The sequence below is a fragment of the Shinella sp. H4-D48 genome (genome assembly GCF_022637395.1).
In the GTDB taxonomy this organism is placed as follows: Bacteria; Pseudomonadota; Alphaproteobacteria; order Rhizobiales; family Rhizobiaceae; genus Shinella; species Shinella sedimenti.
This window is the reverse complement of record NZ_CP093337.1, coordinates 3,262,274-3,370,772: the sequence shown is the minus strand read 5'-3', so window position 1 is coordinate 3,370,772 and position 108,499 is coordinate 3,262,274. Positions and strand designations below refer to the sequence as shown.

At 64.7% G+C, this 108,499-nt stretch carries 114 protein-coding genes, 2 tRNA genes, 1 pseudogene and 1 riboswitch (2 of these 118 cut by a window edge); of the genes and pseudogenes, 43 read left to right on the top strand and 74 right to left on the bottom strand.

All coding sequences use genetic code 11. The features are described from left to right. The 3 genes from MNR02_RS16635 to MNR02_RS16625 all read right to left on the bottom strand — a co-directional run. Positions 1-735, bottom strand: partial view of a BMP family protein gene (locus tag MNR02_RS16635; RefSeq protein ID WP_241947564.1) — the 5' portion only. The gene continues 258 nt to the left of window position 1, outside the view; only the first 735 of its 993 coding nucleotides appear in the window; the start codon lies at positions 733-735; its stop codon lies beyond the left edge, outside the window. Between the two features lie 227 nt (positions 736-962). Beyond that, complete coding sequence (gene msrA, locus MNR02_RS16630) at positions 963-1,613, bottom strand: peptide-methionine (S)-S-oxide reductase MsrA (protein WP_241947563.1); 651 nt, start codon at positions 1,611-1,613, stop codon at positions 963-965. Positions 1,614-1,655: 42 nt separating this feature from the next. Beyond that, on the bottom strand, positions 1,656-1,976 hold the full coding sequence (locus MNR02_RS16625) for a hypothetical protein (protein WP_241599456.1): 321 nt from the start codon (positions 1,974-1,976) through the stop codon (positions 1,656-1,658). Between the two features lie 221 nt (positions 1,977-2,197). Here MNR02_RS16625 and MNR02_RS16620 point away from each other — a divergent pair. Then, positions 2,198-2,287: transfer RNA gene (locus MNR02_RS16620), tRNA-Ser, on the top strand. A gap of 104 nt (positions 2,288-2,391) precedes the next feature. Here MNR02_RS16620 and MNR02_RS16615 read toward each other — a convergent pair. Next, positions 2,392-3,399: a hypothetical protein gene (locus tag MNR02_RS16615; RefSeq protein WP_241947562.1), complete on the bottom strand. Its 1,008-nt coding sequence runs from the start codon at positions 3,397-3,399 to the stop codon at positions 2,392-2,394. Between the two features lie 125 nt (positions 3,400-3,524). On the opposite strand from MNR02_RS16615, the gene MNR02_RS16610 reads away from it, so the two are divergent. Further along, positions 3,525-3,989: a DUF3597 domain-containing protein gene (locus MNR02_RS16610; protein ID WP_241599461.1), complete on the top strand. Its 465-nt coding sequence runs from the start codon at positions 3,525-3,527 to the stop codon at positions 3,987-3,989. Positions 3,990-4,122: 133 nt separating this feature from the next. On the opposite strand, the gene MNR02_RS16605 is transcribed toward MNR02_RS16610, so the two are convergent. Continuing rightward, a complete protein-coding gene (locus MNR02_RS16605; RefSeq protein WP_203317212.1) occupies positions 4,123-4,326 on the bottom strand; it encodes a CsbD family protein in 204 nt (67 codons plus the stop codon). Between the two features lie 188 nt (positions 4,327-4,514). Between MNR02_RS16605 and MNR02_RS16600 the strand changes: the two genes are divergently transcribed. Continuing rightward, positions 4,515-5,684, top strand: a complete 1,170-nt coding sequence (locus MNR02_RS16600) for a nucleotide sugar dehydrogenase (protein WP_241947561.1) — start codon at positions 4,515-4,517, stop codon at positions 5,682-5,684. Positions 5,685-5,736: 52 nt separating this feature from the next. On the opposite strand, the gene MNR02_RS16595 is transcribed toward MNR02_RS16600, so the two are convergent. After that, complete coding sequence (locus MNR02_RS16595; RefSeq protein WP_241947560.1) at positions 5,737-7,254, bottom strand: aldehyde dehydrogenase (NADP(+)); 1,518 nt, start codon at positions 7,252-7,254, stop codon at positions 5,737-5,739. Positions 7,255-7,395: 141 nt separating this feature from the next. Here MNR02_RS16595 and MNR02_RS16590 point away from each other — a divergent pair, with 141 nt between their 5' ends. Next, a complete protein-coding gene (locus MNR02_RS16590; RefSeq protein ID WP_241947559.1) occupies positions 7,396-8,433 on the top strand; it encodes an Ldh family oxidoreductase in 1,038 nt (345 codons plus the stop codon). A gap of 158 nt (positions 8,434-8,591) precedes the next feature. On the opposite strand, the gene MNR02_RS16585 is transcribed toward MNR02_RS16590, so the two are convergent. Together MNR02_RS16585 and MNR02_RS16580 are read right to left on the bottom strand one after the other, a co-directional pair. Further along, positions 8,592-9,554, bottom strand: coding sequence for a dihydrodipicolinate synthase family protein (locus MNR02_RS16585; RefSeq protein WP_241947558.1), 963 nt, complete (start codon positions 9,552-9,554; stop codon positions 8,592-8,594). A gap of 115 nt (positions 9,555-9,669) precedes the next feature. After that, on the bottom strand, positions 9,670-10,362 hold the full coding sequence (locus tag MNR02_RS16580) for a GntR family transcriptional regulator (protein ID WP_241947557.1): 693 nt from the start codon (positions 10,360-10,362) through the stop codon (positions 9,670-9,672). 315 nt (positions 10,363-10,677) lie between these two features. Between MNR02_RS16580 and MNR02_RS16575 the strand changes: the two genes are divergently transcribed. Both MNR02_RS16575 and MNR02_RS16570 read left to right on the top strand, forming a co-directional pair. After that, entirely contained in the window at positions 10,678-11,355 is a 678-nt protein-coding gene (locus MNR02_RS16575) for a FadR/GntR family transcriptional regulator (RefSeq protein ID WP_241947556.1), read from the top strand. Beyond that, on the top strand, positions 11,352-12,617 hold the full coding sequence (locus MNR02_RS16570) for an MFS transporter (protein ID WP_241947555.1): 1,266 nt from the start codon (positions 11,352-11,354) through the stop codon (positions 12,615-12,617). The genes MNR02_RS16575 and MNR02_RS16570 overlap by 4 nt, the downstream gene beginning before the upstream one ends. Here the strand turns inward: MNR02_RS16570 and MNR02_RS16565 are convergent. Beyond that, complete coding sequence (locus MNR02_RS16565; RefSeq protein WP_241947554.1) at positions 12,587-13,285, bottom strand: 5-formyltetrahydrofolate cyclo-ligase; 699 nt, start codon at positions 13,283-13,285, stop codon at positions 12,587-12,589. The genes MNR02_RS16570 and MNR02_RS16565 overlap by 31 nt on opposite strands. Before the next feature lie 368 nt (positions 13,286-13,653). Here MNR02_RS16565 and rnk point away from each other — a divergent pair, with 368 nt between their 5' ends. Then, positions 13,654-14,076: a nucleoside diphosphate kinase regulator gene (rnk, locus tag MNR02_RS16560; RefSeq protein WP_241599516.1), complete on the top strand. Its 423-nt coding sequence runs from the start codon at positions 13,654-13,656 to the stop codon at positions 14,074-14,076. 151 nt (positions 14,077-14,227) lie between these two features. After that, on the top strand, positions 14,228-14,737 hold the full coding sequence (locus tag MNR02_RS16555; RefSeq protein ID WP_241947553.1) for a hypothetical protein: 510 nt from the start codon (positions 14,228-14,230) through the stop codon (positions 14,735-14,737). Between the two features lie 12 nt (positions 14,738-14,749). Here MNR02_RS16555 and gdhA read toward each other — a convergent pair whose 3' ends face one another. The 4 genes from gdhA to MNR02_RS16535 form a co-directional block, all read right to left on the bottom strand. Then, on the bottom strand, positions 14,750-16,102 hold the full coding sequence (gene gdhA, locus MNR02_RS16550) for an NADP-specific glutamate dehydrogenase (protein ID WP_241599519.1): 1,353 nt from the start codon (positions 16,100-16,102) through the stop codon (positions 14,750-14,752). Between the two features lie 83 nt (positions 16,103-16,185). Next, the gene (locus MNR02_RS16545; protein ID WP_371746756.1) at positions 16,186-17,337 is read right to left on the bottom strand and encodes an HPP family protein; all 1,152 of its coding nucleotides are present in this window, start codon (positions 17,335-17,337) and stop codon (positions 16,186-16,188) included. A gap of 218 nt (positions 17,338-17,555) precedes the next feature. After that, positions 17,556-17,642: transfer RNA gene (locus MNR02_RS16540), tRNA-Leu, on the bottom strand. Between the two features lie 105 nt (positions 17,643-17,747). After that, the gene (locus MNR02_RS16535) at positions 17,748-19,178 is read right to left on the bottom strand and encodes a phosphomannomutase (protein ID WP_241947551.1); all 1,431 of its coding nucleotides are present in this window, start codon (positions 19,176-19,178) and stop codon (positions 17,748-17,750) included. Between the two features lie 143 nt (positions 19,179-19,321). On the opposite strand from MNR02_RS16535, the gene MNR02_RS16530 reads away from it, so the two are divergent. Then, positions 19,322-19,699 (top strand): BA14K family protein, encoded by a 378-nt coding sequence (locus tag MNR02_RS16530; RefSeq protein ID WP_241599526.1) that lies wholly within the window; start codon positions 19,322-19,324, stop codon positions 19,697-19,699. A 53-nt stretch (positions 19,700-19,752) separates the two neighbouring features. On the opposite strand, the gene MNR02_RS16525 is transcribed toward MNR02_RS16530, so the two are convergent. Next, a complete protein-coding gene (locus MNR02_RS16525; RefSeq protein ID WP_241599528.1) occupies positions 19,753-20,052 on the bottom strand; it encodes a SelT/SelW/SelH family protein in 300 nt (99 codons plus the stop codon). 178 nt (positions 20,053-20,230) lie between these two features. On the opposite strand from MNR02_RS16525, the gene MNR02_RS16520 reads away from it, so the two are divergent. Then, positions 20,231-20,680 (top strand): DoxX family protein, encoded by a 450-nt coding sequence (locus MNR02_RS16520; protein WP_241599530.1) that lies wholly within the window; start codon positions 20,231-20,233, stop codon positions 20,678-20,680. Here the strand turns inward: MNR02_RS16520 and MNR02_RS16515 are convergent. Then, entirely contained in the window at positions 20,671-21,090 is a 420-nt protein-coding gene (locus MNR02_RS16515) for a hypothetical protein (protein ID WP_241947550.1), read from the bottom strand. The two genes, MNR02_RS16520 and MNR02_RS16515, sit on opposite strands and share 10 nt — an antisense overlap. A 148-nt stretch (positions 21,091-21,238) precedes the next feature. Between MNR02_RS16515 and MNR02_RS16510 the strand changes: the two genes are divergently transcribed. Continuing rightward, positions 21,239-22,000, top strand: coding sequence for a Crp/Fnr family transcriptional regulator (locus MNR02_RS16510; RefSeq protein ID WP_241599534.1), 762 nt, complete (start codon positions 21,239-21,241; stop codon positions 21,998-22,000). A gap of 9 nt (positions 22,001-22,009) precedes the next feature. Here MNR02_RS16510 and pyrC read toward each other — a convergent pair whose 3' ends face one another. The 5 genes from pyrC to MNR02_RS16485 all read right to left on the bottom strand — a co-directional run bounded on the left by pyrC (position 22,010) and on the right by MNR02_RS16485 (position 26,892). Continuing rightward, on the bottom strand, positions 22,010-23,050 hold the full coding sequence (gene pyrC, locus MNR02_RS16505; protein ID WP_241947549.1) for a dihydroorotase: 1,041 nt from the start codon (positions 23,048-23,050) through the stop codon (positions 22,010-22,012). 58 nt (positions 23,051-23,108) lie between these two features. Continuing rightward, the gene (locus tag MNR02_RS16500) at positions 23,109-23,732 is read right to left on the bottom strand and encodes a nucleoside triphosphate hydrolase (protein ID WP_241947548.1); all 624 of its coding nucleotides are present in this window, start codon (positions 23,730-23,732) and stop codon (positions 23,109-23,111) included. Further along, the gene (locus MNR02_RS16495; protein ID WP_241947547.1) at positions 23,729-24,508 is read right to left on the bottom strand and encodes an ATP-binding cassette domain-containing protein; all 780 of its coding nucleotides are present in this window, start codon (positions 24,506-24,508) and stop codon (positions 23,729-23,731) included. Before MNR02_RS16495 ends, MNR02_RS16500 begins: the two co-directional genes overlap by 4 nt. Beyond that, positions 24,508-25,608 (bottom strand): ABC transporter permease, encoded by a 1,101-nt coding sequence (locus tag MNR02_RS16490; RefSeq protein WP_241599543.1) that lies wholly within the window; start codon positions 25,606-25,608, stop codon positions 24,508-24,510. The genes MNR02_RS16495 and MNR02_RS16490 overlap by 1 nt, the downstream gene beginning before the upstream one ends. A 258-nt stretch (positions 25,609-25,866) precedes the next feature. Next, complete coding sequence (locus tag MNR02_RS16485) at positions 25,867-26,892, bottom strand: sugar ABC transporter substrate-binding protein (protein WP_241947546.1); 1,026 nt, start codon at positions 26,890-26,892, stop codon at positions 25,867-25,869. Between the two features lie 284 nt (positions 26,893-27,176). On the opposite strand from MNR02_RS16485, the gene MNR02_RS16480 reads away from it, so the two are divergent. The 3 genes from MNR02_RS16480 to MNR02_RS16470 all read left to right on the top strand — a co-directional run bounded on the left by MNR02_RS16480 (position 27,177) and on the right by MNR02_RS16470 (position 29,661). Next, complete coding sequence (locus tag MNR02_RS16480; protein ID WP_241947545.1) at positions 27,177-28,406, top strand: ROK family transcriptional regulator; 1,230 nt, start codon at positions 27,177-27,179, stop codon at positions 28,404-28,406. Beyond that, positions 28,407-28,835 (top strand): RbsD/FucU family protein, encoded by a 429-nt coding sequence (locus MNR02_RS16475; RefSeq protein WP_241947544.1) that lies wholly within the window; start codon positions 28,407-28,409, stop codon positions 28,833-28,835. Positions 28,836-28,932: 97 nt separating this feature from the next. Then, entirely contained in the window at positions 28,933-29,661 is a 729-nt protein-coding gene (locus MNR02_RS16470) for a type 1 glutamine amidotransferase (protein ID WP_241947543.1), read from the top strand. Here MNR02_RS16470 and MNR02_RS16465 read toward each other — a convergent pair. Further along, complete coding sequence (locus tag MNR02_RS16465; protein ID WP_241947542.1) at positions 29,658-31,091, bottom strand: PLP-dependent aminotransferase family protein; 1,434 nt, start codon at positions 31,089-31,091, stop codon at positions 29,658-29,660. The two genes, MNR02_RS16470 and MNR02_RS16465, sit on opposite strands and share 4 nt — an antisense overlap. A 40-nt stretch (positions 31,092-31,131) precedes the next feature. Between MNR02_RS16465 and MNR02_RS16460 the strand changes: the two genes are divergently transcribed. Next, a complete protein-coding gene (locus MNR02_RS16460) occupies positions 31,132-31,851 on the top strand; it encodes a pyridoxamine 5'-phosphate oxidase family protein (RefSeq protein WP_241947541.1) in 720 nt (239 codons plus the stop codon). Between the two features lie 699 nt (positions 31,852-32,550). Here MNR02_RS16460 and MNR02_RS16455 read toward each other — a convergent pair. The 4 genes from MNR02_RS16455 to MNR02_RS16445 all read right to left on the bottom strand — a co-directional run bounded on the left by MNR02_RS16455 (position 32,551) and on the right by MNR02_RS16445 (position 37,448). Beyond that, positions 32,551-33,192, bottom strand: coding sequence for a hypothetical protein (locus tag MNR02_RS16455; RefSeq protein WP_241947540.1), 642 nt, complete (start codon positions 33,190-33,192; stop codon positions 32,551-32,553). Then, the gene (locus tag MNR02_RS22970) at positions 33,193-34,107 is read right to left on the bottom strand and encodes a pentapeptide repeat-containing protein (RefSeq protein WP_371746686.1); all 915 of its coding nucleotides are present in this window, start codon (positions 34,105-34,107) and stop codon (positions 33,193-33,195) included. A gap of 196 nt (positions 34,108-34,303) precedes the next feature. After that, positions 34,304-36,136 carry a translation elongation factor 4 gene (lepA, locus tag MNR02_RS16450; protein ID WP_241599566.1) on the bottom strand — a complete coding sequence of 611 codons (1,833 nt, stop codon included), beginning with the start codon at positions 36,134-36,136 and terminating at the stop codon, positions 34,304-34,306. 61 nt (positions 36,137-36,197) lie between these two features. Then, on the bottom strand, positions 36,198-37,448 hold the full coding sequence (locus tag MNR02_RS16445) for an MFS transporter (RefSeq protein ID WP_241599568.1): 1,251 nt from the start codon (positions 37,446-37,448) through the stop codon (positions 36,198-36,200). A gap of 141 nt (positions 37,449-37,589) precedes the next feature. Between MNR02_RS16445 and MNR02_RS16440 the strand changes: the two genes are divergently transcribed. After that, positions 37,590-38,168, top strand: coding sequence for a helix-turn-helix domain-containing protein (locus MNR02_RS16440; RefSeq protein WP_241947539.1), 579 nt, complete (start codon positions 37,590-37,592; stop codon positions 38,166-38,168). A gap of 7 nt (positions 38,169-38,175) precedes the next feature. Continuing rightward, positions 38,176-38,703 (top strand): GNAT family N-acetyltransferase, encoded by a 528-nt coding sequence (locus MNR02_RS16435; RefSeq protein ID WP_241947538.1) that lies wholly within the window; start codon positions 38,176-38,178, stop codon positions 38,701-38,703. A 167-nt stretch (positions 38,704-38,870) separates the two neighbouring features. Here MNR02_RS16435 and MNR02_RS16430 read toward each other — a convergent pair whose 3' ends face one another. Next, a complete protein-coding gene (locus MNR02_RS16430) occupies positions 38,871-39,857 on the bottom strand; it encodes a Gfo/Idh/MocA family protein (protein WP_241599574.1) in 987 nt (328 codons plus the stop codon). Positions 39,858-40,014: 157 nt separating this feature from the next. Between MNR02_RS16430 and MNR02_RS16425 the strand changes: the two genes are divergently transcribed. Together MNR02_RS16425 and MNR02_RS16420 are read left to right on the top strand one after the other, a co-directional pair. Beyond that, a complete protein-coding gene (locus MNR02_RS16425) occupies positions 40,015-40,965 on the top strand; it encodes an aldo/keto reductase (protein WP_241599576.1) in 951 nt (316 codons plus the stop codon). Next, entirely contained in the window at positions 40,962-41,411 is a 450-nt protein-coding gene (locus MNR02_RS16420; protein ID WP_241599578.1) for a GNAT family N-acetyltransferase, read from the top strand. Before MNR02_RS16425 ends, MNR02_RS16420 begins: the two co-directional genes overlap by 4 nt. A 42-nt stretch (positions 41,412-41,453) precedes the next feature. On the opposite strand, the gene MNR02_RS16415 is transcribed toward MNR02_RS16420, so the two are convergent. Continuing rightward, positions 41,454-42,479, bottom strand: a complete 1,026-nt coding sequence (locus tag MNR02_RS16415; protein ID WP_241947537.1) for a histone deacetylase family protein — start codon at positions 42,477-42,479, stop codon at positions 41,454-41,456. 111 nt (positions 42,480-42,590) lie between these two features. Beyond that, on the bottom strand, positions 42,591-43,001 hold the full coding sequence (locus tag MNR02_RS16410) for a hypothetical protein (RefSeq protein ID WP_241947536.1): 411 nt from the start codon (positions 42,999-43,001) through the stop codon (positions 42,591-42,593). 123 nt (positions 43,002-43,124) lie between these two features. Between MNR02_RS16410 and MNR02_RS16405 the strand changes: the two genes are divergently transcribed. Continuing rightward, on the top strand, positions 43,125-43,910 hold the full coding sequence (locus tag MNR02_RS16405; protein WP_241947535.1) for a helix-turn-helix domain-containing protein: 786 nt from the start codon (positions 43,125-43,127) through the stop codon (positions 43,908-43,910). Here MNR02_RS16405 and MNR02_RS16400 read toward each other — a convergent pair. Genes MNR02_RS16400 through MNR02_RS16390 form a run of 3 tightly spaced genes read right to left on the bottom strand, consistent with a single transcriptional unit; the run spans position 43,900 to position 45,985 of the window. After that, on the bottom strand, positions 43,900-44,265 hold the full coding sequence (locus MNR02_RS16400) for a transporter (protein ID WP_241947534.1): 366 nt from the start codon (positions 44,263-44,265) through the stop codon (positions 43,900-43,902). The genes MNR02_RS16405 and MNR02_RS16400 overlap by 11 nt on opposite strands. After that, positions 44,262-44,969 (bottom strand): bifunctional 2-polyprenyl-6-hydroxyphenol methylase/3-demethylubiquinol 3-O-methyltransferase UbiG, encoded by a 708-nt coding sequence (locus MNR02_RS16395; protein WP_241947533.1) that lies wholly within the window; start codon positions 44,967-44,969, stop codon positions 44,262-44,264. Before MNR02_RS16395 ends, MNR02_RS16400 begins: the two co-directional genes overlap by 4 nt. Positions 44,970-44,992: 23 nt before the next feature. After that, complete coding sequence (locus tag MNR02_RS16390; protein ID WP_241947532.1) at positions 44,993-45,985, bottom strand: glycosyltransferase; 993 nt, start codon at positions 45,983-45,985, stop codon at positions 44,993-44,995. A 112-nt stretch (positions 45,986-46,097) separates the two neighbouring features. On the opposite strand from MNR02_RS16390, the gene MNR02_RS16385 reads away from it, so the two are divergent. The 3 genes from MNR02_RS16385 (at position 46,098) to MNR02_RS16375 (ending at position 50,181) form a co-directional block, all read left to right on the top strand. Further along, entirely contained in the window at positions 46,098-47,930 is a 1,833-nt protein-coding gene (locus MNR02_RS16385; protein ID WP_241947531.1) for a hypothetical protein, read from the top strand. Between the two features lie 69 nt (positions 47,931-47,999). After that, a complete protein-coding gene (gene xseA / locus MNR02_RS16380) occupies positions 48,000-49,583 on the top strand; it encodes an exodeoxyribonuclease VII large subunit (RefSeq protein ID WP_241947530.1) in 1,584 nt (527 codons plus the stop codon). 7 nt (positions 49,584-49,590) lie between these two features. Next, on the top strand, positions 49,591-50,181 hold the full coding sequence (locus tag MNR02_RS16375; RefSeq protein ID WP_241947529.1) for an NAD(P)H-dependent oxidoreductase: 591 nt from the start codon (positions 49,591-49,593) through the stop codon (positions 50,179-50,181). A gap of 39 nt (positions 50,182-50,220) precedes the next feature. Here the strand turns inward: MNR02_RS16375 and MNR02_RS16370 are convergent, their stop codons facing one another. After that, positions 50,221-51,465 (bottom strand): aminopeptidase, encoded by a 1,245-nt coding sequence (locus MNR02_RS16370; protein WP_241947528.1) that lies wholly within the window; start codon positions 51,463-51,465, stop codon positions 50,221-50,223. 82 nt (positions 51,466-51,547) lie between these two features. Further along, on the bottom strand, positions 51,548-52,021 hold the full coding sequence (ybaK, locus tag MNR02_RS16365) for a Cys-tRNA(Pro) deacylase (protein WP_241947527.1): 474 nt from the start codon (positions 52,019-52,021) through the stop codon (positions 51,548-51,550). 144 nt (positions 52,022-52,165) lie between these two features. On the opposite strand from ybaK, the gene MNR02_RS16360 reads away from it, so the two are divergent. Next, positions 52,166-52,819, top strand: a complete 654-nt coding sequence (locus tag MNR02_RS16360) for a sulfite oxidase-like oxidoreductase (protein WP_241599602.1) — start codon at positions 52,166-52,168, stop codon at positions 52,817-52,819. 3 nt (positions 52,820-52,822) lie between these two features. Here MNR02_RS16360 and MNR02_RS16355 read toward each other — a convergent pair whose 3' ends face one another. Genes MNR02_RS16355 through MNR02_RS16345 form a run of 3 tightly spaced genes read right to left on the bottom strand, consistent with a single transcriptional unit; the run spans position 52,823 to position 55,011 of the window. Next, on the bottom strand, positions 52,823-53,167 hold the full coding sequence (locus tag MNR02_RS16355) for an ArsC family reductase (RefSeq protein ID WP_241947526.1): 345 nt from the start codon (positions 53,165-53,167) through the stop codon (positions 52,823-52,825). A 46-nt stretch (positions 53,168-53,213) separates the two neighbouring features. Continuing rightward, positions 53,214-53,834 carry a YitT family protein gene (locus MNR02_RS16350; protein ID WP_241599606.1) on the bottom strand — a complete coding sequence of 207 codons (621 nt, stop codon included), beginning with the start codon at positions 53,832-53,834 and terminating at the stop codon, positions 53,214-53,216. Positions 53,835-53,841: 7 nt separating this feature from the next. Then, positions 53,842-55,011 (bottom strand): amino acid aminotransferase, encoded by a 1,170-nt coding sequence (locus MNR02_RS16345; RefSeq protein ID WP_241947525.1) that lies wholly within the window; start codon positions 55,009-55,011, stop codon positions 53,842-53,844. A 150-nt stretch (positions 55,012-55,161) separates the two neighbouring features. Between MNR02_RS16345 and MNR02_RS16340 the strand changes: the two genes are divergently transcribed. After that, a complete protein-coding gene (locus tag MNR02_RS16340; RefSeq protein ID WP_241947524.1) occupies positions 55,162-55,641 on the top strand; it encodes an Lrp/AsnC family transcriptional regulator in 480 nt (159 codons plus the stop codon). Positions 55,642-55,726: 85 nt separating this feature from the next. Next, a complete protein-coding gene (locus tag MNR02_RS16335; protein WP_370879919.1) occupies positions 55,727-56,569 on the top strand; it encodes an endonuclease/exonuclease/phosphatase family protein in 843 nt (280 codons plus the stop codon). On the opposite strand, the gene MNR02_RS16330 is transcribed toward MNR02_RS16335, so the two are convergent. After that, positions 56,541-58,001, bottom strand: coding sequence for a phospholipase D-like domain-containing protein (locus tag MNR02_RS16330; protein WP_241947523.1), 1,461 nt, complete (start codon positions 57,999-58,001; stop codon positions 56,541-56,543). The genes MNR02_RS16335 and MNR02_RS16330 overlap by 29 nt on opposite strands. A 113-nt stretch (positions 58,002-58,114) precedes the next feature. Then, positions 58,115-59,173, bottom strand: a complete 1,059-nt coding sequence (locus MNR02_RS16325; RefSeq protein ID WP_241947522.1) for a succinylglutamate desuccinylase/aspartoacylase family protein — start codon at positions 59,171-59,173, stop codon at positions 58,115-58,117. A gap of 130 nt (positions 59,174-59,303) precedes the next feature. Here MNR02_RS16325 and MNR02_RS16320 point away from each other — a divergent pair, with 130 nt between their 5' ends. The 3 genes from MNR02_RS16320 to MNR02_RS16310 all read left to right on the top strand — a co-directional run bounded on the left by MNR02_RS16320 (position 59,304) and on the right by MNR02_RS16310 (position 61,092). After that, on the top strand, positions 59,304-59,864 hold the full coding sequence (locus MNR02_RS16320; RefSeq protein WP_241947521.1) for a methylated-DNA--[protein]-cysteine S-methyltransferase: 561 nt from the start codon (positions 59,304-59,306) through the stop codon (positions 59,862-59,864). Positions 59,865-59,931: 67 nt separating this feature from the next. After that, complete coding sequence (locus tag MNR02_RS16315) at positions 59,932-60,510, top strand: TetR/AcrR family transcriptional regulator (protein WP_241599618.1); 579 nt, start codon at positions 59,932-59,934, stop codon at positions 60,508-60,510. Positions 60,511-60,600: 90 nt separating this feature from the next. Continuing rightward, entirely contained in the window at positions 60,601-61,092 is a 492-nt protein-coding gene (locus MNR02_RS16310; RefSeq protein WP_241947520.1) for a hypothetical protein, read from the top strand. 65 nt (positions 61,093-61,157) lie between these two features. Here MNR02_RS16310 and guaA read toward each other — a convergent pair whose 3' ends face one another. The 13 genes from guaA to MNR02_RS16245 form a co-directional block, all read right to left on the bottom strand. Then, positions 61,158-62,720: a glutamine-hydrolyzing GMP synthase gene (guaA, locus tag MNR02_RS16305; protein ID WP_241947519.1), complete on the bottom strand. Its 1,563-nt coding sequence runs from the start codon at positions 62,718-62,720 to the stop codon at positions 61,158-61,160. Positions 62,721-62,774: 54 nt separating this feature from the next. Further along, positions 62,775-63,419 (bottom strand): 5'-methylthioadenosine/S-adenosylhomocysteine nucleosidase, encoded by a 645-nt coding sequence (locus MNR02_RS16300; RefSeq protein WP_241947518.1) that lies wholly within the window; start codon positions 63,417-63,419, stop codon positions 62,775-62,777. Next, positions 63,416-63,865 carry a PaaI family thioesterase gene (locus tag MNR02_RS16295; RefSeq protein WP_241599633.1) on the bottom strand — a complete coding sequence of 150 codons (450 nt, stop codon included), beginning with the start codon at positions 63,863-63,865 and terminating at the stop codon, positions 63,416-63,418. Before MNR02_RS16295 ends, MNR02_RS16300 begins: the two co-directional genes overlap by 4 nt. Before the next feature lie 96 nt (positions 63,866-63,961). Continuing rightward, the gene (locus MNR02_RS16290; RefSeq protein ID WP_241947517.1) at positions 63,962-64,417 is read right to left on the bottom strand and encodes a TspO/MBR family protein; all 456 of its coding nucleotides are present in this window, start codon (positions 64,415-64,417) and stop codon (positions 63,962-63,964) included. Between the two features lie 42 nt (positions 64,418-64,459). After that, complete coding sequence (locus tag MNR02_RS16285) at positions 64,460-65,563, bottom strand: DUF1513 domain-containing protein (RefSeq protein WP_241947516.1); 1,104 nt, start codon at positions 65,561-65,563, stop codon at positions 64,460-64,462. Further along, positions 65,563-66,690, bottom strand: coding sequence for an imelysin family protein (locus MNR02_RS16280; protein ID WP_241947515.1), 1,128 nt, complete (start codon positions 66,688-66,690; stop codon positions 65,563-65,565). Before MNR02_RS16280 ends, MNR02_RS16285 begins: the two co-directional genes overlap by 1 nt. Continuing rightward, positions 66,690-68,225, bottom strand: a complete 1,536-nt coding sequence (locus MNR02_RS16275; protein WP_241947514.1) for a di-heme oxidoredictase family protein — start codon at positions 68,223-68,225, stop codon at positions 66,690-66,692. The genes MNR02_RS16280 and MNR02_RS16275 overlap by 1 nt, the downstream gene beginning before the upstream one ends. A 48-nt stretch (positions 68,226-68,273) precedes the next feature. Continuing rightward, complete coding sequence (locus MNR02_RS16270; protein WP_241947513.1) at positions 68,274-69,551, bottom strand: imelysin family protein; 1,278 nt, start codon at positions 69,549-69,551, stop codon at positions 68,274-68,276. 193 nt (positions 69,552-69,744) lie between these two features. Next, positions 69,745-71,034, bottom strand: coding sequence for an RsmB/NOP family class I SAM-dependent RNA methyltransferase (locus tag MNR02_RS16265; RefSeq protein ID WP_241947512.1), 1,290 nt, complete (start codon positions 71,032-71,034; stop codon positions 69,745-69,747). A 73-nt stretch (positions 71,035-71,107) separates the two neighbouring features. Further along, positions 71,108-71,470, bottom strand: a complete 363-nt coding sequence (locus tag MNR02_RS16260) for a septal ring lytic transglycosylase RlpA family protein (RefSeq protein ID WP_134648136.1) — start codon at positions 71,468-71,470, stop codon at positions 71,108-71,110. A 362-nt stretch (positions 71,471-71,832) separates the two neighbouring features. Beyond that, positions 71,833-72,708, bottom strand: a complete 876-nt coding sequence (locus tag MNR02_RS16255) for an SDR family oxidoreductase (RefSeq protein WP_241947511.1) — start codon at positions 72,706-72,708, stop codon at positions 71,833-71,835. Further along, positions 72,705-73,850, bottom strand: a complete 1,146-nt coding sequence (gene queG / locus MNR02_RS16250) for a tRNA epoxyqueuosine(34) reductase QueG (protein WP_241947510.1) — start codon at positions 73,848-73,850, stop codon at positions 72,705-72,707. The genes MNR02_RS16255 and queG overlap by 4 nt, the downstream gene beginning before the upstream one ends. 10 nt (positions 73,851-73,860) lie before the next feature. Continuing rightward, a complete protein-coding gene (locus tag MNR02_RS16245; protein ID WP_241599652.1) occupies positions 73,861-74,553 on the bottom strand; it encodes a glutathione S-transferase family protein in 693 nt (230 codons plus the stop codon). 189 nt (positions 74,554-74,742) lie between these two features. Here MNR02_RS16245 and MNR02_RS16240 point away from each other — a divergent pair, with 189 nt between their 5' ends. Continuing rightward, positions 74,743-75,549: an undecaprenyl-diphosphate phosphatase gene (locus MNR02_RS16240; RefSeq protein ID WP_241947509.1), complete on the top strand. Its 807-nt coding sequence runs from the start codon at positions 74,743-74,745 to the stop codon at positions 75,547-75,549. A 39-nt stretch (positions 75,550-75,588) separates the two neighbouring features. Here the strand turns inward: MNR02_RS16240 and MNR02_RS16235 are convergent, their stop codons facing one another. The 7 genes from MNR02_RS16235 to dnaN all read right to left on the bottom strand — a co-directional run bounded on the left by MNR02_RS16235 (position 75,589) and on the right by dnaN (position 80,617). After that, complete coding sequence (locus MNR02_RS16235; protein ID WP_241599656.1) at positions 75,589-75,738, bottom strand: hypothetical protein; 150 nt, start codon at positions 75,736-75,738, stop codon at positions 75,589-75,591. A 252-nt stretch (positions 75,739-75,990) separates the two neighbouring features. After that, a complete protein-coding gene (locus tag MNR02_RS16230) occupies positions 75,991-76,971 on the bottom strand; it encodes a complex I NDUFA9 subunit family protein (RefSeq protein WP_241947508.1) in 981 nt (326 codons plus the stop codon). Positions 76,972-77,091: 120 nt separating this feature from the next. Continuing rightward, positions 77,092-77,379: a DUF1330 domain-containing protein gene (locus MNR02_RS16225; RefSeq protein ID WP_241947507.1), complete on the bottom strand. Its 288-nt coding sequence runs from the start codon at positions 77,377-77,379 to the stop codon at positions 77,092-77,094. Between the two features lie 16 nt (positions 77,380-77,395). Then, the gene (gene pyrF, locus MNR02_RS16220) at positions 77,396-78,094 is read right to left on the bottom strand and encodes an orotidine-5'-phosphate decarboxylase (protein ID WP_241948902.1); all 699 of its coding nucleotides are present in this window, start codon (positions 78,092-78,094) and stop codon (positions 77,396-77,398) included. A gap of 2 nt (positions 78,095-78,096) precedes the next feature. After that, positions 78,097-78,678 (bottom strand): histidine phosphatase family protein, encoded by a 582-nt coding sequence (locus MNR02_RS16215; RefSeq protein WP_241947506.1) that lies wholly within the window; start codon positions 78,676-78,678, stop codon positions 78,097-78,099. A 10-nt stretch (positions 78,679-78,688) separates the two neighbouring features. Then, entirely contained in the window at positions 78,689-79,291 is a 603-nt protein-coding gene (gene pmtA / locus MNR02_RS16210; protein ID WP_241600660.1) for a phospholipid N-methyltransferase PmtA, read from the bottom strand. A gap of 207 nt (positions 79,292-79,498) precedes the next feature. Next, entirely contained in the window at positions 79,499-80,617 is a 1,119-nt protein-coding gene (dnaN, locus tag MNR02_RS16205; RefSeq protein ID WP_241947505.1) for a DNA polymerase III subunit beta, read from the bottom strand. Positions 80,618-80,851: 234 nt separating this feature from the next. Here dnaN and rsmI point away from each other — a divergent pair, with 234 nt between their 5' ends. From rsmI to MNR02_RS16180, 5 genes are all read left to right on the top strand, one after another. Next, positions 80,852-81,778 (top strand): 16S rRNA (cytidine(1402)-2'-O)-methyltransferase, encoded by a 927-nt coding sequence (gene rsmI, locus MNR02_RS16200; protein WP_241947504.1) that lies wholly within the window; start codon positions 80,852-80,854, stop codon positions 81,776-81,778. Next, positions 81,768-82,136, top strand: a complete 369-nt coding sequence (locus tag MNR02_RS16195; RefSeq protein WP_241947503.1) for a YraN family protein — start codon at positions 81,768-81,770, stop codon at positions 82,134-82,136. Before rsmI ends, MNR02_RS16195 begins: the two co-directional genes overlap by 11 nt. A gap of 145 nt (positions 82,137-82,281) precedes the next feature. Then, complete coding sequence (locus MNR02_RS16190) at positions 82,282-83,355, top strand: linear amide C-N hydrolase (protein ID WP_241947502.1); 1,074 nt, start codon at positions 82,282-82,284, stop codon at positions 83,353-83,355. Positions 83,356-83,449: 94 nt separating this feature from the next. Next, positions 83,450-84,394: a glutathione synthase gene (gshB, locus tag MNR02_RS16185; RefSeq protein WP_241947501.1), complete on the top strand. Its 945-nt coding sequence runs from the start codon at positions 83,450-83,452 to the stop codon at positions 84,392-84,394. A gap of 198 nt (positions 84,395-84,592) precedes the next feature. Beyond that, a complete protein-coding gene (locus MNR02_RS16180) occupies positions 84,593-86,125 on the top strand; it encodes a YifB family Mg chelatase-like AAA ATPase (RefSeq protein WP_241948901.1) in 1,533 nt (510 codons plus the stop codon). Positions 86,126-86,203: 78 nt separating this feature from the next. Here MNR02_RS16180 and MNR02_RS16175 read toward each other — a convergent pair whose 3' ends face one another. From MNR02_RS16175 to MNR02_RS16165, 3 genes are all read right to left on the bottom strand, one after another. Then, positions 86,204-86,536, bottom strand: a complete 333-nt coding sequence (locus tag MNR02_RS16175) for a hypothetical protein (protein WP_241947500.1) — start codon at positions 86,534-86,536, stop codon at positions 86,204-86,206. 138 nt (positions 86,537-86,674) lie between these two features. Beyond that, the gene (gene cysK / locus MNR02_RS16170) at positions 86,675-87,640 is read right to left on the bottom strand and encodes a cysteine synthase A (RefSeq protein WP_241599694.1); all 966 of its coding nucleotides are present in this window, start codon (positions 87,638-87,640) and stop codon (positions 86,675-86,677) included. 126 nt (positions 87,641-87,766) lie between these two features. Beyond that, positions 87,767-88,384, bottom strand: a complete 618-nt coding sequence (locus MNR02_RS16165; RefSeq protein WP_241947499.1) for a LysE family translocator — start codon at positions 88,382-88,384, stop codon at positions 87,767-87,769. 281 nt (positions 88,385-88,665) lie between these two features. Between MNR02_RS16165 and MNR02_RS16160 the strand changes: the two are divergent. Then, positions 88,666-89,304: pseudogene (locus MNR02_RS16160) on the top strand (LysE family translocator). Here the strand turns inward: MNR02_RS16160 and MNR02_RS16155 are convergent. Further along, positions 89,305-90,198, bottom strand: coding sequence for a GNAT family N-acetyltransferase (locus MNR02_RS16155; protein WP_241947498.1), 894 nt, complete (start codon positions 90,196-90,198; stop codon positions 89,305-89,307). Continuing rightward, the gene (dut, locus tag MNR02_RS16150) at positions 90,195-90,668 is read right to left on the bottom strand and encodes a dUTP diphosphatase (protein ID WP_241948900.1); all 474 of its coding nucleotides are present in this window, start codon (positions 90,666-90,668) and stop codon (positions 90,195-90,197) included. The genes MNR02_RS16155 and dut overlap by 4 nt, the downstream gene beginning before the upstream one ends. A gap of 95 nt (positions 90,669-90,763) precedes the next feature. Here dut and MNR02_RS16145 point away from each other — a divergent pair, with 95 nt between their 5' ends. Next, positions 90,764-92,344 carry a peptide chain release factor 3 gene (locus tag MNR02_RS16145; RefSeq protein WP_241947497.1) on the top strand — a complete coding sequence of 527 codons (1,581 nt, stop codon included), beginning with the start codon at positions 90,764-90,766 and terminating at the stop codon, positions 92,342-92,344. A 51-nt stretch (positions 92,345-92,395) separates the two neighbouring features. Continuing rightward, positions 92,396-92,490: riboswitch (TPP riboswitch) on the top strand. Between the two features lie 35 nt (positions 92,491-92,525). Next, positions 92,526-93,335 (top strand): bifunctional hydroxymethylpyrimidine kinase/phosphomethylpyrimidine kinase, encoded by an 810-nt coding sequence (gene thiD / locus MNR02_RS16140; RefSeq protein ID WP_241599705.1) that lies wholly within the window; start codon positions 92,526-92,528, stop codon positions 93,333-93,335. 3 nt (positions 93,336-93,338) lie between these two features. Here the strand turns inward: thiD and MNR02_RS16135 are convergent, their stop codons facing one another. The 4 genes from MNR02_RS16135 to MNR02_RS16120 all read right to left on the bottom strand — a co-directional run bounded on the left by MNR02_RS16135 (position 93,339) and on the right by MNR02_RS16120 (position 96,161). Beyond that, positions 93,339-93,950: a LysE family translocator gene (locus MNR02_RS16135; protein WP_241947496.1), complete on the bottom strand. Its 612-nt coding sequence runs from the start codon at positions 93,948-93,950 to the stop codon at positions 93,339-93,341. Positions 93,951-94,024: 74 nt separating this feature from the next. After that, a complete protein-coding gene (locus MNR02_RS16130) occupies positions 94,025-94,825 on the bottom strand; it encodes an AraC family transcriptional regulator (protein ID WP_241947495.1) in 801 nt (266 codons plus the stop codon). Between the two features lie 3 nt (positions 94,826-94,828). Then, on the bottom strand, positions 94,829-95,194 hold the full coding sequence (locus MNR02_RS16125) for a GFA family protein (protein WP_241947494.1): 366 nt from the start codon (positions 95,192-95,194) through the stop codon (positions 94,829-94,831). 55 nt (positions 95,195-95,249) lie between these two features. Next, positions 95,250-96,161 carry a pirin family protein gene (locus tag MNR02_RS16120; RefSeq protein WP_241947493.1) on the bottom strand — a complete coding sequence of 304 codons (912 nt, stop codon included), beginning with the start codon at positions 96,159-96,161 and terminating at the stop codon, positions 95,250-95,252. Positions 96,162-96,437: 276 nt separating this feature from the next. Between MNR02_RS16120 and MNR02_RS16115 the strand changes: the two genes are divergently transcribed. Next, positions 96,438-97,259, top strand: a complete 822-nt coding sequence (locus tag MNR02_RS16115; protein ID WP_241599714.1) for a class II glutamine amidotransferase — start codon at positions 96,438-96,440, stop codon at positions 97,257-97,259. Here the strand turns inward: MNR02_RS16115 and coaBC are convergent. From coaBC to ubiE, 4 genes are all read right to left on the bottom strand, one after another. Further along, positions 97,252-98,457 carry a bifunctional phosphopantothenoylcysteine decarboxylase/phosphopantothenate--cysteine ligase CoaBC gene (gene coaBC / locus MNR02_RS16110; protein WP_241948899.1) on the bottom strand — a complete coding sequence of 402 codons (1,206 nt, stop codon included), beginning with the start codon at positions 98,455-98,457 and terminating at the stop codon, positions 97,252-97,254. The two genes, MNR02_RS16115 and coaBC, sit on opposite strands and share 8 nt — an antisense overlap. 100 nt (positions 98,458-98,557) lie before the next feature. Beyond that, positions 98,558-99,361: an ion channel gene (locus MNR02_RS16105; RefSeq protein WP_241947492.1), complete on the bottom strand. Its 804-nt coding sequence runs from the start codon at positions 99,359-99,361 to the stop codon at positions 98,558-98,560. A 40-nt stretch (positions 99,362-99,401) separates the two neighbouring features. Then, complete coding sequence (ubiB, locus tag MNR02_RS16100; protein ID WP_241947491.1) at positions 99,402-100,976, bottom strand: 2-polyprenylphenol 6-hydroxylase; 1,575 nt, start codon at positions 100,974-100,976, stop codon at positions 99,402-99,404. A 37-nt stretch (positions 100,977-101,013) separates the two neighbouring features. Beyond that, the gene (gene ubiE, locus MNR02_RS16095) at positions 101,014-101,790 is read right to left on the bottom strand and encodes a bifunctional demethylmenaquinone methyltransferase/2-methoxy-6-polyprenyl-1,4-benzoquinol methylase UbiE (RefSeq protein ID WP_241947490.1); all 777 of its coding nucleotides are present in this window, start codon (positions 101,788-101,790) and stop codon (positions 101,014-101,016) included. 175 nt (positions 101,791-101,965) lie between these two features. Between ubiE and mutM the strand changes: the two genes are divergently transcribed. The 4 genes from mutM to dnaA all read left to right on the top strand — a co-directional run bounded on the left by mutM (position 101,966) and on the right by dnaA (position 106,572). Continuing rightward, positions 101,966-102,856, top strand: coding sequence for a bifunctional DNA-formamidopyrimidine glycosylase/DNA-(apurinic or apyrimidinic site) lyase (gene mutM, locus MNR02_RS16090; RefSeq protein WP_241599722.1), 891 nt, complete (start codon positions 101,966-101,968; stop codon positions 102,854-102,856). A 47-nt stretch (positions 102,857-102,903) separates the two neighbouring features. After that, a complete protein-coding gene (locus MNR02_RS16085; RefSeq protein ID WP_241947489.1) occupies positions 102,904-103,677 on the top strand; it encodes an enoyl-CoA hydratase in 774 nt (257 codons plus the stop codon). A gap of 190 nt (positions 103,678-103,867) precedes the next feature. Next, positions 103,868-104,134, top strand: a complete 267-nt coding sequence (gene rpsT / locus MNR02_RS16080; RefSeq protein WP_134648075.1) for a 30S ribosomal protein S20 — start codon at positions 103,868-103,870, stop codon at positions 104,132-104,134. A 986-nt stretch (positions 104,135-105,120) separates the two neighbouring features. Next, positions 105,121-106,572, top strand: coding sequence for a chromosomal replication initiator protein DnaA (dnaA, locus tag MNR02_RS16075; RefSeq protein ID WP_371746685.1), 1,452 nt, complete (start codon positions 105,121-105,123; stop codon positions 106,570-106,572). A gap of 71 nt (positions 106,573-106,643) precedes the next feature. Here dnaA and hemW read toward each other — a convergent pair whose 3' ends face one another. The 3 genes in view from hemW to MNR02_RS16060 are tightly spaced (at most 9 nt apart) and all read right to left on the bottom strand, a layout consistent with a single transcriptional unit that may run on beyond the window. Next, positions 106,644-107,837: a radical SAM family heme chaperone HemW gene (gene hemW / locus MNR02_RS16070; RefSeq protein WP_371746684.1), complete on the bottom strand. Its 1,194-nt coding sequence runs from the start codon at positions 107,835-107,837 to the stop codon at positions 106,644-106,646. Positions 107,838-107,844: 7 nt separating this feature from the next. Beyond that, positions 107,845-108,489 (bottom strand): RdgB/HAM1 family non-canonical purine NTP pyrophosphatase, encoded by a 645-nt coding sequence (gene rdgB, locus MNR02_RS16065; protein WP_241947487.1) that lies wholly within the window; start codon positions 108,487-108,489, stop codon positions 107,845-107,847. A 9-nt stretch (positions 108,490-108,498) separates the two neighbouring features. Then, on the bottom strand, position 108,499 holds a 1-nt sliver of the coding sequence (locus tag MNR02_RS16060) for a VOC family protein (protein ID WP_241947486.1). The gene runs 416 nt beyond the window's last position; only 1 of the gene's 417 nt is visible here; its start codon lies off the right edge, out of view; its stop codon straddles the right edge of the window (only 1 of its three bases is visible, at position 108,499).

Here is a 108,499-nt window from a genome sequence, read left to right as displayed (position 1 = left end):
GCCCGGATGCAGGCCGTTCTGGTTGGAGTCGACGCCGATGCCGAGCTTGCCGGCGTCGGCCGCAGCCTGCAGAACGCCCACGCCCGTGCCGCCGGCTGCGTGGTAGACCACGTCGGAGCCCTGGTCGAACTGCGACTTGGCGATTTCACCGCCCTTGACAGGGTCGTTCCAGGCGTCCGGCGTCGTGCCGGTATAGGCTTCGAGCACGTTATAGTCGGCGCCGAGCGACTTCGCGCCGCCGATATAGCCGCAGGCGAATTTGTGGATCAGCGGAATGTCCATGCCGCCGACGAAGGAAACGGTCTTCGACTTGGAGGCCATGCCCGCCATAATGCCGGCGAGCCACGAGCCTTCCTCTTCCTTGAAGACGACCGAGCGCACGTTCGGCTTGTCGACGACCATGTCGATGATGGCGAACTTGGTGTCGGGATATTCGGCTGCGACCTTCTCAAGCTGCGCAGCCCAAGAGAAGCCGGCCATCACGATCGGGTTGTTGCCGTCGCCGGCGAAGCGGCGTAGCGCCTGCTCGCGCTGGGCATCGTTGGCGATCTCGAATTCGCGGTATTCGATGCCGGTCTCGGTCTTGAACTTTTCCGCGCCGTTATAGGCTGCTTCGTTGAAGGATTTATCGAACTTGCCGCCGAGATCGTAGATGATCGCGGGCTTGATATCCGCGGCGAAAGCGCTCGCCGACATGGCAGCGGTGGCAAGAAGGGTGAGAAGGGTTTTTTTCATTGTGCAGCCCTGTTCGCTATTGATCTTATAGGGACCTTCCGGGCTGCGCCTCACGCAGCGCGCACCGAAGTCACCGACCCTTTCCCTTGGGTCAGGCTGGTGGCATCCTTGCACGGCGCCAGCAAAAATTCACCAGAAATTTTTCAGTTGGTAAAAATACCGACCGCCGCCAACAGGAATTTCAACCCGTTGGCGGCGGCGCGTGTCCAGGATGTATTTGGCGGCTGTCAGCCGATGGCGCAGGCGACGCCCGTGCCGCGCAGTCCGCAATAGCCACCCGGATTCTTGGCGAGATACTGCTGGTGCTCCTCCTCCGCAAAGTAGAGCGGGCCCGCCTTGCCGATCTCGGTCGTGATGCGGTCCGGCCGCCCGGCGGCGTCGAGCGCCTTCTGGTAGGCGTCGCGGGCCTGGCGCGCGACGGCAAGATCCGCCTCGTCGTCGAGATAGATCGCCGAACGATAGGTCGTGCCGACATCGTTGCCCTGGCGCATGCCCTGGGTGGGGTCGTGCGCCTCGAAGAACGCCTTCAGCAGCGTCTGGAGCGAGACTTCGGCAGGATCGTAGACGACGAGCACGACTTCCGTGTGCCCCGTCAGGCCTGTCGTGGTCTCACGATAGGTCGGGTTCGGCGTAAAACCGCCGGCATAGCCCACCGCGGTAACCCACACGCCGGGGATCTGCCAGAGCAGGCGCTCGGCCCCCCAGAAGCAGCCCATGCCGAGCAGCACGGTCTTGTACCCCGCCGGATAGGGCCCTTTGAGCGGGTGGCCGTTGACGAAATGGGTAACGGCAGTCGGAATAGCGTTCTCGCGGCCGGGCAGGGCTGCCTCCGGCGCGGGCATGACGGACTTCTTGCTGAACATGTCGATGTTGAACATGGTGGCCTCCTGGCCGGGCCGCTTTCGTCGCGGCGGTTTGTGTCAGGCGGTGAAGCGGCCGGCAATGGGCGGCCGCTTGTAGGCGATGATCCAGAAGAACAGCGAAACGGCGAGCAGCACGACAAAGGCCGGCTGCGACAGCACCCACATCGCCGCGGGGTCCCAGACATAGGGATGGAGATGGCGCATGATGCCATCGGCGACAAGGGCGATCGTATCGGGGCTCGCGGTGCTCCAGGCAACGGCAAGCGGCGTGAGCACAGGCTCTGAGGCCGACACGGACTGGATCGCATCGATCGTTCCCGCCATGACGGCAACCACGAGGGCAAACAGGCTGATCGCCTTCAGGATGAACCGTATCATCGACCTTACTCCGCGCGCGGTTTCCGCTCCGCTTCTCCGGCTTCCATAGATAAGAAGGCGGCGGGCCCTGCGCAATCCCTCGGGCTTTGGCGAAGAACCTTCAAAAATCTGTCAGAAAGCGGTTGATCCCTCGCCAAACCTCGGTATATATCGCGCCGTCTCGCAGAGCTTGAAAAAGCCGAAGCGACCCGCGCCGGACTGACCGTCGGCGACGAGCGGACGGACAGGTGGCCGAGTGGTTGAAGGCGCACGCCTGGAACGCGTGTATAGGGGAAACTCTATCGAGGGTTCGAATCCCTCTCTGTCCGCCATTTTCCCTCCATAGCCCTCCTTACCGCAATCGCAGCGACCCCCCACTCACCGGCTGCGAAAGCAAGCCGCGTCATATACGCCTCTCCAGGTCCGGCGGGAGTGCTCAGGCGAGAGCGGCACGGACGATTGCGCGATCCCTCCGGCGTTCCGTTGCCGACAAGCGAAAGGCACGTTGCATCCGCAACGGTTCCGTATCCTCGATCCTGCGGGCCAGTGCCCGGTCTTCCCGGTCGGCCCAAGCCCACAGGCGCATCAGCCGGTCGTCGGTCACGATCTGCCGAAGAGCGTCCAGTGCGAGCCGGTCCAAAGCGCGGATACCGTTGCGCAGCAAGGATTCGTCGGTGGCATCGTCCAGAACATAGTAGGCAGCTTCATCGACGAGATGCTCGTGGATCGTGAGATCGACCAGAACGGCCCGCGCCCGTGTCGAGTTCGCTCGTGCCAACCAGGAAAACAGATCGAAAGGGTCGACCCTGAGCATCAGGAGCGCTTCAACGATGCGTGCGGACACTGAGCTGTCCATGTCCCGGCCCGGCCTGCCCATCACGCGTTCGAATGGCACGGGATCGCCGCCATCGAACCAGTTTGAGGCGGCGCTGGAGAACAAGGCGCGCAGGCCATCCTGTTCCTCCTTCGGCCAACGCCAGAGCCCAAGTTGCATGGCGCCTTCCATCGGAGAATAATCATGCTCGGCGTTCAGGAATATCAGTTCCAGCCCGCGGGGCAGCCAATGCAGGAACGTGTCGCGGCCACCGGAGCAGTTCGGATGTTCGAAGTAGATCTGCGCGAAGCTTTCGAGCGCGGCGCGACGCGGATCGCCCGCATTTCGCGTTCGCGCCTCCGCCTCGGGCGTAAAACATTGGCGGCACCAGCCCCAATTCGGACGGTACCGGGAGAAAATCCCGTAGAGGTGCGAGAGGCAGCGACCGGCATCGGGAGGATTGCGATCGAAGCGATACAGGGTTTGCTCGACCTGACGCTCTGATGGGCGTTGAAGATGCTTCAAGGAGCGGGCGTCCCAAACGCACGATGGATCACGGCATAAGGCGATGAAACGTTCATTTGTTCTCCGCACAGAGGCATTGCCTGCTTTCCGTCGATGATCGCTCAAAAGCGGTTTGATCGCAAACCACTCCTGAAATCCATCACCTGTGACCTGACGCCTTGTCGCGGATGGGTGACCGCTATACTTCTTTCAAACGCCTCATGAGGAGGTCGACGACGGAAGGAACCGCCATGGGAATTTTCAGCTCCATCAAGGAAAAGCTTTTCGGCAAGGCGGCACAGCCGGCCGCAGTCGAAACCGCATCGAAGACGACAATCGGGGGCGCCGGCGTGGCGCCGGCGACCGCGGATGTTTCGGCCACGCCTTCTTTGAAGGACGACGCCACCGGCACGCTTGGGGGCACGCCCGCGGCGACGCCGCAATCGGTCCAGACGGGCAATGTCGACGTGGCCGCCATTCTCGACGACGCCGTTGCCAAAAACGGTCAGAAGCTGGACTGGCGCCACTCGATCGTCGATCTGATGAAGGCACTCGGCATGGATGCCAGCCTTGCCGAGCGCAAGGAACTCGCGGACGAGCTCGGCTACACCGGCGACAAGGGCGACTCGGCTGCGATGAACATGTGGCTCCACAAGGCGCTGTTGAAGGCGCTCGCCGACAACGGCGGCAAGGTGCCCGCCGAACTGCTCGACTGAGACCCGTACGCATCTGCCACCCGCCCGCCAGGGCGGGTGGTGCCGGACAAGACTATGTCCATTTCGCCAACAGCAAAAAACCGCTCACCTTTGAGGCGAGCGGTCAAATGTGCTGAACATCATCGGAGCGGGATTACCAGCTCTGGCGACCGTACCAGTCGTCGATGTCTTTCTTGGTCTGATCCTTGGCGTAGCCGTAACGCTCCTGGATCTTGCCTTCCAGCTGGTCGCGCTTGCCGTCGATGACATCGAGATCGTCGTCCGTGAGCTTGCCCCACTGTTCCTTGATCTTGCCCTTGACCTGCTTCCAGTTACCTTCGACGCGATTCCAGTCCATTTTTCTCTCCTGTTTAGGATCGTGATGAAGGCAAAACGCGCGGGAGGCGATTTTGATCCCTCGCTTTTTGTCATTATGCGTCCCGCGCCTGCCATCTGGCTGTAATCATCCGCGGCTATATCCCGCCTGCAGCCGCGCCGCTTTGCCGGCAGCCTGCTTGGTCAACGGTAGCGCCGACGGGATGGCCCATGGTCAATATTGCGGTTGCCGGCATTGGTTATGTCGGTCTTTCCAATGCCGTACTCCTTGCGCAGCACAATGGCGTAATCGCCTATGACATCACCGGCGAACGGGTCGATAGCGTGAATGCCGGCATCTCGCCGGTGGCGGACGCCGAAATCGAGGACTATCTGCGGACGAAGCCGCTCCACCTGCGCGCCACCACGAACAAGACGGATGCGTTTGCCGAGGCGGATTTCGTCGTCGTCGCAACGCCCACCAACTACGACCCTGAGTATAACTACTTCGATACGACGAGCGTCGAGGCCGTCATCGAGGATATCAGGCAGGTGAACACGCAGGCCACCATCGTCATCAAGTCCACCATCCCGGTCGGCTATACAAAATGGCTGCGCGCGGCCCGTGGAGACGAGAAAATCCTGTTTTCGCCGGAATTCCTGCGCGAGGGCAGGGCGCTCTACGACAACCTGCATCCCTCGCGCATCGTCGTGGGCGCGGATACGCCGGAAGCGCACCAGTTTGCCGGCCTGCTGCGGCAGGGCGCCGTCCGAGAAGATGTCCCCGTGCTCTTCACGGGCCCCGGCGAGGCCGAGGCGATCAAGCTCTTCGCCAACACCTATCTCGCCATGCGTGTTGCCTATTTCAACGAACTCGATTCCTACGCCATGACGCACGGCATCGATACGCGCGCGATCATCGAGGGCGTCGGGCTCGATCCGCGCATTGGCCAGCACTACAACAACCCCTCCTTCGGCTATGGCGGATACTGCCTGCCGAAGGACACACGCCAGCTGCTGTCGAACTTCAGCAATGTGCCGCAAAACCTGATCCGCGCCATCGTGGATGCCAATGCGACGCGTAAGGATTTCCTTGCTGGCGATATCGCCGCGCGCGACCCTGATGTGGTCGGCGTCTACCGGCTTGCGATGAAGACGGGATCGGACAATTTCCGCGAATCCTCGATCCAGGGCATCATGCAGCGCCTTGCGGCGCGCGGCATTCCGGTCATCGTCTACGAGCCGGATTTTCCAGGGGAAACGGTCTTTCGCCACGAGATCGTGCGCGATCTGGAGGCGTTCAAGCAGCGGGCTGACATCATCATCGCAAACCGCTGCGCCGATGATCTCGGCGATGTCGCTGCCAAGGTCTATACCCGTGACGTCTTCGGTCGCGACTGACCGGCCGGGACGCACGGGCCGCGATGGACCCGTGCGTCTTGTCGTCATTCCGTTAGCCGGCGAAATCTTCCGGCAGCAGGCCCTCAGGCATGTTCTGGTAGGAGACCGGGCGCAGGAAGCGGCGGATCGACATCGTGCCGACGCTGGTCGCGCCGAAGTTGGTGGAGGCGGGGTACGGTCCGCCATGCACCATGGAATCCACCACCTCGACACCGGTTGGGAAGCCGTTGACCAGCACGCGGCCGGCCTTGCGCTCGAGGATCGGGCGCAGGCGCTTGGCATCCTCGAGATCGCCGGCATCCATGTGGATGGTCGCCGTCAGCTGGCCTTCGAACTTGCGCGCCAGCGTCTCCATTTCATCCACCGAGCCGACCCGCACCACGAGACCGAGCGGGCCGAACACCTCTTCGGAAAGCGCATGGTCGGCAAGGAAATGCTCGCCGGAGATTTCGAAGAGGTTCGGCAGCGCCTCGCGGCCGGTGGATTCGGTCGTCAGCAGCGGCTTCACCGTGTTGCGGCTTTCGAAGCGCGCCTGACCGTCGTGATAGGCCTTGGCGATACCGTCGGTCAGCATGGTCTGTGCGCCTACCTTGGAGAGGGCCTCGACGGCAGCGGCGGTGAAGCGGTCGGCATCAGCACCGTCGGCGACGATGGCGATTCCCGGATTGGTGCAGAACTGGCCGGCGCCCATGGTAAGCGAACCCGCCCAGCCCTGGCCGAGGCCTTCCGCCCGCGCCTTCAGCGCCTCGGGCAGCAGGAACATCGGGTTGACGGAGCCAAGTTCACCGAAGAAGGGGATGGGCTCGGGGCGGGCGGCGCACAGGTTGAACAGCGCGCGGCCACCGGCAAGCGAGCCGGTGAAGCCGACGGCCTTGATCAGCGGATGCTGCACCACGGCCTCGCCGACCTGGCGGTTCCCGCCCTGGATCAGCGAGAAGACGCCTGGATGAACGCCGGTCTTCTGGATGGCGGCCAGCACGGCCTCGGCGACGATCTCGCCGGTGCCGGGATGGGCCGAGTGACCCTTGACCACGACCGGGCAACCAGCGGCCAGCGCCGCAGCGGTGTCGCCGCCGGCCGTCGAGAAGGCGAGCGGGAAGTTGGAGGCGCCGAACACTGCGACCGGGCCGATCGGCCGCTGGATCAGGCGGATTTCAGGACGCGGCGCCGGCTGGCGGTCGGGCAGTGCGGCATCGAAGCGGCGGTCGAGATAATCGCCCGTCTCGATGTGATCGGCAAAGAGCCGAAGCTGGCCGGTCGTGCGGCCGCGTTCGCCCTGCAGGCGCGCGACCGGCAGGCCGGTTTCCTGCGTGCCGATTTCGGTGATGGCGTCTGCGCGCGCCTCGATCTCGTCGGCAATGGCGCGCAGGAATGCGGCGCGGGTGGCGCGCGAGGAATAGCCGTAGCTGAGAAACGCCTCTTCGGCGGCCTCGGCGGCGCGGTTCACCAGCTCGACCGTGCCGACGGCGAATTGGTGCGAGGGCCCATGCGCTGGCGAGGAGGTGAAGGTGCCGTTGCCGTCGAGCCACTGTCCGGCCACGAGGTGTTTACCGTTGGGAGTGAAAGCCATTACACGTACCTTTCTCACGGGAAGGGGATAGCCGCCGCAAAACCGCGCGGGGCGAATTGAACTTGTCGAGGGGTTCTATACGCTGTGGGTGGAGATGTTCAATCGCCTAGCGTCGTAATAGCCAGCCTTGAAGAGATGATGATGACACAAGACACCCACCTGACGATCGCCGCCCTGCATGACCGGGTGGAAGCCATCTTCCGGCGCGCGGGCCTCAATGAGCGGCAGGCGGGCGCGCTTGCCCGTGTCATCGTGGCCGGCGAGCGGGATGCCTGCAAGTCGCACGGCATCTACCGCATCGAAGGCGCGCTGCGCACCGTCAAGGCCGGCAAGGTCAAGCCGGATGCCGTGCCGGTTCTCGATCCCAACGAGGGGTCGGCCATCGTGAAGGTCAATGCCGGCGGCGGCTTTGCCAACACTGCCTTCGAGCTCGGCCTGCCGGTGCTCGCCGAGCGCACCCGCGCACTCGGCATCGCGGCCCTTGTCATCAACGACTGCACCCATTTCTCCGCACTCTGGCCGGAGGTCGAGGCCGTGACGAAGGAGGGGCTTTCGGCGCTGGTCATGTGCCCGAGCTATGCCACTGTGGCGCCGACGGGCGGCACCAGGCCGCTGCTCGGCACCAATCCCTTTGCCTTCGGCTGGCCGCGCAGGGATGCCCCGCCCTATGTCTTCGACTTCGCGACATCGGTGGCCGCCCGCGGCGAGATCGAGTTGCACCGGCGCGCCGGCAAACAGCTTCCCGAGGGCTGGGCGATCGATGCCGAGGGCAGTCCGACGACCGATCCCGAAGCCGCGCTCGCCGGCGCCATGTTGCCCTTCGGCGGCCACAAGGGCTCAGCCATCGGCACGATGATCGAGCTTCTCGGCGCCATCATGATCGGCGACCTCACGAGCCCCGAAGTGCTCGATTATCTCGGCACGACGACGCTCGCGCCCTTCCACGGCGAACTCATCATCGCCATGTCGCCGGAGGCTTTCGCCAAGGGTCGGCCCGGCGATCCCTTCGCCCGTGCCGAACAGCTCTTTGAAGCCATCGTCGGCGGTGGTGCCCGCCTGCCGTCGCAACGCCGCTTCGCCGCCCGCGCGGTTTCCGAAACGGATGGCATCAAGCTCACCGCTGCCGAAATCGATCAGCTCGACCGTCTGCTGGAGAAGGGACTGGACGCGGTTGCGTGATGATCCAGCGCTTTCATTAGCCGGCGAAGGGTAAGGAGCGAAGCATCTGCTCGTTCGTCATCCTCGGCACATGGCTGAGGATAACCGAACGTCCGGGGTGAGATTGCCAACAAAAAAGCCCTCCACACGGAGGGCTTTTCAATGATGCGGTCCGCGTCTCAGACCTTGTAGCTCTGCACGGCGCCCGGCAGCTGGCTCCAGGCGGCATACCAGGTGTCGAACAGTTTCAGCTGGCTTTCGACATAGCCGCGCTGGCTTTCGGAGAGGGCGTCGGTCTCGTTGAAGTGCAGCGTGTATTCGGCGTCGCCCTTCAGCACCATCATATGCTTGAAATACAGCACGAGATCCGGGCCTTCGTCGAAGGAGGAGAGGACGGCGAGGGCCGATTCCAGTTCCAGCGCGCGCTGGCGTGCATCCGGGTCGCCCTTGGCTGCGCCCTGGGCGAGGTTGCACAGGTGCAGCACTTCCTTGGGCAGCACGCAGCCGATGCCGGTGATCGCGCCGACGGCACCGCAATTGACGAAGCCATGGAATACGCAGGTGTCGACGCCGATCATCAGCGAAACGTCGTCGTCGCGGCTGGTGATGGTCTCGGCCGCATAGCGCATATCGGCCGCGCCGCCGAATTCCTTGAAACCGACGAGGTTCTTGTGCTCCTCGCGCAGCGCGAAGAACAGGTCGGCGCGTGTGGCAAAGCCATAATACGGGCTGTTATAGATGACCGCCGGCAGATCCGGCGCCGCACTCAGGATCGCCTTGAAGTGGTTCTTCTGCGCGGCGATGACGGGGCCGCGCGACAGCACGCGGGGAATGACCATCAGGCCCTGCGCGCCGACCTTCTGTGCATGGGCGGCGTGCGCCACGGCCGAGGAAGTGTTGACGGCGCCGGTGCCGACGATGACCGGCACGCCGGCCTTTACCAGGCGCTCCACGCCTTCCATGCGCTGCGCGTCCGTGAGCAGCGGCCAGTCACCCATCGAGCCGCAATAGACCACGGCCGACATGCCCTTGCCGATCAGCTCCTTGCCCTTGCGCACGAGCGCATCGAAGTCGGGCGTGCGGTCGTCCTTGCAGGGCGTCATCAGGGCGGGGATCACGCCGGAAAAAATCTGCGCCTTCATGTCGGTCTCCTCTGGGCTTTGGGACGGTCGGCAGCGTCCGCGCCGTCGATCATCTGTTCTGGAGCGTGATATATCAGTCTGTATTCTATTTGTCGACAAAAAAGAATTGATGCCCTTAAAGCGGGATATCGAGCCGGTCATTGCGGCTGAAGAGTGCCTGCACCTGCACGACGATCGCCTCGGCATGGGCCTTGCCCAGGCGATCAGCGGCGTCGAGGTCATGCGCTTCGATGGCGGCGATGATCTCGGCATGCTCATCGACGAAACGCTGCGGAAACTGCTCCTCGTAGGAGCGGTAGTAGAGATGCAGCATGCGCCGCGACTCATCGAGCAGGCGGCTGAACAGGCCGGTAAAATAGGGGTTGCGGCCCGCCTCCGCGATGGCGGCATGAAAGGCCGCATTGGTGGCGATCATCGCTGACGTGTCGCGTGCGGCGACCGACGCGGCATAGTCGGCATGCAGGCGGTGAAGGGCGGGAAGGTCCTCGGCGCGGTGGTTTTGCGCGGCAAGCCGCGTCGTCACGCGGTACATCAGCACCAGCGCGTCGAAGAGCGGGCTCAGATTCAGGAAATCGATGGCCGCTACCATCGTCGAGCGGTTGGGCAGGGTCTCGATAAGCCCCTCGCCTGACAGCCGGACCAGGGCCTCGCGGATCGGCGTGCGCGACATGCCGAAGCGCTCGGCAAGCTGCACCTCGTCGATCGGGCTGCCCGGCGCGAGCTTGAGGTCGAGTATTTCGTCGCGCAGGAGGTCGTAGACCATCCTCGCACCGGAGCCGCGCTTGCGTTCGGAAGGGGTGTCGCTCATCGGAATATCCTGTTGTCGACAAGACAAATACAGCGCCGGGGCCACGCCATCAATCGCGGCCGCATCACGCCCGCCCCGCTGCTGGCGAACATGACGGTGGCATCCGCGACATCGGGCGCGCTCGCTGTCTTTCCCGGCCGCGCGCATTGGGCACATGGAGGCCGCCAAACGCTCCTTATCCCGCGTTCGGTTCGTCGAACCGTGGTGGTCGCGCATTGCAAGGGTGCTCGGCACTCACCATGGCCGACAAAAGACCCTTGGCACGAGCGCCGAAACAGATTAGGTAAGGTCATCTGATGATTTTATGAGTTGAAAATGCGGACAATCAGCAAGACCTCCCTCGCCGATACCGCCGTGCAGGCGATCCGCGCGGAAATCCTCTCCTGCCGCTGGGCGGTGGGCGAAAAGCTGCCCAACGAGGCGACCCTGTCCGCCATGCTGTCCGTCAGCCGTGGCACCGTGCGTGAGGCGGTGCGGGTTCTGGCCTCGCAGGGCTATCTCGAAACGCGGCAGGGATCCGGCACCTATGTCCTGTCCGTCGCCGATGCCGCCGGTCCGCTCGTCATGGCGCGGCGCGCCGGGCTGCGCGACCAGTTTGAAACGCGGCTTGCGCTCGATACGCAGGCCGCGCGCCTCGCGGCCGCAAGGCACGATGCCGCCGATATCGCAAACCTGCGGGCGCTGCTGGCCGCGCGCGGTCCCTCCGACGGCGCCGACCGGTCCGGTTTCATCGCGCGCGACCTTGCCTTCCACCGCGGGGTCGTCGCGGCCTCGCGCAATGCGGTGCTGATCGGCATGTACGATTTCTTCTCCACACTGATTGCCGAGACAATCGAGGCGACGCTCGGCGCCGAATTGCCCGAGCCCGACACGGCGGCCCATGCGGCCATCATCGATGCCATCGCGACCGGCAGCCCTGATGCTGCGGATGCCGCCGTGCGCGCGCTCACCGCACCCATTCTGTCGGCACTCGACCGGATGCTGCTGTCATGACCGCGCGTCCCGATCCCGGTTCCATCGAGCTGATCGAGGCCGAAGAGGGTAGCGTGCCGCCGCCGGTGGCGCATCAGCCGAAAAGCCGGCTTGCGCGCTTTCTGCTCGGCTTGAGCCTCGTGCTCATTGCCTTCAACCTGCGGCCGCTGTTTTCGAGCGCGTCGGCGCTCCTGCCGGAAATCCGCAATGTGCTCGGCCTGTCGGCCACCGGGGCGAGCTTGCTGACAACGCTGCCCGTCGTCTGCCTCGGCCTGTTCTCGCCGCTAGCCCCCCGCCTTGCACAGCGCATCGGCACGGAGCTCACGCTGCTGGGTGTCGTGGTGCTTCTGGCGCTCGGCACGGCCATGCGCGGCCTGTCCTCCATTCCGCTGCTCTTTCTGGGCACGGCCCTTGCCGGCGCCTGCATCGCGGTCGGCAATGTGCTGCTGCCCGGTCTGGTCAAACGCGATTTCCCAGACAAGGCCGCGCTGATGACAGGTCTCTATACCATGACCATGTGCGCCGGCGCGGCCGGTGCCTCCGGGCTGACGTTGCCCATCGAGCATGCGCTGGGCGGCTCGTTTTCCGCCGCGCTGGCAATCTGGGCGCTGCCCGCCCTTGTCGTCAGCCTGCTCTGGCTGCCGCAGGTGGTGATGAGCCGCGGGCAGGTGCGGCGAGCCGCCGTGCGTGTCGAAGGCCTGTGGCGCGATCGCCTCGCCTGGCATGTTACCCTGTTCATGGGCCTGCAATCCGCACTCGCCTACTGTGTCTTCGGCTGGATGGTGCCCATTCTGCGCGAGCGCGGTCTTGACGGCGTAACGGCCGGGGCCGTCGTCTCGGTGTCCATCATGGTGCAGGCCGCCGCCTGCCTCGTCGCGCCGCATCTGGCGGTGCGCGGCCGCGATCAGCGACTGATCAATGCCGCGCTGTGCGTCGTGGCCGTTGTCGCGCTCATCGGCATGCTTTTCGCGCCGCTGTGGTCCGTCTGGTTCTGGGCGGTGTTGCAGGGCATCGGGCAGGGCGGGCTGATCGCGGTGGCGCTAACCGTCATTGTGCTGCGTTCGCCCGAACCCATCGTCGCTGCGCATCTGTCCGGCATGGCGCAATGCGTCGGATATCTCCTGGCCGCCATCGGCCCGTTCGTCGTCGGCCTCATTCGCGGCTGGACGGGCAGCTTTGCCTGGAGCGCAGCGCTGTTTGTGCTGCTCGGGCTGGGCGCCGCCGTCAACGGCTGGTTTGCCGGGCGCGCACTCTACGTCAAGGCGCGGGTCGTGCAGTCATAGGGCCGAACCACCCCGTTTTCCGTCACGATCATGTCCATTGCAATGTCATGCGGCTGGGGATGGATCGTCATGCATCGCGCGCCGCTGTAGCCGACGCCGATGATGCGCGGTCTGCGCGGCAGCGCTGCCAGCGTCCGGTCGAAGAACCCGCCGCCATAGCCCAGCCGATAGCAGGCAGGGTCATAGCCCACGACAGGCGCGATTACGACATCGGGAATGACAGGATGCCGCACGGCGGGGATCGGGATGTTCCAGACGCCCCGTTTGAGCGGATCGCCCGGCTGCCAGGCATGAAATTCCAGCGCCTGACCCTTGGCAATGACCACGGGCAGGGCGGTCCGCCCGCCCGATGCGGCGAGGGTTTGCAGGAGCGGGCGCAGGTCCGGCTCGCCGCGAAACGGCCAGTAGGCGCTGACCACGAGCCCGTCCGCCGCACCGATCTCTGCCAGCACCTGCGCGGCAATCGCCGCGCCGAACGCCGCCCGTGTCTCGGCCGGCACGGCAAGGCGCGCGGCGATCAACCGTTCCCGCTCGGCCTTGCGCCAACGGTTGACCTGCGGCCAGTCGCGCGGTTCGGCGGGGTCGGGCAGCCCGGCATAGGCGGGGTCGACCTCGTGCAGCAAACAGGCCGGCGAAGCGAGGGAAGCAGGCTTGTCGTCTTCATCCATGAAACAGCCCTTGCGGGAACGCCGTCGGGTGAGGATCGCGCGCTTTCGCCCCTCGGGCAAACGAATTCACCCCTGCGGCGCGCAGATGCGTCTGGCAACAAGCGTCATTGCCGCCTTTGACTTGACTTTGCGCCCATGCTCACCCCATCTTATAGGCATGATCACGACGCCTTCCATTGCCCGGTTCTTGAAACGGTTGTTTCCTCTCGCAGGACACTAGCCCCTCGGCTCGGTCGCGTCGCGCCCCGGCCGCGGGGCATTGCGGTTCTGTGCATTTCCACATACCGCACCGGTAAAGCGCGACACCATCTCCCTTTTTCTATTCCGTGCGCCCGACGGGCCGCGAAGCAACGTGTCGTGAGGTTTCCATGACCGCAAAGACCAAGGGCAGCCGCCTGCCCACCATCACCATCGCGCGTTCCGAACATGCTCGCCTGTCCAATCTCGCCGACATGCTGGCCGAGCGCGATCCGCATTCGGCCGAGCAGCTGGCGACCGAGCTCGACCGCGCCAAGGTCATCGACGATGCGCGCATGGCGCCCGGCATCGTGCGCATGGGATCCGTCGTTGAATTCCAGATCGACGACGAGCCGGCGCAGACGGCCGAGCTCGTCTTCCCCAAGGATGCGGATATCGCCCGCAAGCGCATTTCCGTGCTGACATCAGTCGGTGCTGCGCTCATCGGCATGTCGGCCGGCCATAAGATCGAATGGTCCGCGCGCGACGGCAAGCCGCGCCGCCTCTCGGTCATCGCCGTGCATGACGGCGTGCCGGATGCCCACGCCTCCTAGGCCGCCACACCCATGAAGTTCCTGTCCTTCCCCGCATCCGGGCGCATCGGAGGCTGCCTCGTCACAGGATCGTGACCCCCTGTGCCGCGTGGCCAGGGGGCTCTCCACCATGGATATCTGGAACCCGCCCTCCGGGCGGATGGAGAACACGATGAAACGCGAACCGGGAATGCTTGTGGCGCGCGACGCCTATGTGCTGGAAAAGATGGCGCGCGACCGCCCGCCGCTGACGCAGGAATGGAAGGCGCTGCTCGACCGCAAGCTTGTCGCCGCCCGCCTGCCGGCGCAGAGCACTGTGCCCTCCGACCTTGCGATGATCGATGCGCGCGTGACCTTCCACTGCGCAAGCGGCCTCACCGATACCCGCACGCTCTGCCTTCCCGGCACATACGTGCCCGGTGGCGCTTTCCTGCCGATCACCACCTTCTACGGCCTAGCCTTGCTGGGGCTCCGCGAAGGCGAGATGATCGCCTTTGCCCGCCCCGAGGGCCGGCGTGACTGGCTCGCACTGGAACGGGTGCATTTCCAGCCCTTGATGGGCGAGGCCGCACCGGCGCAAAGGCCGGCCTTCCGCCTCGTCGCGGGCGGGTTCGAACAACGCAACTTCGTGCCGGCCAACGAAAACGGCCCGGGAGAAGGTCCCGGGCCGTCGGCTGCCTGAGAGGCGAAGCGGTCAGATCACGCCCTGCGCGCGCATGGCTTCCGCTACGCGGATGAAGCCCGCGATATTGGCGCCGAGCACGTAGTTGCCCTTGGCGCCATATTCGTCCGCCGTCTCGGCGCAACGGTCGTGAATGCCCTGCATGATCTGGCCGAGGCGCTCGCGGGCCTGCTCGAAGCTCCAGCTATCGCGGCTGGCATTCTGCTGCATTTCCAGAGCCGAGGTCGCGACGCCACCGGCATTGGCCGCCTTGCCCGGGCCAAACAGCACGCCGGATTCCTGGAAGGCGCGCACGGCTTCCGGCGTGGACGGCATGTTGGCGCCTTCCGCGACCGCGATGACGCCGTTTGCGATCAGCGTCTTGGCGTCCTTGCCGGTCAGCTCGTTTTGTGTGGCGCAAGGCAGTGCCACGTCGCATGCCACGTCCCAGATCGAGCCCTTGCCGGTCGGAATGAAATGCGCCGACTTCTTCAAGCGCACATAGTCCGACATGCGTTCGCGGCGCACTTCCTTGATGTCCTTGACGAGGTCGAGGTCGATGCCGTCGGCGTCATGCACGTAGCCGCTGCTGTCGGAGCAGGCGACGACGGTCGCACCGTACTTGATCGCCTGTTCCATGGCGTAGACGGCGACGTTGCCGGAGCCCGAGACCGTGACCTTCTTGCCTTCGAAATCCGTGCCGCGGCTTTCGAGCATGGCGCGGGTGAAGTAGACCGCGCCGTAGCCGGTCGCCTCCTTGCGTACCAGCGAGCCGCCGTAGCTCAGGCCCTTGCCCGTGAAGACGCCGGCCTCGAAACGGTTGGTGAGGCGCTTGTACTGGCCGAACATCCAGCCGATCTCGCGGCCGCTGACGCCGATATCGCCGGCCGGCACGTCCGTATGCTCACCGAGATGGCGGTGCAGTTCGGTCATGAAGGACTGGCAGAAGCGCATGATCTCGCCTTCCGAGCGGCCCTTCGGGTCGAAGTCCGAGCCGCCCTTGCCGCCGCCGATGGGCAGGCCCGTCAGCGCGTTCTTGAAGATCTGCTCGAAGCCGAGGAACTTGATGATGCCGAGATTGACGGAAGGATGGAAGCGCAGGCCGCCCTTGTAGGGGCCGAGCGCCGAGTTGAACTGCACCCGGAAGCCGCGGTTGATGTGCACCTGGCCCTTGTCGTCCACCCACGGAACGCGAAAGATGATCTGGCGCTCCGGCTCGCAGATGCGCTCGATCAGCGCATCCTTCAGGTAGTCCGGATGCTTCGTCACGACGAGGCCCAGGCTCTCCAGCACTTCGCGCGCCGCCTGGTGGAATTCCGGTTCGGCCGGGTTACGCTGTAGAACCTGGGCGAGGATCGGTTCAAGCTTTTCATCGACGGTCGGCATCGCGACGCTCCTTCGTTTCATATTCGCAGTTTTTGGCGGGGCCGTCCGTCAGGACAGGCCCCGGTGACATCGTGCGGGCATGGTCAGATACCCTGTCCGTGACCGGCCATCAGGCCGGTGCGTGCATTGTGGGAGAGGCTTCTGGCCAGGGTGGCGAGAAGATCGGTCTGGGAAACGATGCCGATGACGTGCTCGGTATCGTCGATGACGACGACCGAATGGATCGAGCCATCCGTCAGGCGTGGCAGAAGGCTCGTTGCCGGGTCGGATGGGCGCGCGGTCGCTGCCGTGGTCAGGGGCAGCGTGGCCCCCGGCTCTTCCGTCGCCAGCTCGCGAAGGCCGACCGTGCCGGCAAGGCGGCCGTTGCCGTCGAGCACGGGCAGTGTTCGGATATCGTGGTCGAGAAGCTTCCGCCGCGCCTCGTCGGGGGTGGCGCCGGCGTACACCGTCACCACGTCGCGCGACATGATGTCGTCCACAGTCAAATCGCCATGGCGACGCGCCAGCGCCTGCTGTTCCACCTCGCGCAGCAGCGCGTCGATATCCGCGCGACTGACATCGAGCGTTTCGTCGAGGCGGGCGATGGCCGCATCGATATCTTCGGCCGTGAAGCCGGCCCGCAAAGCAGCCGGCGGGTCTGCCGTTCCATGCGTGTTGACCGGGACGGCGGCCGGACGATGCGGATATTGCCGCCCCGCCAGCCGATGGAACGCCATGCCGACGAGGACGAGGATCAGCGAGTTGAGCGCGATGGGAACGATGGGAAACCAGAAGCCGGTGCGGGTGACCGCCGCGCCGCCGATGACCGCCGTCAGCGCCGCGGCACCACCCGGCGGATGCAGCGACCGCGTCAGCGACATGGCGAGGATCGCAAGGGCCACCGCAAGCCCGATGGCAAGTGCCGGATCGGAAACCAGCGAGGCGACGGCCACGCCGGCAAAGGCGGAGATCGTGTTGCCGCCGACAATCGGCCAGGGCTGGGCCAGCGGGCTGGCTGGCACGGCAAAGAGCAGCACGGCGGATGCACCGATGGGCGCGACGATCAGCGGCAGATGCGGGCCGTTGCCCATCGCCATGCCGCAGACGAGACCAGTCACGCAGATACCCAGAAGCGCGCCGAAGCAGCCGATCAGCCTTTCCTTCAGCGTGGCGCCGGCCAGAATCGGCGTAAAAAGCCGGATTTTGGACAGAATGCCCGACTTATGGGCACCGTCATGGGGTGTGGCCACGATGATCCTGATCTTTAAAAGGCATATGATTATTTTATAGGCTTATGTGCCTAACGAGGCGGCGATGCAAGCCGCAATCGCAAGATTTTACAGGGCTGAAAAAACACACGCGAAAGCGTCCTGAAGTCCGCCGGCAACGCTTGCCCCAAATGCAAAAGGCCCCCGCGAAGCAGGGGCCTTTTTGATGTTTCCCATTGCCTTAGAAGGCAACTGAAACAGGGGATTGGTGCCCAGAAGAGGACTCGAACCTCCACACCCTTTCGAGTACCAGCACCTGAAGCTGGCGCGTCTACCAATTCCGCCATCTGGGCGACGGAGAGCGATGTAGAAGGACCGCCCTCCGGTGTCAACAGGCTTTTTGAAGTTTTCGCAACAGCTTGGCGAAAAGCCTGTTTTCCGTGCCGCCGCGCCCGCGTCTAGCGGGCCGCGGCCCAGTCGCGGATGCGCGCGAGGCCGGCCTGCAGCAGCCGGACGGCGGCTGCTTCGTCGCGGGCTTCCACATAGCAGCGCATTTCCGGCGCATTGCCCGAAGGGCGCAGGTGAATGATGCTCGCATCCGCAAGCGTCACCCGTAGTCCGTCGATGTCGCTGACGCTGGCGGGTACGCCGATGGGGGCGAGGAAGGTGGCAAGCGTGTCGGCGCCGTTCCGCAATGCCGTCATCAGGGCCGCGCTGGTTTCCACCGGAAAGTTCTCCAGCCGGTCGCTGGCCGCCGCGGGAAGCGAAAAGCCGGCCGCAATGGCCGAAAGCGGCTGCCGGCGGCTCTGTGCCAGCGCCAGCACGGCGAGCACGGGCATCAGACTGTCGCGAGTCGGCAGCGGCGTCAGTGTGCGGCCATTCACGGTAAAGGGCGTGGCGGTGAGCGTGCCGCCATTGGCCTCGAAACCCACGACGGCGGTTTCGCCCGCTGCCACGGCCTCGTTCATCGCGGCAATGACGAAGGGCGAGCCGACGCGGGTGCGCAGCACGCGCCCGTCGATTGCGGCTTCGATGCCGGAATTGGAGGTGACAGGCGTGGCCACGACCGTCGCGCCGAGAAAGCGGCTGGCAATCAGGCCGATGAGGTCGCCACGCACCGGCGTTCCCGTCTCGTCGGTGACGAGCGGCCGGTCGCCGTCGCCGTCGGCCGAGACGATGGCGTCGAGGCCGTGCTCTGCCGCCCACCCGTACAGGAGGGCGATGGTTTCAGGCGAAACCGCCTCGGTATCCACCGGAATGAAGGCCTCGGAGCGGCCGAGCGCCACGACATCGGCGCCATGATGCGCCAGCACCGAAACGAAGAGGTCGCGCGCCACCGTCGAGTGCTGGTAGACGCCGATCCTGAGGCCAGAAAGGCTGCCCTCGGGCAGGAGCGTGCGGTTGCGCTCGCCATAGAGCGCCATGGCGGCCTCATGCCCGTCCGGCGCGGTCTCCTGTGCCGCATCGAAGACCGTGCCCTCGCTCCGCAAAGCCTCGGCGGCGGCATTGATCGCGGCTTCGTCCGCCTTGTCGATCTCGCCGTCGGGCCGGTAGAACTTGATGCCGTTGCGGTCTGCGGGAATGTGCGAGCCCGTCACCATGAGGCTCGCCGCGCCGCGCTCGAGGCCGAGAAGGGCAAGCGCCGGTGTCGGAAGGGTGCCGCAGTCGCGCGGCTCAAGCCCCGCCTTGCGCAGCGCCGCGATGGCAATGGCCGAAACGGCCGGGCTGGAGGACCGGAAGTCCCGCCCGACAAGTATTTCGTCGCCCGGATGCGCGATACCGGATCCCATCAGGTGGCGGGCGAACGCGGTCGCGTAAAGCGCCGTTGCGGGACCTTCGAGGTCGACCGAAAGACCGCGCAGTCCGCTGGTTCCGAATTTCAAGCTCATTGCTTACCCCTCCACTTGCGGATCGCGATTGCCGCGATACATCCAGTCCTGCCCGCGCCATCACGAATAAAACAAAATGCGTGGCCGTAATGCTAGGCAGGGACGTGACAGGGAAATATCCCGCAAGGATAGTGAGGATCAACATGTCGAAGATTCGAAATATCATTTTCGGTTGCGCGATGGGTCTTGCCTCGGCAATCGCTCCGCTTGGAACGGCCCAGGCCGCTCCGCTTGCAGTGCCTGCGCTCAAGCTCCAGACCGCAAACGACGTCACCGAAGCGCAGTTCTGCGTCGGCTATGGTTGCGAGCGGCGCTGGCATCGCCGTCATCATTATCGCCCGCATTACGGCTATGAGCGCCGCTACTATCGTCCGCGCTATGAGCGCCCGCGTTACTATGGCGGCGGACGCAATGCGCATGTGCGCTGGTGCATGAACCGCTATCGCACCTATGACCCCTACACCAACCGTTACCATGCCGGTAACGGCATCTACCGGGTCTGCTATTCGCCCTACCGCTAAGGCGGCCGGCGAGCGCACGAAGGGCGGCGGGCTTCAGGCCCGCCGTTTTCGTTTCAGGCGTCCGGGGCGGACCCGCGATCGGTATGGCCGAGATCGCGCTCCGGCTCGATGATGTCGCGCACCCGCTGCTTCAAGTCCTTCGGGCCGGGAAAACCGCCGTCGCGCTTGCGCTCCCAGATCAGGGTGTCGTTCACGCGGATTTCGAAATTGCCGCCGGTGCCGGGAATGAGCGCCACTTCGCCAAGCGAATCCGAGAAGGTCGAAAGCAGTTCCTGCGCCATCCAGCCGGCACGCAGCAGCCAGTTGCACTGGGTGCAGTAGAGAATGGAAACACGCGGCTTGGTGTCGGACATGGCTGCCTCCTTTGGAACGTCGGCAAGCTATAACAGGCATGCTGCCGCCAAGGCGATGGCCCGCGCGTCCCTCACGGAAATGTCAACTTAATTCATCATGTTTTGTCGACGGACATCTTGTCGCAGCCGCCCTCATCGCCGAGAGGATGTGCACTGCAACATTTTGAACGGAGCCCACATGACCGACGTTTCGCCCGCCCGCCCGCGCCTTATCATCCCCAAGCTTGGCGGCCTTTATGCCGCACTGCATGAAAGCGCCGAGACGATCCTGCGCGTTGCCGCCGGCCTGCTGCTCGTCACGCACGGCTACGGCAAGATCATGAACCCCTTTGGCGCGGTCGGCATGGTGGAAAGCCTCGGCTTCTATCCGGGTGTCTTCTGGTCGCCGCTGCTTGCCGCCACCGAATTCTTCGGCGGCATCCTGGTCGCTATCGGCCTGTTCACACGTCCGGCGGCCTTCGCCTCCATGATCGTGCTTGCGGTCACCGTCTACTTCCACGGTGTCGTGAAGGCTGAGGGCCTGATGGGTGCGGAGAAGTCCATTCTCTGGACGCTGATCTTCCTCTTCTTTGCGGTTCGCGGCGCCAACAGCCACTCGGTGGATGCCAAGCTCGGCCGTCAGTTCTGATCGGCATCTTCGGCCGGCTGCGCCGCTCGGTGCAGCTGCGCCCTGACCATGGCCAACAGCGTGTCGGCCTCGAAGGGCTTGGTCGCGACGGGCAGCGTCTCGAAACCGGCGACGCCCTTCTGGTGCGCCTCGCTCACCGTCGTCAGAAGCAGCGGCACGCCGGCATCGACAAGCCGCTGGATCGCCGGCGCGATGCCGGACATGTCGAGCGGAACGTCGATCAGGCACAGATCCACATCCGCAAGTGCGGCTGGGTTCCACTGGCCGAGCTGCTCGGGACGGACGAGGGTGGTGCGGCAATCGATGGCCGAGCGGATGAGATATTCCGCGTCCAAAGCGATAAGAAACTCGTGTTCGGCGATCACGATGTGGGGAAACGACTGGTCCATGGCGCGATACTCCTCGTCCATGCGAATCCGCCTGGGGGGGTGGTTGGGGAGGCGGAATGTGGGCCGTGGTCACCGATGTGTCATTTAAAAAAGACATAGTGTCAGTGCGATGGAACAACTTCGCGCCTGCCCCGTTTCGAAGGCCAGTCCGGTCGAAAAAGGGGGCAATATGGCGAGCGGAACGACGGCCAGGCAGCAAACCCGATGGCAAACGCCATGCCAGCACTGTCCCCTCCGCGGGCTCGAGACATTCCGCGATTTCACCCCCCGAGAACTGGATTTCGTCGCGCAGTTCAAGACGGGCGAACTGTCGGTCGATCGCAGTTCGACCATTCTCGTGGAGGGCATGCACAGCGCCCATCTCTTTACCGTGCTGTCGGGCTGGGCCTTTCGCTACAAGCTCCTGCCGGACGGCCGTCGCCAGATCATGAACTATGTCATGCCGGGCGACCTCGTCGGCCTGCAGGGCAGCCTCATGGGCGAGATGGACCATTCGGTCGAGGCCCTGACGCCGGTAACGCTCTGCGTCTTCGAACGCGCCAAGCTGGAACGCCTCTTCGAGCGCCATCCCTCCCTCGGTTACGATCTGACCTGGATTGCGGCGCTGGAGGAACGCATTCTCGACGAGCACCTGCTGTCCATCGGCCGGCGCACGGCACTGGAGCGCACCGCGTATCTGCTGTCCTTCATCCAGCAGCGCGCCCATAGCGCCGGGCTGAACGGCGGGCGGCTGGTCATTCCCATCACCCAGCAGCATGTCGCCGATACGCTGGGCCTGTCGCTCGTCCACACAAACAAGACGCTGCGCAAGCTCTCCGACCGCCAGCTGATGCGCTGGCAGGACCGGGGCTGCGAAATCCTCGATGCCGACGGGCTTCAGGCGCTCGCCGGCTGGGAAGGGTTGCAGCGCGGGCCGCGCCCCTTCATCTGAGGCTGGAGATCATACCACGTCCCAGTGCAGCGGGAACATCGGGTCGAACACCGTCACCGGTCCCGCACCCGTCTCGATCTTTGCCGGGAATGCGACCCGCTCCGGGCGCCTGACGAGGCGGATCGTCTCTTCATTGGCCGGCAGGCCGTACCATTGCGGGCCGTTCAGCGAGGCGAAGGCCTCCAGCCTGTCGAGCGCGCCGTCCTCTTCGAACACATGGGCGAGGCAGCTCATCGTGTTGATCGAGGTGTAGATGCCCGCACAGCCGCAAGCGCATTCCTTCAGCGGATCGACATGCGGCGCCGAATCGGTGCCGAGGAAGAAGCGTCTGTCGCCCGAGGTCGCGGCGGCGCGCAGCGCAAGGCGGTGCTCTTCCCGCTTGGCGACGGGCAGGCAGTAATAATGCGGCTTGATCCCGCCGACCAGGATGGCGTTGCGGTTGATGATCAGGTGATGCGTGGTGATCGAGCCGGCGAGGTTGGCTTTGGCGGCCTTGATGTAATCCACGCCGTTCTTCGTGGTGACGTGCTCCATCGTCACCCGCAGTTCCGGCAGGCGGGTGCGCAGCGGGTCGAGCACGGTCTCGATGAAGACGGCCTCGCGATCGAAGATATCCACCTCGGGCGTGGTGACCTCGCCATGCACACAGAGCGTCAGACCTATCCTGGCCATGCGCTCCAGCACCGGCATCGCCTTATCCATGTCGCGCACGCCGCCGTGAGAATTGGTGGTGGCGCCGGCCGGGTAGAGCTTCACGGCGCGGATGAGGCCGCTCCTGTATCCGGCTTCCACGTCATCGGGATCGGTGTGCTCGGTGAGATAGAGCGTCATCAGAGGCTCGAACCGGTCGCCACTGGGCAGGGCCGCGAGAATGCGGTCGCGATAGGCGGCGGCGTCAGCAGTGGTAACGACCGGGGGCACTAGGTTCGGCATGATGATGGCGCGGGCGAAGTGGCGGCTGGTATCGCCGATCACTCCCTCCAGCATGGCGCCGTCGCGCAGGTGCAGGTGCCAGTCGTCGGGGCGGCGAATGGTGAGGTCTATGGTCATCGGCATCTCTCCCGTCTTTGGCGTTGCGATAGCACTCGAAGGGTCGGACGACAATTCCTCAGAACAGGTCGATATGCAGGTCGGCGGGGCGGGAGTTTTGCAGAATGCGCTTTCCGTTCGGAAGATCGTTGCCGTAAAGCTTCCAGCCGATCTGGTCCTCGGGCAGGTCATAGCTCATCCAGCGGCGACGCAGGCGCTCTTCCAGCACGGCATAGGGCGGGCCCACGAAGATGGTGAAGTCGAAGACGCCGTCGAGCCGATCCCAGGGCGCATCCTTCAAGAGCAGGTAGTTGCCCTCGGCCAGCACGAAGCGGGTCTCATGCGAAATGGCGCGCGCCGCATTGATGGCAAGCTCGCGCGATCGGTCGAAGACCGGCACGAAAACCTCGTCGTCGCCGCGTTTGAGCGCATGGACGATATCGACGAAACCGCGGCCGTCGAAGGTCTCGGGAATGCCCTTGCGCGGCAGGAGGCCCCGTTCGGCCAGGATGCTGTTATCCAGGTGAAAGCCGTCCATGGGCAGGATCTCGGCACTTTCACGGCGCGCAAGAAGACCGTCCCTCAGCGCCTCGGCGAGTGTCGACTTGCCGGCCGCCGGCGGACCGGCCAAGCCGACGAGAAAGCGGCGCGCGTCCCCCGCGCGCCGCTGGATGGCATCCACGATGGTGGAAGGCGATATCATGCCGCAATGGCCTCCGTCGGCACCTTGGCGCCCGTCATGAATGCGACGGCGTCGGACATGGTGTAATCCTTCGGGTTGATGACGGTCAATCGCCGGCCGAGGCGATGGATATGGATGCGGTCCGCCACTTCGAAGACATGCGGCATGTTGTGCGAGATGAGCACGATGGGAATGCCGCGACGGCGCACGTCGAGGATGAGTTCCAGCACGCGCCGGCTTTCCTTGACGCCAAGTGCTGCCGTCGGCTCGTCGAGGATGATGACCTTGGAACCGAAGGCGGCAGCACGCGCCACCGCCACCCCCTGGCGCTGGCCGCCGGAAAGCGTCTCCACCGCCTGGTTGATGTTCTGGATCGTCATCAGGCCAAGCTCCGAGAGCTTGTCGCGGGCGAATTTCTCCATCGCGCCGCGGTCGAGCTTGCGGAACACGCTGCCCATGACGCCCGGCTTGCGGATCTCGCGGCCGAGGAACATGTTGTCGGCAATCGACAGTGCCGGCGAGAGCGCGAGGTTCTGGTAGACCGTCTCGATCCCGGCCTTCTGGGCCTCGATCGGCGAACGGAAGTTGATCGGCTTTCCCTCCAGCCGGATCTCGCCCTCGTCGGGGGAGATGGCGCCGGAGATCGCCTTGATCATCGAGGATTTGCCTGCGCCGTTGTCGCCGATCACGGCGAGAATCTCGCCGGGATAGAGGTCGAAATCGGCATGGTCGAGGGCGGTGACGCGGCCGTAGCGTTTGACGAGACCGCGCGCGGTGAGAATGGGTTCGAGAGCCATCAGCCTGCTACCTTTCTGATCCACTGGTCGATTGCCACTGCCGAGATGATGAGGACGCCGATCAGGAGATAGGTCCATTGCGGGTCCGTGCCGATGAGGCGAAGGCCAAGCGAGAACACGCCGACGATCAGCGCGCCGAAGATCATGCCGAGGATCGAGCCGCGCCCGCCGAAGAGCGATAGCCCGCCGATCACCACGGCGGTGATCGATTCGATGTTGGCGAACTGGCCGGCGGTCGGCGAGACCGAGCCGATGCGCCCGATCAGGGCCCAGCCGGCGAGTGCGCAGATGAGGCCGGACAGCGTGTAGACCGAGACGAGCATGCGCTTGACGTTGACGCCGGCCAGTTCCGCTGCGTCCGGGTCGTCACCGACGGCATAGACATGGCGGCCCCAGGCCGTCTGGTTCAGCACGTACCACAGCAGCGCTACGAGCAGCACCATGGCGATGACGCCGTAGGTGAAGACCGCGCCGCCGAAACGGATATTGTTGCCGAAGAACTGGAGCAGCGGGGCCTGCGCGGCGAGGTCCTGCGAGCGGATCGTCTCGTTGGCCGAATAGAGGAAGTTCGAGGCGAGGATGATCTGCCACATGCCGAGCGTCACGATGAACGGTGGCAGCTTCATGCGTGCGACGAGCAGGCCGTTGATATAGCCGCACAGCGCACCGCAGGCGAGGCCGCAGAGCACCGCGACCGATGGCGGCAGGCCGTAGCGGAAGGTGAACTGCCCCATCACGACGGAGGAGAGCACCATGATGGCGCCGACCGAGAGGTCGATGCCGGCGGTCAGGATCACCAGCGTCTGCGCCGCGCCGACGATGCCGACGATCGCCACCTGCTGGAGGATGAGCGTCATCGTGAAGGCGGAGAAGAACTTTCCGCCGAGAACGATGCCGAACACGGCAACCGAAAGCACGAGCACGATGAGCGGCACGGCAGAGGGATTGCCGTGCAAGAAGTGCTGGAATTTCTGGACGGGCGTCTTGTCGTTGGTATCGAAGGACGCGACCTGCGTTGCGCTGCCGGACAGCACCTTCTCGAATTCCTGCGAAGGCTGCGACCCCTGAGCGGGTTGCGTTGCCGTCGTTGTCTCACTCATGATCCTTTTCCTCCCCTTCCGATGCCGACCGTCGCGGCAGTGCCGGATACATTGGGTGCGTGAACAATCGGTCGAGACGCTCGATGCGCACCGCCGCCTTCTTCGGGCGGTCTCCCGCGCACAGCCGCATCTTACAGCGCGGCCGCTCGCAGGGGACAAAGGTGCCCACGTCTTTTTGCGATTGTCAAAACAAGGGTGCGTTCACCCGGTCCGCCATGGCGGATGGCCGGCCCGGTCAGACCGGGCCGGCATGAGGCATCAGCCCCAGCACTTTTCCTTGCCGGCCTTGGTGTCGATCGAATCGATGCCTGCTGCCGGCTTGTCGGTGACGAGCGTCACACCCGTGTCGAAGAAGTCCTTGCCTTCGGTGGCCTTCGGCTTTTCGCCGGTGTCGGCGAACTTCTTGATGGCCTCGACGCCAAGCGCCGCCATCATCAGCGGATATTGCTGCGACGTGGCGCCGATCACGCCGTCCGCAACGTTCTGTACGCCCGGGCAACCGCCGTCGACGGAGACGATGAGCACGTCCTTCTCGCGGCCAACGGCCTTCAGCGCTTCATAGGCGCCGGCAGCGGCCGGTTCGTTGATCGTGTGCACGACATTGATCGTCGGATCCTTCTGGAGAAGGTTTTCCATGGCGGTGCGGCCGCCTTCCTCGTTGCCGTTCGTCACGTCGTTGCCGACGATGCGTGCATCGTCCTCGTCGCCGATCTTGTTGATGTCCTTCACGTCGATGCCGAAGCCCTTCATGAAGCCCTGGTTACGCAGGACATCGACCGACGGCTGCGACGGGGTCAGGTTCAGGAAGGCGATCTTGGCATCCTTGGCACCGTCGCCGAGGGTGGCGGCCGCCCACTTGCCGATGAGTTCGCCGGCCAGCAGGTTGTCGGTGGCAAACGTCATGTCGGCACTGTCGAGCGGCTCAAGCGGCGTGTCGAGCGCGATGACGAGCAGGCCGGCGTCGCGGGCCTTCTGTACGGAAGGGACGATGCCCTTGGTATCGGAGGCGGCGATCAGGATGCCCTTAGCGCCATCTGCGATGCAGGTCTCGATGGCGGCGACCTGGCTTTCGGAATCGCCGTCGATCTTGCCGGCATAGGACTTCAGCGTGACGCCGAGTTCGGCAGCCTTGGCGGTGGCGCCTTCCTTCATCTTGACGAAGAAGGGATTGGTGTCGGTCTTGGTGATCAGGCAGGCGGTGGTGTCTGCCGCAGCGGCCGGCGTCGAAAAGGCCACGCCAAGCGCCAGCGCGCCGACAGCGGCGGAAATGATGGATGTCTTCATGTAATCCTCCCAAGGATAGAACGGGATGCGCCCCTCTCCCGGGGCCATCCGGTCGCGGGTGGACAGGGTTCCTGCTGTCCGACCGGCTTCCGACGATCAAGAGAACACCAAAAGAAATGGCTGTCAATAAATAAATCGAATTGAATTATTAATCCGATGTGGCATGCTCCGGTCAACAGTGGGCGAAGGCCCCGGCTGTAACGTTTCCGGTGGAAGAGCGGAGCGCCAGCCGATAAGAGGACCGGAACAGGTGCCTTGCGCCAGGGCCGGCACGGGAGGACACGATGATCAAAGATGCCGCGTCGGCGATGGCCGCGCCGGCCGATATCCTCGATCCCAGCGGGGGAGCGAACCAGGTGCGCGTGCGCGCCTATAACGAGCGCCTCGTCATGTCGCTGGTGCGCCGGCACGGCAGCCTGTCCAAGGCCGAGATCGCGCGGCGCAGCGGCCTGTCCGCCCAGACGGTGACGGTCATCATGCGCGCGCTGGAGGCCGAGGGCCTGCTGATCCGCGGCGAACCCCTGCGCGGCAAGGTCGGCCAGCCTTCCGTGCCCATGCGGCTCAATCCGGAAGCGGTCTATTCGCTCGGCATGAAGATCGGCCGGCGCAGCGCCGATATCGTGCTGATGGATTTCGTCGGCGGTATCCGCCGGCAGGTGCGATGCACCTTCCCCTATCCCATGCCCGGCCCGCTTCTGTCCTTCGTGGAGGAGGGGCTTGCCGAGCTCGAGGCATCGATGAGCCCGCAGGAGCGCGCCCGCATCGCGGGCTTCGGCGTGGCCGCGCCCTTCGAACTGTGGAGCTGGGCAAGCGAGGTGGGCGCCCCGCAGGCCGAGATGGACCAGTGGCGCGGCGTCGATCTCGAAGCCGAGATCGCGAGACGCGTGTCCTATCCCGTCACCTTGCAGAACGATGCCACCAGCGCCTGTGCCGCCGAACTGGTGTTCGGCCGCGGCCAGCACTATCCCGATTTCCTCTATCTTTTCATCGGCTCCTTCATCGGTGGCGGCGTGGTGCTGAACTCCGCGCTGTTTACCGGCCGTACCGGAACGGCGGGCGCCATCGGCCCGCTGCCCGTGCAGGGTCGTGACGGCGAGACCGTGCAGCTGCTCAAGATCGCCTCCATCTACCGGCTGGAAAACCTGCTGCGCGAGGCCGGCATCGACCCCGTGCCGCTCTGGTATTCGCCCGACGGCTGGGTGGATTTCGGCGCACCCTTGCAGCTGTGGATCGACGATGTGGCGGCAGCACTCGCCCAGGCCGTCATCGCCTCGGCCTCCGTCATCGACTTTTCCGCCGTCATCATCGACGGCGGCTTTCCCGACTGGGTGCGCGCGCGCGTCGTCGAAGCCACCAAGGCCGCCGTCGCGCGGCTCGACCTGCAGGGCGTTACCATGCCCGAGATCGTGGAAGGTGCCGTCGGCAGCCATGCCCGCTCGATCGGCGGGGCGAGCCTGCCGCTGTTTTCCCGCTACCTTCCCGACCAGAACGTTCTCTTCAAGGAGCTTGGCTGAATGCTGAAGAATATCGATCCCATCCTGAGCCCGGAGCTGCTTTCGACGCTGCGCGCCATGGGGCACGGCGACGAGATCGCCATCGTCGACGGCAACTATCCCGGCGTCGAGCATGCCCGCCGGCTGATCCGCCTCGACGGCCTGCCGCTGGTCCCGGTGCTCAGCGCCATCCTGTCCGTCATGCCGATCGACGATTTCGTCGAGGAGGCGATCTTCCGCTCGACCTACCGGCAGGAACGCGACCGGCTGGAGCCCGTGCACAGCGAGATCATCGATTGCTGCGCCCGCCACGAGCCGCAGCGGACCGTCGTGCCGCTCGTCGGCGCCGACTTCTACAATCGCGTGCGTGCCGCCCATACGCTGGTGCAGACCGGCGAGCCGCGGCTCTATGCGAACGTCATCCTGCGCAAGGGCGTCATCTACCCCTGAACCGGTCCGCCGGGCCGGATCTCTTTCTTTCGGCGGGTCTTGAATGAACCTTCGGAGCATGGTTGTTTCGCCTCCTATCGAAAGGCAGGAGTATCGCATGCGGGTTCTGGTGGTTGAAAACGACAAGGTGACATTGCTCGGGCAGATCGGCGTCGCGCTTGAAGAAGCAGGCGCCGAGATCGACATCTGCCGCCCCCATGCCGGCGATACCATCCCCGCCGACGAGACCGCCCATGACGCCATCGTCGTGATGGGCGGCCCACAGAATGCGCTCGACGACGAGAGCCACGGCTATCTGGCAGGCCTCGCCGCCCTGATGCGCCGCTTCGGTGATGCCGACAAATCCGTGCTGGGTGTGTGCCTCGGCAGCCAGCTTCTGGCCCGCGCCTATGGCGGCGACAACGTGATCGGCACGGCGCGGGAATTCGGCTGGTGCAGGGTGTCGCTCACCGCGGAAGGTGCGGCCGACCCGGTGCTGTCCGCCGCTGCGGCCTCCTTCCCGATCTTCGAATGGCATAGCGACACCTTCACGCTCCCCGATGGCGCGGTGCGCCTTGCCGGAACCGACGCCGTGGCGAATCAGGCCTTCCGGCTTGGCCGCGCGATCTACGGCACCCAGTTTCATCTGGAGGCGAGCCGCAAGGTGGTCGATGAATGGGTCGCCACCTTCCCGGATCTCATCGCCGGCATCGCGCCGGACTGGTATGCCCGGCGCACGGAACTGGCCGCTGAAAGCGGGCCCAGTGCGGACGCCGCCGGTCTGGCGCTGGCCCGCGCCTGGGTGGCGACGGTGCGTGCCGCCGACCGCCGCCGCCGCGTCGCCTAAAGGCGCGCAAGCGCTGCCGAAAAACGCGAGGCTGCGTCCCGTAGCACCTCCGGCGCGAAGCCGGAAAAGCCGATCACCAGGCCCTGCCGTGGCGGCTGCGTGACCGCCATGGCCGAGAGCGCCCTGACGCCGAGCCCGGCTTTCCGCGCAATGTCGACCGCCAGCGTATCGGGCACACTTTCCGGCACGCCCGCGACGAGGTGGAGGCCCTGATCCGGCACGGTTGCGGCTAGGCCGGGTGCCATGTGGAGCCCTTCGAGCAAACCATCGCGCGCCGACTGCGCCTGCCGCCGGGCCCGGCGCAGATGCGCGGCGAAATAGCCTTCGCGGATGAGGTCGGTCAGCGCGGCCTCGGCGAGTGTCGGCGGGCTGCGGTCGCTCCGGGCGCGAAGCGCAACGATCCTGTCCAGCAGCGGTTCGGGCAGCACGGCATAACCGAGGCGCAAGCCGGGAAACAGCACCTTGGAGAAGGTGCCAAGATAGATCACGCGGCCGCTGTCATCCATGCCCTGCATGGCGGCGAGCGGCGGGCCGGCATAACGGAACTCGCTGTCGTAATCGTCCTCGATGATCCAGCCGCCGGTGCCGCACGCCCAGTCGATCAGCGCCAGCCTCCGGCGCATGGACATCGTCACGCCGAGCGGAAACTGGTGCGACGGCGTGACATAGACGGCGCGGGCCTCCGGCACGGCCCGGGCGATATCGGCCCCTTCGCCATCCACCGGCAGGCCAGACACGGCAAGCCCGTTGCCAATGAAGGCGGCCCGGGCGCTGGGATAACACGGGTCCTCGATCATCACCCGCTCGCCTGGCGCAAACAGGCTGCGTGCCACGAGATCGAGACCCTGCTGCGTGCCCGAAGTGAGGACGATGGACTGCGCCGTGCAGCGCACCCCGCGCGCCTGCCGCAGATAGGCCGCGAGCGCCTGTCGCAACGCCGCGCCGCCGCGCGGATCGCCATAGTGGAAGTGCTCCGGTCCGGGGCGGGCGAGGTGGCGGTTGAGCAGGGTGCGGAAGAGCGAGAGCGTGCGCGCATCGGCCATGGCGACGCCGAGCGTGCCGGGCAGCGGCATCCGCACCGCGGCGTCGTCCATTGTTGCCGGCGCGGCGGCCTGTCTGACCGTCGGCACCCGGTCGGCGACGAAGGTGCCGGCGCCGGGCCGGGCGACCGCATAGCCTTCGGCGATCAGCATCTCGAAGGCCGCGACAACGCTGCCGCGCGCAATGGCCAGTCGGGCGGCGAGATCGCGCGAGGTCGGCAGCTTGCCGCCGGCCGGCAGCGTGCCCGCCTCGATCAGCCGGCGCAGCTCGCGGTAAAGTGCCGGCGTGCGCTTGCCGGCAGCCGGCAGCACGGGAACGAGCGTCGACCAATCAGGAGAATTGGTTTGTATTTTTCGCCCTGAATTGGTGCTTTTTCGATCCAATGTCATGGCGCACCATGACGGCATCGTTTTCGAAAGGCAAGATTGCATGACCGTCGATACCGCCGCCGCCTATCCCGTCACCCCGCGCAATCGCGTCAAGCGCCTGCACGAACGCGGCAGCTATGACCGTGCCGCCGTGCACGCCATTCTCGATGCGGCGATGCTCTGTCATGTCGCGTATGTCATCGACGGCCAGCCCTATGCCACGCCCACGCTGTTCTGGCGCAAGGGCGATACGCTCTACTGGCACGGTTCGTCGGCAAGCCGCATGCTGCGCCACCTCAAGGCCGGCACGCCCGCCTGCCTCACGGTCGCCCATCTCGATGGCCTCGTGCTCGCCCGTTCCGGCTTCAACCACTCCGCCAACTACCGCTCCGCCATGTGCTTCGGCACGGCACGGCTCGTCGAGGATGCCGACGAGAAGATCGAGGCGATGCGCGACGTGGTGGAACGCTTCTATCCCGGACGCAGCGCACTTTTGCGCCCGATCACGCAACAGGAGGCCAAGGCCACGACGATCATCGCCATGGAGATCGAGGAGGCCGCCGCCAAGGTGCGCGCCAAGGGCGTGGGCGACGACGAGGCGGATTTCGCCCTGCCGATCTGGGCTGGCGTCATTCCCGTGACGACGGTGCTCGGTGAGGTGCAAACCTGCCCCCGGCTGGTGGCGGGCGTCGAGCCGCCGGAGGGCCTGTCGATCTTTGCCGAGAACGGCAGCCTGGACGACGCGCTGCTGGCCGGCCAGCGCCTCTATGAGGACGGCTGACGGCCGCCAGCACTGATATCCACGCGGCGGTTTCGCCCGTGGTTTCAAAAAGCATTCGGACGGGGCGCCGGAAGCTGCCTCGACTGAAAATGAATAGGTGACACCTTCCGGCGCCCCGTTCGGCGGTTTTTGCCCGCGACTCCGGTCTCTCTGCAAGGATCGAAAAGGCGGTGTCATTCGCCGGTTTCCGGAATGGCCAGTGCCGTTTGACAACCGTCGCGCACGCCTTGGCGCGACGTGGAAGATGTCTCCACCTCCCGGCCTTTATCCATGCCGGCGGACGATGCCGACGCATCCGCCAATCCCGATCCCCTTGTGTGCCGCACAGGCACGCCCAACGCGCCGTTCGGGGCATGAAACGGCAGGACCGGTCCGACATCCCGCCATTTCCCCCGTGTCGCCGGAGGGAGACCATTTTCCGCAGGCCCGTGACATGAGGTTTCGCGTCATCCCCTCACGCCCCGCGCCGACCCCGCCTCGCCGCAACGCCTTGCGGTGTATCCGAGGGTGGGATGGGAGGATTGTAGGCGCGGTCGGAGAAGGCGGGGAAATTGGAAACGGATTTTGTTGGAAAATCAGGGAATGCGAAGGGTTTATGTCCCCGGATGAACTGTGGAGTAAAGGACGGGAAGCGTGTCTTCACACCTTGGCAAAGACGATTATCGAAACGCCCAAAGCTGGAATGTGCTAAATAATACCTTATTCATAAAAAAGCTCATTTTCAACAGAAAGTAAAAACTTATCCTCACGCATGGAGTTCAATACGTCAATAGAGTTGTCGAATACTGTAAATTTTTTTACAACTTCAAAGAATATCTCGACATGAAAATCGTTCATTGGCGTAATTCTTTTGTCGCGCAATATTTCAAATAATCCTACCATATTTGAATAATTAGATATCGCCTCAGTAGAAAATGAAAATTTATTATTTTCTACGCTATCGGCAATTATAATGGTTCTGATCGCCCAAAGGATTCTCCTGGCAGGAAAAGGCTTAGATTTTGATTTTCTAAATTCATTGACAACCAGTTGGCCAATGGCAACAGCACGCTTCTTTTCGGAGAAATAATTTCTTTTTATATCAAGCTGGTACTTTAATAGCTCAAAATGATCTTTGGGATCAAAAAGTGCCTGTCCTTCAAGACACAAATGTATCATGAAAAGATCGCCGCTTTTTGAGCGTTCGCTTAAGTCCTTAAAATTATAAATGTGAAGGCTCGTAGAGCCGAAGCTATGTTTCTCAACCTGATTATTTTGAGATATTCCTAATAAGTCTGTGTCGGCTCGCGGCCCTGCATCGCCTCTTGCCTGGCTACCGTACAGTATAAGGGCCTCAATCATTTACCTAGCCTTGCTAACTCTGTTAACAATTGCGGAGAGAAATATGGAGTACCAGAGTATGGCTATACATAGATTAGCTATAGTTATAGCTTTTTGAAGCGGATCACACTGCTCCTTGTATAGTGTGTATCCCGCAAGAGAAAATATATTGAAGCTTCGAAAAAGTGATGAGATGTATTGTTGATCGGCACCTGAAAAAAAGTGTGCGGCGCTAAAAATCATTAAGAGCATTATTCCAATCAATATTGGTCTCGCTATGCTTTCACCCCAATTTGTAACAAAGCCCGCTGTTCGCACGGCGATCTGTTCAAAAATGTTCTTTGACAAAGATAGCCACGCATAGAAGCTATGTTTCTTAATGGAAATTTTTGATAAACAAATTTGCCTCTGCCATTGCATATATGAAATATGGTATTGTTTTAGCGCGGAATAATAGTCACTCTCCTTTCCAATATTTTGATGATTTATTAGAATATATCTACTTGTTTCAGATAATCTAGAGAGATATTTTTCTTTATCGAAATTACAATCAATATTTCGCTTTTTAATTATTTCAGAAGGCGTTTCAAAGATGTTTTTTATTAAATTTTCCGGCTCCGTGACTACGGTTTCTTGAAGTATTGTATCATTTCCAGAAAAATCTACAGAAAGCCACTTACAGTTTCGAAATTCGCATCTTACAAATGTCGCTGGAGAAAAGTTACACTTAATGAAAATGCAGTTTGAGAATTTTGTGTCATGCCATAGCGACGCGCCAAAATCGCACTCGCTAAATGTACACTTTGAGAAAGAATAATAAACATCTGTAAAGAACCCTCGAAAATCACATATTAAAAAATAGCTTTTAAAGTAAGAATTTTTGTTAAACGATGGTCGTAGATTATACGATTTATCCCTTGCAGTGATTACCTTCATGCAGTTAGATTTTCCTTCTCCACCACTAATTAACTCGGGAATAAAATAATAATTTCCATTTTCATCGTATATTGGGCGCCAATAATCATGCGTCCTCCTACGGCTAGGTCCTTCACCAAATAGTCTCATGTCCTACCTATAAAAACATCAGAATATGATATCATTACGTACGTAGATTGTTTCTTGCATTTCGGTGTTACTCGTCGCCCATCTTGAGGGCGGCGATGAAGGCTTCCTGCGGGATTTCCACCTTGCCGAACTGGCGCATGCGCTTCTTGCCGGCCTTCTGCTTGTCGAGCAGCTTGCGCTTGCGGGTGGCGTCGCCGCCGTAGCACTTGGCGGTCACGTCCTTGCGCAGCGCCGAGATGGTTTCGCGGGCGATGACGTTGCCGCCGATGGCGGCCTGGATCGGGATCTTGAACATGTGCTTGGGGATCAGCTCCTTGAGCTTCTCGCACATGTCGCGGCCGCGCTTTTCGGCGGCCATGCGGTGCACCATCATGGACAGCGCATCGACCGGCTCGCCGTTGACCAGGATCGACATCTTCACCAGATGGCCTTCCTTGTGGTCGGTGATCTGGTAGTCGAACGAGGCATAGCCCTTGGAGATCGACTTCAGGCGGTCGTAGAAATCGAAGACGACTTCGTTGAGCGGCAGGTCATAGGTCAGCATGGCGCGCGTGCCGACATAGGTCAGCTCGATCTGGATGCCGCGGCGATCCTGGCAGAGCTTCAGGATACCGCCGAGATAATCGTCGGGTGTGAGGATCGTGGCGCGGATCCACGGCTCGTGGATCTCCGAGATCTTCACGACGTCTGGCATGTCGGCCGGGTTGTGCAGCTCGCGCATCGTGCCGTCGGTCATGTAGAGCTGGTAGACGACCGAAGGCGCCGTCGCGATCAGGTCGAGGTCGAATTCGCGCTCCAGGCGCTCCTGGATGATTTCGAGATGCAAGAGGCCGAGAAAGCCGCAGCGGAAGCCGAAGCCCAGCGCCGCCGACGATTCCATTTCGAAGGAGAAGGAGGCGTCGTTGAGGCGCAGCTTGCCCATCGCCGAGCGCAGGTCTTCGAAATCGGCCGCATCGACCGGGAAGAGACCACAGAACACGACCGGCTGGGCCGGCTTGAAGCCCGGCAGGGCCTTGGCGGTCGGGCGCTTGTCCTCGGTGATCGTGTCGCCGACGCGGGTATCGGCCACTTCCTTGATCGAGGCGGTGATGAAGCCGATCTCGCCCGGGCCGAGGCTATCCATGGCCACCATCTTGGGGGTGAGCACGCCGACACGTTCCACGGTGTATTTGGCGTCCGTGCCCATCATGCGGATGGTCTGGCCCTTGGTGAGGCGGCCCTCGATGACGCGCACGAGAACCATGACGCCGAGATAGGTGTCGTACCAGCTGTCGACCAGCAGCGCCTTGAGGGGCGCCTTGTCGCCGCCCTCGCTCTTGGGCGCGGGCAGGCGCTTGACGATGGCTTCCAGCACATCGGGAATGCCAAGACCGGTCTTGGCCGAGATCAGCACGGCTTCCGACGCGTCGATGCCGATGACTTCCTCGATCTGTTCCTTGATGCGGTCGGGCTCGGCGGCCGGCAGGTCGATCTTGTTGAGCACGGTGACGAGCTCGTGGTTGTTGTCGATCGCCTGGTAGACATTGGCGAGTGTCTGGGCTTCCACGCCCTGCGAGGCGTCGACGACCAGCAGCGAGCCCTCGCAGGCCGACAGCGAACGCGAGACTTCATAGGCGAAGTCGACGTGGCCGGGCGTGTCGATGAGGTTCAGGACATAGGTCTCGCCGTCATTGGCCTTGTAGTGCAGGCGCACCGTCTGGGCCTTGATGGTGATGCCGCGCTCGCGCTCGATGTCCATGTTGTCGAGGACCTGCTCCGACATCTCGCGTTCGGCAAGGCCGCCGGTCGACTGGATCAGCCGGTCGGCGAGGGTCGACTTGCCGTGGTCGATATGGGCCACGATCGAGAAGTTGCGGATATGGTCGAGGGGCGTGGAGGAATTGGTGCTCATGCGCGCCATATAGCAGTGCGCACGACTCGCGAAAAGCGGTAAATGAAGGGTTTCCGAACGGCAAGCGCCGCTATTCCGGGGCTTTCTCGCCTTCGACCAGCGCGCCGGCATTCGGCACCTGGGCGCTTCTGATCTCGAAGCCCTCGCGTGCCTGCGGCGGTACGGTCTCGCGCAGCCGCAGCCGCTGCGCCACGAAGGCGATATAGGCGAGCGCGACGGCGATCACCGCATAGATGAAGGTCTGCGGTCCGAGGCTCGGCGTGAGCGCCGTTACGGCGAGCGGAACGAGCGTCGCGGAGACCGACCAGGCGACGAGCAGCGTGGAGGCGAGCGGCACGAAATCCTCGGGGTCCGTGCGGTCGTTGGCATGGGCGTTTGCGATGGAATAGACGCTCTCCACCGCTCCGGCCCACAGCGCGAAGACCAGCATCAGAATGACGAGCGCCTGGAAGGAGACGAACAGGGCGGCAACGGCAGCGCCCGTGATGAGCAGGCAGGTCACGATCAAAACGACGCGGCGGTCGATGCGGTCCGAGAGCGTGCCGAGCGGATATTGCACGAAGATGAGGCCGAACTGCATGACGAGCATGAGCAGCGCCACGTCCTGCTGTCCGACATTGTTTGTGGCGGCATAGATCGGCGTGAAGCCCTGCACGACCATCGACAGCCCGCCGGCGGCAAGCACGCCGATCAGCGCGACGGGTGAATTGCGCCAGGCCATGGCGAAATCGAGGCTGACGCGCGCGGGGGCCGGCGGTGTGGGCAGGCGGGTGAGGCCGATGGGCAGGATGGCGAGCGTGGTGACGAGGATGGTGAAGAGCGGCGCGAGATTGCCATCGGCCGGCATGCGGCCGAACAGCCAGGCGCCGACGCCGAGCCCCAGCACATAGGCCATGTAGAAGAACGACATGGCCCTGCCGCGCCAGCGGTTGTCGGCCGCGTGGTTCAGCCAGCTCTGGGCGATGATGAAATTGGCGTTGCCCGCCACGCCATAGATGCCGCGGGCCACGATCCACAGGATGGGATGCACGCCGAGCGCGATGAGGAAGGCGGCGATGAGCACGAGCGCCATGGAGCAGGAAAAGGCCCGCGCATGGCCGACGCGCCGGATGACCGGGCCGGCGAGGATGCAGCCGAGCAGGCCGCCGAAGGCAATGGCCGTGACGGCGGCACCCGGCGTCCACGAGGGCGCGTCGGCGCGCGACAGCACATACGGCACATAGGCGAGCATGATGCCATTGCCGATGGCGACGAGCGTCATCGAGACGACAATGGCCGTGATGGAAAAGAGCGACGATGCCCGCTGTGTCCCGACCGTCATATGCGCCGCCCCCCGTTACCCACGAAACAACTTAGCGTCACGCGTGATGTCGCATTGTCGCCTTCGCGCCATGGCGGAGAATTATTTCCAGATGGGTTGATGCCGGTTGACTCCATTATGAGGGAGGATTATTCCATGATAATGGAAAATACACATGACCCCTTGGAAAGCGCCATTGGCGAGAGGCTGAGGCTGCTGCGCGGCGCGCGCGCCATGACGCTGGACGATCTCGCCGGCGCCTCCGGCGTCAGCCGGGCGATGATCTCGCGCATCGAGCGCGGCGAGGCGAGCCCGACGGCGCAGCTGTTGTCACGGCTTTGCGCCGCGCTCGATCTGACGCTTTCGGCCTTCTTTGCCTTTTCCGAAGGTGCGGATGATCCGGTTTCGCGGCACGGGTCGCAGACGGTCTGGCGCGATCCCGAGACGGGTTATCAGCGCCGCGCCGTCTCGCCGCCGGGCACTGCCTCGCGCGTCGAGGTCATCGACGTGACGTTCCCGGCCGGCGCGCGTATCGCCTATCCGCCGGAAACGGCCAAGGCCGGCATGACGCAGCATGTCTGGCTGTTTTCCGGCAGCCTGCGCATGACGGTCGGCGACGCCGTGCACGATCTCGGCCCCGGCGATTGCCTCTATATGAGCATCACCGAGGGCCATGTCTTTGAAAACCCCGGCGACACGCCGGCCCATTACGCCGTGGTGCTGGACCGCGGCAGACCCTGAGGGACCAATGAGCGATATCAGAAGGCTCGATCCTGCCGAAGCGCAAGCCCGCATCGGCGAACTCTGCGACGTGCTGGCCGACTGCGTGACGGGTGGCGCCTCCGTCGGCTTCATGGCGCCCTATGGGCCCGCCGATGCCGTGCCGTTCTGGCAGGGCGTGATCGCGGCGGTCGCCGAGGAGGCGACGCTGCTTTTCGTGGCGGAACGCGACGGCCGCATCGTCGGCACGGTGCAGGTCGGCATCCGCCAGATGCCGAACCAGCCGCACCGGGCGGATGTGAAGAAGCTGCTCGTCTTGGAGAGCGAGCGCGGCCGCGGGCTCGCCCGCGCGCTGATGGCGGCGGCCGAGGCGGAAGCCGCACGTTACGGCAAGATGGTGCTGGTGCTCGACACTGCAACGGGCAGCCCGGCGGAAACGGTCTATGAGCGTCTCGGCTGGCAGCGCGCCGGCGTCATCCCCGACTACGCGCTCTATCCCGACGGCCGCTACTGCGCGACGACGTTCTTCTACAAGCGCGTCGGCGTGGAGGCGTAGCAGACGGTGTCGATCACTCCTCGCCTCGCGGATGGCGGAGAAGATAAGTTAGCCGGCTAAAACATGGTTTGCGCCGCCGCAACGCCAGTGGCGTCCGGTACATCTCCTCGACCTGTCATCCTCGGGCGAGGCCCGAGGATCCACGTCGTCCGGCAGCGAAGCGATGGTTACACCGGCTCCCAGCCGTCTTTTTCGCTCGCACGGTAGATGGCGTCGATGAGCTTCTGGTTGTTGACCGAGCTTTCCAGCGGCACGACCTCCTCGTTTTCGCCGCGCGCCGCCTTGCTGAAGGCCTCGACCTCGCGGCGGTACTGGCGGGCATCCTGAAAGCGGAAGATTTGGCTTTCGGCGTGGTTCTGGTTGGTCAGTTCGAGTTCCTCGGCGCCGTAACGGTCGGCGTTGAAGGGCGATTTGACCTCGATGAAACCCTTGTCGCCGTGGAACACCATGACCTGGCGCTGGGCGAGCTGGGTGGAGACGTAGAAGGACAGTTCGAAATCGCCGAAATCGGCGCGCACGCTCGAATAGATATCGGTGCCGAATTCCGGGTCGCGATCGGTGCTGGCCTGCACGCGGACAGGCTCCTTGCCGGTGACGAAGCGGGTGGTGATCGTCGGATAGACGCCGATGTCAGGCAGGCCACCGCCGCCGAGCGCCGGCACGTTGCGCATGTTGCCGGGGTCGCGGTTGAAGTAGGTGAAGGCGCCCTGGACATGGCGCAGGCGGCCGATCGCACCCTCCGAAAGGAGCGCGCGCACCTTGCGCCAGACGGGGCTGTAGGTGACCATGTAGGCCTCGGAGATCAGCACCTTGTTGCGGTCGCGCGCTGCGATCAGCGCATCGATCTCGCCGGCATGAAGCGCGATCGGCTTCTCGCACAGCACATGCTTGCCGGCATCCGCCGCCTTGATGGACCATTCGACATGCTGCGACGTCGGCAGCGGGATATAGACGGCATCGATCGTGTCGGAGGCCAGCATCTCCTCGTAGGAGCCGAAGGCATGCGGCACGGAGAAGCGGTCGGCCATGGCGCGGGCCTTGGAAAGGTCGCGGCTCGCGATGGCGGTGACGACGCAGTTCTCCGCGTCCTGGATGGCGGGCACGACGAGTTCGCGGCCGATCTTGGCCGTCGACAGAATTCCGAAACGCAGCATGATATCACTCCCTTATGCGGCCCCCGATTGCGGGCAGAGACTAGTCGCGCCGCCTTTCGCCCGCAAGTTCGGAAAAATCCGTCGCGCCGCGTGCAAAGCCCCGCGCGGCGTCCTATGGTCGGCGCACTGATTTGAGAACGTACCCCTGGAGGCTCCCATGCAGTATCGACCCCTCGGCAAGACCGGCCTGTCCATCGCACCGCTGGTTTTCGGCGGCAATGTCTTCGGCTGGACGGCCGACGAGAAGTCCTCGTTCGACCTCATGGACGCCTTTACGGGCGCCGGCTTCAACGCCATCGACACGGCCGATGTCTATTCGAGCTGGGTGCCGGGCAACAAGGGCGGCGAATCCGAGACGATCATCGGCAAGTGGCTGAAGCGCTCCGGCATCGCGCGCGACAAGGTGGTGATCATCACCAAGGTCGGCTCCGATATGGGCCAGGGCCGGCGCGATCTGCGCAAGTCATGGATCCTCGAGGAGGTGGAGGCCTCGCTGAAGCGCCTGCAGACCGACCATATCGACCTCTATCTTTCGCACTGGCCGGACGACGCGACGCCTTACGAGGAGACGCTGGAGGCGCATGCGAGCCTTGTCGCCGCCGGCAAGGTGCGCGCCTTCGGCGCCTCCAACCTCGATGCCGGCCAGCTGCAGTCCTCGTTCGACGCCGCCGACAAGGCGGGCCTGCCGCGCTATGGCGTGCTCCAGCCGGAATACAATCTCTACGACCGCGACGGTTTCGAAGGCCCGCTCGCCGATCTCTGCCGCAAGGAAGATATCGGCGTCATCACCTATTTCAGCCTCGCCTCGGGCTTCCTCACCGGAAAGTACCGCAGCAAGGCGGACACGGAAGGCACGGCGCGCGGCGAGGCCGTCCAGCGCTATCTGGACGACAAGGGCCAGCGCATTCTCGCCGCCCTCGACCAGGTGGGCGCCGAAACCGGCGCGAAGTCCGCCGAAATCGCACTCGCCTGGCTGATGGCCAAACCGGCGGTGACCGCGCCGATCGCCAGCGCCACCAGCCTTTCGCAACTGGCGAGCCTCACCAGGGCGGCGTCGCTTTCGCTGTCGGCCGATCAGGTCGCGCTGCTCGACAGGGCAGGGGCGTGACCGCCGTCGTGGCGATCCGTGACGCGGTGGCGGCGGACGAGGCGGCGTGGCGGGCGCTCTGGGCCGGCTACCTCACCTTCTACGCGGCCGACGTGCCGGAGGAGGTGACGGCCTTCACTTGGGCCCGCATCCTCGATCCCTCCTCGCGCGTCACCATGCGCATCGCGGAAGGGGACGGGCAGCTCGTGGGCTTTGCCATCCACCACTATCACGACTGCACCTGGGACATCGCGCCGGAAGGCTATCTCGAAGACCTTTATGTCGACGAGACGGTGCGCGGCAAGGGCATCGGCCGGGCGCTGGTGGACGATCTCATCGCGCTTGCGAAACGCCACGGCTGGCGCGGCATCTACTGGCACACCAACGGCGACAATGCCCGCGCCCGCAGGCTCTATGACAGCTATGCCCCGGCGGACGGCTATGTGCGCTACCGCCTGAAGACATAGACCGGCCCCGGATCGGGGCCGGTTTCTGGGCGCGCCGGCTGATCAGCCGGCGATGCCCTTCAGCGTGTTGGCGACGTTGAGACCGATCTCCGGCACGCCGTAGCCACCTTCCATGATGGTGACGACAGGCACGCCGCTTGCCGCAACCGCTCTTCCCATCGTGACGTAATCCGGCGAGGTCAGCTTGAAGAAGGAGATCGGGTCCTTCTCGAACGTGTCGACGCCGAGCGACAGGACGATCGCCTCCGCGCCGAAGGCGGAAATGCGCTTCAGCGCGTCGTGCAGGGCCTGTTCCCACACCGCATAGGGCGTGCCCGGCGGCAGCGGATAGTTCTGCGTCGTGCCTTCGCCCGCCCCCTTGCCGGTTTCCTCCGCATAACCGAGGAAATGCGGGAAGGCTTCCGCCGGATCGCCATGCAGCGAGGCGAAATAGACGTCGCCGCGTTCGTAGAAGATATCCTGCGTGCCGTTGCCGTGGTGGAAATCGACATCGAGAACGGCGACCTTCTTGGCACCCTTGTCGAGCAGGCGCTGGGCGGCGACGGCCGCATTGTTGATGAAGCAGTAGCCGCCGAACGCATCGATACCGGCATGGTGGCCCGGTGGGCGGCAGAGCGCGAAGGCGGCCTTTGCGCCGGACGCGAGGATATCGGTGGCCGTCAGCGCGGTGCGCATGGACGAAAGCGCCGCCTCCCAGGTGCCCGGCGAGATCGCCGTCTCGGCGGCGTTGCAGTAATAGCCGAGCAGGCCGTCGATCTGGGTGGGAATGCGCGGCGAGGTGCGGCGCACGGGGAAGGAGGTGGCGATGGCCTCGCCCCGGTAGCCGGCCGCCTTCCACTGGTCCCAGGCGGTTTCGAGGAAGGACAGGTAGCCGGCGTCGTGCACCTTCAGTGCGGTTTCCAGGCCGTAATCGTCAGGGGCGGCGATGTCGGTGAAGCCGCCATCCTTGACGGCCGCCAGGATCCATTCTGCCCGGAACGGCGCCTCGAACGGCGGCACCAGTTCGCCGCCGTGAAGTTCGCTGCGGGCGTTCCTGAGCTTGTGGTCCTCGGAAAAGATAACGCGCATGAAGGGCTCCCCATTTTCATTCGGGCGCGACGGTAGTGCATTTTTTGCGCAAGGGGAATCGGCGGGATGAAGGGGAAATGTTTTCTGTCTCCCCTTCGCTCGCGTTGCCCGTCAGGCCATGGCAGTGCATTGCTGCCTGGCAAGGCCGATCTGCTTGAGAAGCAGGATATCCGCAACGGCGACGGCGGCCACGGCGATAAGGATGATGCCCGTCAGCGTAAGGCCGTCGCGACCGGCGATAAGGACGGCGACGCTGGTGATGACCCAAAGCCCGTCGCCGGCGATGGCGAGGCGAACCGCGGCAGCCGAAGGCTGCGCCTGTCGTGCGAGCGCGAGGTGGAACGCGCCCCAGAGCAGGAAGAATGCCGCCAGTCCATTGATGAGCATCGGCGTGGCGAATGGTCCGACGAGCGACCCGATCGGCCCGGGAACGGCGAAGAACAGCGCCGCGACGGCAAGCGAAAAGACGCCGTCGGCGAAGAGGACGGATTGCAGGAGATTGCGGTTGAGGGCGGCAAACATGATGGGCTCCTTCGTTGTCGATGAGGCCATCCTGCCGGCCGTCATGCAGCAAACCAATTACCTTGGAGGTAATGGAAATCATGTCCTGCCTGCTGTTTACTGCGCGCCGGTCTGGAGGAAAGCATGGAATTCGGCGAACATCTGAGGGAATGGCGCGGCCACCGCCGCATGAGCCAGCTGGAGCTGGCAAGCGAGGCCGGCATTTCGGCGCGCCATCTGTCCTTTCTGGAAACCGGCCGGTCGCGCCCGTCGGAAGGGATGATCCTGCGGCTCTCCGCGGTGCTCGACATTCCCGCGCGTGACCAGGGCGCGCTGTTTTCCGCTGCCGGCTTCAGGCCACGCTTCGCCACGACGCCATCCGCCAGCCTCTCCGCCCTTCCGGCGGCGGTGGTCGAGGCCATCGGTCTCATCCTCGGCCGGCACGATCCCTATCCGGGTGTGGTTTTCGACCACGACTACAATGTGCTGACGGCCAACCAGGCCTTCATGAGCCTCGCCGGCATGGCGGGGATTGCCGTTTCACCCGGCGACAATTTTCTCGATGCATATCTCGGTCCCACGCCGCTGCGATCCATCGTCGTGAACTGGCCGCGCTCGGCCGCCGACCTCGTGAACCGCATCCGCGCGGAAGCCCGTCTCCAGGGGCCGCGCAGCCCGCTGCTCAAGCGCATCGAGCGGCTGGCGGCGGCTGACGACGTCCGGGCGGCAATTAACGATTTTCCCGCCACCGAACGCCTGCCGGTGCTGCCTATCGAGATGCGGATCGGCGCGAAGCACTTCAGCTGGATCACCACGCTCACCTCCTTCGGCTCCGCGCAGGATGCCCTCGTGCAGGGCGTTCTGATCGAGAGCTTCTTCCCAGCCGATGCGCAGACGCGGGCTCATTTCGAACCGCAAGTCAGCCGTTGATGACGAGCATTCCACCAATGATCAGCACGGCGCCGATGGCGTAACGCATTGTCAGTGCTTCGCCGAGGATGAGGCTCGCAAGCAAAGGCACGAAGCAGAATGTCAGCGCCATAAAGGAATAGCCGATTGTGAGCGGCACCGCCTTCAATACGAAAATCCAGATGATCGTGCCTGTGCCGTAGATTGCCAGTGCCGCCAGAAGCAGAGGATTGAGCAGCAGGGCTGCGATACCCCGCGCGCCGAACTCTCCGGTGGTCTCACTCGTCAGCTTGAAGAGTACCTGCCCCGCAGCGATCAGGAGCGGCGTGCCGAGCAGGCCCGCCCAGATGGTGGGGCTATAACCGCCCGAAGTCACGCGCCCAGCTCCATGCGCTCTTCCATGTAGAAAATGTCACGTCCGATATCGACGCAGACGTGGCGTGCGGGAACGGGATGCACGGCCCGCAGGAAGGAGTGGGTGTAGGGGAAGAAGTTGAAATGCGGGTTGAAGCTGTAGCGGTACTCGCGCTCGCGCGGCACCACAATGATCAGGCGCCTGCGAGCGATGCGACGCAGTTCGGCTATCGCCTGACGGTATTCCAGAACGTGCTCGATGACATGAGTGCATACGACGGTATCGAATTCGCCGTCCTCGAAGGGCAGCTTCTCGATCATCGCCGCGACATACTCGACGCCAATTATTCCGGCCGCGTCATCGATGACGAAATCCACGCCGGTCAGGCGATTGAGCCCGGGGTTGCCCGCCTTGATATGACGCAGCAGAGCTCCAGTGCCGCAACCGACATCGCAGACGCTCTCGCCCGCAATCGAGGCCACGATGCGGTCGATGCATGCCCGGGAGTTGTCGGTCCCGGCATGGACGCGTGGATGTTCGCGGTAGAGATCGGCATATTCTTCAGCGGTGAGAAAAGGCGCGCGCTCGCGGAATTTCGCGAGCTTGCCGATATGTTTCCCCCAGACGAGGCTCGCTGCCTGTCGAAAGAGTGTGGAATCGCGCAGGATCGGCGGCAATACGTCTTCGATCACGAAGCGGATGCGGTTTGTCGTTTCCCTGTTCATGTGGATGTCCTGTTCGATCCGTCTCAGGCGGCCAGATGACGGGCGGGCGTCTCGGACTTTATGCGGGCGGTTCTGGCGTGCCGGCCGGCCGGCAGGTTCATGTAGTGGATGCGCAGTTGCTCGGCGCGGGCGCGGGCGAGCGAATCGAGGATCATGCCGGCGGAGAAGACGAGGAAGGAGATCATCATCAGCACGAGCGAGAAGACCCAGGTCGGCATGCGCTCGACGAGCCCGGTCTCGAAATAGGCGACGAGCACCGGCGCCATGAAGATCAGGCTTGTCAGAAGGAAGCCGCCGCTGATCGCGCCGAAGAAGGTGAAGGGCCGGGTTTCCTTCATCAGCATGGCAAACATCCACAGGATCTTGCCGCCATCGCGGAAAGTGGAGAGCTTGGAATGCGAGCCATCCGGGCGCCGGCCGTAATCGAGTTCAAGCTCGGCGACGGGCAGGCGCAGCCGCGAGGCGTGCACCGACATTTCCGTCTCGATCTCGAAGCCGCCGGAGACGGCGGGGAAGCTCTTGGCGAAGCGGCGCGAGAAGGCGCGGTAGCCGGAGAAGATGTCGGAGAAATCGTTGCCGAACAGCGACCGGTAGAGCGTGTTGAAGATGCGGTTGCCGAAGGCATGGCCCTGCCGGCCGGCATCGGCACGCACGCCCCGGCGCGTGCCCACGACCATGTCGGCGCCCTCGGTGATGAGCGTGCGGATGAGCTCGGGTGCATCGGAGGCCGCATAGGTGCCGTCGCCGTCAGCCATGATGTAGATGTCGGCCTCGATATCGGAGAACATGCGGCGCACCACATTGCCCTTGCCTTGGCGGCGTTCGCGCACGACGGTCGCGCCGGCAAGGGCGGCCCGCAGCGCGGTCGAATCGGTGGAATTGTTGTCGTAGACGTAGATGCGGGCCATCGGCAGCGTGGCGCGGAAGGCGGCAACGACATCGCCGATCGTCTGGGCCTCGTTGTAGCAGGGCAGGAGCACGGCGATATCGAGGTCTTCCATCAGGGCTTCCGTCATGGGGTGCAATCTCCCGTCCACGCCGCCTCATGCGGGCGCCGTTTTACTATTTCTTGAGAAGGTTAAGGCTAGGTTTCGGGCGGCTTCGAACGCTGCACGAAAGGGCCAAGACATGCCGGAAACCACGCCCTCGGCCCTGCCGCTCGCCGCCGCCGAAGTGCAACCGCGCCGCCAGGGCATGACGGCGGGCGTGCTGGCGCTCTATGCAGCCGTCGCCATCGTGCTGCTGCTCGCCGTTTCGCTGCCGTTTGCCACCGATTATGTCGGCGCCGACAATGACGACACGATGCGCCTCGTCATGGTGCGCGATCTCATGGCCGGTCAGGGCTGGTTCGACATGACGCAGTATCGCCTCGGCCTCGACGGCGGCACACTGATGCACTGGTCGCGTTTCATCGACCTGCCCATCGCCAACCTGATCGGCTTCTTCTCGCTTTTCGTCGAACAGCCGCGCGCGGAAGCACTGGCGCTGGCGGTCTGGCCGGTCATGCTGGTCGTGCCGGTGCTATTCGGCATGGGGCTGGCCGGCTACCGGCTGGGCGGCACCGCCGCCATGCATGCAACGCTGGTCCTGACGACGATCTTCGTCGTGGCGCTCAACCGCTTCCAGCCGGGTTCGATCGATCACCACAATGTGCAGCTCGCCATCGTCGCCGGCATCGCAGCCATGCTGCTCGATCCGGGCTTGCGCGCGCGCGACCATGCCGTGGCCGGCGTGCTGGCGGGGTTCGCCATTGCCATCGGCGCGGAAACCACGCCGCTGATCGGTGCGGTCTGTCTCGTCGTGGCGCTGCGCTGGCTCTGGCTGGGCCCGGCGTTTCGTGCGGTCGCTGCCGCCTTCGGGCTGGCGCTGGCGGCGACGGTGACGCTCGCCTTCTTCGCCACGGTCGCGCCCGCGCGCTACACGCAGGTGACCTGCGACAGCCTGTCCTACGGCTTCTATGCGCTCGCCACCTTTGGCGGCGCGATGCTGTTCCTGGTCGCCTCGCTCACCAGTGACCGGTCGTTCGGCGGCCGGCTCGCCGCCCTTGCTATCGGCGGTGCGGTGATCGCCGGTGCGGTCCTCGTCGTCGCGCCCGGCTGCCTGTCCAACCCGCTCGACACGCTCGATCCGTTGCTGAAGACCTTCTGGCTGTCCGGCGTCATCGAGGCGCAGTCTGCCGTTGCGCAGTTCCGGCTGGAGCCGGCCTCCATCGGGACCTATTACGCGCCGGCCTTGCTCGCGCTTGTGGTCTGCGTCTGGCGTATCCGCCGTGGCGAGGCCGTCGGCGGACACCTGACGATGCTGGCGCTGATCGGCGTCGCCTTTGCCGTCTCGCTTATCCAGATCCGCGGTGCGATCTTCAGCAACATGCTGTCGGCGCTGCCGCTCGGCCTTGCCATTGCCGACCTGCGCCGGGCCTCCAACGCCCATCCGAAAAACCTCGGGCTGGGCCTCGCCTTTGCCGGCCTGACGCTGGCCGCCGTGCCCGCCACCTGGGCGCTTGCCGGCGCGCTTTTGCCCGGCCGCTCTCAGGAGAAATTGCAGGCCGGCCTTGCCGGCACCGCAAAGCTGCGCGCCTCCTGCACCGCACAATCCTCCATCGCGCCGCTTGCGGGCGAGCCGGTGGGTGTGGTGTCCGGGCCGTCCAATCTCGGCGCGCAGATCCTGCGCTACACGCCGCACCGGGTGCTCTCGGCGCCCTATCATCGCAACCAGGGCGGCATGCTGACGGAACTGCATATCGGCCTGTCCAACCCGCACCAGGCCGAAGCCTTCCTGCGCGGGGCGCATGTCACGCTCGTCGCCTTCTGCGTCGACGACACCCAGACCCGCGACCTCGCCAAGGCAGAGCCGGAAGGTCTCTACGCCGACCTGCTGAAGGGCCAGGTGCCGGATTATCTGGAGCCGATTGCCGGAACGGAGCAGGCCGCCTTGCAGCTCTTCCGGGTGAAGCCGCAATAGCGGCACTGGGCTGGGGACGCAGCCCGCACCGACCTGTCATCTGCCGGCAAACGCATTAAAGTTGGCGGCATGAGCTTCTTTTCGGAAAATGATTCGCCCAGCAACCTTGCCGAATATTCGGTGTCGGAGCTGTCCGGGTCCATCAAGCGCACGGTCGAGCAGGCCTTCGACCAGGTGCGCGTGCGCGGCGAGATTTCCGGCTATCGCGGCCCGCATTCCTCGGGGCACGCCTATTTCTCGCTGAAGGACGACCGCGCGCGCATCGATGCCGTCATCTGGAAGGGCAGCTTCTCGCGCCTGCGCTTCAAGCCGGAAGAGGGCATGGAGGTGATCGCGACAGGCAAGATCACCACCTTCCCGGGTTCCTCGAAATACCAGATCGTCATCGAGACGCTGGAGCCGGCCGGCGCCGGCGCGCTGATGGCGCTTCTGGAGGAACGCCGCCGCAAGCTGGCGGCCGAAGGCCTGTTCGATGCGGAGCGCAAGAAGCCGCTGCCCTTCCTGCCGAAGGTGATCGGCGTCGTGACCTCGCCGACCGGCGCCGTCATCCGCGATATCCTGCACCGCATCGCAGACCGTTTCCCGGTTCATGTCGTGGTCTGGCCGGTGAAGGTGCAGGGCGAAGGATCGGGTCAGGAGGTGGCCGCCGCCATCGAGGGCTTCAATGCCCTCGTTCCCGGCGGGCCGATTGCGCGGCCCGACGTGCTGATCGTGGCGCGCGGAGGCGGCAGCCTGGAGGACCTGTGGAGCTTCAACGACGAGATCGTCGTCAGGGCCGCGGCAGCCTCGCGTATTCCGCTGATCGCCGCCGTCGGCCACGAGACGGACTGGACGCTGATCGACCATGCCGCCGACCGCCGCGCGCCCACCCCGACCGGGGCGGCGGAAATGGCGGTGCCGGTGAAGGCCGATCTTCAGGCCGAGATCGCTTCCCTTGCCGCGCGGCTCGGCGGCGCGATGGCACGGCAGATGGACAATCGCCGTCAGGGCGTGCGCGCGCTTGCCCGCGCGCTGCCCTCGCTCGACCAGCTTCTGGCCCTGCCGCGCCGCCGCTTCGATGAAGCCGCCGCCGGTCTCGGCCGCGGATTGCACATGAACACCGTCAACAAGCGCCGCAGCTTCGAGCGGGTCTCCGCGCATCTGCGTCCCGACATGCTTCTGACGCGCATCGCCGAGCGCCGCCAGCGCGTCGACGAGCGGCTGCTGCGGGCGGAGCGCGTGATCGAGCGCCGGCTGGACCAGCTTCGCGCGCGGCTTTCGGCTTTCGACGTGTCCCTGCGGGCGACACCCGCCCGCATCAGGACGCAGACCGAGCGCTCGCGCGACAGGCTCAAGGGTCTGGCGCTGCGGGGAGAAAGCGCGCTTGCAGGCGACCTGGCACGTCGCCGCGCGCTCCTGCAGGCTCAGGATCGCGTGCTGCAATCGCTCTCCTACCGCAACGTGCTGAAGCGCGGCTATGCGCTGGTGCGCGACGAGGACGGCGCGCCGGTGAAGGCGGCTGGCGAACTCGGCCCCGGCCGCGCCATCGCCATCGAGTTCGCCGATGGCGTCGTCGATGCCGTCACTGGCTCGGGCGGCGGCGGGGCCGCGAAGAAAAAGGCGCCGAAGGCGGAGGCGGAAAAGCCCGCCACGCGCCAGGGCTCGCTGTTCTGAGGCCGCCATGCGCATCCTGCTCGTGCTCGCCCATCCGCTTTCCGACAGCTTCGCCGCCAGTCTCGCCGAGACGATTGAGCGCCGGCTGACGGAAAACGGCCATACGGTCGACCTGCTGGACCTCTATCGCGAAGGCTTCGATCCACGGCTGACGGAAAGCGAGCGCGCGCGCTATTTCGAGCCGGATTACGACCCCGCCGAGGCCGAACCCTTCGTCGCGCGCCTGAAGCAGGCGGACGGGATTGTGCTGGTTTTTCCGCAATGGTGGTTCAATTTTCCGGCCATCCTGAAGGGCTTTTTCGACCGGGTCTTCGTGCCCGGCGTCGCCTTCGAGAACGATCCCGCCGGCGGGCGCATCCAACCCAGGCTCGGTAATATCCGCCTGTTCTGGGCCTTCACCACGACGGGCTCGCCCTGGTGGGTCGTCAATCTCTACATGGGCAACCCGGTCAGGAAGCTGCTGAAGCGCGGCATCGCCGCTTTCTGCGCCAAAGGCCTCGATTTCCGCATGGTCAATCTCTACGACATGGACCGCGCGGACGAGGGCAAGCGCAGGGCGCATGTCGCGCGCATCGAAAAGCTCGTCAGCCGTATCTGAAGTCCCGGCCGCGCGAACGCGGCCGGAACAAGCTGCCAATCAGGCCCATTCGCCGGCGCGCATGACGGGCGTGCGGCTTCCATCGGCACGAACGCCGTCGATATCGACCTTGTCGGAGCCGATCATCCAGTCGATGTGGATGAGGCTTTCATTGCCGCCCTGCGCCCGGATCTGCTCAGGCGTCAGGCTCGCGCCGTCGAGGAAGCACTTCGAATAGCACTGGCCGAGCGCGATGTGGCAGGAGGCGTTTTCGTCGAACAGCGTGTTGTAGAACAGGATGCCGCTCGCCGAGATCGGCGAGGAATGCGGCACCAGCGCCACTTCGCCGAGCCGGCGCGCGCCCTCGTCGGTATCCAGCACCTTGTTGAGTACCGCCTCGCCCTTCGACGCCTTCGCCTCGACGATGCGGCCGCCCTCGAAGCGCACTTGGATATCGTCGATCAGCGTGCCCTGGTGGGACAGCGGCTTGGTGGAAGAGACATGACCTTCGACGCGCAGCGCATGCGGCGTGGTGAAGACCTCCTCGGTCGGAATGTTCGGATTGCAGGTGATGCCGTTCTTGGCCGTGGAGGCGCCGCCGTGCCATTCGTGACCGTCGGCCAGCCCGACCGTCAGGTCGGTGCCCGGGCCGGTGAAGTGGAGGGTGGAGAAGCGCTCGCCGTTCAGCCAGGCGGAACGCTTGGCGAGGTTGGCATTGTGCGTGGCCCAGGCCGCGACCGGATCGGCCACATCGACGCGTGAGGCGGCGAAGATGGCGTTGGCGAGCTTTTCGACCGCCACGTCTTCAGGGTCGTTTGGGAAGACCTGCTTGGCCCAGGACGGGTTGGGATAGGAGACGATGTTCCAGTTGATGTCGAAATTGGCGATCTTTTCCAGCGCCGGCTTGTAGGCCATGGAGTTCGCCTTGTTGGCGCGCGCGACCTTGGAAGGGTCCTCGTTGGCCAGCAGCATCGGGTTGTCGCCGGCAATGGCGAGGCGCGCCGCGCCGTTGGCATAGGCCTTGGCCATGCCCTCGTAGAGCCAGTCCGAGGCGCGATCGAAGCTTTCGTCCGGCGCGTGGCGGTAGCGGGCGAGCGTCGCCTCCTCGTCGGCATAGAAGGTGCTGACGAGCCCGGCGCCGGCCATATAGGCGTGCTTGGTGATGAGCCGCACCAACGGCAGGGCGGCAATCGGCGCCGTCATCACGAGGTCCTGCCCCTTCTGGAGCTGGAGGCCGACGCGCACGGCGACTTCGGCGAGCTTGTCGAGTTTGAGGGGATCGACGGGGGAGGCGGGATGGGTCATGGCATGCCTGTCTGTTGCGAGGGATAGGGCAAACTTAGTGTGCCGGAGGGATGATGAGAAGAAGGGGCGATGAGAAGATGCGTCAGGCGATGACCGGCGCGGCGATGGCTTTCAGCGCCGCCACCACGTCGCGCGGTGCAAGCCGTACCTGAAGGCCGCGCTGGCCGCCGTTGATATAGACGGCCTCATGCGCCAGCGCCTCTTCCTCGATGGCCGTCGGCACCTGTTTCTTCTGGCCGAAGGGACTGATGCCGCCCACCACGAAGCCGGTCAGCCGCTCCGCGTCCGCCGGCTTCATCATCGCGGCCGACTTGCCCTTGAAGGCGCTGGCGAGCTTCTTCATGCTGACTTCGCGGTCGGAGGGCACGATCACGCAGACCGGCTTGCCGTCGACCTCGGCCATCAGCGTCTTCAACACGATCGACGGGTGCTCGCCGATCGCTTCCGCCGCCTGGAGGCCGACGCGGTCGGCGGTGGGGTCGTAGTCGTAGGTGTGGAGGGTGAAGGAAACGCCGGCCTTGGCGAGGGCCTGGGTGGCGCGCGTGGTCTTGGACATGGGGCTGCCGTCATCGAAGCGAAAAGAATGTTTCCATGGGTGGCAGGTGGCGGGCCTGCCTGTCAATGCGCGGGCCGTCGCACCGCGTCATCTTGACAGTGTGCTGCGCATTCCCAACTTTCGGACGGACAACAGGAGAGCGCCATGAGCGACGACGACGAGAGCAAGCTCACCCGCACCAAACGCCAATGGGCGGACGAGGGCCGGTTCCTCACCGGGCGCATCACGCGGCCCGAAACCGACCGCCTGCCGCCCGGCCAGCATCTCGTGAAGAACTGGCCGGTGCTCGATCTCGGCCAGCAGCCGGTGATCCGGCCTGAAAGCTGGCGGCTGGACGTGAAGGGCGGGGCGGAAAACCCGATGTCCTTCGACTGGGCGGCCTTCCTCGCCCTGCCGCAGAGCGACCGGCTCACCGACATCCATTGCGTGACCACCTGGTCGCGATACGACAACCGCTGGCAGGGTGTCGCCACGCGCGATCTGCTGGCGCTCGTCATGCCGCGGCCGGAGGCGCATTTCGTGATGCTGACGAGCTATGACGGCTACACGACCAACCTGCCGCTTGCCGATTTCGCCGCCGAGGATGCCATCCTCGCCACCCATTGGGAGGGCCAGCCGCTCACCGTCGAGCATGGCGGTCCGATGCGGCTCGTCGTGCCGCATCTCTATTTCTGGAAAAGTGCCAAGTGGCTGACGCGCATCGACTTCCTGCCCGGCGACCAGGCGGGCTTCTGGGAGCGCAACGGCTATCACATGCGCGGCGATCCCTGGGCCGAGGAGCGCTACTCCGACGACTGACGTTTAGAACAGGGTGTCGTAGATCTCCGGCTTGAAGCCGGCGGTCAGCGCGCCGTCGCGATCGAGGATCGGGCGCTTGATCATCGAGGGCTGGGCGAGCATCAGGGCAATGGCCTTGCCGGCATCGAGGTCCTGCTTGTCGGCATCCGGCAGGGCGCGGAAGGTGGTGCCGGAGCGGTTGAGCACAGTTTCCCAGCCGAGCGTTTCCACCCAGCGCTTCAGGCTCTCAGCGTCGATGCCCTCGGCCTTGTAGTCGTGGAACCGGTAGGCGATGCCCTTGGCGTCCAGCCAGGTGCGGGCCTTCTTCATCGTGTCGCAGTTCTTGATGCCGTAGATGGTGACGGTCACGCATGCCTCCTTCTGTCGTTTTCGCCTTCTTAAGGTGCGAACGCGATCACGTCACGCCCAGATAGCGGCCGGGACGATGGTTGATGGCAAGCGTCATGTTGACGATGACGGCGCCGATCAGCGACAGCGCAAGCCGGTCGGCCGGGATGACGAACCAGGCGGCGGCGAGGATCGCGAGGTCGACGGCAAGCTGGAAATAGCCGGCGCGCAGGCCGAAACGGTCCTGTAGGTAGATGGCGAGAACATTGATGCCGCCGAGCCCCGTGCGGTGCCGGAACAGGATGAGCAGGCCTGTGCCGGCCAGCGCCCCGCCCATGACGGCCGCATAGAGCGGATCGAGATGGGAGAAGCCGACGAGTTCGGAGGTCAGCCGGCTGAGGATCGAGACGAGCGTGACGGCCGCGAAGGTGCGCAGCGTGAAGGCCCAGCCGAGCTTCTTCACCGCCAGCACGTAGAACGGCAGGTTGATGAGGAAGAACAGCCACCAGAAACCGATGCCCGTCGCATATTGCAGCAGAAGCGCCAGACCCGACGTGCTGCCGGTGAGCAAAACGGCCTTGGTGTAGATCACCACGCCGAGCGCCACGAACATCGTGCCGATGAGGATGGCGATCACATCCTCATAGACGGAGTGCCGTTCCGGCGAGGTCATGGTCTCGGTCGTCATGGGACCCTCAGAGGCTCAGGAATTTTTCGATGACGGTATCGACTTCGGCCGACTTGAGGCCGGCAATGTTGATGCGGCCGGAGGCGGGCATGTAGATGGCGTGTTCGGCGCGCAACTTCATGACATCGGCTTCCTCGAGCGGCAGCAGCGAGAACATGCCTTCCTGGGCGCGGATCGCCGTCAGCACCTGCCATCGGGCGGAAAGGCCGGCGGCGAGGCGTTCGCGGATCGATGTGATGCGCTGACGCATGGTTTCCAGTTCCGCCATCCAGTCGGCCTTGAGTGCCGCATCGCCAAGAATGGTGGCGACCACGGCCGCGCCGTGGTCCGGCGGCATGGAATAGCTGGTGCGGGCAAGCGAGGCGAGGTTGCTGCGCACGGAGAGCGCCGTTTCGGCATTGCCGCAGGCCGCGTAGATCGCGCCGGTGCGCTCGCGGTAAAGGCCGAAGGACTTCGAGCAGGAGACGGCGACCAGCGCCTCGGGAACGGCCGAAAGCAGCGTGCGCAGGCCCGCGGCATCCTCGTCCAGCCCGCGGCCGTAACCCTGATAGGCGATATCGACGAGCGGCAGCAGGCCGCGCGCGGCGATGAGATCGGAGACGGCGCGCCACTGGTCGTCGGTGAGATTGGCCCCGGTCGGGTTGTGGCAGCTGGCATGCAGAAGCACCGCATCTCCGGCAGACGCGCCCGAAAGCGCCTCCATCATGCGATCGAACAGCACGGTCTGCGAAGGGATATCGAAGAAGGGATAGCCGACGACTTCGAGCCCGGCGACCTTGAAGATCGCGGCATGGTTCGGCCAGCTCGGCAGGCCGAGCCAGACGCGCTTCGTGCCCATATGCGCCATGAGATCTGCGGCGAGACGCAGCGCACCGGAACCGCCGGGCGTCTGGAGGCCGGCGGTCGCCCGGCCCTTGCCGGCCTCGCGCGTCGTCAGCGCCCAGAGATGATCGAGAAAGACGGGATCGCCTTCGGGGCCGACATAGGCCTTGCTCGATTGCGTCTCGACGAGGCGGCGTTCTGCGGCTTTAACGGCGCGAAAGATCGGGGTTGCGCCCGTCTCGTCGCGATAGACGCCGACGCCCAGATCCACCTTGCCGGCGCGTGCATCCGCGCGGAAAAGGCCGATCAGCGCAAGCAGCGGATCATCGGGCTGGCGGGCGAGGGCGTCGAACATATCAAGAGATCCTGTCTGGATGGGAATATCGGTGGTGTAGGGGAAACCTCCCGCAAAATCGACCATGATTTTGCGGAGATTGCGCAACAGGCTTTTGTCTTCTTGCGCAAATCCGCTAGATTGATGCGAGTTTTTGCTGGTGGGACTGACATGGACAGGAAAATTGCCGATGAGGTCGTGCTGGACCAGACGGATCGGCGCATCATCCGCCTGCTCGTGGAGGACGCGGGTCTCTCCAACAACCAGCTCGCCGAAAAGGTCGGCCTGTCGCCTGCACCCCTGTCACGCCGGCTTGCGCGGCTGGAGGCGAGCGGGGTCATCCGCCACACGGTGATTGTCGATCCGCGTGCCGCCGGCATCGGCTTCCAGGCCTTCCTGGAAGTGTCGCTCGAGCGCACCGGCCCGCGTGTCGGCGAACGGTTCATCGATCTCGTGCGGCGCATGCCCGAGGTCGTGGAGTGCCATACGGTCGCCGGAAGCTTCGATTTCCTGCTGAAAATCGCGGTGAAGGACGCCGGGGATTACCGCCGGCTGCTGTGGAGCGAATTCGAGCGCATGGGTGAGATCAAGACGCTGCGCTCGACCATCCTGCTCGACAGCCCGAAGATGCAGGTGAGCCCGCTGCCGTGATTTTTCCGGAACCTTCCAGCGGCCGGGTGGTTGCCGGAAAGGCGCGCGCGCCCATATGATGCATGGGTGCCACGAGGAAGGTGCATTGGATAGAAACAGCAGGACGACATCCGCCACATTGCTGACGGCCATCCGCAATCGCCGCGGTTATCGACCGCCGGAAAGCAATCGCCCGGGTGACACGGTGATCGCCTCCTACAATGTGCACAAATGCGTCGGCGTCGACCGGCGCTTCGATCCCGAACGCACGGCGAGCGTGATTGCCGAGATCGACGCGGACGTGATTGCTGTGCAGGAAGCCGACAAGCGCTTTGGTGAGCGCTCGGGCCTGCTGAACCTCGAGGCGCTGGAGCGCGACTGCGGGCTGGTTCCGGTGCCGATCACCGCGCTCTCGTCGTCCGGCCATGGCTGGCACGGCAACATGATCATGATCCGCAAGGGTGCGGTCGGTGCCGTCCGGCAACTGAAGCTGCCGGGCGTGGAACCGCGCGGCGCGCTCGTCGTGACGCTCGACCTGCCGCGCGGAAAACTCCGGCTCGTCGCCGCGCATTTCGGCCTGCTCAAGCGCTCGCGCGAGCAGCAGGCCATGGCGATCCTCGCCTCGGTGGCCGAGGAAGAGGTCATGCCGACGCTGCTTGTTGGCGATCTCAACGAATGGCGCGTGGGCCGGCGTTCCTCGCTCGCCCGCCTCCAGCCGACCTTCGACCCGGCTTCGGGTGCGGTGCCGAGCTTTCCCTCGCGTTTTCCGGTGCTGGCGCTCGACCGTGCGCTTGGCCATCCGCACGATCTCGTGACCTCCGTCGAGGTGCACGACACGCCGCTGGCGCGGATCGCCTCCGATCACCTGCCGATCAAGGCGCATATCGATCTGGAAGCGGTGTCGAGCCGGGCTGTGGACCTCACAGATACGGCGAGCCAAGCCAGGTAATGTGTTCGACGAGGCGCTGGACGAAGGGCCGCGACCTGAGTTCCTCCAGGGTCACCTCGTGGGCACCGGCAAGGGCGGTGTCGATGCGCTCGCCGATAAGGCCGGCGAAGCCGGCATCCACCACCTCGATATCCACCTCGAAATTCAGCCGGAGCGAGCGCGGGTCGATGTTAGACGAGCCGATATAGGTCCAGGCGTCATCGACGACCGTGAGCTTGGAATGGTTGAACACGCCGGCAGCGCGCCAGATGCGGCAGCCGTGCTTGAGCATCTGGTCGAACTGGGCGCTCATCGCGAGATCGACCAGTTTCAGGTTGTTGGAATAGGGCACGACGATATCGATCCTGACTCCGCGCCGCGCGGCCGTGAGAATGGCGCTGATGAGTTCGCGGTCGGGCAGGAAGTAAGGCGACATGATGCGGATGTGCTTCTTGGCGACGGAGACCGCACCCATCAGAACGCGATGGTTGGTTTCGAGGCTCTTGTCCGGCCCTGACGGCACGACGCGGGCCAGCATGCCGCTGCCCGGCGCATCCGGCGGCGGGGCGATATGCCAGGCCTCGCCGGAAAGCTCGTCGCCGCCGGAAAAGCGCCAGTCCTCGTAGGCAAGGCGGAAGAGATCGCCCACCACGGGGCCGGTGACCCGGAAATGCGTATCGAGCGCCGCCGCGGCGCCGGCGAATTCCGTGCAGAAGCCGGCGCGGATGTTGAGCCCGCCGGTAAAGGCGACGCTGCCATCGACGATGAGGATCTTGCGGTGGGTGCGCAGGTTCGCATAGGGCAGCCGGAGACCCATGACGATATTGCCGTTGAACACGTCGACCGGCACGTTCGCCCGCTTCAGTTCCGACACGACGGAGGGAATGGAATAGCGCGCGCCGACGGCATCGATCAGCACTCGCACCTCAACACCGCGCTCCACCGCATCGGCCAGCGCCGCCACGAAACGCCCGCCGGCATCGTCCCGGTCGAAAATGTAGGTTTCGAGCAAAATGGAGCGTTCGGCGGCGTCGATGGCGGCCAGCATGGCGGCATAGGCCTCGTCGCCGCTCGACAGGAGGCCAATGCGGTTGCCCGAGGTCAGCCGGAAGCGGCCGACCGTATCGCCCAGCCGCTGCATGGCGGCGAGCGCTCCGCCGAAGGCAACCTGCACATGCTCGTTGGACACGTCATATTCGGCGCGGTGTTCCCAGCCGGAGGCAAGCAAACCCTCCCGGCTGAGACTGAGCGTCTTGCGGCGGATGCGGTTCACCCCGACGACGTAGTAGATGACAGCTCCGACGACGGGCGAAAGCACGATGACGCCGACCCAGCCGATGGCGGCGCGCACCTCCTCCTTCGTCATGGTCGCGTGGATCGCGGCCGGAACGCCCAGCGCGATGGACAGTGCGACGAGGATATGCGGCCAGTAGACGGCGAGGGTGTCAAACATGATGCATTCGGCTCATCCCGCGGGCGGCAAGCCCGCCCCCGTTATATATTGCCCCTGACAATGCGAATGCGAGAGGAGATTATGCCGCCCGCCGGAAGATTTTTGTCCCGGCGTCAATCCTCCAGCGTGCCGGGCTTGCGGTCGCGCCCTGTCGGCTCGTGGCCGGCGATCTTCATGAGGTCGTCGCCGCGCCGCGCATAACGCGCGGAGCTGCGGGTGGCGATCAGGCCGTTATGGCGCGCGGCCACGTCGACCGTGCCATCGGGGTCGCCCGGGCGGGTGATCAGGGTCGCGAGGATGTCGCCCGCCTTGACCGTCTCGCCGATATCGCGGTGGAAGAGGATGGTGCCCGGCTCGGGCGCCTTCACCATCTCGATATTGTCGAGCGGCACGGCCGGGCCGGTATAGGGGCGCACGGTCAGTGCGGGATCGGCGACCACGCCGCGGCCTGCAAGGAAGGCCCACAGGCCCTCGGCATCGCGCTGGGTTATATCGGCATAGACGTCGCGGCGGCCGCGCAGCTCCAACGTCACGGCGAGGCGCCCGGGCACGGACTTCAGCTTGTCGCCGCCCTGGCGCTTGAAGGCGTGGCCGACGGCTTCCTCGAAGGCGGTGCTTTCGCCGTCGGAGAGGAAGATCGCCTGCATGTCGAGTGCTGATGCGAGATCGGCCGCCTCCGGCCAGAAGGCATCGTCGATATAGGCATATTGCAGGGATTCGTCGTCGCAATGCAGGTCGAGCACGAGGTCGTGACCGAGTGCGGTGTGGAGCAGCGTGCGCTTCAGCCGGTCGACGGCGCTGCGGCGGTCCATGCCGTCGATCAGCGTGTCGCGCTCGGCGAGCGCCACGAGCGGAAAATCCCGGTTGAAGTTGGTGCGCGAGCCCAGGTCGAACCGGCCTTCCATCTCGCCGAAATGGGACTGGGCAAGCCCGATCGGGTTGGCCTGCGGGATGACGGTGATGTCGCCGCGTATGGCGCCCTCGGTATCCGCCTTGCGTAATCTTTCGAGGAGGAAATGCGAAAGCGCCACGCCGGGCAGTTCGTTGGCGTGGAGAGCGGCCTGGATATAGACCGACGGCGCCGTGGCATCGCTGCCCTTGAAGCGGAACACCGGCAAGCGCCATTCGATGCCGGCCGTATCGCCGCCGATGATGATCTCTGTCCGTTCCACGTCATGCCCTCGCTGCTTCGTTTCGCCCGGTTATGCGAAGGGACGGCGCATCGCGCAAGCCCCGGCAAGAATCGGGTTGAAAGCGGCGGGCCAAAGCCCGATCTTGGGCGAAACGGGAAAGGAGCCGATCATGCCCGGCGATATCCGATACCTGATCTTCGAAACGCAGGGCGGCCCCTGCGGCATCGCCTGGACCGCGGCCGGCATCGTGCGCTTCCAGCTGCCCGGCGAGGACGCGGAAACGACACGCCGCCTGCTGACGCGCCGCTTGCCCGAGGCGCAGGCCGGGCCGCCGCCGCCGGATGTCGCCCGCGCTGTAGATGCGGTGAAACGCTATTTCGCGGGCGAGGCGGTCGATTTCAGCGGTGTCGCGCTCGACCTCTCGGACCAGAGTGATTTCTTCCTCACGGTGTACGATGCCGCGCGCCGGGTGCCGTGGGGCGCAACGACGACATATGGCACGATAGCCCGCGATATCGGCGCAGGCCCGGAAATGGCGCGCGAGGTCGGCCAGGCGATGGCCAAGAACCCTGTCGCGCTCATCATTCCCTGCCATCGGGTGCTTGCCGCAGGCGGTAAGGTCGGCGGCTTTTCCGCGCCGGGCGGCTCGTCCTCCAAGCTGAAGATGCTGGCGCTGGAGGGCATTTCCTTCGCGCCGCCCGCGCCGGCGCAGCAGTCCTTCGGCTTTTAACGACGGCCTGATCGTACTGAAAAGGAATTGGCTTGCTTTTCGACCTACTAGTTGGTAGGTAAACGGCATGAGCAATCTTCCTTCTACCGCCAACGATATTCTTCGCTGCGCTCGCACACTCCTTGTGCGAGGAGGCTACAACGGTTTCAGTTACGCCGATATCGCTGCGGTGGTCGGCATCCGCAAGGCCAGCATCCACCATCACTTTCCGGCAAAGGCCGATCTCGTGCGGGCGGTCGTCGCGCAATATCGCGAGGAGGCGCGGCAGGGCATGGCGGACCTGGAACAGGCCGTCGCCGATCCGCGTGCGCAGATCGAGGCCTATCTCGGCTATTGGGAGACCTGTATCGCCGACGCGTCCCATCCCTTCTGCGTCTGTGCGCTGCTCGCCACGGAAATGCAGGTGCTACCGGAGGAAGTGGCGCTGGAAGTGCGCGGTCATTTCCGGCATCTTTCCGGCTGGCTCGCCTGCGTGCTGGAGCGCGGCGCCGCGCAAGGCCGCTTTACACTGAGCGGAACGCCTGACGATAATGCGGAGCTGTTCATGGCGGCCGTGCATGGTGCGATGCTTTCGGCGCGTGCCTATGGCGAGCCTGCTGCATTCGGCATAGTGGCGCGCTCCCTCCTGGAGCGCATCGCCGCCTAGACCTGCAAATTTCAACGACACAGCGCTTACGCCGATCACCTACCAACTAGTAGATAGCTAACCTTTCATCCTCAAGTAAAGGACAGTTTGATGTTCGGAATTTCACCTCTCGGCTGGGTCCACACACTCGGCAGCCTGCCGGCTATTCCCGTGGCGGTCTATATGTTCGCCCGGCACGGCCGCATCGTTCCGCGCTCGGGCGCGGGCATGATCTATCTCGTGTCCATGCTGATCGGTGCGACGACGGCGTTCCTCGTTGCGCGCCAGCCCGTGAGCTACGGCATTGCAGGGGCGACGATCCTGTTTCTGGCCGCAGGTTACTGTGCAGAGTGCCTGTTCGGCCGCACGCGTCTTGAACGATATGTCGAGACCATCTGTCTCACCTTAAGCGCATTTCTTCTGATGCTGCCGACGATCACCGAGATCCTGCGCCGGGTTCCGGATGGACATCCGCTGGCGCCCGATCTGGATTCGCCGCTGCTGCTCGGCGCGCAGGCGACGCTGCTGGCCGTCCTGATCATCGGCCTGGCGGCACAGATCATTTTCCTGAGGCGGCAGAACAGGGCTGTCGTGGGCGCATGAGCTGCCAAGCCATGGCCCGATAAAGTTTGTCCCGGCGATGGGAGACTATCGCCGGGACAAAACCATCATTCCCACTCGATCGTGCCCGGCGGCTTCGACGTGACGTCGTAGACGACGCGGTTGATGCCGCGGACTTCGTTGATGATGCGGGTTGCCGCACGGCCGAGGAAGTTCATGTCGTAGTGGTAGAAGTCGGCGGTCATGCCGTCGACGGAGGTGACGGCGCGCAGTGCGCAGACGAATTCGTAGGTGCGACCGTCGCCCATGACGCCGACGGTCTGGACCGGCAGCAGCACGGCGAAGGCCTGCCAGATCTTGTCGTAGAGGCCGGCCTTGCGGATTTCGTCGAGATAGATCGCATCGGCTTCGCGGAGAATCTCCAGCTTGTCGCGGGTGATGCCGCCCGGGCAGCGGATGGCAAGGCCCGGACCCGGGAACGGGTGGCGGCCGATGAAGCTCTCGGGCAGGCCGAGCTCGCGGCCGAGCACGCGCACCTCGTCCTTGAAGAGCTCGCGCAGCGGCTCCACGAGCTTCATGTTCATGCGCTCGGGCAGGCCACCGACATTGTGGTGCGACTTGATCGTGACCGAGGGGCCGCCGGTAAACGAGACGCTTTCGATGACGTCGGGATAGAGCGTGCCCTGCGCGAGGAACTCCGCGCCGCCGAGCTTGCCGGCTTCTTCCTCGAAGACCTCGATGAACAGGCGGCCGATGATCTTGCGCTTGGTCTCGGGATCCGAAACGCCTTCCAGCTCGCCGACGAAGCGGTCGACGGCGTCCACGTGGATGAGGTGCAGGTTGTAGTGTTCGCGGAACATGGCGACGACGTCGGCCGCCTCGTTCTTGCGCATCAGGCCGTGGTCGACGAGGATGCAGGTGAGTTGTGCGCCGACGGCCTCATGGATGAGCAGCGCCGCAACGGAACTGTCGACGCCGCCCGACAGCGCGCAGATGACGCGCTTGTCGCCGACCTGCTCGCGGATCGCTTCCACGGCGCGGGCGCGATAGGCCGACATCGACCAGTCGCCCTTGATGCCGGCGATTTTGTGCACGAAGTTCGACAGCAGCTTGGCGCCGTCGGGCGTGTGCACCACTTCCGGGTGGAACATCGTCGTGTAGTAGCGCTTCGCCTCGTTGACGCAGATGGCGAAGGGCGCGTTTTCCGAGGTGCCGATGACCTCGAAGCCTTCAGGCGCCTCGGTGACGCGGTCGCCGTGGCTCATCCAGACCGGATATTTCTTGCCGACGTCCCAGAAGCCTTCGAAAAGCGGGCTGGGCTTGAGGATCTCCACATCGGCGCGGCCGAACTCGCGGGCATGGCCGCCTTCGACGGTGCCGCCGAGCTGCAGGCTCAGCGTCTGCTGGCCGTAGCAGATGCCGAGGATCGGCAGACCGGAATCGAAAACCACCTGCGGCGCGCGCGGGCTGCCCTGATCGAGAACAGAGGCGGGGCCGCCGGAAAAGATGATCGCCTTCGGCTTCATGCGGTGGAAGGCTTCTTCCGCCGACTGGAAGGGGATGATCTCGCAATAGACGCCTGCTTCGCGCACGCGCCGCCCGATGAGCTGGGTCACCTGGCTGCCGAAATCGATGATGAGAACGCTGTCGGGATGGGCTGTCTGGGTCATGGCGAGCCTTTAATGAATATCCGTGCGACACGCAACCGGGGACAGGCCGGATTTTCAGCCTTTCAGCACGATCGTACCGTCGCGCAACGACGCTTCCAGCCGGTCGACCGCCGCCGCGAGCTTTTCGTCGATGACGCCGAGATACTGCGTCCAGTCGCCGATATGGCTGAGTTCGGTCTTGCCGTCGGAAATGCCGCGCAGGCCGATGAGCCTTACGCCGAAGGCCTGGCAGGCGCGCAGCGACGCATAGGTTTCCATCTCCACCATATCGGCGTCGATGGCCGCATAGGCCGCGCCCGAGACGATATTGGCGCCGGTGGAAAGCCGTGCCTCGGCAATGCCGGGAATGCGCGCGGGAAGCGCCACTTCCGCCGGCAGCGCGAGAAAGGGCGTGGCACCCTTGGTGAAGCCGATGGCCGAGGCATCCATGTCGCGATAGGAAACCGAGGTCGCCTGGTAGATGCCGGTCTGTTCCAGCGTGGCCGAGCCGGCCGAGCCGAGAGAGACGACGAAATCGGGCAGGCGAGCCTCGGCCTCGAGATGGCCGAGCGCCAGCGTCAGCTGCACGGCGGCCTCGACGGGGCCGACACCGGTCAAAAGCGGCGTGATGCGCGATTTCAGATGCGGGCCGTATTCGGCATCCACGGCCATGACATAGAGAACACGATGATTGCCGACCGACTTGAGAGTGACGCTCATCCCGCGACGTCCTCGCGCCCGCGCACCACCATCATGGTGCCTGTCATGGAGGCGATGAGCTTAGCCGGGCCGTCGGACACGGCGTAGCCGCGCCCGTCGGCGACGATGATGTTGGAGCCGGGCTTGGTGACCTCGCCGCGGAACAGGAAGCGCTCTCCGCGTCCCGGCGACATCAGGTTGACCTTGAATTCGATGGTGAGGATCGAGGCATCGGGGTCGATGACGGAATAGGCGGCATACCCGCAGGCCGTGTCGAGCGCGGCGGAAATGATGCCGGCATGCAGGAAGCCGTGCTGCTGCGTCAGTTTCTCGTCGAAGGGAAGCTCGATTTCCACCGTGCCGTGGGAAACGCGGGTAAGTTCCGCGCCGATCAGGCGCATGGCGGCCTGACGTTCGAAACTCCTGGCGATGCGGTCGGCGAAACCCGACGGAGGAAAGCCTGTCATGATACTCACACGGTTGCCGGCGCGCCGGCCGAAAGCGGGACAGGCGGAGGTTTGCATGGCCGATGCTGCACTGCAAGCGTCATGATGGGACGCATGTCAGTTCAGCATGACGATTGCGGTGTTGAGTGCCGTCGCGAAGGCGACCCAGGCGAGGTAGGGCACGAAGAGCAGGGATGCCGTGCGATCCTGCCGCCAGGAGGCGACCATGAAGCCGATGACGGCGACCAGCAGGCCGAGAATGACGATGAGCGCGGAGGAGGGATCGCGCCAGCCGAAGAACAGCGGCGACCAGGCGAAGTTCAGGATGAGCTGGGCAAACCACAGCCGCATCGCCATCGTACCGCGGAAGGAAAGCCATGTCCGCGCCCCGACCACGCCGATGATGACGTAGAGGATGCTCCAGACCGGCGCGAAGACCCAGTTGGGCGGGTTGAACGACGGCTTGGCGAGGGATTGATACCATTCGCCGGGCACGTTGTTGGCGCCGATGAGAAGGCCGCCGCCGAGAACGACGACGATGAAGACGAGATAGGTCAGGGTCTTGTTGCTCATGGTGCGCAAATTAGGGCGTTGCAGGGGATCGTCCAGACGGTTTCAGTGGTTGGCCAAGAGTTTTGCGATGTGCTGGTCCCAAGCCACGGGCTCGCGCCGCCCGGCAAAGCGGCCGTCATAGGAGGAGACGGCAAAACCGTGCGGTGCCGCGGCAATGCCGGCCGCGTCCGTGAGGGCGTCGTCCCTGATAATCCGGCCGCTCTCGGCCTCCAGCACGACGAAGCGCCCGCCGTTGGGTGAGGTGAGGCCGACAAGCCCTTCGCTTCGGTTGACGGCGATGGCGCCGACATAATTGGCAAGCCCGATGGTCGTTTCGGCCGGCAGCGACAGGAAGGTCAGGTCCTCGCCCTTGCCAAAATGGCCGACGAGCGGCGGCAGGTCGTTGCGTGGCCCCTCATACTGGCACGCAAACCAGATCCGTCCCTTGTCGTCGAGATCGATGTGGCGGGTGGAAAGCTGGCGCAGCTTTTCCGGCAGGGCATGGCGTTCGACGAGCGCGCCGGTTGCCGCATCGATCAGCGCGAGCGAGGGCTCCATATGGTCGAGATTGAGCTTGGTGCGGCCGAAATCCGGGTGGGTCTCGATGCCGCCATTGGCGGCGATCAACAGTTTGCCGTCGTCACTGACCGACAGATCATGGGTGCCGATGCCGTAGGTCTGGTATTCGCCGATGCGGCGATAGCCGTCGCGGGCATCGTAAAGGCCGATGACGCCGCGGCGGTTGTCGAAATCGTTCTCGCTGGCATAGAGCAGCCGTCCGTCAGGCGAAAAGCAGCCGTGGCCGAAGAAATGCCGGTCCTCGGCGGCGGCGATGGTGACGGGTTCCGCACTGCCGGTGCGGTCGATCACCAGCGCGAAAGTGCCGGGCCGTCGCGCGAAAGCGACGAGGTGGCCGGTCAGGGGCGAGAAGGCCATGCCGTGGCTGCGAGCGGGAAGCGGCGTGCGATCAATGACGGTGCCGTCCTCGGCAAGCACGGCGATGCCGAACGTTCCGTCACGGTCGCGGTAACCGGAAGCGAAGACTGCATCGGTGCGCGACAGGGCGAAGGACGGGCGCGGCGCAAGCGCTGCGACGAAGCCCACGCCCGCCATGCGCAGGAAGGCGCGGCGCTCGATTGCCCCACTTGGCCGGCCCGCCGCGCGCATCAGTCGCCGTCCGCGAAGGAGAAGCCTGCGCCCAGCCCCATGGCCGTGCCGTATTCGCCGTTCAGCCGCTCGATCAGGTCACGCGAGTTGACGAGCAGGAAGGCGATCTTCTGCTGCTCCTCGGGCGTCGACACCGCCTTTTCGATATCGGTATCGATGGTCGGCGTGACGCGTGCCAGCGCTTTCAGCACGAAATCGATATTGCCGCCGATGGAAACGAAGCTGGGATCGATGAGGCCCGCCATGCCCGACGTGTCGAACAGGGCGCGCAGGCCCTCGATATTGGCCCCGATCGACACCCAGGTGTTGCCGGAGCGCCAGAACAGCGCCGACTTCGGGCGCGCGATGCCGCCGTGCCGGTAGAAGGTCTCGATTCGCTGGTCGCGCACGGCTTCTGCGCCATGCACGAGGATGCCGAGCAGCGCCGTCATCGCCTCGCGGCCGGTGCGGAAGACCGGGTTCTGCGGGCCGGGATGTTTCCAGTGCTGCTGCACGCCGTCGGGTGCGTCCCAGGCGGCGACGAGCTGCCCCGCCGTCTTCTCGATATGGCTGGCGACGGCGGCGGCATAACGGCAGCGGAAGCTTTCCGGCCCGGTCATCAGCGCGTCCGCGCCCGTGCCGTAAAGGGCGAATTCCAGCGCGCCGAAGCCCTGGATGGCGACGCTTCTGGCGCCCATCGTCGCGGCGTCGGCATCCGCGGGGTCCTGCTTTTGAAGAAGCGCCTGCACCTGCTTGAGGCCGGTGCTCTTGCGGTCGGGGTAAAACAGGATGCGTTCGAAGCGGTTGTCGTCGAGCACCGGACCGATGCGCACGATCTCGATACGGCCCCATTCGGCGACGGCTTGCCGAAATGCGGTATCGACCGCCTGCCGCGTCTCGGCGGATGGGGCCGCGCAGAAGGCGTCGGTCGCCTTGGCGAGCGCGCCGGCAGAGGCGTGGAAGGCACGGTAGCCGGGGCGGATGACCTCATCCACGGCCTTGGTCATCACGCCGACGACATTCTCATCGGTGAGATCAGGCGGCACGGGGGCGGTGCCCTCCTGCGCCAGCGCCGGAAGCGTGGCCGACAAAAGAAGACCGCCCGCAAGCATGGGCAGGAGGCGGGCAAGGGACAGGCGCCGGGTCATCAGAGGCTCTCCAGGAAGGTAAGAAGGGCGTCGCGGTCGTGTTTTTCCAGCGCGGCGAAGCGGTCGCGCGCCGCCTGGGCCTCCCCGCCGTGCCAGAGAATGGCCTCGGTGAGGTTGCGGGCGCGCCCGTCATGCAGGAAGAACGTATGACCGTTGACGGTTTTTGTAAGGCCGATGCCCCAGAGCGGCGGCGTGCGCCAGTCGCGGCCTGTTGCAACCCCGACAGCCTGCCCGTCGGCAAGGCCTTCGCCCATGTCGTGCAGCAGGAAATCGGAATAGGGCCAGATCAGCTGGAAGGCATGCGCCTTGTTGTCGGCATCGCGCCGCGTCACGAATTTGGGGTGGTGGCAGGACACGCAACCCGTCTCGTAAAAGACGCGCTTACCCGCCAGCGTTTCGGGGAAACTCGCCTTGCGCCGGGCGGGGACGGCGAGGTTTTCGGCATAGAAGGTGACGAGGTCCATGATCGGCGGCGGCGCTTCCACGTCGCCAAGCCGCGGCTGAACGCCGTTCGGCCGTTCCAGGCAGGCGGTTTGCGCTAGCGTGCAATCGCCCTGGTGCAAGGGCACCTCCGGCGTCGATATGCCGATATCGAAGGCGAAGGCTTCCGCGCTCTGCCGGCGCACGGTGGCGGACTGTGCCTTCCAGCCGAAACGCCCGAGCGCCTGCTTGCCGGTTGCGGGATCGATAGCGATGGCCGCGCGGCCGCGGATGCCGTCGCCGTTCGCATCGTCAGGATCGGCAAGCGCGCGAATATCGGCCTCGTGGATCGCCTGGATCAGCCCGAGGCCGAGCATCGGCTGCGTAACGCGCGGTGAAAGCGTCGTGGCCGGGTCGAGGTCGCCATAGGCGAGGTCGGTGACGGAATAGTGCGGCCGTCGCAGCATGACGACCTCGCCGCCGGCAAGCGTTACCGGCTGCTCGGTATAGGTGACGGCCATGCGGCCCTCGGCCTTGAGGCCCGGCACGGCCTGATCCTGCAGCTGGCGCCCGTAGACCGGGTCGGGCAGGCTCATCTGGCTGAAACTGTCGAGAGCCGCCTTTTCGTCTTCCGTGCGCGCCGGGCGGGCAAGCCGCAGGAACATGGAGGTGGCGTCGGCCGCGCCTTCCGGCGGATGGCCACGGCCATCGCGGATATGGCAGGTCTGGCAGGAGCGCGCATTGTAGAGCGGGCCGAGCCCGTCGGACGCCTGCGTGGAGGACGGCGAGGACACCCAGAGCTTCTGGAACAGCGCGTTGCCGAGCTTGAAGCTCTCCCGCTCTTCAAAAGTGATGTTTTCGGAAAAATGCGAGAAGCTGTTGATGTCGGTTCGCGCAAGCGACGTCGCAGCCCCGCCGGACATCGCCTCGTACTGCTCCGCCTTGGAAAAATCGGTGGCCAGCGCGGTCGCGGCCTCCACGCGCTTTTGGTCTTTCGCAGAGAGATCGTCACGGGCGCGGCCGGAGGAGTGGGCCGTTCCAAGCGCAAAAACGCCCGCCGACACGGCAACCGCGGCGCAAACCGCGAGCAGACGGCGGGCAGGGCGTTTCGTCATGCGTGAAATCGGGCCGCAATCCACGGGGACGGCGGCCCGCCTTCTTTCTTATTTGAAGACAGCGTTAGGATTATCCAGGCTGTCGGAGCCTTCAAGCTCGATCTTGCCGAGATCGAGCGACGCAACGACGCGCTCGATCGTCTTGGTCTGGTCGACCAGCGTATCGATGGCGGTCTGCACGACCTTGTTGCCCTCGGCATTGCCCTCGCCGATCATCTGGTCATAGGCCTCGCCGCCTTCCGCGCGGTCCACCAGCGCCTTGAAGGCTGCATGACTGGCGTCCAGCTTCTCGTTCATCTCCTTGTCGAGTGCCGCGTCCTTTTCGGCGACGAGCTCGTGCAGCGACGGGCCCGTCATCTTGGTGCCGTCAGGGCGGGTATATTCGCCCGTATAGACGGTCTGGATGCCGACGACGTCATAGTAATGCGAGTTGTGCGTGTTGTCGGAGAAGCAATCGTGTTCTTCTTCCGGATCGTGCAGCAGGAGGCCGAGCTTCATGCGCTCGCCGGCAAGCTCGCCATAGGAGAGGGAGCCCATGCCGGTCAGCATGGCGGTGATGCCGGCCTTCGGATCCGCGGTCACGTTCTTGGTGGCGTCGCCTTCCGGCGCCCAGGCGGCGACCATTTCCTGCAGGTCGGTGACGAGCAGCGAGGAGGCGGCCTTCAGGTAGGCGGCGCGGCGGTCGCAATTGCCGTTGGTGCAATTGGCCGTGTCATAGTCGCTGGCCTGGCGGTTGCCCGCACCCGGACCGGTGCCGTTCAGATCCTGGCCCCATAGCAGGAATTCGATGGCGTGGTAGCCGGTCGCCACGTTCGCCTCGACTTCGCCGGCCTCGTGCAGTTCCTGCAGGACTTCGGGCGTGATGGTCGTGGCGTCGATGGCCTTGCCGGCGATCTCGAGCTTCGGATTGGCAATGACATTGCCGACGAACAGCGCGTTCGTGTCGCTCTCGGTGCCGTAGCTCGGGTCGACATAATCGATCAGGCCTTCATCGAGCGGCCAGGCGTTGACCTTGCCTTCCCACTCGTCGACGAGCGGGTTGCCGAAGCGGTAGGCTTCCGTCTGCTGGTAGGGCACGCGGGCCTTGAGCCATGCCTCGCGCGCGGCCTTCAGCGTTTCGTCGCTCGGCTTGGCGATCAGCGCGTCGACGGCGGCGTCGAGCGCCTTTGCGGCATCGAGCGAGTCCGAGAATTTCGCATGCGCGATCTCGGCATAATGCTTGACGATGGCGGCCGGATCGGCAGCCGCATGCGCCGTGCCGATGGCAAGGCCGGATGTCGCGGTGGCGAGTGCAAAGACGGCCGCGCGAAGGAAGGAAGTGGTCATGACGTCTCCTGGTGTCCTGTTTGGCGTGTCCCCCGACGCCGGACAGCAGCCGATGGCCGCAGTCCGGACGGCCCGTAAAGCCGGGGCCGGGTCTGTTCAGGCCAGCATGTCATGGACCAAATAAAAACTTGTGTCAAAGTGTATAGTTTAGAACGGTTTCAAGCTGTTCCGCGCTTTTGACACAACGCAAACGTCAGCGCTTGCGCGCCATGGCGCAGAAGAAGAAACCGTCCGTGTCGGTGGTCGCCGGCGTGAGCGTCACCGTCCTGCCGTCGCGCGAGCGGGGCTGCGGCTTGTCCTTGCCGAAAAGCGTGCCCCAGGTCTCGGTGGCCGGCAGGATTTCGAAGCCGGGATGGTCTTCGCAGAAGCCGTTTACCTGCTCTTCGTTCTCCTGCGGCAGGATGGAACAGGTGACGTAGAACAGGAAGCCGCCCGGCCGCACGAAGGCGCTGGCATTGGCAAGCGCCTCCCGCTGCTGGGCAAGGCGCTCCTCAAGATTCTTTTCCGTGAGACGCCACTTGGTATCGGGGCGGCGGCGCCAGGTGCCGGTGCCCGTGCACGGCGCATCGACCAGCACGCGGTCGAAGCGTTCCTTCAGCGGCATGAGGCTGGAAAGGTCCTCGTGGACCTGGACATTACGGGTGCCGGCACGCTTCAGCCGCTCGATGATCGGGGCGAGGCGCTTGCGGTCCGTGTCATAGGCATGGACCTGGCCCTTGTTGTGCATGGCAGCCGCCATGGCGAGCGTCTTGCCACCGCCGCCGGCGCAGAAATCGAGCACCTGCTCGCCTTCGCGCGGCACGGCGAGATCGGCAACGATCTGCGAGCCCTCGTCCTGCACCTCGAACCACCCCTTCTGGAAGGCGAGGTCGGCGGTGACATTGGGCAGGCGCGATGCGCCCTCACCGGCGGGAATGCGCACGCCCTGGCGGGCGATGGCGGAGGCGACGGCACCGTTGCGTTCCAGCGCCTTCAGCACCTTGTCGCGGTCCGCCTTGAGGGTATTGGCGCGAAGATCGAGGGTCGGCCGACCCGCCAGCGCCTTGGCCTCATCCAGCCAGTCGCTTCCGAAATTCGTCTCGAAGGCGGGCTGGATCCATTCGGGGATGTCGCCCTGAACGTGGGGCGCGGCATCGTCGAGATTGCGGGAACGGAAGGCGGCGAGCTTTTCCTCGCCCAGCGGTTCCGGCGCGAAGCGGTCGCCGTCGAATTCCGCGGCAAGGGTTTCGGGCGTGAGGCTCCACTGGCGCAGCAGAACGGCATGACCCAGCGCATTCGGGCTGTCATCGTCCATCAGATAGGCGTGCGACAGTTTCATGCGCAGCGCGTCATAGACGATATTGCCGATGGCGGCGCGGTCGCCGGAGCCTGCGAACCGATGGGAGAGGCCCCAGTCCTTGAGCGCATCTGCGACGGGGCGTCGCCGCGTCTCGATATCCGTCAGAACCTCGATGGCTCCCGAGAGCCGCCCACCCAATCGCATCCGTTTACTCCGTTTTGCGTCGTGGTAGCGGCGGAATGCAGCAAGAGCAAGCCGGAGCCGACAGAATTCAAGATCAGCCGATGACCTCGTAGCAGATCTTGGCATGGCCGGAGCGGATCATGCCGATGTTGGAAGCGGCGGCCTTGGAGAGATCGAGAACACGGCCGCGGATGAACGGGCCGCGATCATTGATGCGCACGACGACACTCTTGCCGTTGTTGGCGTTTGTGACCTTGACCTTGGTACCGAAGCGCAGGCTGCGATGGGCGGCCGTCATGAGGTTGGGGTTCATGCGCTCTCCGGAGGCCGTGCGCGAGTGCAGCGCATACCAGGAGGCGCGGCCACAACCGGCGGCCTGCGCATCGGAGAACGACACGAAGGAAGAGGAAGCGGCGACAAGCGCGGCAATGGCGATGCTGGAGAGCTTGGACGTCATATATCGATGGACCTTCAGGGCAGGTTGTAGGCTTTCGCTGTGATTGGCGCCCTATGAGGAAGCAAAAATGGCGAAAACGTGCCTCAACCCGCCACACTTGCTGTCGCAAGCCCGCAGGATATACAGTCCATCGCCCGCGATGGATTTTTAACCTTGGTTAATGAGGTGGGAAAAGTTCTTTCGAATCAGTCGATAAACTGTCTCTACCTGAAAAGCGGAATGGTCTTCCGGCATTAGTGCAATTTTTCGGAAAAAACTTTCAATGTCGGCCGGAATTGCACAGGAATTCGGCGGCAATAATGTGGCAGATAAATTTTAGGTTGTATTAAATCGCAAAAGACAGCGCCAGCCGCCTCCCGCCCTCAACCGCGCCAGCGGCCGGAGGAATAGAGTTCGGCGAGCGAAAGGCGGTAGTTCGGATACTTGAAACCGAAGCCCGCCGCGCGCAGTTTCGCATTCGAAACCCGCTTGTTCTCCCCGTAGAAAGACCGAGCCATGGGAGAAAGTTCCGCCGTCTCGAAGGGAATATCCGGCGGTATGGGGTAGCCCATCAGGCGGGCGGCTTCCGCCACCACGTCCTGCGGCGGGCCGGGCTCGTCGTCAGTGATGTTCCAGACGCCGCCGAGGCTCCGGTCTGCCAGGAAGAGCGCTGAGCCGCCGATATCCTCGACGCGGATACGGTTGAACACCTGGTCCTTCTTGATGAGGCGGCGGGCGGTGCCGTCCTCCATGTTGCGCAGCGCGTTGCGGCCCGGTCCGTAGATGCCGGAAAGACGCAGCACTGCGACGGGAAGGCCGGAGACCTGGCCGTAGGCGAGCCAGTGGTTCTCCGCTTCGACACGCTCGATGGAACGGGCGGAGACAGGGTTCAGCGGCGTGTCCTCGTCAACCCAGGCGCCCTTGTGATCGCCATAGACGCCGACGGTGGAGAGATAGCCGGCCCATGCGAGCTTGGGCATCAATGTGGAAAGCGCAGGGCTTCCGGCGCGAAAGAGCGGGTCGCCGTCCCTGCCGGGGGCGATGGACTGCACGACATGCGTGGTGCGCGCCATGGCGGCGAGGAGCGCGTCGGACAGGTCGTTGCCGTCATAGACGATCGGCTCGATGCCGAGTGCGCGAAGGCTTTGCGCCTTCTCCTCAGAGCGGGTGGTGCCGGAAACCGTATAGCCGGCCGACCTGAAGGTTTCGCCGATGGCCTTGCCGGAAAAGCCGGCACCGAGGATCAGGAGGTGCTTCAACGCGTGTCTGCCTTTGCTCTTTCATATTCCGCGCGCACGTCCTCGTCCGCGTCTTCCACCCTTCCTGCCGCAAATTTTGCGAATTCGCCAGCATCCATCAGCCGGGAAAGCGCCCATGCGGCCATGCCACGCACCATGGGCGCCGTATCGTCCGCCAGACGGATGCAAGACACGATCAGGCCGCGATCGCGCGAATTGCCGGCGGCGATCAGCGTGTTGCGCACGAAGCGGTCGCGGCCGATGCGCTTGACCGGCGAACCGGAGAAATGGCTGCGGAAGGCGGGATCATCCAGCGCGAGCAGATCGGCGATGGCGGGCGCCTTCAGCTCATCGCGCGCGACGAGCTTCATTTCCGCGGCCGCGGCCGCGAACTTGTTCCACGGGCAGGCGGCGAGGCAATCGTCGCAGCCATAGATGCGGTTGCCGATCTTCTCGCGCAGGTCGGGCGCAATCGTGCCCTTGTGCTCGATGGTGAGATAGGAGATGCAGCGCCGCGCATCGAGCTTGTAGGGCGCGGGAAAGGCATCCGTCGGGCAGGCATCGAGGCAGGCGCGACAGGAGCCGCAATGATCGCGCTCGGGCTCGTCGCGCAGGAGATCGGCGGTGGTGAAAAGGCTGCCGAGAAAGAGCCACGAGCCATGCGTGCGGCTGACGAGGTTCGTGTGCTTGCCCTGCCAGCCGAGCCCTGCGGCGGCGGCAAGCGGCTTTTCCATGACGGGCGCGGTATCGACGAAGACCTTGACATCCTTTCCGCCGCGCGCGGCAAAACGGGTTGCCACTTCCTTCAGCTTGCCCTTGATGATGTCGTGATAGTCACGGTTCTGGGCATAGACCGAGATCGCCGCCCTGTCCGGCATGGCAAGCACGGCGCGCGGATCGTGCGCCGGACCATAGTTCATGCCGAAAAGCACGATGGAACGAACGTCGTTCCACAGGACGCGCGGATCGGCACGGCGGGCTTGCGTCTCCGCCATCCAGTCCATGGTGCCGTGGTAGTCGGCGGCCAGGAAATCGGCAAGCCGGGCAGGTGCCTCGGGAATGGAATCGGGAGCGGTGATGCGACAGAGGTCAAACCCCTTGTCGGCCGCTTCCGCCTTGATGAAATCGGTCAGGCGGCGCCGGATCTTCTCGTCGCCCGACATGATCAGGTCCTCAGAAATCCAGGTCCGCGTAGTGCGAGACCGGGGTGACACCGCGCACGCGCTCGGCCAGCAGCGGCCGGAAGGAGGGGCGCGATTTCAGCCGCTGATACCAGTCTTTGGCCTGCGGCGCGTCTGCCCAGTTGATCTCGCCCATATAGTCGAGAACGGAAAGACAGGCCGCGGCGGCCAAATCAGCATAGGAGAGGCGATCGCCGGCCAGATAGGTGCGCGAGCCGGCCAGCCAGGACAGATATTTCATGTGCTGGCGGATATTGGCGCGCGAGTTGCGCAGGATCTTGCTGTCCGGCGGCCCGCCGCCCTGGTCGGACGTCATCTGGAGCTTGAAGATACGCTCGCGCACGAGGGGACGGGTGACGTCCTGCTCCATCTTCTGCAGGAACCATTCCGTGAGGCGGCGGATTTCCGCGCGCTGGAAGGGATCTTCCGCCAGCAGGCGACGGTCGCGCTTCAGAACGCCATGGGTCTCGTCGAGATATTCCGAGATGATGCTGGCGCCACAGAGCGCGCGCATGCTGTCATCGACATAGACGGGAAGCGTGCCGGCCGGATTGAGCGCCAGGAAGTCGCGCCGGTTCTCCCAGGGCTGTTCCTCGGCAAGCTCCGTCTGGAACCCGTATTCCGCAAGGATGAGGCGGACGAAGCGGGAGGCGGCAGACATCGGGTGATGATAGAGTGTTGGCATGAACGCGGCTTTTACTCATCGTGCGGAAAGGAATATGCCGGACCCGCCGACTCATGCGGAACTGATTTGGCCACGGCTGATTTGACGAACCTATAGAAATTTGGTGGTACAAACACAAGCGAATCGGGCCTCGTGCTGCACGCCCGCTTTCGCTTCTCGCCTTTCCTCCCAAAGACTCAAGGAAGTTTCATGGCAGACCAGTCCATCGTCAGCGCCCTCATCCTCGGCCTCATCGAGGGCCTGACCGAATTCATCCCGGTGTCTTCGACCGCCCATATCCTGCTTGCCGGACATTTTCTCGGCTTCAAGTCGCCGGGCAACACCTTCGCCGTGCTCATCCAGCTCGGTGCGATCCTCGCGATCCTGTCCGTCTACGCGGCGAAACTGTGGAAGATCGCCGTCGCGCTGCCGTCGAGCCCCGAGGCGCGGCGCTTCGTCATCAGCGTCCTCGTGGCCTTCCTGCCGGCGGTCGTCATCGGCATGGTCGCGCATGATTTCATCAAGACGGTGCTGTTCGAAACGCCCATGCTGATCTGCGTGGTGCTGATCGTCGGCGGCATCATCCTCTATGTCATCGACCGCATGCCGCTTCAGCCCCGCTATACGGATGCGATGAAATATCCGCCGTCGCTCGCCTTCAAGATCGGCCTTTGCCAGTGCCTGGCCATGATCCCCGGCACCTCGCGCTCGGGCGCCACCATTGCCGGCGCGCTGCTCATGGGCACGGACAAGCGCTCGGCCGCGGAATTCTCGTTCTTCCTGGCAATGCCCACCATGCTCGGCGCCTTCACGCTCGACCTCTACAAGAACCGGGACGCGCTGTCCTCCGACGACATCCTGATCATCGGTGTCGGCTTCATCGCCGCCTTCTTCGCCGGTCTCTTCGTCGTCCGCTCGCTGCTCGACTTCGTGTCGCGCCGCGGCTTCACGATCTTCGCCATCTGGCGGATCATCGTGGGAACGCTGGGCCTGATCGCCCTTCTGATCTGGGGTTGAAAGACCGGCTTCGGCCGGTCGCTCCAGACTGGCCGGAGCTTACTTGACCGACGCGGTCGTGCAGGGATCGACGCCATAAGCCGGCGTGCAGCCGTGCTTGCCGGCGGAAACCGTCGAGGGGGCGGCAAAGGATCCGGCCACGATGATCAGAGCCGAAAATCCGAAGAAGATTGCAATTGCCTTGCCCATTTGCGCCGAAAGCCTCTCGAGGTGCTGAAGTAAGCCGCACGCTGCTTTTCTGCAGGACGCGACGGGGGCGGTGTTTATTCTCTGACCCGGAGACAAGCAATATCGCGACATGCTGAATCCCGCGTAAATGCCGCAACGCTTTTTTTAACCGCTGCATAAGTGCAACAGCCGCCGCGAAGCCCCTTGCGGGAAAAGCAAAGGCCGCCGCGCGAGGCCTCGCGCAGCGGCCGTTTTCATGCGGGAAAGACAGGCTCAGGCGGTGCGGTCGAGGCGCGTGAACTGGCCCTGCTGGCGATAGCGCACGAGGTAGCTCGGCAGGATGGCTTCGACGAGCGCCGGCTCGATGCCAATGGCCTCCAGCGTGCGGCCTTCGCTGATGGCGGCCTGCGAAACGACGTTGTCGGAGCGCAGCAGAGTCACCTGATCGGAAGTCAGCGGCGGCTTCACGAAGGGCACCAGCGAGGCGATGGAGCCGATCAGCGATGCGACGCCGAAGGGAAGCGAGACGAAGGGGTTCTTGCGGTCCGTGATGCGCAGCATGGTCTCGAGACACTGGCGGAAGGTCAGGACCTCCGGGCCGCCGAGTTCATAGACGCGGCCGCGGGCGATCGTGCCATCGACGGAGCGGGCGACGGCCTCGGCGACATCGGCGACATACACCGGCTGAAGCTTCGTGTAGCCACCGCCGATCAAAGGCAGGACCGGCGAGAAGCGCGCCATGGTGGCGAACTTGTTGAAGAAGCCGTCCTCCGGACCGAAGACGATGGACGGGCGCAGGATGACGGCATCCGGAACCGCGCGCAGCACGGCAGCCTCGCCGCGCGCCTTGGTGCGGGAATAGCTGGAGGCGGATTTGTCATCGGCGCCGATGGCGGAGATGTGGGTCAGCGTGGCACCGGCCGCCCGGGTGGCCTCTGCGACGGCCCGCGCGCCGAAATCCTGGACCGCGTCGAAGGTGTTGCGGCCGCTTTCCAGCAGCAGGCCGACGCAGTTCACGACATGGTCGGAGCCGGCAACGGCGCGATCGACCGAAAGCCGGTAGCGCAGGTTCGCCTGGACGAAGGAGATCTGGCCGACGCCGCCGATCGGCTGAAGGAAACCGGCGAGATCGGGACGGCGCACGGCGACGCGGATGCGGTAGCCGCGGCGTGCCAGCGCGCGCACCACATGACGCCCGACGAAGCCCGAGCCGCCGAAGACGGTGACGAGCGGCGGAAGGTTGGACAAGGTCATGAGGCTGCTCCTGAGGAATAGGATCGGTAGGTGAGGCCTACATAGCCCAAAGCATCGGCAAGGTGAAGCGCGGCGAAGCGTCTCGCGCGCCGGTTTTTCAGGCGTCGGCCCGCAGGATGCTCACACGCCCTCGACGACGACCATCTCTGCGTCGGCCACTTCCTGCCGGATGGCGGCGGCGACCTGATACTCCGGCGAGTTGTAGCAGTCGACGGCGGCCTGAAGCGACGGGAACTCGATCACCACGTTGCGGGCACGCACCTGGCCTTCCAGCCGCTCGAAAGCACCGCCGCGGGCCAGAAAGTTGGCGCCGTACTTCTCGAAGGCCGGCTTTGCGGCGGCGACATAATCCTTGTAGCGCTCGGCGTCGCGAACATCGACCCGTGCAATCCAGTAACCCTTCGCCATGGTTCTCTCCCTGTGGTTATGCTGTCAGCGTGCCGTCCATCTCGGCAAGGATTGCCCGCGCGGCGGCGAGCGGATCGGCGGCCTTGACGATGGGGCGGGCGACGACGAGATGGCTGGAGCCGGCCTTCAGGGCATCGGCCGGCGTCATCACGCGCTTCTGGTCGCCAAGCTCGGCACCGGCCGGGCGGATGCCTGGCGTGACGATGGCCATGTCGGGGCCGACGATCTTGCGCACGGCGCGCGCTTCCTCGGCGGAACAGACAACACCGCCCATGCCGGCGACGCGGGCCTGTTCGGCGCGGCGTAGCACCAGCGTATGCGGATCGTATTCATAGCCGGCGTCGATGACGTCCTTGGCATCCATGGAGGTGAGCACGGTGACGCCCAGCAGGCAGAGGTCAGAGCCTTTCGCCGCGGCGACAGCGGCCGCCATCGCCTTCGGATAGGCGTGCAGGGTGAGCATGGACATGCCCATCCTGACGATGTTCTCGACGCCTTTGGCCACCGTGTTGTCGATGTCGAGAAGCTTCATGTCGAGGAAGACCTTCTTGCCGTCCTTGGCAAGGTCGCGGGCGAATTCCAGGCCGCCGGCAAAGACCAGCTGGTAGCCGATCTTGTAGAAGAGGGCGGTATCGCCCAATGTCCGGACCACCTTTTCCGCCTCCGCGATGGTCGGTACATCGAGGCCAACGATCAGGCGGTCGCGCGCGGACATGGTCAAAACCCTTTCCAAGATTCCATTGCCGTCCAGTCGCATGTGACGGTGCGGTCCGCAAGACGGAAAGCGAAAAGATTGCCGCCGCCGGCGAGCTGGTCGCCGTCGCGCGCAATCGGCCTGCCCTGGAGGTGGCATTTGAGCAGCGTGCCGACCCCGCCATGGCCGACGAAGGCGACGGGAACGGCGGGATCATGCCCGGCCAGTGTCCGTTCGACGGCGGCGACGATGCGGGCCTGCGCATCCACTGCCCGCTCCCAGCCTCTGAAGCTTTCCGCGGGATGCGCAAAGAACCAGTTTGCGGCGTTCTCGAAGGCGTCGGGCGGGAGGTAGCCGGTGGCGGAACGGTCGTTCTCGCCCATGGCGTGGTCCGTCTCGATCGTTACGCGTCCGGCGGAGAGGATTTCGGCCGTCTCGACGGCCTTGCGCTCGGTGCTCGCGGAAAAGCGGCCGATCTGCGCCGCCCAGCCGGAGGAGGCCGCAAGCCGCGCCCTCTCAAAGCCTCGTTCCGAAAGGCCCCAGTCGGGCACTGGCACGGCCGGGTCGATGGCGACCTGCGGATGGGTGATGTAGACGGCGAACACCGGCAGCGCCTTAGTGGGTGCGGCGGTAGGTCCACAGCTGCGCCGGCGGAATGTTGCGCACGACGAAGTCGAGATGGCTGATCTGGTAGCGGTCCGGCATGGCGACGACGGGGGAAAGCGGCCCGTAGGAAATCTGCACGACCGGCCGGCCGACGGGGATGCGCGACAGGAGGTCCTCGATCAGCTCGACGCGGCGGTGCATGGGGAAATTGAGCAGCGGCACGGCGGAAATGACGCTGTCGAAGGTCGTGTCCTTGAGGTCGCCAAGCGTCTTGTCGAGATCGAAGGCATCGCCGTTGATGAAATTGACGCCGTGGAAGCGTTCGACGAGGTAATTGTAGAAGTCCGTCGAGAACTCCACGGAAACCAGCTTTTCCGGGGCGATGCCCGCGCCGAGGATCGCCTTGGTGATGACGCCGGTGCCCGGGCCGAGCTCAAGGACAGGCAGGCCGGAGGCGGTGGAAACGACGCTCGCCATCCGCCGGGCTGTCACGGAAGAGGTCGGGATGATCGCGCCGACCGCCTTGGTGTTGCTCACCCAGCCTTTGAAGAAACGGATTTCGTCGTCGAATTTCTTGCCGAAGCGTTCCTTCACCTTCATGCGCAGCGTCATATCGTTCCCCTTCATGGTTCATCCGCAAGCCGCTGGTGGGTTATGCCCCCTCGACTCATCGGCCCGGCGAATATGCGACGCGGTTTGCGTCAAAAACAAGTCTGATTGCGTCGCTGTCAGGCGTTTCCGGGCAGGGCCCGGATAAAAAAGAAACCCGCCGGCAGGCAGCGGGTTCCGGAACGGTTTCCCAATGCCGCGCGAACGGTCCTAGACGCGCATAGGCATCAGAACATAGAGCGCGTCGTCGCCGGCGAGATCCCGCACGAGCGTCGGCGAGCCCGGATCGGCCAGCATGAACACGGCTTCCGAGCCCGAGAGCTGCGCGGTGATGTCGAGCAGGTACTTCGCGTTGAAGCCGATTTCGAGCGGATCGTTGTCGTAGCCGACCGCCAGCTCTTCCGTCGCACTTCCCGAATCCGGGTTGTTGACGGTGAGCGTCAGCTGGCCCTCGGCCAGCGCCAGCTTCACGGCGCGGCCGCGCTCCGACGAGATGGTGGAGACGCGGTCGACGGCCTGCGCGAAAGACTGGCAGTCGATCTTCAGTTCCTTGTCGTTGTTGGTCGGGATCACGCGCTGGTAATCCGGGAACGTGCCGTCGATCAGCTTGGAAGTCAGAACGATGGAGCCGATGGTGAAGCGGATCTTCGCATCGGACACCTCGACGGTGACCACGAGTTCGGGGTTGTCGACCAGCTTCTGCAACTCGCCGACCGTCTTGCGCGGGATGATGATGCCCGGCATGCCCTCGGAACCCGACGGCGCTTCCACGTCGGCGCGGGCCAGGCGGTGACCGTCAGTGGCGACGGCGCGCAGCTTCAGCTGGCCGGTGCTCTCGATCGTGTGGATGAAGATGCCGTTGAGGTAATAGCGGGTCTCCTCCGTCGAGATCGCGAACTGCGTGCGATCGATCAGCATCTTGAGATCCGTCGCCTTGAGGCGGAACGTATGCGAGAAGCTGCCGGCGGTGAGATCGGGGAAATCGGACTGCGGCAGGCACTGCAGCGAGAACTTCGAACGGCCCGATGTGACCGACATGGAAGAGCCGTCGGCATTGGTGGCGAGCGCGACTTCCGAACCGTCGGAGAGCTTGCGCACGATATCGTAGAGCAGGTGGGCCGGAACGGTGGTGGCGCCGGCCTGGTCGACCTGCGCCGGCGTTGCCTCGGTGATCTCGAGGTCGAGGTCCGTCGCCTTCATGTCGAGGCTGGCGCCATCGCAGCGCAGCAGAACGTTCGAGAGGATCGGGATCGTGTTGCGCCGCTCGACCACGCGATGAACGTGGTTCAACGACTTCAGGAGATTGGACCGCTCGAGAGTAATGCGCATGAACTGTACCGCTTTCGACCGCTGGCACGCCGGAAACCGGCGCGGCATTGCCTTGAAACTCCGGCCAGGCCGGAAAGATGGGACGGGCAAAATGGCAGAATTTCGCGGCGGATTGCAAGTGCTAACGGTGCGTGACACGCGATAGTCAACCGTCGTCTCTTGCGACTGTGCCGGCGCTCGCCCATAAGGAGTGAAATACGCGGCCGTTCACCCGGCCTGAAAGGCGAAGGATCGATGCGGGACGAAGGCGTGGCAGGCGGGTCGGGCGAAGGCGGCAGGACGTTCCGGCTGCACAATGCCGTGGTGCCCGCCCGGCCGCAGGAGCCGGCGCTCTATCTGGTCGCGACCCCCATCGGCAACCTCTCCGACATCACGCTGCGCGCGCTCGAAACGCTGGCCGGTGCCGATTTGCTCGCCTGTGAGGACACGCGCGTGACCCGTGTGCTGCTCGACCGTTACGGCATCGTCAACCGTCCCTATGCCTACCATGAATACAATGCCGACGAGGTCGGCCCGCGCCTGATCGCGGCGCTTGAGGCCGGCAAATCCGTGGCGCTGGTGTCGGATGCCGGCACGCCTCTGGTCTCCGATCCCGGTTATCGCCTGGCATTGCTCGCCATCGAGGCTGGCCATCGCGTCGTGCCGATCCCGGGTGCCTCGGCGCCGCTCGCCGCCCTTGTCGGCGCCGGTCTTCCGAACGATGCCTTCTTCTTCGCCGGTTTCCTGCCGTCGAAGGACAAGGCCCGGCGCGACCGGCTTGCCGAGCTTGCCGGCGTTCCCGCTACCCTTCTCTTCTTCGAATCGCCCCACCGCATTGCGGCCACGCTCGTGTCCGCCGCCGATGTGCTGGGGGACAGCCGGCCGGCCTGCGTCTGCCGTGAGCTGACAAAGACCTTCGAGGAATTCCGCCGCGGCACGTTGGGCGAGCTTGCCGCGCACTATGCGCAGGCGGGCGCAGTAAAGGGCGAGATCGTGCTGGTGATCGGCCCGCCGGGCGAGGCCGCCGCACCCGAGGCGGAGGATGTCGACCGGCTGCTCGCACAGCTCGTCAAGGACATGCCGGCCGGCAAGGCGGCGACCGAGGCGGCTCGCCAGACGGGCCTGCCGCGCCGCGATCTCTACCAGCGCCTGCTCGACCTGAAGGACGGCGATGCGCGATAGGCCGGCGGATCCGAACCGGCTCAAGGCCTTCCGCCGCGGGCATGTCTCGGAATATCTCGCCGCGCTCTATCTCCTCGCCAAGGGCTACCGCATCCGCGCCATCCGATACCGTACGAAGGCCGGAGAGATCGACATCATCGCCCGGCGCGGCGATCTGGTGGTCTGCGTGGAGGTCAAGGCACGCCGCGATGTCGACAGCGCCGTCTTTGCGGTTACCGGCACGGCCCAGCACCGTATCCGCGCGGCCAGCGACATCTGGCTCTCCCGCCAGCCCGATGCCCACCGCATTTCCGTGCGTTACGACATCGTTGCGGTGCAGCCGTGGCGGCTTCCAAAACACCTCGCGGATGCGTTCTGATCAAGGCGAAAAACCGACATGAACCGTGACGCATCCATCACGGGTCCGCCTTATAACAAGTCCAGTTCACGAGACGCCCGGGGGTTGCGCATTTGCGGCAGCGCGATAGCCTGTTTCCGCTTGCATGCCGAATGGGGAAAAAACCATGCGAAACACGATCCTGTACAGGGCGAGAACCGCCGTCCTTGCGCTTGCCGCGTCTTGCATGGCGCTGGCGCCTGTGGCGGAGGCCTGCACCCGCCTCGTCTATCTCGGGCCCGACGACAACGTCATCACCGCCCGCTCGATGGACTGGAAGCTCGACGTCGCCACCAATCTCTGGGCATTCCCGCGGGGCATGAAGCGCAACGGCGAGGTCGGGCCGAACTCCCTGGAATGGACCTCCCGCTACGGCAGCGTCATCGCGACGGGCTATGATGTCTCGACCACGGACGGAATGAACGAGCGTGGTCTCGTGGCCAACGTGCTGTGGCTGGTGGAATCGGAATATCCGAAGCCGGAGCCCGGCAAGCCGGGCCTCACCATCGCGGCCTGGGCGCAATATGTGCTCGATAATTTTGCCACCGTCGCGGAAGCCGTCGACGCGCTGGAAAAAGAGCCTTTCATCCTCATTTCGGACAACGTGCCGGGCGAGACGCGGTTGACGACACTGCATCTGTCGATGTCCGATGCGTCCGGTGACAGCGCCATCATCGAGTATATCGGCGGCAAACAGGTCATTCACCACGACCGCGCCTATCAGGTCATGACCAACTCGCCCGTCTTCGATCAGCAGCTGGCGCTCGATGCCTACTGGAAGCAGATCGGCGGCACGGTCATGCTGCCGGGTACCAACCGGGCGGCCGACCGCTTCGCCCGCGCCTCCTTCTATGTGAACGCCATTCCGAAGGCCGAGGATCCGAACCGCGCGCTGGCCAGCGTGTTCAGCGTCATCCGCAACGTGTCCGTTCCCTTCGGCATCACCACGCCGGAAGAGCCCAACATTTCTTCGACCCGCTGGCGGACGGTCGCCGATCACAGGCGCGGTCTCTATTTCTTCGAGTCCGCCGTCACGCCCAACACGTTCTGGGTCGATCTTCGCAAGATCGATTTCACGCCGCAGACGGGCAAGGTGCTGAAGCTCGATCTCGGCACGGATCAGGACCATACCTATTCCGGCGACGCCACCGCGGACTTCGTCCCGTCGGAGCCGTTCCGTTTCCTCGGCGTGGAGCCTTGATCTTATTCTTTTGGCGCGGATTTCGCCTCCGGCCGGCGTTGTCTTCGCGCCCGCGGCGTCCTAAATGTGTGCGGCATTTCTGAGGGGACTTTTCATGGCTAAGATCAAGAACGTCGCGGTCCAGATGGACCATGTGTCGACCATCAGCATCGCCGGCGATTCCACCTTCGCCATGAGCCTCGAGGCGCAGGCCCGCGGCTACAAGCTCTTCCATTACACGCCCGAACGGCTGAGCCTGCGTGACGGCAAGGTCTATGCGAGCGTCGAGCCGATGGAGCTGCGCGACGTGAAGGGCGACCATTATACGCTGGGCGAGGCCGAGCGCGTCGATCTCGCCACCATGGATGTGGTTCTGCTGCGCCAGGATCCGCCCTTCGACATGGCCTACATCACCTCGACGCATCTGCTCGAGCGCATTCACCCGAAGACGCTTGTCGTCAACGATCCGGCCTGGGTGCGCAACTCGCCGGAGAAGATCTTCGTCACCGAATTCGCCGACCTGATGCCGAAGACCCTGATCACCCGCGATCCCGCCGAGATCCGCCGCTTCCGTGACGAGATGGGCGACATGATTCTCAAGCCGCTCTATGGCAATGGCGGCGCCGGCGTATTCCATTCGACCAAGGACGACCGCAACCTGTCGTCGCTGCTCGAAATGTTCGGCCAGATGTTCCGCGAGCCCTTTATTGCCCAGCAATATCTTCCTGATGTCCGCAAGGGCGACAAGCGCATCATCCTCGTCGATGGCGAGCCGGTGGGTGCGATCAACCGCGTGCCGGCCGAGCATGATGCGCGCTCCAACATGCATGCCGGCGGCCGCCCGGAGCCGACGCAACTGACCGCGCGCGAAAAGGAAATCTGCGCCCGCATCGGCCCATCGCTGCGCGAACGCGGCTTCCTGCTCGTCGGTATCGATGTCATCGGCGACTACATGACCGAGATCAACGTCACCTCGCCGACGGGGCTGCGCGAGGTCAAGAAATTCGGCGGCGCCGACATCGCGGCCCTGCTTTGGGATGCCATCGAAAGCAAGCGCTGAGGCCGGCGGCGGGGCCTGCGGTTCGCCGTCGCCCCGCCTTTGTTCCGCCGATGCAACCGCCTGCAACCAAGGCGTGGATAATTCTCTCGCAAGTTCTATAATTGTTCTTGTTCCATTCCGCGTTCCGTGCCAGATTTGCAATTGCAACCCTGGGGCGGGTTGATGGTCCGTTTTCGGCTGAAGCGAGCGGGGGCAGTCATGGTGGCGCGTGTCGGGACAATAGCGTTTCAGGGTATCGAGGGCGTGCCTGTCGATGTGCAGGTGATGGTCGCGCCCGGCAAGGTGGGCATGCAGATCGTCGGTCTCGCCGACAAGGCCGTGGCGGAAAGCCGTGAGCGGGTTCAGGCCGCATTGCACGCCTCCGGTCTCTCGTTGCCGCCCAAGCGGGTCACGATCAATCTGGCGCCGGCCGACCTGCCCAAGGAGGGCAGCCATTACGACCTCGCCATTGCGCTCGGGCTGATGACGGCGCTGGGTGCGGTGCCCGGCGATGCGCTGGATGACTATCTCGTCATCGGTGAACTCAATCTCGACGGCACGATCGCGCCGGTTGCCGGTGCCCTCCCGGCGGCCATGGCGGCCAATGCCCTGGGCAAGGGGCTGATCTGCCCGGCGGAAAACGGCGCGGAAGCGGCCTGGGCCGGCGGCGGCCTCGATATTCTGGCGCCGCGCAGCCTCATTGCGCTCGCCAATCATTTCAAGGGAAGCCAGGTCCTGTCGCGGCCGGCACCGGCTATTCGCGCCGCCGCTACCGGCCTGCCCGATCTCGCTGATATCCGCGGGCAGGAAAGCGCCAAGCGCGCACTGGAAGTGGCGGCGGCGGGCAACCACAATCTGCTGATGGTCGGGCCGCCCGGCTCGGGCAAGTCCATGCTCGCCGCGCGGCTGGCCGCCATCCTGCCGCCACTCTCGCCGGCGGAACTACTCGATGTCTCGATGATCCATTCCATCGCCGGCCAGCTTTCCGGCGGGCGCCTGTCGGATCGCAGGCCGTTCCGCGCACCACATCATTCCGCGACCATGGCCGCCCTTGTCGGCGGCGGCTCGCGTGCCCGACCCGGCGAGGTGTCGCTGGCCCATAACGGCGTGCTGTTTCTCGACGAACTGCCGGAATTCTCGCCGCAGGCGCTCGATGCGCTGCGCCAACCGCTCGAAACCGGCGAATGCATCATCGCGCGGGCTAACCACCGCGTCAGCTACCCCGCCGCCTTCCAGCTTGTCGCGGCGATGAACCCCTGCCGCTGCGGCATGGCGGGTGAGCCGGGACGCAGTTGCGCGCGCGGACCGCGCTGCATGAGCGAGTACCAGGCGCGCATTTCCGGCCCGTTCATGGACCGGGTGGATATCCGCATCGATGTGCCCGCGGTTTCGGCGAGCGATCTCATCCGGCCCGTGGCCACCGAGCCGAGCGAGGCGGTTGCCCGGCGCGTCGCGACCGCGCGCGCCCTGCAGATCGACCGGTTTGCCCGTCTGGGCATGCCACAAGTGACGAGCAATGCACGTGCCTCCACCGCGCTCGTCGAACGCATGGCGGAGCCCGATCCCGCCGGGCTGCAATTGCTGCGCGATGCCGCCGAGAAGATGCGCTTTTCCGCCCGCGGATACCATCGGGTGCTGAAGGTTGCGCGCACGCTCGCCGATCTGGAGGACGTGCCGCTCATCGGGCGCATCCATCTGGCCGAGGCGATCTCCTATCGTATTGCAGGCGAACGCATGCATGCGGCGGCCTAGGCTTGCGCATGCGACCGGCCGGCCGTGTGACGGAGGATCGGAGATCGGAAGGCCGGGCCGCTGCCGCCGGCCGTGTCGTCAGGCCGGCTCCTGACGGACGGCTTCGATGTAGTGGCCGCCGGGATCGATGACGGCGGCGGCATAGTCGGTTTTGCCATAGTGGGCGAATGCCCGGTACTCCATCGTCGTCGCCCCGCGAAAAGCGCCGCCGCGTGGAAACGGTCGACCGTCGGCCGGTCGGGTGCCGCGAAGAAGATGGGAATCCAGGGACGGGCGGTTGCGTGGCATCGGCCCTTTCCTTGAGTGCGAACCTGCCGCTGCCGCCGGCACCGGACCATAGCCGACAGCCTGATCGGTCTTGCCGAGCCAGATATCGGGTCGGATGCGGCGGCCAGAGTCGAGTCCCGCCATCCGCGTGGCATCATAGAAGGCGAGGGCGCGTTCAAGATCGCGCATGACAGGGTAGAGGTGGTGAAGCGTGGTGGCTCTACGCAGGGGGCCTGTGCATGGGAAAGCCCGCCGATGGTTACTCGGCGGGCCGTCGTCGTCTCAGCCGAGGCCGTCGAAGAGCGCGGTCGACAGATAGCGTTCCGCGAACGACGGAATGATCACGACGATCGTCTTGCCGGCATTTTCCGGGCGGCTGCCCACCCTGGCGGCGGCCGTCAGAGCGGCGCCTGAGGAGATGCCGACCGGAACGCCTTCGAGGCGGGCGACCAGACGGGCATTCTCGAAGGCCTCGTCATTGGTGACGGTGACGACCTCGTCATAGACGGACTTGTCGAGGATGGCAGGCGCGAAGCCGGCGCCGATACCCTGGATCTTGTGCGGACCGGGGTTGCCGCCCGACAGAACTGGGCTGTCGGCCGGTTCGACGGCGACGACCTTGAATCCGGGCTTCCTGGCCTTCAGAACCTGCCCGACACCGGTGATCGTGCCGCCGGTGCCGATGCCGGACACGAGGATGTCGACGGCGCCGTCGGTGTCGTTCCAGATTTCCTCGGCCGTGGTCTTGCGATGGATTTCCGGGTTGGCTGGGTTCTCGAACTGCTGCGGGATGACGGCTCCGGGAATGGTGCTTGCCAGTTCCTCGGCCATGGCGATCGCACCCTTCATGCCCTTGGGGCCTTCTGTCAGCACGAGTTCGGCGCCGAGCAGCGCAAGCATCTTGCGGCGCTCGATCGACATGGTCTCCGGCATGGTGAGGATGAGGCGATAGCCCTTGGCAGCCGCCGCGAAGGCAAGCGCGATGCCGGTATTGCCAGAGGTTGGCTCGACCAGCGTCGACTGGCCGGGCGTGATCTTGCCCTGCGCTTCCAGAGATTCGATCATCGCCACGCCGATGCGATCCTTCACCGATGCGATCGGATTGAAGAATTCGAGCTTGCCGAGCAGATTGGCGACGACGCCCTTTTCCTTGGCGAACTTGTCGAGGCGCACGACGGGCGTGTCGCCGATCGTCTCGGTGATGGATGCATAGACGCGGCCGCGGCCGGGTTTGCGGGTATCGCTCATCGGATTCCTCCTGGTTTTCGTTGACGCGAATGTAGGAGGGAATAGGGCTTTAGACGAGTCCGGATTTCGCGGCAAAAGCGCCGGTTGTGGAATAATCCGGTCATTCCACGCCGAAAGTCCGCTCCCTCAGGCCGCCCTGGTCGCGATATAGGCGGCTGTGCCGGCAAGAACGCTTGCAGCGATACGGTTCAGCCTTTGCAGGGCCCTGGGCTGTCTGAGAAGCAGCCGGGCGCGAGAGGCGAGCGCGATATAGGGGATGAGCACGGCGAGGAGCACGATAAAGGTCGCGGCCAGCAGCAGGCCATAGTCGCCGAGGCCGACGGCATTGAGATCGACAAGCGTCGGCACGAGCGCCACGTAGAACAGCATCGTCTTGGGATTGCCGAGTGTCACGAGCAGGCCGGAAAGGAAGGCGGCGCCGATGCTCGTGGAGCGACGGGCCTCGATATCCTGCGGCAGGAGCCCGGCGGTCCAAAGCTTCCAGGCGATGTAACCGAGATAGAGCGCACCGGCGATCTTGATGACCATGAAGGCCGTGGTGAAGGTCTGCGCGATGAAAGCGAGGCCGAGGATGACGGCCGTCAGATAGACCATGTCGCCGAGAATCAGCCCGAGCCCCATGAAGAAGGTCGGCCGGAAACCGGAGCCGAGCGCGCGCGCGACGATGGCCGTGATGCCGGGACCGGGAATGATGGCGGCGATGAAAAGCGCGCCGGAATAGGCGAGGAGAACGGCGAGAGACATGGTGAGCTCCTTGATCGACCCCTCTTACGCCCGACGTCGTTTTCCGGCAATGGGTCGATTTCGCGCACTGAATCCGCGATCTGGATCGGCGCCAACAAGGCGGGCGTGTAAGCCGGAGAGCCCGGTTCTTCCGGCAGCTTGCCCGAGTGGAAGGTGCCGTGGAGCCTGCATTTTCGCAAACCATATGCCACGCAGCTGATGGCCCATTTGTCACCGAGACAAGTGTCATCCTTGCGACGGCGGGAAGCGAGGGATACGCCTTCGGTGTGCATCAGGGAGAAATGTCCGTGCCCGATCTGACAAGTCTTGCCGCCTTCGCCCTCATCGCCTTCGGCATGGTTCTGACGCCGGGGCCGAACATGATCTATCTCGTTTCCCGCTCGATCTGCTAGGGTCCGGCGGCTGGTCTCGTCTCGCTTGGCGGCGTCGCTCTTGGCTTTGTCTTCTATGTGCTGTCGGCTGCGCTCGGCATCACCGCGTTCCTGATGGCGGTGCCCTTTGCCTATGATGCGTTGCGGCTTGCCGGCGCGCTCTATCTCGCCTGGCTTGCCTGGCACGCGCTGCGCCCGGGCGGTCGCTCGGCCTTCGAGGTGAAGGCGCTGCCGCGCGACAGCAACCGCAGGCTTTTCTTCATGGGGCTGTTGACGAACCTGCTGAACCCGAAGATCGCCGTCCTCTATCTCTCGCTTCTGCCTCAGTTCATCGATCCGGTGAAGGGAAACGTCCTCGGGCAATCGCTGGTGCTTGGCGGCGTGCAGGTCGTCATCAGCGTCAGCGTCAATGCGCTGATCGCCGTGTCGGCCGGCTCCGTCGCGGCGCTTCTCGCGACGCGCCCGCGCTGGGTACTCGTGCAGCGCTGGCTGATGGGCACGGTGCTGGCCGGACTGGCGCTGCGCATGGCGACCGAAGCGCGCCGCTGATCAGAATTCGGCCATCGGCGGCAGGGCGAACGGCAGGGCGGGCGGCAGACCGTCCGGGCCGCGCAGCATGAGAACCATCTCGCCGTCGTCAGCAAGGGCCTCGCCATTCCACGCCAGGTGATCGGGCGCGAAATGCACGGTCACGCGCTGCGCGGCGACAGCGAGGCTGGCGAGAATGTCCGCGAGGCCGGGCATGCGTGTGCCGATGATATCGAGGATATCGACATTGCCCTCGTCATCCGCCTGCCACGCAACGACCACGCCCGCTTCCTCCAGGAGGTCGAGCTTGAGGTCCGGCATCAGCGACGCGTTGAACAGGAACATTTCTTTCTGCCGGAGCGGCGCGAAGCGGTCGGAAACCGGTGCGCGGCCATCGAGCAGCTGGCTGAGCAGCGTGAGGTCCGCCTCGTTCGCGAGGTGAAGCCGGCGGGTCGCGAACGCCCGCCCGCCCGTGGGAGGCACGCCGGCGAAGCGGTGCTGCGGGAGCGGGCGGAAGCCGTGTTTCTCGTAGAGCGCCGGCGTGTCCGTGAGCAGCACGACCGCCTCGAAACCCTCGGCGTCGCAATGATCGAGCGCTGCCTCCATAACGGCGCGGTAGAGCCCGCGGCCGCGGTGGTCTGGCCGGACCGCGCCGGATTGCAGGCCGGCCGCGCGCACGAAGACGCCGTCGATGACGAGCGGCATGGCGAAAGCGGTGATGTTGGCGATGCAGGCACCGTCGGCGTCAAAGAAGCCGAAGGGCGCGCTGGTCGGGTCCGGCCCGCCGAGCCGGTCCATGCCGGAAACATCGATCTCGAATATGTCCTGGAGCAGGTCGCATAGACCCTGCCAGGCGGCCCGGTCGTCGAAGTAATGCGCGAGGAAGACGAGGCCCGCTTTGTCGGCCGCGATCACCGGACGCCGGTGGAGCCGAAGCCGCCCGCGCCACGGGCGGTTTCGCTCGCCTCCACGGCCTCGCGCACGGCCACCTGCGTCACAGGCGCGATGACCATCTGGGCGATGCGCATGCCGCGTTCGATGGTGAAGGCTTCCTTGCCGAGATTGACGAGCAGCACCTTCACCTCGCCGCGATAATCGCTGTCGATCGTGCCGGGCGTGTTAAGGCAGGTGACGCCGTGCTTGAAGGCGAGCCCGGAGCGCGGCCGGATCTGGGCCTCGTAGCCCTGCGGGATCTCGAAGACGAAGCCGGTCGGCACGAGCGCGCGTTTTCCCGGTTCCAACGCGATCGGCGCATCGGCATCCACGGCCGCGCGCAGGTCCATGCCGGCGGCGCCCGTCGTTTCGTAGGCGGGAAGCTCGATATCCGCGCCGTTCGGCAGGCGGACGAGGGAGAGCGTGGGCTTCGTGGGGGCGTGCGCGTTCATGGCACCCATAAGCCGGTCGCAGGCGCGGGCCGTCAATTGCATCTTCGCGGCGGAGCCTGTAAAGACCGCGCCAACTCACAGGATATTGCTTGAACATGGCCGAAACCCTTGCCGAGGCGGTCTCCCGCCGCCGCACCTTCGCGATCATCGCGCACCCGGACGCCGGTAAAACCACACTCACCGAAAAGCTGCTGCTGTTCGGTGGCGCCATCCAGCTCGCGGGTGAAGTGAAGGCGAAGAAGGACCGCATCCAGACCCGGTCCGACTGGATGAAGATCGAGCGCGAGCGCGGCATCTCCGTCGTGACTTCGGTCATGACCTTCGAATATGACGGCAACGTCTTCAACATTCTCGACACGCCCGGTCACGAAGACTTCGCCGACGACACCTACCGCACGCTGACGGCGGTGGATGCGGCCGTCATGGTCATCGATGCCGCCAAGGGTATCGAGCCGCGAACGCTGAAGCTGTTCGAGGTCTGCCGCCTGCGCGATATCCCGATCATCACCTTCGTCAACAAGATGGACCGCGAAAGCCGCGATCCCTTCGAAATCCTCGACGAGGTGGAAGAAAAGCTGGCGCTCGATACGGCACCGGTGACCTGGCCGGTCGGCCGCTCCAAGACCTTCTGCGGCTCCTATCATCTGGCCGACCGCACTTTCCGCGGCTCGGACACGCAGGTCCAGCCGACGAAGATGGACGATGCGGCCGAGGTCGCCAAGCACCTGCCGGAAAACGAGCGCCAGACCTTCATCGACGAGATGGAACTGGCTCGCGAGGCATGCCGCCCGTTCGATCGCGAAGCCTTCCTCGAAGGCCATATGACGCCGGTCTTCTTCGGCTCGGCGCTTCGGAATTTCGGTGTGCGCGACCTCATCAACGCGCTCGGCGCCTTCGCGCCGCCGCCGCGCGACCAGGTGGCGGATGTGCGCAAGGTCCACGCCGCCGAAGACAAGATGACGGCCTTCGTCTTCAAGATCCAGGCCAATATGGACCCGAACCACCGCGACCGCATTGCTTTCGCGCGCGTCTGCTCCGGCATGCTGGAGCGCGGCATGAAGGTGCGGCTCGCCCGCACCGGAAAGACGATCGGGCTTTCGGCGCCGCAGTTCTTCTTCGCCTCGCAGCGCCAGCTCGCCGACACGGCCTATGCCGGCGACGTGGTCGGCATCCCCAACCACGGGACGCTGCGCATCGGCGATACGCTGACGGAAGGCGAGGCGCTGGTGTTCGAGGGCGTGCCGAACTTCGCGCCGGAAATCCTGCGTCGCGTGCGGCTGGAAGACGCGATGAAGGCCAAGAAGCTCAAGGAAGCGCTCCAGCAGATGGCCGAAGAGGGCGTCGTGCAGCTCTTCTCGCCGGAAGACGGCACGCCGGCCATCGTCGGTGTCGTCGGCGCGCTGCAACTCGACGTTCTCAAGGAGCGCCTGCAACAGGAATACGGCCTGCCGGTGTCCTTCGAAATGTCGCGTTTCTCCGTCTGCCGCTGGATTTCCTCCGAAAACGCGGCCGAACTCGACAAGTTCGTCACCCAGCGCCGCGGCGACATTGCCCGCGACCTCGATGGCGATCCGGTGTTCCTGGCGCAGGACAGTTTCTCGCTGCGCTACGAGGCGGAGCGCTATCCCGATATCAAGATGGTCGCTATCAAGGAGTACCACGTCACCAAGGCGTGACGGCGGCCTGTCACTTTCAGGGTGACAGGCGCCTCTCCATTTGCGAAAAGCGTTGCCAGACAGGGGCGTCCGCGCAGGCGGGCTGAGAAGCACCCTTTGAACCTGAACCGGATCATGCCGGCGGAGGGAGTCGCTGGCACTGCCGTTGCCCCGCGTCCGCCTCCGTCCGCAAGGAGGCGAGATGGCAGACACAATCGCAAACATTCTCTCGATCGCAGGCTCCGACCCCTCGGGCGGCGCCGGCATCCAGGCTGACCTCAAGACCTTCGCCGCCCGCGGCACCTATGGCATGGCGGTGTTGACGGCGCTCACGGCGCAGAACACGCAGGGCGTTTCGGGCGTGCATCTCGTGCCGCCGGCCTTCGTCGCGGCACAGATCGCCGATGTCTTCGCCGATGTGCGGGTGGGCGCCGTCAAGATCGGGATGATCGCCTCGGGCGAGATCGCCGAGGCGGTGGCGAATGCGCTGTCGCCGCATCGCTCCGTTCCCATCGTGCTCGATCCCGTCATGATCGCCAAGGGTGGAGCCTCGCTTCTGGCCGGAGAAGCCGTGGAGGCCCTGACGCGCCGGCTGCTGCCGCTGTCCACCCTGCTCACGCCGAACCTGCCGGAGGCGGCCGCCCTGCTCGCCGAGGCCGAGGCGACCGACCGTGCGGCCATGGAAAACCAGGCGAAACGCCTGCTGGCGCTCGGACCGAAGGCGGTTCTGCTGAAGGGCGGGCATCTGCCGGGCAACGAGAGCCCCGACGTGCTGGCGATGCCGGGCGGGCTGCGCTGGTTCGAGGGCGTGCGCGTGCTCACGCGCAACACCCACGGCACCGGCTGCACGCTGTCGAGCGCGGTGGCGGCGGAACTGGGCAAGGGGCATTCGCTGCCCGATGCCGTGGCGGCGGCCAAGAGCTTCGTCGCCGGTGCCGTGCGCGGATCCGATGCGCTGACCGTCGGCACGGGCCATGGCCCGCTGCACCATTTCCACGCGCTCTGGGCGTGACGCTCAGCGATCCGAAAGCGCCAGCCGCAGGCCCATGAGCCCCAGGGCCGCGGCGAAGCTGCGCTGCATCCAAGTCATCACCGCCGGCCGGCTCAGCACCTGTCGGCGCAGGCTTGCCGCAAGCGCCGCATACGCGGCGAAGACGAGGAAGGTCAGCAGCATGAACACGCCGCCGAGCAAGAGCATCCGCGCCGTCAGGTGCGGCGCGCCATCGGGCACGAACTGCGGCAGGAAGGCGAGGAAGAACAGCGAGAGCTTGGGGTTGAAGACATTGGTGAAGGCGCCCTTGCGTACGATGCGCGCGGCCGTCTCGACCGGCTGTTCCGGTCCCATATCGAGCGTGCCGCTGTCCCGAATCATGCTCCAGGCGATGAAGAGCAGGTAGGCGACGCCGACGATGCGTAGGACTTCGAAGGCAAGCGCGCTGGCATGCAGGATGGCGGCGAGCCCGGCGATGCTGGCCAGCATATGCGGGATGATGCCCAGCGTGCAGCCGAGGGCCGCAAGCAGGCCGGCGTGAAAGCCGCCGCTGACCCCGCGTGCCACGGTGTAGATGACGCCGGTGCCCGGAAGCAGGATGACGATGAGCGAGGTGACGAGGAATTCCGCGGTCATTTCGGGTTTCCATGTGCTTGAAGAGGCGGCAGGAAACACCGGGTGGCCCTTTCGGTCTTGAACGAAATTGCAGGTCAGGCGAGGGCGGCAAGATAGGCGCCCGGCGTGTAGCCGTAACGCCGCGTGAAGTTGCGCGTCATGTGACTCTGGTCGGCGAAGCCGGCGCCGGCCGCGGCATCCGCAAGCGGATTGCCGGCAGCGATGAGGCGGCGGGCAAGGTCCGTTCGGCGCTGGATGAAATAGGCGTGGGGTGTCAGCCCCGTGGCGCGGGCGAAATCCCGCACCAGCCGGAAACGGCCAAGGCCGCAATCGGCGGCCAGCGCGTCGAGCGTGACGGGCGAGACCGGGTCGGCGTCGATCCGCTCGCGTGCGCGGGCGATGCCGGCAGCCGCAATGCCCTCGCGGCGCGGCGCCTGTTCGCGCAGCACCGCCGCCAGCAGCAGGAGAAGACGCTCATCGCGGCAGATTGCGGCAGCCTGTGTGTCGACCAGCGCTACGAGCGCGGCTGCGACAAGCCGGCCGACGCGGCTGTCGTCCAGCACGGGCGCATGAAACTCCTCGCGGGCGCGTCCTTCGAAAATGTCCTGTGCGGCGGCCGCGACGATGTCGGGCTGAATGTAGACCATTCGCCAGGCGCGGGATGCGCCGCCGAGCGGCGCGCCGTCATGCACCTCGCCGGGATTGACGGTGATCGTGTTGCCGGCCTGCGCCTCCACGCGGCCCCGCCCGCTCGCCGACGTCTGGGCGCCGCGTTCGACAAGACCGATGCCGTAGGTGTCGTGGCTGTGGCGCGCAAAGGCATGGCTGCTGTCGGCGATGACGGCTTCGACACCGCCGATGGCCGTGCGCAGAACCTGGAAACGTCCGTTTGCCACGCTCTACTCCTGCGACGCGCCGGGCAGGGCGCCGGTCTCGCCGAACCAGTCCATGGCCGAAGAACACCAGATCTGGCGCTTCGGTTTGAGGGTGGCACGCTGGTTGATGCTGCCCCAACGGATACCCCAAAAGGCGGCCGCCGGGCAGAAATGCAGAAATCGCTCACGGCCGCTTTCGGCGATCTTGGTATAGACCTTCGGCGTCTCGCCGGTGAGGGTGAGATCTGCCTGCGGCACGCGCACGGTGACGCGGTAGGGCGAGCCGGTCAGCCGTTGGCAGTCCGTGCAGTGACAGATGAGCAGCGCATCGGGATCGATGTCAGCCTCGTAGGTCACGAAGCCGCAATGGCATTGTCCGTCGATCCGCATCTCTCGTCCTTCCGCCTCACGTCAAGACGGAAGGATAGGGGCCTGTCGCTTGCCGTCAATGCGCCGGCTTGATGAAGGTGCCGTTGCGCAGCTCGCGCATGGCCTGCTGCAGCTCGGCCTGCGTGTTCATCACGATCGGGCCGTGCCAGGCGACGGGCTCCTCGATCGGCTTGCCCGAGACCAGCAGGAAGCGGATGCCCTGCTCGCCGGCCTGCACCGTGACCTCGTCGCCTGTGTCGAACACGACGAGCGTGCGGTTGCCGGAAAGGTCGCGGATGTTCAGCTCCTCGCCCTGGAACTCCTTCTCCACCTTCACGCCGAAGGGCTTGGAGGCGTCGCGGAACGTGCCGGAGCCGGCAAAGATGTAGGCGAAAGCCGAGCGGTAGGTATCGACCGGCAGACGCTTCGTCTTGCCCGGCGGCACCGAGATGTCGAGATAGACGGGCTCGGCGGCGATGCCGTCGACCGGGCCGGTCTTGCCCCAGAAGCTGCCGGCGATGACGCGCGCCACCGTGCCGTCGTCGTCGATGGCGACGGGAATATCGGCGGACTTGATGTCCTGATAGCGCGGCGCCGTCATCTTCAGCGACGAAGGCAGATTGGCCCAGAGCTGGAAGCCATGCATCTTGCCGGCGAAATCGCCGCGCGGCATTTCCTGATGGAGGATACCGCTGCCGGCCGTCATCCACTGCACGTCGCCGGCGCCCATGACGCCCTGATTGCCGAGGCTGTCGCCGTGTTCGACGCTGCCTGCCAGAACATAGGTGATGGTCTCGATGCCGCGATGGGGATGCCACGGGAAGCCGCGGATATAGTCATCGGGATCGTTGTTGCGGAAGTCGTCCATCATCAGGAACGGGTCGGTCAGCGATGGATCGCCGAAGCCGAAGACGCGGTGCAGCTTCACGCCGGCGCCTTCCATGGCGGGGCGGGCGATGCTTTCGTGTTTGACGGGGCGTATGGACATGGAAGAAGTCCTTTCGACTGGGTTGCTTGACCGTTCCTATACGCCAGCGCGATTGTTCACGAAATCTGCCCGATGTGAAACGCAGTGTTCACCGCAGGCCACCTGGCCCGGCACCGTTTCCATTGTTCGTCAGTGCCGGAATGACACGCATGGTTTCGCCCCGTTTACTTTCGTTAACGCATTTTTACCTATTTGCGTTGAAAATCCGGGTAGTGCCATGGTTAATGCGTCGGATCAGTCACCGGTTCGAACCGGTCCAATCAAGCAGGAAATGTCATGTGCCGTTGGGCAGCCTATCGCGGAGAGCCGCTCTTTCTCGAGGAACTCGTTTCCTCGCCCGCCCATTCGCTGATCGAACAGTCCCATTGCGCCACCCGTGCCAAGACGGCCACCAACGGTGATGGTTTCGGCATCGCCTGGTATGGCGACCGCCCGGAGCCCGGTCGTTACCGCGATATCCTGCCGGCTTGGTCCGACTGCAATCTTCGCAGCATTGCGCGGCAGGTCCGCTCGCCGCTCTTCCTGGCCCATGTCCGCGCCTCGACGGGCGGCGGCACGCGGCGCGACAATTGTCATCCCTTCGTGCACGGCGTCTGGTCCTTCATGCATAACGGCCAGATTGCGGATTTCGAGCATATGCGCCGGCCGCTCGAGACCATGCTGGACAATGATCTCTATAACGCCCGCACCGGCTCGACGGATTCCGAATTGCTCTTCCTTCTGGCGCTGCAATTCGGCCTTGCCCGCGATCCGCTCGGCGCGATGGCAGAGACCATCGCCTTCGTCGAGCGGCTTGCCGCGCATCTGGAGCATCGCGTGCTGGTTCGCTTCACGGCCGCTTTCTCCGATGGCAACCAGCTTTACGCCGTGCGCTATGCGACGGACTATGCGGCACCCACGCTCTACGCCGCGCCGATGGGCGATACCGGCGGCTATTGCCTCGTGTCAGAGCCGCTGAACGACGACACGGAGGCCTGGGTGGAAATCCCGGATGGCAGCGCCGTCGTGCTCGGTGAAAACGGCGTCGACATGCGCATCTTCTCGCCTGCCGGCCGCCCGGCAGGCGCGATGGAAGCGAAGCTCGCCCTCGTCACGTAAGCCGTTCGGCAATCCAGCCGGCGAGACGATCAGCGACATCGTCCTTCGAAAGCTCTGGCCATGCCGTGATGCCATCGGCGGTGATCAGCTTCACGCTGTTCATCGTGCCGCCCATGATGCCGGTTTCCGGCGAGACATCATTGGCGACGATGAGGTCGGCGCCCTTCTTCTTGAGCTTCACCCGGCCGTTGTTTTCGACGTCCTGCGTCTCGGCCGCGAAGCCGACGACGACAGTCGGGCGCTTCGCGTGATGGCCGATGGTCTTCAGGATGTCAGGGTTTTCTGAGAGTATCAGCGGCGGTGGGCCTTCGCCGGGTTGCTTCTTGATCTTTTCCGCATTGGGCGTCGCCACGCGCCAGTCGGCGACGGCGGCCACCATGACGGCGATGTCTGTCGGTAGTGCGCCGAGCACCGCCTCCAGCATCTGCGACGCCTGCTCGACGCGGATCACCGTCACGCCTGGCGGATCGGGGATCGTGACCGGGCCGGAAACGAGCGTCACCTCGGCGCCAAGCCGCGCGAGCGCTGCGGCGATGGCATGACCCTGACGGCCCGAGGAGCGGTTTGCGATATAGCGCACGGGATCGATCGGCTCATGCGTCGGACCCGACGTGACCACGGCCCTGCGGCCGGCAAGCGGCTTCGCGCCGCCATCCAGCAGGCGCTCCACGGCCGCGACGATTTCCAGCGGTTCAGCCATGCGGCCGGCGCCGGCCTCGCCGCTCTCGGCCATCTCGCCGGCATTCGGACCGATGAAGGCAAGGCCGTCGCGGCGCAGCGTCTCGACATTGCGGCGCGTCGCGGCATGCGACCACATCTTCGGGTTCATGGCGGGCGCAAGCAGCACGGGTCGGTCGGTGGCAAGAAGCACGGTCGAGGCAAGGTCGTCGGCCAGGCCGTTCGCCATCTTGGCCATCAGGTCGGCCGTGGCGGGCGCGACGACGATGAGGTCGCAATCGCGGGCAAGGCGGATATGGCCGACATCCTGCTCGTCCTCACGCGAGAACAGGTCCGTATAGACATGGCCGGACGACAGGGCGCCGACGGCAAGCGGTGTGACGAAGTGCTGGGCGCCCGATGTCATAACAGGCCGTACCTCCGCCCCGCGTTCGCGCAGACGGCGAATGAGATCGAGGCTCTTGTAGGCGGCGATCCCGCCGGAAATGACGAGGAGGATGCGTTTTCCTGCAAGCGGCATGGCGTGTCCCGGGCTCGTGAGGCGCAAGCGGCCCCGAAGGGCGGTCATGATGTCCTATCGCGTCGAAACCGCATTTCCAAGCGCTCTTCGCCGGCCGGCTTCAACTCCCCTCGTCGGGAATGTTGAGGACATGGCCGCAGGCCTTGCAGTGTACGGCGTCGGCATCGTGGCGCGACAGGCCGCATTGCGGGCAGGGGAAGGTCACCTTGTAGGGCCGAACGATCGCCTGGGCGAGGCGCACGAAAAGCGAGATGCCGACGATCATCGTCACGATGGCGGTAAGCTTGCCGAGCGTGCCAGGCAGCACGATATCGCCGAACCCCGTGGTTGTGACGGTCGCGACCGTGAAATAGAGGGCGTCGACGAAGCCGGCAAAGCCCTCCGCGCCGTAGAAGAAATTGGAATAGACGAAGCCCGTGACGAGGAAGAGGAAGACAAGGAAGTTCAAGCAGGCCTGGATGAGGTCTTCCTTGTCGCCATGCCCGGTGCGCCGCAGCGTCAGCGTGACCAGCTTGCTCTGGCTGATCGCCCAGATGCGCAGCACCCTGAGGAAGGCGAAATTGTGCAGCTGGTTGGGAAAGAGCAGCGTGCCGAGAATGACGATATCCACCCAGGTCATCGGCCGCATGACCCAGTAGCGCAGGTTCGGCGCGATCAGGGCCCGCGCGCACAGTTCGAAGGCGATGACGGCGGCGATGAGATAGTCGACGACGACATAGGCCGAGCCCTGTCGCAGATAGGGGCCGGCAATGAAGAACGCGAGGATCGCGACATCTAGGAGCAGCATGCCGATCTGGAAACGGACCGCCTCCCGGTCCCGGCCGAAATAGAGGCCGCGCAGCTGCCGTCGCGTGCGCTCGAGAAAGGATAGGGGTTCAGTGGCGCCTTGTGGCTCTGCGGTCATGGCAAGGAGACTAGCGCCGGGCCGGCGCCGGTCAAGCGGCTCAGGTGAGCTTCCAGGCGATGTAGACGAGCGTCGCGGCGATCAGCCAGAGCGCGACGCGGCCCGAACGGCTGTGGCGGGCTTCCGAGCGGCCGATGGCCTCTGCCGTCTCCGCATCGAAGCGCAGGCCGCGCTCTGCCATCACGGTCAGGTCGTGCGAGAACTTCTCGGCCTTGGCGGCAATCTCCGGGGCGGCTTCCGCCAGCCGCAGGGCGGCATGTGCGCCGTCGCGCAGGTCGACGAGGAGGCGCTTGGGGCCGAGATTGTCGCGGATCCAGTCGCCGACGACGCCTTCCGAGGCCTTCCACATGTTGAAGCGCGGGTTGAGCGTGCGCGACACGCCTTCCACCACCACCATGGTCTTCTGCAACATGACGAGCTCGGTGCGGGTCTCCATGTCGAACAGTTCCGTCACCTCGAAAAGCAGGGTGAGCAGCTTGGCCATGGAGATGGTCTCGGCCGGCTGGCCGTGGATCGGTTCGCCGATGGCGCGGATCGCCTGGGCGAAGCTCGCCGTGTCGTGGTGAGAGGGCACGTAGCCGGCTTCGAAATGCACGTCGGCCACGCGCTGGTAGTCGCGCGTGATGAAACCGTAGAGGATTTCCGCGAGGAAGCGGCGTTCCTTCTTGCCGAGCCGGCCCACGATGCCCATGTCGACCGCGACGATGACGCCCTGCGGATCGACGAACAGGTTGCCTTGGTGCATGTCGGCATGGAAGAAGCCGTCGCGCAGCGTGTGGCGCAGGAAAGACTGGATGAGCGTGTCGGCGAGCTGGTTCAGATCGCGGCCGGCCGCGCGCAGGCCTTCGACATCCGACATCTTGACGCCGTCGATCCATTCCATGGTGACGACATCGCGCCCGGTGCGCTCCCAGTCGACCTTGGGCACACGAAAGCCGGGATCGTCGGCGGTGTTCTCGCCAAGCTCGGAAAGCGCTGCGGCTTCGAGGCGAAGATCCATCTCGACCTTCGTCGTCTGCTCCAGCGTTCGCGTCACCTCGACGGGTTTCAGGCGGCGCGTGTTGGGCAGGATCTTTTCCTGCAGCCGCGCTGCGGCATACATCGCCTCCAGATCGTGGGTGAAGCGCTGGCGTACGCCGGGCCGGATGACCTTCACGGCGACCTTGCGCTCGCCATTGGCGTCGCGCACCGTCGCAGGATGCACCTGCGCAATGGAAGCCGCGGCGACGGGATCGCCGAATGTCACATAGAGGTCATCGAGCCTTCGTCCGAGCGAACCTTCCACCGTCGCGACCGCCGCCTCGCGCGGGAACGTCGCCATGCGGTCCTGGAGGGCGGAAAGCTCCACGGCGATCTCGGCGCCGACCACGTCGGGCCGCGTCGCGAGGAACTGGCCCATCTTCACATAGGACGGGCCGAGGCGCTCGATGGCGCGCGCCAGCCGGTCGCCGCGGTCTTCGCGCGTGGCCCTTCGGCGCGCCAGAAGGCCGGCGAAGGCGTGCGCAGTGCGTGCCAGCGGCGGCATGCCCTCGGTCGGCAGGGCAGAGACGACGCCTTCGCGCACGAGAACCCAGCCCACGCGGGCGAGGCGAAGATAGGCACTGACGACGCTCATGCGGCAAGGCTGCGTGAAGACGAGAAACGGATCATGATCAGAGCTTCCAGCCCGAATGCAGCGCGGCGATGCCGCCGGTATAGTTGGTGTAGTTCACCCGCGAGAAGCCGGCGGTGCGGATCATCGCGGCGAAGTCTTCCTGGTTGGGGAACTTTCGAATGGATTCAACGAGATACTGGTAGGGCTCCGCATCGCCGGTGATCATCTTGCCGAACTGCGGGATCGCATTGAACGACCAGGCATCGTAGAATTTGTCGAGCAGCGGCATCTCCACTTCGGAGAATTCCAGGACGAGCAGGCGGCCGCCGCGCTTCAGCACCCGGTAGGCTTCCGAAAGCGCCACATCGATGCGCGGCACATTTCGGATGCCGAAGGCGATCGTATAGGCATCGAAGCTGCCCGCCTCGAAAGGCAGTTCCTCGGCATTCGCCTCGACGAAATCGAGGTTCGCCGACAGGCCCTTCTTTGCGGCCCGGTCGGCGCCGACTGCCAGCATCGAGCCGTTGATGTCGAGCACGGTGGAATGGGCCAGCCGCTCGGAGGCCTCTATGATACGAAAGGCGATGTCGCCCGTGCCGCCCGCTACATCGAGCGTCTTGTAGGACGGGTCCTTGCGCGGGTTGAGGCTTGCGATCATCGCATCCTTCCAGGCCCGGTGCAGGCCGGCGGACATGACGTCGTTCATGATGTCGTAGCGCTTGGCGACCTTGTGGAACACGTCGTTGACGAGCGCCTGCTTCTCCCCTTCGCGAACCTGGCGAAAGCCGTAGGAGGTTTCCATGCCGCCGTCTGCGGATGTGCGCTGTTCCGTCATCGTCGTCTCCATGGGCCGGTCTGTCGCAGCCGAATTGCCGCGAAGACCATAGCGAATTGGCTGTTGCCGCGCTATCTGAACGCTTCGCGGGGTATATAGGACATAGATTGCCGAGAGGGAAATGCCGGAGCGCGGCAAATGCGCCCAAGGTTAAATCCCGTTCAAGGAGATGGATATGCCGGAACTGCCGGAAGTGGAAACCGTCAAGCGCGGCCTCGCGCCCGTCATGGAAGGGTCGCGGATAAAAAGAGCCGAACTGCGCCGTCCGGATTTGCGTTTTCCCTTTCCGCCCGCCTTTTCGCAAGCGCTCGAAGGGCAGAGGATCGTGTCGCTCGGCCGGCGCGCGAAATACCTGCTGATCGATCTCGAAGGCGGCGACGTGGTGATCTCGCATCTGGGCATGTCCGGGTCGTTTCGCGTGGAAGGCCCGGCGCTGGAAGAAACGCCCGGCGATTTTCACATGCCGCGCAGCAAGGACCCGCGTCACGACCATGTCGTGCTTCATCTCGAGACCGGGGAAGGCGAACGCCGGGTCATTTACAACGATCCCCGCCGCTTCGGGTTCATGGATCTTGCGCGGCGCGAGGATCTCGCCGCCCATGCCTTCTTTCGCGATCTCGGTGCCGAGCCGACGGGCAACAGCCTGGACGCCGATTACATCGCGGCGAAGTTCCGTGGCCGGCAGACACCGCTGAAGGCGGCACTGCTCGACCAGAAGAACATTGCCGGTCTCGGCAACATCTATGTGTGCGAGGCGCTCTGGCGCGCGCATCTGTCGCCCGAACGGCTGGCGGGAACGCTGGTGACGGCGGCAGGCAAGCCGAAGAAGGAGCTGGTCGCGTTGAGCGAGTCGATCCGCCAGGTCATCGCCGACGCCATCGAGGCCGGCGGCTCCACCCTGCGCGATCACATCCGCACCGACGGTTCGCTTGGCTACTTCCAGCACACCTTCTCCGCCTATGACCGCGAGGGCGAGCCTTGCCGGACACCGGGCTGCTCGGGCACCATCAGCCGGATCGTGCAAAGCGGCCGCTCGACCTTTCATTGCCCGGTCTGCCAGAAGTAACGCCGATGCCGGGGACCGGCATTGCGCCGCAAACGAGGAGAGAAAGCATGACCTATGAAACGCTGCTGGTGGAAACGCGTGGACGCGTTGGTCTCGTCACGCTCAACCGGCCGCAGGCGCTGAACGCGCTGAACCGCCAGCTGCTCGACGAGTTGAAGGGCGTGTTGGCGCGGTTCGAGGCGGATGCCGAGATCGGTGCGATCGTCATAACGGGTTCGGAGAAGGCCTTCGCGGCCGGTGCGGACATCAAGGAAATGCAGCCCTATGGCTTCGCCGAGGCGGTGACGGAAGACCTCGCCGCCGGATGGGATGCGATTGCAGCCTGCCGCAAGCCGATGATCGCGGCCGTCAGCGGCTTTGCGCTCGGCGGCGGCTGCGAGCTCGCCATGATGTGCGATTTCATCATCGCCTCCGAGACGGCGAAGTTCGGCCAGCCGGAAATCACCCTCGGCGTCATTCCCGGCATGGGCGGCACGCAGCGGCTGACGCGTGCCGTCGGTAAGGCGAAGGCCATGGACCTCGTTCTGACCGGCCGCATGATGGATGCGGCGGAGGCCGAACGCTGCGGTCTCGTCGCCCGCGTCGTCGCGCCGGAAAAGCTTCTGGACGAGGCGCTGGCCGCGGCGGAAAAGATCGCAGGCTTCTCGCTGCCGGCGGTCATGATGGCGAAGGAGGCCGTCGGCCGGGCACACGAGACGGTGCTGTCGGAGGGCATGCGCGCCGAGCGCCGGCTGTTCCACGCGCTGTTTGCCACCGAGGACCAGAAGGAGGGCATGGCGGCCTTCATGGAGAAGCGCAAACCGACATTCAGGAACCGCTGAGCATCCGTCCGGCCTTTCTTGCAGAATCCGCGTTGACGACACCGCGGTTTCCAGCTATACGCCGCCCACAGTCTGGAAAGCCGAATTCTGAGGTTTTCCGATATTGCTCCCGAATTGCTTGGATGACAGGTCGCAGTGACCCGGCACAGCGAGGGTGGAGTTTGTGTCAGATTTCTGAAGAGAGGCATACATGGCCAATACAACCTCGGCTAAGAAGGCGACCCGCAAGATCGCCGCGCGCACCGCAGTCAACAAGTCGCGCCGCTCGCGCGTCCGCAACTTCATCCGCAAGGTCGAGGAAGCCATTGCTTCCGGTGACCAGACGGTTGCCGCTGCTGCCCTTAAGGCAGCCCAGCCGGAACTGATGCGCGCCGCCACCAAGGGCGTCCTTCACGCCAACACGGCTTCGCGCAAGGTCTCGCGCCTCGCAAACCGTGTGAAGACGATGTCGGCCTGATCGCTCAGTCCGAAGAGCTATGCATTTTTAGTCAAAGCCCGGCCATCGGCCGGGCTTTTTCTTTGCTTTTTCGGCGCCGCTATGGTTAACGCGCAAGGCTCGATCGTGTCAAAAGAGTGACGATGAAAATTGTTTAAATTCAATTACTTGCCGGAGGTTACCCGGCTTCCGGCAGCCTTTCGTTGCGGAAGTTTGACGGCAATTTGAGTCAAGCGAATTTTTATTTTTTTCGTTTTTCGCGCACTCCGAAAGCGGGTCGAAAACAAAGCCATTGATTCCTAACGGATTCTCTTGAGAGGCCTCGATTCCGAGTCAAAAACGCCCATCCGAGTCAACGGCCGGGCCTTAATTTTGCGTAAAATTCGCCATTGATCTTGCCCCCTGATCCTGCCTAAATGCTTTCCACAGGGGGCGCGGGACAAGCCTTAAAACAAGCATCGGCAAGGCCGTCTTCAACGGTGGCCATGGTTGTTTTTGTCCTCTGTGACGGAGCGGTTTGCGCTTCGTAAAATCACCCAATCGGCAAAGCTTGCCCCAGGTGCCACCGGCACGCTGGCAATGGCTTTTGTGACCCAAGGTTGTGCCGGTTGTCGATGCGTGTAAAGCGCCTCGATGGTGATACGGCGTCTGCTGCGGTTCTACGAGGGAACGGCGGTACGACACCAATCGGGACGGTCGGCTCAGACATGGATGTCCGGTCGGTCCGAAGCGACTTGTGTTTGGGAGAAGGGACTGTGCCGGAGTTTGGGGACCGGGATGGTTCGGGGCACCATATCCAGAACGGGGCGATTGGCTCACCCGGTTCGGGACATGGCAAACATGAAAGGCGCCGGCAATGCTGCCGGCGTGGCGAATAGAGCATGAAAGGCGGCAAAATGCAGATGAATTCGGCCAGGACGGCTGGTGCATTGGCAAACGGGGAAAATGCAAGACAAGCGCTCCCGCAAGCAGGGGCGCAAACAACGGACGCGGGGGTTCCATCCGACATGAAGCAAGACGCGCTTTTCGACCGAGTCAGCGCGCGCCTGAAGGCGCAGGTCGGTCCCGACGTCTATGCGAGCTGGTTCGGACGCCTGAAGATTCACTCCGTTTCCAAGAGCCTCGTGCGTCTTTCCGTTCCCACGACATTCCTGAAGTCATGGATCAACAACCGGTATCTCGATCTCATCACCTCGCTCTTCCAGCAGGAAGACGCTGAGATCCTCAAGGTGGAGATCCTGGTACGCACCGCCACCCGCGGTGCCCGCGCCGGCGTCGTCGAGGATGCCGTCGTCGAGCAGCCCGCACAGCAGGCGCAGACCCGCCGCGCCGCCTCCGGCCCGCAGACGGTGGCAAGTGCCGTCGCATCGGTCGCTGCCGCCGCTCAGCCGCGCGCCACGCAGAACACGAGCCCGCTGTTCGGCTCGCCGCTCGATCCGCGCTACACGTTCGACGCCTTTGTCGAAGGCACGTCGAACCGTGTCGCCCTTGCCGCCGCCCGCACCATTGCGGAAGCCGGTGCAGGCGCCGTGCGCTTCAATCCGCTCTTTGTCCATTCCAGCGTCGGCCTCGGCAAGACGCATCTCCTGCAGGCGATCGCACTCGGTGCGCTTTCCAGCGCCCGCAATCCGCGCGTCGTCTATCTGACCGCCGAATATTTCATGTGGCGCTTCGCAACGGCCATCCGTGACAACGATGCGCTGTCGCTGAAGGAAACGCTGCGCAACATCGATCTGCTCATCATCGACGACATGCAGTTCCTGCAGGGTAACTCGATCCAGAACGAGTTCTGCCACCTGCTCAACATGCTGCTCGATTCCGCCAAGCAGGTCGTCGTTGCCGCCGACCGTGCGCCGTGGGAGCTGGAATCGCTCGACCCGCGGGTGCGCTCGCGCCTTCAGGGCGGCGTCGCCATCGAGATGGAAGCGCCGGATTACGAGATGCGTCTGGAAATCCTCAAGCGTCGCCTTGCGGCCGCCCAGCAGGAAGACCACTCGCTCGATATCTCGCCGGAAATCCTGAGCCATGTCGCCCGCAACATCACGGCGAGCGGCCGCGAACTTGAAGGCGCCTTCAACCAGCTGCTCTTCCGTCGTTCCTTCGAGCCGAACCTGACGATCGAACGCGTCGACGAACTGCTCGGCCATCTCGTTGCCGCCGGCGAGCCACGCCGCGTGCGCATCGAGGATATCCAGCGCGTGGTGGCCAAGCACTACAATGTGTCGCGCCAGGAGCTCGTCTCGAACCGCCGCACCCGCGTCATCGTCAAGCCGCGCCAGATCGCCATGTATCTGTCCAAGACGCTGACGCCGCGGTCCTTCCCGGAAATCGGCCGCCGCTTCGGCGGACGCGATCACACCACGGTTCTGCATGCCGTGCGCAAGATCGAGGAACTCATCTCCGGCGATACCAAGCTCAGCCACGAGATCGAGCTGTTGAAGCGTCTGATCAACGAATGAGGTGATAGGCAGTAGGCATCAGGGATGGACGGCCAAGGCCGTTTCGCAACTGATCCTACTGCCCGCTGCCTTCAGCAGGCGAGATCGGCCACCACGGCATCCAGGATCAGCATCCCTGCCGGCGTGCAGCGCAGGCGGGAATTGCCAAGGCGCTCGATGAAGCCGTGTTCGATGAGGAACTGCTCGCGGTCCGGGTCCGGGTCGCGGCCCGACAGGCTCTGCCAGCGGGCAAGGTCGACGCCTTCCTTGAGGCGAAGGCCCATCAGCAAGAGTTCGTCGGCCTGCGCCTCGCGCTCCAGAAGCTCCTGCTCGATCATGCCATGCCCTTCGGTCTCCACGAGACCGAGCCAGGCTTCCGGCTTGCGCTCGGTCGCCGTCGCAATCTTCGCGCCGCCCGTTGTCAGGCGGCCATGCGCGCCCGGGCCGATCCCGACATAGTCGCCATATCGCCAGTAGGTCAGGTTGTGGCGGCTTTCGCAGCCGGGGCGGGCGTGGTTGGAGACTTCATAAGCCGGCATGCCCTCACGCTCGGTGATCTCCTGCGTCGCCTCGTAGAGCACCGCCGACTGCTCACCGTCAGGCACGATCAGCTTTCCGGCCTTGTGCAGGCCGTAGAAGGGGGTGCCTTCCTCGATGGTGAGCTGGTAGAGCGAAAGGTGATCGACCGCGTAGGACACGGCCTCCTTGAGTTCCAGGTCCCATTCCGCGACCGTCTGGTTCGGGCGGGCATAGATCAGGTCGAAGGACATGCGCGGGAAGATGTCACGTGCCAGCTTGATGGCCTTCAGCGCATCGGCGACGTCATGCAGCCGCCCGAGAAATTTCAGGTCGCGGTCGTTCAGCGCCTGAACACCGAGCGACACGCGGTTGACCCCCGCGGCGCGGTAGCCGCGGAAGCGCTCCGCCTCCACGCTCGAAGGGTTGGCCTCCAGGGTGATCTCTATGCCGTCAGGCACGTGCCAGTGCCGCGCAATGCCGTTGAGAATGGCATCCACCGTTTCCGGTGCCATCAGCGACGGCGTACCGCCGCCCATGAAGATGCTGGTAACGGTACGCGAGCCCGTCACGCGGCGCATCGTCGCCATTTCCTTCAGGAAGGCCTGCACGAAACGCGGCTGGTCGACCGGCTGGTGTCGGACGTGGCTGTTGAAGTCGCAATAGGGGCATTTGGCGGCACAGAACGGCCAGTGCACATACACGCCGAAGCCGGGATCGGAGAGATCCGTCAGGATGCTCGGCCGCATGTCGAAGGGCACTGCCGTCATGTGTCGTTTACGCCTTCAGGCAGGTTTCGACGAAGATCTTGAAGGCGCGGGCGCGATGCGACAACGCAGCCGCGTCGCCGGGCTTCCAGCCGTGCTTGTCCTCGGCGCTCATCTCGCCGAACGTCGTCTCATAGCCTTCCGGCTGGAATATGGGGTCATAGCCAAAGCCGCTGGTACCACGCGGCGGCCACACGACATGCCCCTCGACTTCGCCGCGGAAGAGTTCGGTATGACCGTCCGGCCAGGCGAGGCAGAGCACGGAGACGAAGCGCGCGGTGCGGTCCTTGGCCTCCGTTGCGCCCTTCTCGGCAAGCGCCTTCTCGACCTTTTCCATGGCCATGGCGAAGTCGCGCGTGCCGGTCGCCGTTTCCGCCCAGTTTGCGGTGTAGACGCCGGGTGCGCCATCAAGGGCATCGATGACGATGCCGGAATCGTCCGAAAGCGCGGGCAGGCCGGACGCCTTCGCCGAGGCGAGCGCCTTGATGGTGGCGTTCTCCTCGAAGGTCGTGCCGGTTTCATCGGGCTCCTCGAAGTTCAGTTCGGCGGCGGATTTCGCCGAGAAGCCGAAGGGACCGATCAGGTCCTCGATCTCGCGGATCTTACCTGCATTGTGACTGGCGACGACGATCGTCTTGGTATCGAGCTTGCGCATGAGGTTTCCC

What these genes read in the sequence shown, in the direction of transcription:
- msrA (WP_241947563.1), bottom strand. Translation starts at nt 1,613, where the DNA reads ATGTTCAACATCGACATGTTCAGCAAGAAGTCCGTCATGCCCGCGCCG.
- MNR02_RS16625 (WP_241599456.1), bottom strand. Translation starts at nt 1,976, where the DNA reads ATGATACGGTTCATCCTGAAGGCGATCAGCCTGTTTGCCCTCGTGGTT.
- MNR02_RS16610 (WP_241599461.1), top strand. Translation starts at nt 3,525, where the DNA reads ATGGGAATTTTCAGCTCCATCAAGGAAAAGCTTTTCGGCAAGGCGGCA.
- MNR02_RS16605 (WP_203317212.1), bottom strand. Translation starts at nt 4,326, where the DNA reads ATGGACTGGAATCGCGTCGAAGGTAACTGGAAGCAGGTCAAGGGCAAG.
- MNR02_RS16600 (WP_241947561.1), top strand. Translation starts at nt 4,515, where the DNA reads ATGGTCAATATTGCGGTTGCCGGCATTGGTTATGTCGGTCTTTCCAAT.
- MNR02_RS16595 (WP_241947560.1), bottom strand. Translation starts at nt 7,254, where the DNA reads ATGGCTTTCACTCCCAACGGTAAACACCTCGTGGCCGGACAGTGGCTC.
- MNR02_RS16590 (WP_241947559.1), top strand. Translation starts at nt 7,396, where the DNA reads ATGACACAAGACACCCACCTGACGATCGCCGCCCTGCATGACCGGGTG.
- MNR02_RS16585 (WP_241947558.1), bottom strand. Translation starts at nt 9,554, where the DNA reads ATGAAGGCGCAGATTTTTTCCGGCGTGATCCCCGCCCTGATGACGCCC.
- MNR02_RS16580 (WP_241947557.1), bottom strand. Translation starts at nt 10,362, where the DNA reads ATGAGCGACACCCCTTCCGAACGCAAGCGCGGCTCCGGTGCGAGGATG.
- MNR02_RS16575 (WP_241947556.1), top strand. Translation starts at nt 10,678, where the DNA reads ATGCGGACAATCAGCAAGACCTCCCTCGCCGATACCGCCGTGCAGGCG.
- MNR02_RS16570 (WP_241947555.1), top strand. Translation starts at nt 11,352, where the DNA reads ATGACCGCGCGTCCCGATCCCGGTTCCATCGAGCTGATCGAGGCCGAA.
- MNR02_RS16565 (WP_241947554.1), bottom strand. Translation starts at nt 13,285, where the DNA reads ATGGATGAAGACGACAAGCCTGCTTCCCTCGCTTCGCCGGCCTGTTTG.
- rnk (WP_241599516.1), top strand. Translation starts at nt 13,654, where the DNA reads ATGACCGCAAAGACCAAGGGCAGCCGCCTGCCCACCATCACCATCGCG.
- MNR02_RS16555 (WP_241947553.1), top strand. Translation starts at nt 14,228, where the DNA reads ATGAAACGCGAACCGGGAATGCTTGTGGCGCGCGACGCCTATGTGCTG.
- gdhA (WP_241599519.1), bottom strand. Translation starts at nt 16,102, where the DNA reads ATGCCGACCGTCGATGAAAAGCTTGAACCGATCCTCGCCCAGGTTCTA.
- MNR02_RS16535 (WP_241947551.1), bottom strand. Translation starts at nt 19,178, where the DNA reads ATGAGCTTGAAATTCGGAACCAGCGGACTGCGCGGTCTTTCGGTCGAC.
- MNR02_RS16530 (WP_241599526.1), top strand. Translation starts at nt 19,322, where the DNA reads ATGTCGAAGATTCGAAATATCATTTTCGGTTGCGCGATGGGTCTTGCC.
- MNR02_RS16525 (WP_241599528.1), bottom strand. Translation starts at nt 20,052, where the DNA reads ATGTCCGACACCAAGCCGCGTGTTTCCATTCTCTACTGCACCCAGTGC.
- MNR02_RS16520 (WP_241599530.1), top strand. Translation starts at nt 20,231, where the DNA reads ATGACCGACGTTTCGCCCGCCCGCCCGCGCCTTATCATCCCCAAGCTT.
- MNR02_RS16515 (WP_241947550.1), bottom strand. Translation starts at nt 21,090, where the DNA reads ATGGACGAGGAGTATCGCGCCATGGACCAGTCGTTTCCCCACATCGTG.
- MNR02_RS16510 (WP_241599534.1), top strand. Translation starts at nt 21,239, where the DNA reads ATGGCGAGCGGAACGACGGCCAGGCAGCAAACCCGATGGCAAACGCCA.
- pyrC (WP_241947549.1), bottom strand. Translation starts at nt 23,050, where the DNA reads ATGACCATAGACCTCACCATTCGCCGCCCCGACGACTGGCACCTGCAC.
- MNR02_RS16500 (WP_241947548.1), bottom strand. Translation starts at nt 23,732, where the DNA reads ATGATATCGCCTTCCACCATCGTGGATGCCATCCAGCGGCGCGCGGGG.
- MNR02_RS16495 (WP_241947547.1), bottom strand. Translation starts at nt 24,508, where the DNA reads ATGGCTCTCGAACCCATTCTCACCGCGCGCGGTCTCGTCAAACGCTAC.
- MNR02_RS16490 (WP_241599543.1), bottom strand. Translation starts at nt 25,608, where the DNA reads ATGAGTGAGACAACGACGGCAACGCAACCCGCTCAGGGGTCGCAGCCT.
- MNR02_RS16485 (WP_241947546.1), bottom strand. Translation starts at nt 26,892, where the DNA reads ATGAAGACATCCATCATTTCCGCCGCTGTCGGCGCGCTGGCGCTTGGC.
- MNR02_RS16480 (WP_241947545.1), top strand. Translation starts at nt 27,177, where the DNA reads ATGATCAAAGATGCCGCGTCGGCGATGGCCGCGCCGGCCGATATCCTC.
- MNR02_RS16475 (WP_241947544.1), top strand. Translation starts at nt 28,407, where the DNA reads ATGCTGAAGAATATCGATCCCATCCTGAGCCCGGAGCTGCTTTCGACG.
- MNR02_RS16470 (WP_241947543.1), top strand. Translation starts at nt 28,933, where the DNA reads ATGCGGGTTCTGGTGGTTGAAAACGACAAGGTGACATTGCTCGGGCAG.
- MNR02_RS16465 (WP_241947542.1), bottom strand. Translation starts at nt 31,091, where the DNA reads ATGACATTGGATCGAAAAAGCACCAATTCAGGGCGAAAAATACAAACC.
- MNR02_RS16460 (WP_241947541.1), top strand. Translation starts at nt 31,132, where the DNA reads ATGACCGTCGATACCGCCGCCGCCTATCCCGTCACCCCGCGCAATCGC.
- MNR02_RS16455 (WP_241947540.1), bottom strand. Translation starts at nt 33,192, where the DNA reads ATGATTGAGGCCCTTATACTGTACGGTAGCCAGGCAAGAGGCGATGCA.
- MNR02_RS22970 (WP_371746686.1), bottom strand. Translation starts at nt 34,107, where the DNA reads ATGAAGGTAATCACTGCAAGGGATAAATCGTATAATCTACGACCATCG.
- lepA (WP_241599566.1), bottom strand. Translation starts at nt 36,136, where the DNA reads ATGGCGCGCATGAGCACCAATTCCTCCACGCCCCTCGACCATATCCGC.
- MNR02_RS16445 (WP_241599568.1), bottom strand. Translation starts at nt 37,448, where the DNA reads ATGACGGTCGGGACACAGCGGGCATCGTCGCTCTTTTCCATCACGGCC.
- MNR02_RS16440 (WP_241947539.1), top strand. Translation starts at nt 37,590, where the DNA reads ATGGAAAATACACATGACCCCTTGGAAAGCGCCATTGGCGAGAGGCTG.
- MNR02_RS16435 (WP_241947538.1), top strand. Translation starts at nt 38,176, where the DNA reads ATGAGCGATATCAGAAGGCTCGATCCTGCCGAAGCGCAAGCCCGCATC.
- MNR02_RS16430 (WP_241599574.1), bottom strand. Translation starts at nt 39,857, where the DNA reads ATGCTGCGTTTCGGAATTCTGTCGACGGCCAAGATCGGCCGCGAACTC.
- MNR02_RS16425 (WP_241599576.1), top strand. Translation starts at nt 40,015, where the DNA reads ATGCAGTATCGACCCCTCGGCAAGACCGGCCTGTCCATCGCACCGCTG.
- MNR02_RS16415 (WP_241947537.1), bottom strand. Translation starts at nt 42,479, where the DNA reads ATGCGCGTTATCTTTTCCGAGGACCACAAGCTCAGGAACGCCCGCAGC.
- MNR02_RS16410 (WP_241947536.1), bottom strand. Translation starts at nt 43,001, where the DNA reads ATGTTTGCCGCCCTCAACCGCAATCTCCTGCAATCCGTCCTCTTCGCC.
- MNR02_RS16405 (WP_241947535.1), top strand. Translation starts at nt 43,125, where the DNA reads ATGGAATTCGGCGAACATCTGAGGGAATGGCGCGGCCACCGCCGCATG.
- MNR02_RS16395 (WP_241947533.1), bottom strand. Translation starts at nt 44,969, where the DNA reads ATGAACAGGGAAACGACAAACCGCATCCGCTTCGTGATCGAAGACGTA.
- MNR02_RS16390 (WP_241947532.1), bottom strand. Translation starts at nt 45,985, where the DNA reads ATGACGGAAGCCCTGATGGAAGACCTCGATATCGCCGTGCTCCTGCCC.
- MNR02_RS16385 (WP_241947531.1), top strand. Translation starts at nt 46,098, where the DNA reads ATGCCGGAAACCACGCCCTCGGCCCTGCCGCTCGCCGCCGCCGAAGTG.
- xseA (WP_241947530.1), top strand. Translation starts at nt 48,000, where the DNA reads ATGAGCTTCTTTTCGGAAAATGATTCGCCCAGCAACCTTGCCGAATAT.
- MNR02_RS16375 (WP_241947529.1), top strand. Translation starts at nt 49,591, where the DNA reads ATGCGCATCCTGCTCGTGCTCGCCCATCCGCTTTCCGACAGCTTCGCC.
- MNR02_RS16370 (WP_241947528.1), bottom strand. Translation starts at nt 51,465, where the DNA reads ATGACCCATCCCGCCTCCCCCGTCGATCCCCTCAAACTCGACAAGCTC.
- ybaK (WP_241947527.1), bottom strand. Translation starts at nt 52,021, where the DNA reads ATGTCCAAGACCACGCGCGCCACCCAGGCCCTCGCCAAGGCCGGCGTT.
- MNR02_RS16360 (WP_241599602.1), top strand. Translation starts at nt 52,166, where the DNA reads ATGAGCGACGACGACGAGAGCAAGCTCACCCGCACCAAACGCCAATGG.
- MNR02_RS16350 (WP_241599606.1), bottom strand. Translation starts at nt 53,834, where the DNA reads ATGACGACCGAGACCATGACCTCGCCGGAACGGCACTCCGTCTATGAG.
- MNR02_RS16345 (WP_241947525.1), bottom strand. Translation starts at nt 55,011, where the DNA reads ATGTTCGACGCCCTCGCCCGCCAGCCCGATGATCCGCTGCTTGCGCTG.
- MNR02_RS16340 (WP_241947524.1), top strand. Translation starts at nt 55,162, where the DNA reads ATGGACAGGAAAATTGCCGATGAGGTCGTGCTGGACCAGACGGATCGG.
- MNR02_RS16330 (WP_241947523.1), bottom strand. Translation starts at nt 58,001, where the DNA reads ATGTTTGACACCCTCGCCGTCTACTGGCCGCATATCCTCGTCGCACTG.
- MNR02_RS16320 (WP_241947521.1), top strand. Translation starts at nt 59,304, where the DNA reads ATGCCCGGCGATATCCGATACCTGATCTTCGAAACGCAGGGCGGCCCC.
- MNR02_RS16315 (WP_241599618.1), top strand. Translation starts at nt 59,932, where the DNA reads ATGAGCAATCTTCCTTCTACCGCCAACGATATTCTTCGCTGCGCTCGC.
- MNR02_RS16310 (WP_241947520.1), top strand. Translation starts at nt 60,601, where the DNA reads ATGTTCGGAATTTCACCTCTCGGCTGGGTCCACACACTCGGCAGCCTG.
- guaA (WP_241947519.1), bottom strand. Translation starts at nt 62,720, where the DNA reads ATGACCCAGACAGCCCATCCCGACAGCGTTCTCATCATCGATTTCGGC.
- MNR02_RS16300 (WP_241947518.1), bottom strand. Translation starts at nt 63,419, where the DNA reads ATGAGCGTCACTCTCAAGTCGGTCGGCAATCATCGTGTTCTCTATGTC.
- MNR02_RS16295 (WP_241599633.1), bottom strand. Translation starts at nt 63,865, where the DNA reads ATGACAGGCTTTCCTCCGTCGGGTTTCGCCGACCGCATCGCCAGGAGT.
- MNR02_RS16290 (WP_241947517.1), bottom strand. Translation starts at nt 64,417, where the DNA reads ATGAGCAACAAGACCCTGACCTATCTCGTCTTCATCGTCGTCGTTCTC.
- MNR02_RS16285 (WP_241947516.1), bottom strand. Translation starts at nt 65,563, where the DNA reads ATGCGCGCGGCGGGCCGGCCAAGTGGGGCAATCGAGCGCCGCGCCTTC.
- MNR02_RS16280 (WP_241947515.1), bottom strand. Translation starts at nt 66,690, where the DNA reads ATGACCCGGCGCCTGTCCCTTGCCCGCCTCCTGCCCATGCTTGCGGGC.
- MNR02_RS16275 (WP_241947514.1), bottom strand. Translation starts at nt 68,225, where the DNA reads ATGACGAAACGCCCTGCCCGCCGTCTGCTCGCGGTTTGCGCCGCGGTT.
- MNR02_RS16270 (WP_241947513.1), bottom strand. Translation starts at nt 69,551, where the DNA reads ATGACCACTTCCTTCCTTCGCGCGGCCGTCTTTGCACTCGCCACCGCG.
- MNR02_RS16265 (WP_241947512.1), bottom strand. Translation starts at nt 71,034, where the DNA reads ATGCGATTGGGTGGGCGGCTCTCGGGAGCCATCGAGGTTCTGACGGAT.
- MNR02_RS16260 (WP_134648136.1), bottom strand. Translation starts at nt 71,470, where the DNA reads ATGACGTCCAAGCTCTCCAGCATCGCCATTGCCGCGCTTGTCGCCGCT.
- queG (WP_241947510.1), bottom strand. Translation starts at nt 73,850, where the DNA reads ATGTCGGGCGACGAGAAGATCCGGCGCCGCCTGACCGATTTCATCAAG.
- MNR02_RS16245 (WP_241599652.1), bottom strand. Translation starts at nt 74,553, where the DNA reads ATGCCAACACTCTATCATCACCCGATGTCTGCCGCCTCCCGCTTCGTC.
- MNR02_RS16240 (WP_241947509.1), top strand. Translation starts at nt 74,743, where the DNA reads ATGGCAGACCAGTCCATCGTCAGCGCCCTCATCCTCGGCCTCATCGAG.
- MNR02_RS16235 (WP_241599656.1), bottom strand. Translation starts at nt 75,738, where the DNA reads ATGGGCAAGGCAATTGCAATCTTCTTCGGATTTTCGGCTCTGATCATC.
- MNR02_RS16230 (WP_241947508.1), bottom strand. Translation starts at nt 76,971, where the DNA reads ATGACCTTGTCCAACCTTCCGCCGCTCGTCACCGTCTTCGGCGGCTCG.
- MNR02_RS16225 (WP_241947507.1), bottom strand. Translation starts at nt 77,379, where the DNA reads ATGGCGAAGGGTTACTGGATTGCACGGGTCGATGTTCGCGACGCCGAG.
- pyrF (WP_241948902.1), bottom strand. Translation starts at nt 78,094, where the DNA reads ATGTCCGCGCGCGACCGCCTGATCGTTGGCCTCGATGTACCGACCATC.
- pmtA (WP_241600660.1), bottom strand. Translation starts at nt 79,291, where the DNA reads ATGACGCTGCGCATGAAGGTGAAGGAACGCTTCGGCAAGAAATTCGAC.
- dnaN (WP_241947505.1), bottom strand. Translation starts at nt 80,617, where the DNA reads ATGCGCATTACTCTCGAGCGGTCCAATCTCCTGAAGTCGTTGAACCAC.
- rsmI (WP_241947504.1), top strand. Translation starts at nt 80,852, where the DNA reads ATGCGGGACGAAGGCGTGGCAGGCGGGTCGGGCGAAGGCGGCAGGACG.
- MNR02_RS16195 (WP_241947503.1), top strand. Translation starts at nt 81,768, where the DNA reads ATGCGCGATAGGCCGGCGGATCCGAACCGGCTCAAGGCCTTCCGCCGC.
- MNR02_RS16190 (WP_241947502.1), top strand. Translation starts at nt 82,282, where the DNA reads ATGCGAAACACGATCCTGTACAGGGCGAGAACCGCCGTCCTTGCGCTT.
- gshB (WP_241947501.1), top strand. Translation starts at nt 83,450, where the DNA reads ATGGCTAAGATCAAGAACGTCGCGGTCCAGATGGACCATGTGTCGACC.
- MNR02_RS16180 (WP_241948901.1), top strand. Translation starts at nt 84,593, where the DNA reads ATGGTGGCGCGTGTCGGGACAATAGCGTTTCAGGGTATCGAGGGCGTG.
- MNR02_RS16175 (WP_241947500.1), bottom strand. Translation starts at nt 86,536, where the DNA reads ATGGCGGGACTCGACTCTGGCCGCCGCATCCGACCCGATATCTGGCTC.
- cysK (WP_241599694.1), bottom strand. Translation starts at nt 87,640, where the DNA reads ATGAGCGATACCCGCAAACCCGGCCGCGGCCGCGTCTATGCATCCATC.
- MNR02_RS16165 (WP_241947499.1), bottom strand. Translation starts at nt 88,384, where the DNA reads ATGTCTCTCGCCGTTCTCCTCGCCTATTCCGGCGCGCTTTTCATCGCC.
- dut (WP_241948900.1), bottom strand. Translation starts at nt 90,668, where the DNA reads ATGAACGCGCACGCCCCCACGAAGCCCACGCTCTCCCTCGTCCGCCTG.
- MNR02_RS16145 (WP_241947497.1), top strand. Translation starts at nt 90,764, where the DNA reads ATGGCCGAAACCCTTGCCGAGGCGGTCTCCCGCCGCCGCACCTTCGCG.
- thiD (WP_241599705.1), top strand. Translation starts at nt 92,526, where the DNA reads ATGGCAGACACAATCGCAAACATTCTCTCGATCGCAGGCTCCGACCCC.
- MNR02_RS16135 (WP_241947496.1), bottom strand. Translation starts at nt 93,950, where the DNA reads ATGACCGCGGAATTCCTCGTCACCTCGCTCATCGTCATCCTGCTTCCG.
- MNR02_RS16125 (WP_241947494.1), bottom strand. Translation starts at nt 95,194, where the DNA reads ATGCGGATCGACGGACAATGCCATTGCGGCTTCGTGACCTACGAGGCT.
- MNR02_RS16120 (WP_241947493.1), bottom strand. Translation starts at nt 96,161, where the DNA reads ATGTCCATACGCCCCGTCAAACACGAAAGCATCGCCCGCCCCGCCATG.
- MNR02_RS16115 (WP_241599714.1), top strand. Translation starts at nt 96,438, where the DNA reads ATGTGCCGTTGGGCAGCCTATCGCGGAGAGCCGCTCTTTCTCGAGGAA.
- coaBC (WP_241948899.1), bottom strand. Translation starts at nt 98,457, where the DNA reads ATGCCGCTTGCAGGAAAACGCATCCTCCTCGTCATTTCCGGCGGGATC.
- MNR02_RS16105 (WP_241947492.1), bottom strand. Translation starts at nt 99,361, where the DNA reads ATGACCGCAGAGCCACAAGGCGCCACTGAACCCCTATCCTTTCTCGAG.
- ubiB (WP_241947491.1), bottom strand. Translation starts at nt 100,976, where the DNA reads ATGAGCGTCGTCAGTGCCTATCTTCGCCTCGCCCGCGTGGGCTGGGTT.
- ubiE (WP_241947490.1), bottom strand. Translation starts at nt 101,790, where the DNA reads ATGACGGAACAGCGCACATCCGCAGACGGCGGCATGGAAACCTCCTAC.
- mutM (WP_241599722.1), top strand. Translation starts at nt 101,966, where the DNA reads ATGCCGGAACTGCCGGAAGTGGAAACCGTCAAGCGCGGCCTCGCGCCC.
- MNR02_RS16085 (WP_241947489.1), top strand. Translation starts at nt 102,904, where the DNA reads ATGACCTATGAAACGCTGCTGGTGGAAACGCGTGGACGCGTTGGTCTC.
- rpsT (WP_134648075.1), top strand. Translation starts at nt 103,868, where the DNA reads ATGGCCAATACAACCTCGGCTAAGAAGGCGACCCGCAAGATCGCCGCG.
- dnaA (WP_371746685.1), top strand. Translation starts at nt 105,121, where the DNA reads ATGAAGCAAGACGCGCTTTTCGACCGAGTCAGCGCGCGCCTGAAGGCG.
- hemW (WP_371746684.1), bottom strand. Translation starts at nt 107,837, where the DNA reads ATGACGGCAGTGCCCTTCGACATGCGGCCGAGCATCCTGACGGATCTC.
- rdgB (WP_241947487.1), bottom strand. Translation starts at nt 108,489, where the DNA reads ATGCGCAAGCTCGATACCAAGACGATCGTCGTCGCCAGTCACAATGCA.